General features: G+C 73.0%; 108 protein-coding genes (1 of these 108 running past the window's edge). 52 read left to right on the top strand and 56 right to left on the bottom strand.

Annotation, left to right across the window (positions count from 1 at the left end):
* Positions 1-2,721, bottom strand: the 5' portion of a protein-coding gene (gene hrpA, locus ACILQ5_RS13470) for an ATP-dependent RNA helicase HrpA (protein ID WP_395658522.1). The gene continues 1,092 nt to the left of window position 1, outside the view; the window shows 2,721 of its 3,813 coding nt (coding positions 1-2,721); it begins with the start codon at positions 2,719-2,721; its stop codon lies beyond the left edge, outside the window.
* 74 nt (positions 2,722-2,795) lie between these two features.
* On the opposite strand from hrpA, the gene ACILQ5_RS13465 reads away from it, so the two are divergent.
* The 4 genes from ACILQ5_RS13465 (at position 2,796) to ACILQ5_RS13450 (ending at position 7,903) form a co-directional block, all read left to right on the top strand.
* Positions 2,796-4,325 (top strand): FAD-dependent oxidoreductase, encoded by a 1,530-nt coding sequence (locus tag ACILQ5_RS13465; RefSeq protein WP_395658521.1) that lies wholly within the window; start codon positions 2,796-2,798, stop codon positions 4,323-4,325.
* Between the two features lie 69 nt (positions 4,326-4,394).
* Positions 4,395-5,636, top strand: a complete 1,242-nt coding sequence (locus ACILQ5_RS13460) for a hypothetical protein (protein WP_395658520.1) — start codon at positions 4,395-4,397, stop codon at positions 5,634-5,636.
* A 48-nt stretch (positions 5,637-5,684) separates the two neighbouring features.
* Entirely contained in the window at positions 5,685-6,401 is a 717-nt protein-coding gene (locus tag ACILQ5_RS13455; protein ID WP_395658546.1) for a response regulator transcription factor, read from the top strand.
* A gap of 2 nt (positions 6,402-6,403) precedes the next feature.
* Positions 6,404-7,903 (top strand): sensor histidine kinase, encoded by a 1,500-nt coding sequence (locus ACILQ5_RS13450; protein WP_395658519.1) that lies wholly within the window; start codon positions 6,404-6,406, stop codon positions 7,901-7,903.
* Here ACILQ5_RS13450 and ACILQ5_RS13445 read toward each other — a convergent pair.
* Positions 7,806-8,450 (bottom strand): TetR/AcrR family transcriptional regulator, encoded by a 645-nt coding sequence (locus ACILQ5_RS13445; RefSeq protein ID WP_395658518.1) that lies wholly within the window; start codon positions 8,448-8,450, stop codon positions 7,806-7,808. The two genes, ACILQ5_RS13450 and ACILQ5_RS13445, sit on opposite strands and share 98 nt — an antisense overlap.
* 50 nt (positions 8,451-8,500) lie before the next feature.
* On the opposite strand from ACILQ5_RS13445, the gene ACILQ5_RS13440 reads away from it, so the two are divergent.
* Positions 8,501-10,036, top strand: a complete 1,536-nt coding sequence (locus ACILQ5_RS13440; protein ID WP_395658517.1) for a flavin-containing monooxygenase — start codon at positions 8,501-8,503, stop codon at positions 10,034-10,036.
* The gene (locus tag ACILQ5_RS13435) at positions 10,033-10,875 is read left to right on the top strand and encodes an SDR family NAD(P)-dependent oxidoreductase (RefSeq protein ID WP_395658516.1); all 843 of its coding nucleotides are present in this window, start codon (positions 10,033-10,035) and stop codon (positions 10,873-10,875) included. Before ACILQ5_RS13440 ends, ACILQ5_RS13435 begins: the two co-directional genes overlap by 4 nt.
* Here ACILQ5_RS13435 and ACILQ5_RS13430 read toward each other — a convergent pair.
* Positions 10,838-12,181: a threonine/serine exporter ThrE family protein gene (locus ACILQ5_RS13430; RefSeq protein ID WP_395658515.1), complete on the bottom strand. Its 1,344-nt coding sequence runs from the start codon at positions 12,179-12,181 to the stop codon at positions 10,838-10,840. The genes ACILQ5_RS13435 and ACILQ5_RS13430 overlap by 38 nt on opposite strands.
* 37 nt (positions 12,182-12,218) lie before the next feature.
* Here ACILQ5_RS13430 and ACILQ5_RS13425 point away from each other — a divergent pair, with 37 nt between their 5' ends.
* The 3 genes from ACILQ5_RS13425 to ACILQ5_RS13415 all read left to right on the top strand — a co-directional run bounded on the left by ACILQ5_RS13425 (position 12,219) and on the right by ACILQ5_RS13415 (position 15,056).
* Positions 12,219-12,770, top strand: a complete 552-nt coding sequence (locus ACILQ5_RS13425; RefSeq protein ID WP_395658514.1) for a DUF402 domain-containing protein — start codon at positions 12,219-12,221, stop codon at positions 12,768-12,770.
* 37 nt (positions 12,771-12,807) lie between these two features.
* Positions 12,808-13,938 (top strand): glutamate--cysteine ligase, encoded by a 1,131-nt coding sequence (locus ACILQ5_RS13420; protein WP_395658513.1) that lies wholly within the window; start codon positions 12,808-12,810, stop codon positions 13,936-13,938.
* 125 nt (positions 13,939-14,063) lie between these two features.
* A complete protein-coding gene (locus ACILQ5_RS13415) occupies positions 14,064-15,056 on the top strand; it encodes an IS481 family transposase (protein WP_395657418.1) in 993 nt (330 codons plus the stop codon).
* On the opposite strand, the gene ACILQ5_RS13410 is transcribed toward ACILQ5_RS13415, so the two are convergent.
* Positions 15,053-15,556: a GNAT family N-acetyltransferase gene (locus ACILQ5_RS13410; protein WP_395658512.1), complete on the bottom strand. Its 504-nt coding sequence runs from the start codon at positions 15,554-15,556 to the stop codon at positions 15,053-15,055. The genes ACILQ5_RS13415 and ACILQ5_RS13410 overlap by 4 nt on opposite strands.
* A 137-nt stretch (positions 15,557-15,693) precedes the next feature.
* Between ACILQ5_RS13410 and ACILQ5_RS13405 the strand changes: the two genes are divergently transcribed.
* The 3 genes from ACILQ5_RS13405 to ACILQ5_RS13395 are packed head-to-tail and all read left to right on the top strand — an operon-like array spanning position 15,694 to position 16,912.
* A complete protein-coding gene (locus ACILQ5_RS13405) occupies positions 15,694-16,011 on the top strand; it encodes an ArsR/SmtB family transcription factor (RefSeq protein WP_395658511.1) in 318 nt (105 codons plus the stop codon).
* Complete coding sequence (locus ACILQ5_RS13400) at positions 16,008-16,532, top strand: SRPBCC family protein (RefSeq protein ID WP_395658510.1); 525 nt, start codon at positions 16,008-16,010, stop codon at positions 16,530-16,532. The genes ACILQ5_RS13405 and ACILQ5_RS13400 overlap by 4 nt, the downstream gene beginning before the upstream one ends.
* A complete protein-coding gene (locus ACILQ5_RS13395; protein ID WP_395658509.1) occupies positions 16,532-16,912 on the top strand; it encodes a VOC family protein in 381 nt (126 codons plus the stop codon). Before ACILQ5_RS13400 ends, ACILQ5_RS13395 begins: the two co-directional genes overlap by 1 nt.
* Positions 16,913-16,959: 47 nt before the next feature.
* Here ACILQ5_RS13395 and ACILQ5_RS13390 read toward each other — a convergent pair whose 3' ends face one another.
* The 3 genes from ACILQ5_RS13390 to ACILQ5_RS13380 are packed head-to-tail and all read right to left on the bottom strand — an operon-like array spanning position 16,960 to position 19,517.
* Positions 16,960-18,042, bottom strand: a complete 1,083-nt coding sequence (locus ACILQ5_RS13390) for a DNA polymerase IV (protein ID WP_395658508.1) — start codon at positions 18,040-18,042, stop codon at positions 16,960-16,962.
* Positions 18,043-18,049: 7 nt separating this feature from the next.
* Positions 18,050-19,147 (bottom strand): aromatic acid exporter family protein, encoded by a 1,098-nt coding sequence (locus ACILQ5_RS13385; protein WP_395658507.1) that lies wholly within the window; start codon positions 19,145-19,147, stop codon positions 18,050-18,052.
* Positions 19,148-19,205: 58 nt separating this feature from the next.
* Positions 19,206-19,517: a hypothetical protein gene (locus ACILQ5_RS13380; RefSeq protein WP_395658506.1), complete on the bottom strand. Its 312-nt coding sequence runs from the start codon at positions 19,515-19,517 to the stop codon at positions 19,206-19,208.
* A gap of 193 nt (positions 19,518-19,710) precedes the next feature.
* Between ACILQ5_RS13380 and ACILQ5_RS13375 the strand changes: the two genes are divergently transcribed.
* Positions 19,711-20,925: a serine/threonine-protein kinase gene (locus ACILQ5_RS13375; RefSeq protein WP_395658505.1), complete on the top strand. Its 1,215-nt coding sequence runs from the start codon at positions 19,711-19,713 to the stop codon at positions 20,923-20,925.
* Between the two features lie 88 nt (positions 20,926-21,013).
* Positions 21,014-22,426 (top strand): wax ester/triacylglycerol synthase family O-acyltransferase, encoded by a 1,413-nt coding sequence (locus tag ACILQ5_RS13370; RefSeq protein ID WP_395658504.1) that lies wholly within the window; start codon positions 21,014-21,016, stop codon positions 22,424-22,426.
* On the opposite strand, the gene ACILQ5_RS13365 is transcribed toward ACILQ5_RS13370, so the two are convergent.
* Positions 22,423-23,586, bottom strand: coding sequence for a site-specific DNA-methyltransferase (locus ACILQ5_RS13365; RefSeq protein WP_395658503.1), 1,164 nt, complete (start codon positions 23,584-23,586; stop codon positions 22,423-22,425). The two genes, ACILQ5_RS13370 and ACILQ5_RS13365, sit on opposite strands and share 4 nt — an antisense overlap.
* A gap of 72 nt (positions 23,587-23,658) precedes the next feature.
* Between ACILQ5_RS13365 and ACILQ5_RS13360 the strand changes: the two genes are divergently transcribed.
* Both ACILQ5_RS13360 and ACILQ5_RS13355 read left to right on the top strand, forming a co-directional pair.
* Entirely contained in the window at positions 23,659-25,218 is a 1,560-nt protein-coding gene (locus ACILQ5_RS13360) for an alpha/beta hydrolase family protein (RefSeq protein ID WP_395658502.1), read from the top strand.
* Positions 25,219-25,237: 19 nt separating this feature from the next.
* Positions 25,238-26,482, top strand: coding sequence for a phosphodiester glycosidase family protein (locus ACILQ5_RS13355; protein WP_395658501.1), 1,245 nt, complete (start codon positions 25,238-25,240; stop codon positions 26,480-26,482).
* Here the strand turns inward: ACILQ5_RS13355 and ACILQ5_RS13350 are convergent.
* A complete protein-coding gene (locus tag ACILQ5_RS13350; RefSeq protein WP_395658500.1) occupies positions 26,457-26,933 on the bottom strand; it encodes a hypothetical protein in 477 nt (158 codons plus the stop codon). The two genes, ACILQ5_RS13355 and ACILQ5_RS13350, sit on opposite strands and share 26 nt — an antisense overlap.
* 56 nt (positions 26,934-26,989) lie before the next feature.
* Here ACILQ5_RS13350 and ACILQ5_RS13345 point away from each other — a divergent pair, with 56 nt between their 5' ends.
* A complete protein-coding gene (locus ACILQ5_RS13345; protein ID WP_395658499.1) occupies positions 26,990-27,556 on the top strand; it encodes a mismatch-specific DNA-glycosylase in 567 nt (188 codons plus the stop codon).
* Here the strand turns inward: ACILQ5_RS13345 and ACILQ5_RS13340 are convergent.
* Positions 27,483-28,082 (bottom strand): hypothetical protein, encoded by a 600-nt coding sequence (locus ACILQ5_RS13340; protein ID WP_395658498.1) that lies wholly within the window; start codon positions 28,080-28,082, stop codon positions 27,483-27,485. The genes ACILQ5_RS13345 and ACILQ5_RS13340 overlap by 74 nt on opposite strands.
* A gap of 134 nt (positions 28,083-28,216) precedes the next feature.
* Positions 28,217-29,464, bottom strand: a complete 1,248-nt coding sequence (gene glgC / locus ACILQ5_RS13335) for a glucose-1-phosphate adenylyltransferase (RefSeq protein WP_395658497.1) — start codon at positions 29,462-29,464, stop codon at positions 28,217-28,219.
* 37 nt (positions 29,465-29,501) lie between these two features.
* Between glgC and glgA the strand changes: the two genes are divergently transcribed.
* A complete protein-coding gene (glgA, locus tag ACILQ5_RS13330) occupies positions 29,502-30,695 on the top strand; it encodes a glycogen synthase (protein WP_395658496.1) in 1,194 nt (397 codons plus the stop codon).
* Positions 30,692-31,363, top strand: coding sequence for a hypothetical protein (locus ACILQ5_RS13325; RefSeq protein WP_395658495.1), 672 nt, complete (start codon positions 30,692-30,694; stop codon positions 31,361-31,363). Before glgA ends, ACILQ5_RS13325 begins: the two co-directional genes overlap by 4 nt.
* Before the next feature lie 24 nt (positions 31,364-31,387).
* Here the strand turns inward: ACILQ5_RS13325 and ACILQ5_RS13320 are convergent, their stop codons facing one another.
* From ACILQ5_RS13320 to ACILQ5_RS13300, 5 genes are all read right to left on the bottom strand, one after another.
* Positions 31,388-32,314, bottom strand: coding sequence for a DUF1707 domain-containing protein (locus tag ACILQ5_RS13320; protein WP_395658494.1), 927 nt, complete (start codon positions 32,312-32,314; stop codon positions 31,388-31,390).
* A gap of 74 nt (positions 32,315-32,388) precedes the next feature.
* Entirely contained in the window at positions 32,389-32,901 is a 513-nt protein-coding gene (locus tag ACILQ5_RS13315; RefSeq protein WP_395658493.1) for a gluconokinase, read from the bottom strand.
* Positions 32,898-33,509, bottom strand: coding sequence for an alpha/beta hydrolase (locus tag ACILQ5_RS13310; RefSeq protein WP_395658492.1), 612 nt, complete (start codon positions 33,507-33,509; stop codon positions 32,898-32,900). The genes ACILQ5_RS13315 and ACILQ5_RS13310 overlap by 4 nt, the downstream gene beginning before the upstream one ends.
* Positions 33,510-33,519: 10 nt before the next feature.
* Positions 33,520-34,038: a hypothetical protein gene (locus ACILQ5_RS13305; protein WP_395658491.1), complete on the bottom strand. Its 519-nt coding sequence runs from the start codon at positions 34,036-34,038 to the stop codon at positions 33,520-33,522.
* Between the two features lie 29 nt (positions 34,039-34,067).
* On the bottom strand, positions 34,068-34,838 hold the full coding sequence (locus tag ACILQ5_RS13300; RefSeq protein ID WP_395658490.1) for a hypothetical protein: 771 nt from the start codon (positions 34,836-34,838) through the stop codon (positions 34,068-34,070).
* 77 nt (positions 34,839-34,915) lie between these two features.
* Here ACILQ5_RS13300 and ACILQ5_RS13295 point away from each other — a divergent pair, with 77 nt between their 5' ends.
* From ACILQ5_RS13295 to ACILQ5_RS13270, 6 genes are all read left to right on the top strand, one after another.
* The gene (locus ACILQ5_RS13295; RefSeq protein ID WP_395658489.1) at positions 34,916-36,070 is read left to right on the top strand and encodes an acyl-CoA dehydrogenase family protein; all 1,155 of its coding nucleotides are present in this window, start codon (positions 34,916-34,918) and stop codon (positions 36,068-36,070) included.
* Between the two features lie 10 nt (positions 36,071-36,080).
* Positions 36,081-37,220 (top strand): acyl-CoA dehydrogenase family protein, encoded by a 1,140-nt coding sequence (locus tag ACILQ5_RS13290; protein ID WP_395658488.1) that lies wholly within the window; start codon positions 36,081-36,083, stop codon positions 37,218-37,220.
* 75 nt (positions 37,221-37,295) lie between these two features.
* Positions 37,296-37,604: a WXG100 family type VII secretion target gene (locus ACILQ5_RS13285; protein ID WP_395658487.1), complete on the top strand. Its 309-nt coding sequence runs from the start codon at positions 37,296-37,298 to the stop codon at positions 37,602-37,604.
* Entirely contained in the window at positions 37,604-37,906 is a 303-nt protein-coding gene (locus tag ACILQ5_RS13280; RefSeq protein WP_395658486.1) for a WXG100 family type VII secretion target, read from the top strand. The genes ACILQ5_RS13285 and ACILQ5_RS13280 overlap by 1 nt, the downstream gene beginning before the upstream one ends.
* Positions 37,903-39,276 carry an RNase A-like domain-containing protein gene (locus ACILQ5_RS13275; RefSeq protein ID WP_395658485.1) on the top strand — a complete coding sequence of 458 codons (1,374 nt, stop codon included), beginning with the start codon at positions 37,903-37,905 and terminating at the stop codon, positions 39,274-39,276. The genes ACILQ5_RS13280 and ACILQ5_RS13275 overlap by 4 nt, the downstream gene beginning before the upstream one ends.
* A gap of 9 nt (positions 39,277-39,285) precedes the next feature.
* Positions 39,286-39,573, top strand: a complete 288-nt coding sequence (locus tag ACILQ5_RS13270) for a contact-dependent growth inhibition system immunity protein (RefSeq protein WP_395658484.1) — start codon at positions 39,286-39,288, stop codon at positions 39,571-39,573.
* Positions 39,574-39,910: 337 nt separating this feature from the next.
* On the opposite strand, the gene ACILQ5_RS13265 is transcribed toward ACILQ5_RS13270, so the two are convergent.
* Both ACILQ5_RS13265 and ACILQ5_RS13260 read right to left on the bottom strand, forming a co-directional pair.
* A complete protein-coding gene (locus ACILQ5_RS13265) occupies positions 39,911-40,051 on the bottom strand; it encodes a hypothetical protein (protein WP_395658483.1) in 141 nt (46 codons plus the stop codon).
* Positions 40,052-40,145: 94 nt separating this feature from the next.
* Complete coding sequence (locus ACILQ5_RS13260) at positions 40,146-40,295, bottom strand: hypothetical protein (RefSeq protein ID WP_395658482.1); 150 nt, start codon at positions 40,293-40,295, stop codon at positions 40,146-40,148.
* A gap of 20 nt (positions 40,296-40,315) precedes the next feature.
* Here ACILQ5_RS13260 and ACILQ5_RS13255 point away from each other — a divergent pair, with 20 nt between their 5' ends.
* The 5 genes from ACILQ5_RS13255 to ACILQ5_RS13235 all read left to right on the top strand — a co-directional run bounded on the left by ACILQ5_RS13255 (position 40,316) and on the right by ACILQ5_RS13235 (position 44,278).
* Positions 40,316-40,921 carry a hypothetical protein gene (locus ACILQ5_RS13255; protein ID WP_395658481.1) on the top strand — a complete coding sequence of 202 codons (606 nt, stop codon included), beginning with the start codon at positions 40,316-40,318 and terminating at the stop codon, positions 40,919-40,921.
* A gap of 133 nt (positions 40,922-41,054) precedes the next feature.
* Positions 41,055-41,573 (top strand): hypothetical protein, encoded by a 519-nt coding sequence (locus ACILQ5_RS13250; RefSeq protein ID WP_395658480.1) that lies wholly within the window; start codon positions 41,055-41,057, stop codon positions 41,571-41,573.
* Entirely contained in the window at positions 41,570-42,358 is a 789-nt protein-coding gene (locus ACILQ5_RS13245) for a CPBP family intramembrane glutamic endopeptidase (RefSeq protein ID WP_395658479.1), read from the top strand. Before ACILQ5_RS13250 ends, ACILQ5_RS13245 begins: the two co-directional genes overlap by 4 nt.
* A 10-nt stretch (positions 42,359-42,368) precedes the next feature.
* Positions 42,369-43,544 carry a sensor histidine kinase gene (locus tag ACILQ5_RS13240; RefSeq protein ID WP_395658478.1) on the top strand — a complete coding sequence of 392 codons (1,176 nt, stop codon included), beginning with the start codon at positions 42,369-42,371 and terminating at the stop codon, positions 43,542-43,544.
* The gene (locus tag ACILQ5_RS13235; RefSeq protein ID WP_395658477.1) at positions 43,541-44,278 is read left to right on the top strand and encodes a response regulator; all 738 of its coding nucleotides are present in this window, start codon (positions 43,541-43,543) and stop codon (positions 44,276-44,278) included. Before ACILQ5_RS13240 ends, ACILQ5_RS13235 begins: the two co-directional genes overlap by 4 nt.
* On the opposite strand, the gene ACILQ5_RS13230 is transcribed toward ACILQ5_RS13235, so the two are convergent.
* Both ACILQ5_RS13230 and ACILQ5_RS13225 read right to left on the bottom strand, forming a co-directional pair.
* On the bottom strand, positions 44,266-46,401 hold the full coding sequence (locus ACILQ5_RS13230; RefSeq protein WP_395658476.1) for a glycoside hydrolase family 15 protein: 2,136 nt from the start codon (positions 46,399-46,401) through the stop codon (positions 44,266-44,268). The genes ACILQ5_RS13235 and ACILQ5_RS13230 overlap by 13 nt on opposite strands.
* 54 nt (positions 46,402-46,455) lie before the next feature.
* Positions 46,456-46,983, bottom strand: a complete 528-nt coding sequence (locus ACILQ5_RS13225; RefSeq protein ID WP_395658475.1) for a DUF4234 domain-containing protein — start codon at positions 46,981-46,983, stop codon at positions 46,456-46,458.
* Positions 46,984-47,117: 134 nt separating this feature from the next.
* Here ACILQ5_RS13225 and ACILQ5_RS13220 point away from each other — a divergent pair, with 134 nt between their 5' ends.
* Positions 47,118-47,735, top strand: a complete 618-nt coding sequence (locus ACILQ5_RS13220) for a maleylpyruvate isomerase N-terminal domain-containing protein (RefSeq protein WP_395658474.1) — start codon at positions 47,118-47,120, stop codon at positions 47,733-47,735.
* A 13-nt stretch (positions 47,736-47,748) separates the two neighbouring features.
* Here the strand turns inward: ACILQ5_RS13220 and ACILQ5_RS13215 are convergent, their stop codons facing one another.
* Positions 47,749-48,183 (bottom strand): hypothetical protein, encoded by a 435-nt coding sequence (locus tag ACILQ5_RS13215; protein ID WP_395658473.1) that lies wholly within the window; start codon positions 48,181-48,183, stop codon positions 47,749-47,751.
* 100 nt (positions 48,184-48,283) lie between these two features.
* Between ACILQ5_RS13215 and ACILQ5_RS13210 the strand changes: the two genes are divergently transcribed.
* Entirely contained in the window at positions 48,284-48,439 is a 156-nt protein-coding gene (locus tag ACILQ5_RS13210) for a hypothetical protein (RefSeq protein ID WP_395658472.1), read from the top strand.
* Between the two features lie 4 nt (positions 48,440-48,443).
* Here the strand turns inward: ACILQ5_RS13210 and ACILQ5_RS13205 are convergent, their stop codons facing one another.
* Genes ACILQ5_RS13205 through ACILQ5_RS13195 form a run of 3 tightly spaced genes read right to left on the bottom strand, consistent with a single transcriptional unit; the run spans position 48,444 to position 50,887 of the window.
* Entirely contained in the window at positions 48,444-49,448 is a 1,005-nt protein-coding gene (locus ACILQ5_RS13205; protein WP_395658471.1) for an aldo/keto reductase, read from the bottom strand.
* Positions 49,449-49,494: 46 nt separating this feature from the next.
* Positions 49,495-50,025, bottom strand: coding sequence for a hypothetical protein (locus ACILQ5_RS13200; protein WP_395658470.1), 531 nt, complete (start codon positions 50,023-50,025; stop codon positions 49,495-49,497).
* Positions 50,026-50,041: 16 nt separating this feature from the next.
* On the bottom strand, positions 50,042-50,887 hold the full coding sequence (locus tag ACILQ5_RS13195) for a methyltransferase domain-containing protein (RefSeq protein WP_395658469.1): 846 nt from the start codon (positions 50,885-50,887) through the stop codon (positions 50,042-50,044).
* A gap of 25 nt (positions 50,888-50,912) precedes the next feature.
* On the opposite strand from ACILQ5_RS13195, the gene ACILQ5_RS13190 reads away from it, so the two are divergent.
* A complete protein-coding gene (locus ACILQ5_RS13190; RefSeq protein WP_395658468.1) occupies positions 50,913-51,245 on the top strand; it encodes a TfoX/Sxy family protein in 333 nt (110 codons plus the stop codon).
* Here the strand turns inward: ACILQ5_RS13190 and ACILQ5_RS13185 are convergent.
* Complete coding sequence (locus tag ACILQ5_RS13185) at positions 51,214-51,573, bottom strand: TraR/DksA family transcriptional regulator (protein WP_395658467.1); 360 nt, start codon at positions 51,571-51,573, stop codon at positions 51,214-51,216. The two genes, ACILQ5_RS13190 and ACILQ5_RS13185, sit on opposite strands and share 32 nt — an antisense overlap.
* A complete protein-coding gene (gene rlmC / locus ACILQ5_RS13180; protein ID WP_395658466.1) occupies positions 51,570-52,712 on the bottom strand; it encodes a 23S rRNA (uracil(747)-C(5))-methyltransferase RlmC in 1,143 nt (380 codons plus the stop codon). Before rlmC ends, ACILQ5_RS13185 begins: the two co-directional genes overlap by 4 nt.
* A gap of 174 nt (positions 52,713-52,886) precedes the next feature.
* Between rlmC and ACILQ5_RS13175 the strand changes: the two genes are divergently transcribed.
* Both ACILQ5_RS13175 and ACILQ5_RS13170 read left to right on the top strand, forming a co-directional pair.
* Positions 52,887-55,298 carry a hypothetical protein gene (locus ACILQ5_RS13175; protein ID WP_395658465.1) on the top strand — a complete coding sequence of 804 codons (2,412 nt, stop codon included), beginning with the start codon at positions 52,887-52,889 and terminating at the stop codon, positions 55,296-55,298.
* Positions 55,299-55,401: 103 nt separating this feature from the next.
* A complete protein-coding gene (locus tag ACILQ5_RS13170; RefSeq protein WP_395658464.1) occupies positions 55,402-56,868 on the top strand; it encodes an MFS transporter in 1,467 nt (488 codons plus the stop codon).
* Here ACILQ5_RS13170 and ACILQ5_RS13165 read toward each other — a convergent pair.
* Both ACILQ5_RS13165 and ACILQ5_RS13155 read right to left on the bottom strand, forming a co-directional pair.
* The gene (locus ACILQ5_RS13165) at positions 56,855-57,505 is read right to left on the bottom strand and encodes a hypothetical protein (protein ID WP_407077009.1); all 651 of its coding nucleotides are present in this window, start codon (positions 57,503-57,505) and stop codon (positions 56,855-56,857) included. The two genes, ACILQ5_RS13170 and ACILQ5_RS13165, sit on opposite strands and share 14 nt — an antisense overlap.
* Before the next feature lie 29 nt (positions 57,506-57,534).
* Positions 57,535-58,167 (bottom strand): RNA polymerase sigma factor, encoded by a 633-nt coding sequence (locus ACILQ5_RS13155; protein WP_395658461.1) that lies wholly within the window; start codon positions 58,165-58,167, stop codon positions 57,535-57,537.
* Between the two features lie 26 nt (positions 58,168-58,193).
* Here ACILQ5_RS13155 and ACILQ5_RS13150 point away from each other — a divergent pair, with 26 nt between their 5' ends.
* Positions 58,194-58,745 carry a hypothetical protein gene (locus ACILQ5_RS13150; RefSeq protein ID WP_395658460.1) on the top strand — a complete coding sequence of 184 codons (552 nt, stop codon included), beginning with the start codon at positions 58,194-58,196 and terminating at the stop codon, positions 58,743-58,745.
* 32 nt (positions 58,746-58,777) lie between these two features.
* Here the strand turns inward: ACILQ5_RS13150 and ACILQ5_RS13145 are convergent, their stop codons facing one another.
* Entirely contained in the window at positions 58,778-59,722 is a 945-nt protein-coding gene (locus ACILQ5_RS13145; protein WP_395658459.1) for a bile acid:sodium symporter family protein, read from the bottom strand.
* A 33-nt stretch (positions 59,723-59,755) separates the two neighbouring features.
* Positions 59,756-61,603: a fibronectin type III domain-containing protein gene (locus ACILQ5_RS13140; RefSeq protein ID WP_395658458.1), complete on the bottom strand. Its 1,848-nt coding sequence runs from the start codon at positions 61,601-61,603 to the stop codon at positions 59,756-59,758.
* Between the two features lie 84 nt (positions 61,604-61,687).
* Between ACILQ5_RS13140 and ACILQ5_RS13135 the strand changes: the two genes are divergently transcribed.
* Positions 61,688-62,773, top strand: a complete 1,086-nt coding sequence (locus ACILQ5_RS13135) for an acyltransferase family protein (RefSeq protein WP_395658457.1) — start codon at positions 61,688-61,690, stop codon at positions 62,771-62,773.
* Here ACILQ5_RS13135 and ACILQ5_RS13130 read toward each other — a convergent pair.
* Genes ACILQ5_RS13130 through ACILQ5_RS13105 form a run of 6 tightly spaced genes read right to left on the bottom strand, consistent with a single transcriptional unit; the run spans position 62,745 to position 69,854 of the window.
* The gene (locus tag ACILQ5_RS13130; RefSeq protein WP_395658456.1) at positions 62,745-63,911 is read right to left on the bottom strand and encodes a CDP-glycerol glycerophosphotransferase family protein; all 1,167 of its coding nucleotides are present in this window, start codon (positions 63,909-63,911) and stop codon (positions 62,745-62,747) included. The two genes, ACILQ5_RS13135 and ACILQ5_RS13130, sit on opposite strands and share 29 nt — an antisense overlap.
* On the bottom strand, positions 63,908-65,164 hold the full coding sequence (locus tag ACILQ5_RS13125; protein WP_395658455.1) for a lipopolysaccharide biosynthesis protein: 1,257 nt from the start codon (positions 65,162-65,164) through the stop codon (positions 63,908-63,910). The genes ACILQ5_RS13130 and ACILQ5_RS13125 overlap by 4 nt, the downstream gene beginning before the upstream one ends.
* Positions 65,161-67,467: a hypothetical protein gene (locus ACILQ5_RS13120; RefSeq protein ID WP_395658454.1), complete on the bottom strand. Its 2,307-nt coding sequence runs from the start codon at positions 67,465-67,467 to the stop codon at positions 65,161-65,163. The genes ACILQ5_RS13125 and ACILQ5_RS13120 overlap by 4 nt, the downstream gene beginning before the upstream one ends.
* Positions 67,460-68,305 carry a hypothetical protein gene (locus ACILQ5_RS13115; protein WP_395658453.1) on the bottom strand — a complete coding sequence of 282 codons (846 nt, stop codon included), beginning with the start codon at positions 68,303-68,305 and terminating at the stop codon, positions 67,460-67,462. Before ACILQ5_RS13115 ends, ACILQ5_RS13120 begins: the two co-directional genes overlap by 8 nt.
* Entirely contained in the window at positions 68,302-69,399 is a 1,098-nt protein-coding gene (locus ACILQ5_RS13110; RefSeq protein WP_395658452.1) for a glycosyltransferase family 4 protein, read from the bottom strand. Before ACILQ5_RS13110 ends, ACILQ5_RS13115 begins: the two co-directional genes overlap by 4 nt.
* On the bottom strand, positions 69,396-69,854 hold the full coding sequence (locus ACILQ5_RS13105; RefSeq protein ID WP_395658451.1) for a hypothetical protein: 459 nt from the start codon (positions 69,852-69,854) through the stop codon (positions 69,396-69,398). Before ACILQ5_RS13105 ends, ACILQ5_RS13110 begins: the two co-directional genes overlap by 4 nt.
* Before the next feature lie 53 nt (positions 69,855-69,907).
* Here ACILQ5_RS13105 and ACILQ5_RS13100 point away from each other — a divergent pair, with 53 nt between their 5' ends.
* Together ACILQ5_RS13100 and ACILQ5_RS13095 are read left to right on the top strand one after the other, a co-directional pair.
* Complete coding sequence (locus ACILQ5_RS13100) at positions 69,908-71,065, top strand: glycosyltransferase family 4 protein (RefSeq protein ID WP_395658450.1); 1,158 nt, start codon at positions 69,908-69,910, stop codon at positions 71,063-71,065.
* A gap of 50 nt (positions 71,066-71,115) precedes the next feature.
* Positions 71,116-72,117 carry a glycosyltransferase family 2 protein gene (locus tag ACILQ5_RS13095; RefSeq protein WP_395658449.1) on the top strand — a complete coding sequence of 334 codons (1,002 nt, stop codon included), beginning with the start codon at positions 71,116-71,118 and terminating at the stop codon, positions 72,115-72,117.
* 2 nt (positions 72,118-72,119) lie between these two features.
* Here the strand turns inward: ACILQ5_RS13095 and ACILQ5_RS13090 are convergent, their stop codons facing one another.
* Positions 72,120-72,551 carry an Hsp20/alpha crystallin family protein gene (locus ACILQ5_RS13090; RefSeq protein ID WP_395658448.1) on the bottom strand — a complete coding sequence of 144 codons (432 nt, stop codon included), beginning with the start codon at positions 72,549-72,551 and terminating at the stop codon, positions 72,120-72,122.
* Positions 72,552-72,653: 102 nt separating this feature from the next.
* On the opposite strand from ACILQ5_RS13090, the gene ACILQ5_RS13085 reads away from it, so the two are divergent.
* The gene (locus ACILQ5_RS13085) at positions 72,654-72,950 is read left to right on the top strand and encodes a MerR family transcriptional regulator (protein WP_395658447.1); all 297 of its coding nucleotides are present in this window, start codon (positions 72,654-72,656) and stop codon (positions 72,948-72,950) included.
* A gap of 19 nt (positions 72,951-72,969) precedes the next feature.
* Here the strand turns inward: ACILQ5_RS13085 and ACILQ5_RS13080 are convergent, their stop codons facing one another.
* Positions 72,970-74,412: an amino acid permease gene (locus ACILQ5_RS13080; RefSeq protein ID WP_395658446.1), complete on the bottom strand. Its 1,443-nt coding sequence runs from the start codon at positions 74,410-74,412 to the stop codon at positions 72,970-72,972.
* 73 nt (positions 74,413-74,485) lie between these two features.
* On the opposite strand from ACILQ5_RS13080, the gene ACILQ5_RS13075 reads away from it, so the two are divergent.
* Complete coding sequence (locus tag ACILQ5_RS13075) at positions 74,486-75,382, top strand: DUF1295 domain-containing protein (RefSeq protein ID WP_395658445.1); 897 nt, start codon at positions 74,486-74,488, stop codon at positions 75,380-75,382.
* A gap of 1 nt (position 75,383) precedes the next feature.
* On the opposite strand, the gene ACILQ5_RS13070 is transcribed toward ACILQ5_RS13075, so the two are convergent.
* On the bottom strand, positions 75,384-75,851 hold the full coding sequence (locus tag ACILQ5_RS13070; protein ID WP_395658444.1) for a TspO/MBR family protein: 468 nt from the start codon (positions 75,849-75,851) through the stop codon (positions 75,384-75,386).
* 50 nt (positions 75,852-75,901) lie between these two features.
* On the opposite strand from ACILQ5_RS13070, the gene ACILQ5_RS13065 reads away from it, so the two are divergent.
* Together ACILQ5_RS13065 and ACILQ5_RS13060 are read left to right on the top strand one after the other, a co-directional pair.
* On the top strand, positions 75,902-77,374 hold the full coding sequence (locus ACILQ5_RS13065; protein WP_395658443.1) for a gamma-glutamyltransferase: 1,473 nt from the start codon (positions 75,902-75,904) through the stop codon (positions 77,372-77,374).
* Between the two features lie 20 nt (positions 77,375-77,394).
* Positions 77,395-77,823 (top strand): hypothetical protein, encoded by a 429-nt coding sequence (locus ACILQ5_RS13060; RefSeq protein WP_395658442.1) that lies wholly within the window; start codon positions 77,395-77,397, stop codon positions 77,821-77,823.
* A gap of 17 nt (positions 77,824-77,840) precedes the next feature.
* Here ACILQ5_RS13060 and ACILQ5_RS13055 read toward each other — a convergent pair whose 3' ends face one another.
* Positions 77,841-79,238 (bottom strand): hypothetical protein, encoded by a 1,398-nt coding sequence (locus ACILQ5_RS13055; protein ID WP_395658441.1) that lies wholly within the window; start codon positions 79,236-79,238, stop codon positions 77,841-77,843.
* Positions 79,239-79,345: 107 nt separating this feature from the next.
* Positions 79,346-80,704, bottom strand: coding sequence for a DUF222 domain-containing protein (locus ACILQ5_RS13050; RefSeq protein ID WP_395658440.1), 1,359 nt, complete (start codon positions 80,702-80,704; stop codon positions 79,346-79,348).
* Positions 80,705-80,894: 190 nt separating this feature from the next.
* Between ACILQ5_RS13050 and ACILQ5_RS13045 the strand changes: the two genes are divergently transcribed.
* A complete protein-coding gene (locus tag ACILQ5_RS13045) occupies positions 80,895-82,373 on the top strand; it encodes a S8 family peptidase (RefSeq protein ID WP_395658439.1) in 1,479 nt (492 codons plus the stop codon).
* A 262-nt stretch (positions 82,374-82,635) separates the two neighbouring features.
* Here ACILQ5_RS13045 and ACILQ5_RS13040 read toward each other — a convergent pair whose 3' ends face one another.
* From ACILQ5_RS13040 to ACILQ5_RS13020, 5 genes are all read right to left on the bottom strand, one after another.
* Positions 82,636-84,165 carry a M1 family metallopeptidase gene (locus tag ACILQ5_RS13040; RefSeq protein ID WP_395658438.1) on the bottom strand — a complete coding sequence of 510 codons (1,530 nt, stop codon included), beginning with the start codon at positions 84,163-84,165 and terminating at the stop codon, positions 82,636-82,638.
* Positions 84,166-84,290: 125 nt separating this feature from the next.
* On the bottom strand, positions 84,291-85,550 hold the full coding sequence (locus ACILQ5_RS13035) for a lipase family protein (RefSeq protein WP_395658437.1): 1,260 nt from the start codon (positions 85,548-85,550) through the stop codon (positions 84,291-84,293).
* 73 nt (positions 85,551-85,623) lie between these two features.
* Positions 85,624-86,022, bottom strand: coding sequence for a PIN domain-containing protein (locus tag ACILQ5_RS13030; RefSeq protein WP_395658436.1), 399 nt, complete (start codon positions 86,020-86,022; stop codon positions 85,624-85,626).
* On the bottom strand, positions 86,019-86,279 hold the full coding sequence (locus tag ACILQ5_RS13025) for a type II toxin-antitoxin system Phd/YefM family antitoxin (protein WP_395658435.1): 261 nt from the start codon (positions 86,277-86,279) through the stop codon (positions 86,019-86,021). The genes ACILQ5_RS13030 and ACILQ5_RS13025 overlap by 4 nt, the downstream gene beginning before the upstream one ends.
* Positions 86,280-86,307: 28 nt before the next feature.
* Positions 86,308-86,940, bottom strand: a complete 633-nt coding sequence (locus tag ACILQ5_RS13020; protein WP_395658434.1) for a hypothetical protein — start codon at positions 86,938-86,940, stop codon at positions 86,308-86,310.
* A gap of 124 nt (positions 86,941-87,064) precedes the next feature.
* Here ACILQ5_RS13020 and ACILQ5_RS13015 point away from each other — a divergent pair, with 124 nt between their 5' ends.
* Positions 87,065-87,511, top strand: coding sequence for a hypothetical protein (locus ACILQ5_RS13015; protein WP_395658433.1), 447 nt, complete (start codon positions 87,065-87,067; stop codon positions 87,509-87,511).
* Positions 87,512-87,562: 51 nt separating this feature from the next.
* Here ACILQ5_RS13015 and ACILQ5_RS13010 read toward each other — a convergent pair whose 3' ends face one another.
* Positions 87,563-88,762: a cysteine desulfurase-like protein gene (locus ACILQ5_RS13010; RefSeq protein ID WP_395658432.1), complete on the bottom strand. Its 1,200-nt coding sequence runs from the start codon at positions 88,760-88,762 to the stop codon at positions 87,563-87,565.
* Between the two features lie 68 nt (positions 88,763-88,830).
* On the opposite strand from ACILQ5_RS13010, the gene ACILQ5_RS13005 reads away from it, so the two are divergent.
* Together ACILQ5_RS13005 and ACILQ5_RS13000 are read left to right on the top strand one after the other, a co-directional pair.
* Entirely contained in the window at positions 88,831-89,865 is a 1,035-nt protein-coding gene (locus ACILQ5_RS13005) for a hypothetical protein (protein WP_395658431.1), read from the top strand.
* 16 nt (positions 89,866-89,881) lie between these two features.
* Positions 89,882-90,685, top strand: coding sequence for a lipase family alpha/beta hydrolase (locus ACILQ5_RS13000; protein WP_395658430.1), 804 nt, complete (start codon positions 89,882-89,884; stop codon positions 90,683-90,685).
* On the opposite strand, the gene ACILQ5_RS12995 is transcribed toward ACILQ5_RS13000, so the two are convergent.
* The 5 genes from ACILQ5_RS12995 to ACILQ5_RS12975 all read right to left on the bottom strand — a co-directional run bounded on the left by ACILQ5_RS12995 (position 90,675) and on the right by ACILQ5_RS12975 (position 95,778).
* Entirely contained in the window at positions 90,675-91,487 is an 813-nt protein-coding gene (locus ACILQ5_RS12995; protein WP_395658429.1) for an ABC transporter permease, read from the bottom strand. The genes ACILQ5_RS13000 and ACILQ5_RS12995 overlap by 11 nt on opposite strands.
* Positions 91,484-92,392 (bottom strand): ABC transporter ATP-binding protein, encoded by a 909-nt coding sequence (locus ACILQ5_RS12990; RefSeq protein ID WP_395658428.1) that lies wholly within the window; start codon positions 92,390-92,392, stop codon positions 91,484-91,486. Before ACILQ5_RS12990 ends, ACILQ5_RS12995 begins: the two co-directional genes overlap by 4 nt.
* Positions 92,389-93,486: a hypothetical protein gene (locus tag ACILQ5_RS12985; protein WP_395658427.1), complete on the bottom strand. Its 1,098-nt coding sequence runs from the start codon at positions 93,484-93,486 to the stop codon at positions 92,389-92,391. Before ACILQ5_RS12985 ends, ACILQ5_RS12990 begins: the two co-directional genes overlap by 4 nt.
* An 88-nt stretch (positions 93,487-93,574) precedes the next feature.
* Positions 93,575-95,101, bottom strand: coding sequence for a M1 family metallopeptidase (locus ACILQ5_RS12980; protein WP_395658426.1), 1,527 nt, complete (start codon positions 95,099-95,101; stop codon positions 93,575-93,577).
* Between the two features lie 113 nt (positions 95,102-95,214).
* Positions 95,215-95,778, bottom strand: coding sequence for a DUF1269 domain-containing protein (locus ACILQ5_RS12975; protein WP_395658425.1), 564 nt, complete (start codon positions 95,776-95,778; stop codon positions 95,215-95,217).
* Positions 95,779-95,940: 162 nt separating this feature from the next.
* On the opposite strand from ACILQ5_RS12975, the gene ACILQ5_RS12970 reads away from it, so the two are divergent.
* Together ACILQ5_RS12970 and ACILQ5_RS12965 are read left to right on the top strand one after the other, a co-directional pair.
* The gene (locus tag ACILQ5_RS12970; RefSeq protein ID WP_395658424.1) at positions 95,941-99,009 is read left to right on the top strand and encodes a DUF3427 domain-containing protein; all 3,069 of its coding nucleotides are present in this window, start codon (positions 95,941-95,943) and stop codon (positions 99,007-99,009) included.
* 82 nt (positions 99,010-99,091) lie between these two features.
* Positions 99,092-100,465, top strand: coding sequence for a hypothetical protein (locus ACILQ5_RS12965; RefSeq protein ID WP_395658423.1), 1,374 nt, complete (start codon positions 99,092-99,094; stop codon positions 100,463-100,465).
* Positions 100,466-100,587: 122 nt separating this feature from the next.
* On the opposite strand, the gene ACILQ5_RS12960 is transcribed toward ACILQ5_RS12965, so the two are convergent.
* Genes ACILQ5_RS12960 through ACILQ5_RS12950 form a run of 3 tightly spaced genes read right to left on the bottom strand, consistent with a single transcriptional unit; the run spans position 100,588 to position 102,227 of the window.
* Complete coding sequence (locus ACILQ5_RS12960) at positions 100,588-101,322, bottom strand: DUF4386 family protein (protein ID WP_395658422.1); 735 nt, start codon at positions 101,320-101,322, stop codon at positions 100,588-100,590.
* 33 nt (positions 101,323-101,355) lie between these two features.
* Positions 101,356-101,898, bottom strand: coding sequence for a hypothetical protein (locus tag ACILQ5_RS12955; protein WP_395658421.1), 543 nt, complete (start codon positions 101,896-101,898; stop codon positions 101,356-101,358).
* Positions 101,898-102,227, bottom strand: coding sequence for a hypothetical protein (locus ACILQ5_RS12950; RefSeq protein ID WP_395658420.1), 330 nt, complete (start codon positions 102,225-102,227; stop codon positions 101,898-101,900). Before ACILQ5_RS12950 ends, ACILQ5_RS12955 begins: the two co-directional genes overlap by 1 nt.
* Before the next feature lie 76 nt (positions 102,228-102,303).
* Here ACILQ5_RS12950 and ACILQ5_RS12945 point away from each other — a divergent pair, with 76 nt between their 5' ends.
* The 3 genes from ACILQ5_RS12945 (at position 102,304) to ACILQ5_RS12935 (ending at position 109,790) form a co-directional block, all read left to right on the top strand.
* Positions 102,304-105,303 (top strand): BTAD domain-containing putative transcriptional regulator, encoded by a 3,000-nt coding sequence (locus tag ACILQ5_RS12945; protein WP_395658419.1) that lies wholly within the window; start codon positions 102,304-102,306, stop codon positions 105,301-105,303.
* Positions 105,304-105,409: 106 nt separating this feature from the next.
* On the top strand, positions 105,410-107,581 hold the full coding sequence (locus ACILQ5_RS12940) for an MMPL family transporter (RefSeq protein ID WP_395658418.1): 2,172 nt from the start codon (positions 105,410-105,412) through the stop codon (positions 107,579-107,581).
* Between the two features lie 763 nt (positions 107,582-108,344).
* Positions 108,345-109,790, top strand: coding sequence for a TIR domain-containing protein (locus ACILQ5_RS12935; RefSeq protein WP_395658417.1), 1,446 nt, complete (start codon positions 108,345-108,347; stop codon positions 109,788-109,790).
* 321 nt (positions 109,791-110,111) lie between these two features.
* On the opposite strand, the gene ACILQ5_RS12930 is transcribed toward ACILQ5_RS12935, so the two are convergent.
* A partial coding sequence (locus tag ACILQ5_RS12930; RefSeq protein WP_395658416.1) for a vitamin B12-dependent ribonucleotide reductase occupies positions 110,112-111,968 on the bottom strand: 1,857 nt, incomplete at its 5' end.

Here is a 111,968-nt window from a genome sequence, read left to right as displayed (position 1 = left end):
GGGCGGGGCGGCGGCCAGGAACTCCCGGGCCTTGTTCGGCGCCGGCACGAAGCTCACCCGCAGGGCCTTGGGCAGGCTGCGGATCAGGCTGGTGACCAGCTCCTCGCGCAGCCCGGGCACGTTCCACGAGAAGTCCTCGGCCTCGACCCGGTTCAGGGTCGCCACCGGCACGTCGATCGTCAGGCCGTCGTCGGCCGCACCGGGCTCGAAGTGGTAGCTGATCGGGAAGGTCAGCCCCTCCGCCTCCCACTGCTCCGGGTAGTCGGCCTCGCTGATCTCGTCCGCGGCGTCGCGGGTGAGCATCGCCGGGTCGAAGGTGAGCAGCCGGCCGTTGCGCTGCCGCTCGCGCTTCCACCAGCTGTCGAAGTGCGCACCGCTGACGACGTCGGCCGGCACCCGCTGGTCGTAGAAGTCGAAGAGGGTCTCCTCGTCGACGACGATCCCGCGGCGCCGGGCCCGGTGCTCGAGCTCCTCGGCCTGCTCGAGCAGCCGCCGGTTGGTGTCGAGGAACCGGTGCCGGCTGTTCCACTCGCCCTGCACGAGCGCGTGCCGGATGAACAGCTCGCGCGCCAGCGGCGGGTCGACCTTGCCGTAGGAGACGAGGCGGTCGGCGACCAGCGGGACGCCGTACAGGACGACCCGCTCGTGGGCCATGACGGCGGCGCGCTTCTTGCTCCAGTGCGGCTCGGACCAGGAGTGCTTGACCAGGTGCGCGCCGAGCCGTTCGGCCCACACCGGGTCGATCGCGGCGTTCTGCCGGGCCCACAGGCGGCTGGTCTCGACGAGCTCGCCGGCCATCACGAACGGCGGGTTCTTCCGGTGCAGGCCACTGCCGGGGAAGATCGCGAACCGGGTACCGCGGGCGCCGAGGTACTCGCGCGGTCCCCGGGACCTGGCCGCGTCCTTGCGGTCGCGCTCCTCGAGCATCCCGATGTGGGACAGCAGCCCCGAGAGCAGGGCCTGGTGGATCCCGTCCGCGTCGGGGCTGTCCGCGGGCCGGCCGACCTGGATGTCCATCTCCTTGCAGACCTGGCGCAGCTGGGACTCGAAGTCCTGCCACTCGCGCACCCGCAGGTAGTTGAGGTGCTCGCGCCGGCACATCCGGCGGAACGCCGAGGACGACAGCTCGCGCTGCTGCTCCTTGACGTAGCGCCAGAGGTTGAGCCAGGTCAGGAAGTCGCTGCCCTCGGCCTTGAACCGGGCGTGGAGCTGGTCGGCGTGCGCCCGCTCGGTCGGCCGGTCCGCGCCCGGGCGCTCGCGCGGGTCCTGGAGCGAGAGCGCCGCCGCGATGACGACGACCTCGCGCACGCAGCCGAGCCGCTCGGCCTCGAGGACCATCCGGCCCAGCCGCGGGTCGATCGGCAGCCGGGCCAGGCGTCGGCCGACCGGGGTGAGATGGGGACCACGGGGTTTCGAGGCTTGCTCCGCTCGCACCTCGACCGCCGTGGCCAGCGCACCGAGCTCCTCGAGCAGCTGGACGCCGGCGGTCACGTTGCGCCGGTCCGGCGGCTCGACGAACGGGAACCGGGCGATGTCGCCGAGCCCGAGGGAGGCCATCTGCAGGATGACGCTGGCCAGGTTGGTGCGCAGGATCTCGGGGTCGGTGAACTCCGGACGCCCGTCGAAGTCCTCCTCGGAGTAGAGCCGGACGGCGATGCCCGCCTCCACGCGGCCGCAGCGACCCGAGCGCTGGTTGGCCGACGCCTGGCTGATCGGCTCGACCGGCAGCCGCTGCACCTTGGTGCGCGCCGAGTAGCGGCTGATCCGGGCGACGCCGGTGTCGACGACGTACCGGATGCCCGGCACGGTCAGCGAGGTCTCGGCGACGTTGGTGGCGAGCACGATCCGGCGGCCGGTGTGCGCGGAGAACACCCGGTGCTGCTCGGCCGCGGAGAGCCGCGAGTAGAGCGGCACGACCTCCACCCCGCCGCCGCGCGTGGACGCCGTCAGCTCGGAGAGCGCGTCGGCGGTGTCGCGGATCTCCCGCTCCCCGGGGAGGAAGACCAGGACGTCGCCCGGCCCCTCGGCTGAGAGCTCCTTGACCGCGTCGACGATCGCCTCGGTCTGGTCGCGGACGACGACCTCGCCGTCCTCGTCCTCCTCGTCGAAGGCCATGAGCGGGCGGTAGCGGACCTCGACCGGGTAGGTGCGTCCGGACACCTCGACCACGGGCGCGTCGAAGTGCTGCGCGAACCGCTCCACGTCGATGGTCGCCGAGGTGATGATCAGCTTGAGGTCCGGCCGCTTCGGCAGCAGCCGCTTCAGGTAGCCGAGCAGGAAGTCGATGTTGAGGCTCCGCTCGTGGGCCTCGTCGATGATGATCGTGTCGTAGCGGCGCAGCTGACGGTCGCGCTGCAGCTCGGCGAGCAGGATGCCGTCGGTCATCAGCTTGACCCGGCTCTGCTTCGAGGTCCGGTCGGTGAAGCGGACCTGGTAGCCGACCAGGTCGCCGAGCTCGGTGCCCAGCTCGCTGGCGATCCGCTCCGCGACCGAGCGGGCCGCGATCCGGCGCGGCTGGGTGTGGCCGATCATCCCGCCGGTGCGGCCGGTCCGCCGGCCCCGACCGAGCTCGAGGCAGATCTTCGGCAGCTGGGTGGTCTTCCCCGAGCCGGTCTCGCCCGCGACGATGACGACCTGGTGGTCGCGGATGGCGGCCGCGATGTCCTCGCGGCGCTGGGTGACCGGCAGCTCCGGCGGGTAGGCGATCTGGAGCTCGGTCATGACCGGACCATTCTGCCAAGCGGCGCCAGCCCCGCGCCTCGACGGCGAATAGAACGTGTTCTAGATTGCCAGGCATGAGCGATGCGTACGACGTGGTCGTGGTCGGGTCCGGCGGGGGCGCCATGACCGGCGCGTTCCTCGCGCAGAAGGCGGGCCTGTCCACCGTCGTGGTCGAGAAGACCGCGCTGCTCGGCGGCACGTCGGCGTACTCGGGAGGCGCCTGCTGGCTGCCCGGCAGCCAGGTGCAGCAGCGGGCGGGCATCCCGGACTCGACGGAGTCGGCGCGCGAGTACCTCGCCGCCATCCTCGAGGGCGCCGACCAGGCGAAGGTCGAGGCCTTCCTCGAGCACGCACCCACGCTGGTCGCCGAGCTGGAGGCCGACGAGGCGATCGACTTCGAGTGGCTGCCGTTCCCCGAGTACTACGACGCGCCGGGCCGGGTCCCGTTCGGCCGGTCGGTCCAGCCGGCCAACGTCAGGCGCGGCGACCTGCCCGAGCAGGTCGGGGCGCTGGTCCGGCCCCCGGTCGAGCGCGACCGGGCCGGCGAGGGCGGGCGGAACACGCTCAGCGGCGGTCAGGCGCTCGTCGCCCGCCTGCTGGACGGGTTCCTGCGCGAGGGCGGCACGGTGCTGACCGAGCTGCCGGTCACCGGCTTCGTCGTCGGCGGCGCCGGCGCGGAGCTGCGGGTGGCCGGCGTCGCCGCCATGACCCCCGAGGGGCCGGTCGAGATCCACGCGCGGCGCGGCGTGCTCGTCGCCGCCGGTGGCTTCGAGGGCAACGCCCGGCTGCGCGCCGAGCACGGCGTGCCCGGGGACGTCGCCTGGACGATGGCGCCGGCGGGCACCAACACCGGCGAGCCGATCGAGGCGGCCGTGGCGCTCGGCGCCGCGACCGACTACTCCGCGGTCGGCTGGTTCTGCCCCGGTCTCGAGCAGCCGGACGGCGGCGGGTCCTTCACGCTCGGCTTCCGGTCCGGGCTGATGGTCGACCAGCACGGCCGGCGCTACGCGAACGAGTGCCTGCCCTACGACCGGTTCGGTCGCGAGATGGCGAAGACACCAGGCCGGATCCCGTCGTGGTTCGTCTTCGACTCCCGCGAGGGCGGCAGGCTGCCCGCCATCGCGATGCCCGAGGGCGACCCGGCCGCCCACCTCGCGGCCGGCACCTGGGTGACGGCAGACTCGCTGCCCGGGCTGGCCGACCTGATCGGCGTACCCGCCGAGGAGCTGGTCGCGACCGTCGAGCGCTTCAACGGCTTCTGCGCGAGCGGGGTCGACGAGGACTTCGGTCGCGGGGACGACGAGTACGACACCTTCTTCGCCGGCGGGGCGGGCCCGAACAAGGCGCTCACCCCGTGCACCGAGGCGCCGTTCTACGCGGCCCGCTTCGTGCTGTCCGACCTCGGGACGAAGGGCGGGCTGGTCACCGACGAGCGTGGCCGGGTGCTGCGCCCGGACGGCAGTCACATCGCAGGCTTGTACGCCTCCAGCAACTCCGCGGCGTCGGTCTTCGGCGCCGTGTACCCGGGCCCGGGCGCCCCGCTCGGCTCCGCGATGGTCTTCGCGTCGCTCGCGGTGCGCGACGTCGGGCGGACGAGCGCGTAGGGCCACCTGCCCGAAGGTCTTGCCCTTTCGTACAGGTCAGGACAGGTAGGGGCGACGTACGGTGGGAGCGTGCGCCGTGCAGCCCTCGCTCTCACGGCCCCGCTCGTCCTCGGGGCCGCGCTGCTCGCCGCCCCGGCGAGCGCCGGCGACGACCACTACATCACCGTCCGGGCGCTCGACGACCGGTTCGAGGTCGTCGGGCAGACCTGTGCGGGCGACCCCGGCGACCTGCCCGACGTGAGGATCGGCGCCTCCGACCTGACCTGGCGCGGCCGGGGCAGCGCCCGGGTGACCGCCGCACCCGAGACGACCGGCGGGCTGCTGGTGCGCGACCCGCGCCCCCTGCACGGGGCGCAGTACATCGTCCGGGCCACGACCGGCGACGCCCCCACGGCCCAGTGGCGGGTGGAGGTCGACGACGACGTGCTCCTGAGCGACCCGGTGCACCTCGAGCGCGACGCCTGGCTGCGGGTCTGGCTCGACGACGCCGTGCTGCACGGCCCCGACGGCTGGACCGGCTCGATCGACGACTACCTCGCCGAGTTCGGCAAGGGCGACCACTGGGCCGCCGGGCTGCTGACCGGCCCCTGCCTCGACAGCGACGAAGTGCGGCTGGACGGCATCGGTGCCCGCCACGACCTCTACGACTTCGAGCCGCGCACGTGGACGACCGTGCAGGCGCGCGAGGACGGCCCGCCGTACGACGGCCGGCTGGACGCCGGCGACCCGTTCGTCGTCCGCGGCGTCGCCCACCGCTGGGACGTCCGGAGCGACAGCGCGGTGCGCGTGCCGGGCGCCGACGTCGTCCTCCAGCGCCGCTGGAGCGGACCGACGACCGCATGGCGGACCGTCACCCACGCGGGCACCTGGCACGGGACGGCGGACCGGTCCGCGTCCTGGCGCGCGGTCTGGCACCAGCCGGGTGGTGACGTGCCGAGCACCGAGCAGCTCCAGACCTTCTGGGCCGACGCCTCCGAGCCCCTCGTCGACGGCCGGCGCTGCCGGCAGGACCCCGACGTCCTGCCGTTCCCGCCGACCTGCAAGACGGTCCGGGTCGGGGACACGACGACCTTCAGCGGTGCCGGGAGCCCGCCGGGTGCGGTCCGGGCCGAGGTGACGGTGCGGACCGGCGACTTCGACGGCCCCGTGGTCGAGCAGCACCGGACCACGGTGGGTCGCGGCGGTCACTGGCGGATCTCGGTCGACACCAGCGGCCACGACCGGCTCTACGCCGAGGTGACCACCTCACCGACCTCGTCGCGGCACGAGCTCGGCACCCACCGGGTGCGGTTCCCGCTCCAGGCACGCTGACAGGGGACGCACAGCGGGGTCACAGATAGCCTCGTCACGATGAGCGGCATGGAGCTGACCCGACCCGACGGATCTCCCCTGCGCGTGCTCGTCGTCGACGACGAGGTCAACATCGCCGAGCTCGTGTCGATGGCGCTGCGCTACGAGGGGTGGCAGGTCGAGGCGGCGTACACCGGCTCCAAGGCGGTGGCGACGGCGAAGGACTTCCGACCGGACGCCGTCGTGCTCGACGTCATGCTCCCCGACTTCGACGGTCTCGAGGTGCTGCGCCGGATGCGCACCTCCGACCCGGACCTCCCCGTCGTGTTCCTGACCGCCCGCGACGCCGTCGAGGACCGGATCGCGGGCCTGACCGCGGGCGGTGACGACTACGTCACCAAGCCGTTCTCGCTCGAGGAGCTGGTCGCCCGGCTGCGCGGGCTGATGCGGAGGGCCGGCGCCCAGCAGGCGCAGTCGTCCTCGGTCCTGGTCGTCGGCGACCTGGAGCTCGACGAGGACAGCCACGAGGTGTCGCGGGCCGGCGAGGAGATCTCCCTGACCGCGACCGAGTTCGAGCTGCTGCGCTTCCTGATGCGCAACCCGCGCCGGGTGCTGAGCAAGGCGCAGATCCTGGACCGGGTCTGGAACTACGACTTCGGCGGCCAGGCCAACGTCGTCGAGCTCTACATCTCCTACCTGCGCAAGAAGATCGACGCCGGCCGCGAGCCGATGATCCACACGATGCGCGGCGCCGGCTACGTCCTGAAGCCGGCCCCGGGAGCCTGAGGGTGAACGCCTTCCGCTCGCTCACCTCGCGGCTGGTGCTCACGACGGTCGTGCTGGTGCTCGTGGTCTCCGCGCTCCTCGGGGCAGCGACCGCGCTCGCGATGCGCAGCTACCTCAACGACCAGCTCGACCGGCAGGTGCAGGACAACCTCCACCGCACCGTCGAGGCCGTCGCGCGGAACCAGCCGGTCGGGCTCGGAGCACCCGTCGGGACCGTGATCGCCGGGATCCCGGACAGTGGTGACCCGACCGGCGTGATGATCGCGGCCGGTGACGACGACGGCGACGACCGGATCGGGAAGCAGCCGCTCGACGCCGCCACCCTCGACGCCCTGTCGCCCGCACCCACCGGCGACGACGCGTCCTCGGTGTCCATCCCCGGGCTGGGCTCCTACCGCGTCGCCGCCGCCCCGGTGCCCAGCGGCACCATCGTCGTGGGGATCCCCGAGCACCAGGTCACCGAGACGATCGCCAAGCTCGTCTGGTGGGAGGCGCTCTTCGCGCTGCTCGCGATCGTCGTGGCGGCCGTGGCCGCCCTGCTCGTCGTACGACGCCAGCTGCGACCGCTGCGCGAGGTGGCCGCGACCGCGCACACGGTGGCGGCGCTGCCCCTCTCGTCGGGCGACATCGACATCGAGGAGCGGGTGCCCGACCGGCTCACCGACGAGCGGACCGAGGTCGGCCGGGTGGGTTCGGCGCTCAACACGCTGCTCGCCCACGTCGAGAGCTCACTGTCGGCCCGGCACCGCAGCGAGCAGCAGGTCCGGCAGTTCGTCGCGGACGCCTCCCACGAGCTGCGCTCCCCGCTCGCGACCATCGCGGGCTACGCCGAGCTCGCCCGCCGCCGACCCGGCGACGCGGAGACGGTCGGGACCGCGCTGGACAAGGTCGAGGAGGAGTCGGGGCGGATGACCTCGCTCGTCGAGGACCTGCTGCTGCTCGCCCGCCTCGACTCCGGGCGGCCGCTGGAGCGCCACCCCGTCGACCTCACCCGGCTGCTGGTCGAGGCCGTGTCGGACGCGCAGGTCGTGGACCCGGCACACCGCTGGCAGGTCGAGGTGCCCGACGACGCCGTCGACACGCCGTACGAGGTCATTGGCGACTCCCTGCGGCTGCACCAGGTCGTCACCAACCTGCTCACCAACGCCCGCAAGTACACCCCGGCGGGCACCACCGTCACCGTGCGCCTGCGGCGCGACGGCTTCTCCGTCCACGACGACGGTCCTGGGTTCCCCCCGGAGCTCGTCGACCACGCCTTCGAGCGGTTCGTCCGTGGCGACGCCGCACGCACCCGGGGCGCCGAGGTCGGCGTGGGCCTGGGGCTCGCGCTCGTCCAGGCGATCGTGACCGCGCACGGCGGGACCGTCGCGCTGCGCTCGGTCCCCGGCGACACGACGGTCGACGTCAGGCTGACCCCGGCTCCTGCCGCGCCGCCGCCGGAACCACCTCGACCAGTGCCGGCAGCGACGCCGCCATCACCTCGAGGAGCTGCTCACGGGTGACCTCCCCCGGCTCGTCGATCCAGGAGAGCACCAGCTCCTCGACCATCGCCGACCACCCCCGCACGACGAGGCGGGTGGTCGGGGTGTCGGGGATGATCTGCCCGCCCTCGGCGCCGGGCTGGGCGTCCTCGCGGAAGATGCGTCCGTTGAGCGCCGAGCGCGAGTCCTCGTAGATCTCGCGCAGCGTCTCGTTGCCCCCCGCGGCGGCCTTCACCAGGGACAGGTAGCCCTCGTGGTTCTCGACGACGTAGTCGAGGTACGCCGCCAGCGAGATCAGCAGCCGCTCCACCGGTCCGCCCTCGACCGGCGGCGTGGTCTTCGCGATCAGGTCGTCCGCGGCCCGGCGTACGACGGCCTCGTGGAAGGCGTGCTTGTTGCCGAAGTAGTGGTAGAGCAGGCCGCGGGAGATGCCCGCCTCCTCGGCGAGCAGGTCGATCGAGAGCTCGTCGAGGGACCGGGTGGCGAGCAGCCGGACGCCGAGGTCGAGCAGCTGCTCCCGGCGCTCCTCCGGCGACAACCGGGTGCGTCCCGTCGTAGTTTGGCTCACACCCCGCACTCTATTGACACTTTTTCAATAACGCCAGTACGGTCGGCCGCATGTCTGCCCCGCTCCCCTCCACCGTGCGGCACCTGATCGTCGGTGCCGGCTTCGCCGGGCTGTGCGCGGCGATCAAGCTCCAGGAGGACGGCGAGACCGACTTCCTCGTCGTCGAGAAGGGCCTCGACGTCGGCGGCACCTGGCGCGACAACACCTACCCCGGTGCGACGTGCGACGTCCCGAGCCAGCTCTACTCCTACTCGTTCGCCTCGAACCCCGAGTGGTCCTCGTCCTACTCCCCCCAGCCGGAGATCCAGGCCTACATCCGCGACGTCGCCGAGCGGTCGGGCACCTTGGACAGGTTCCGGTTCGCGACCCGGTTCGAGGACGCCGCGTGGGACGACGCCGCCCAGGTGTGGCGCTCCCGCATCACCGGGCCGGACGGGGAGCGGACCGTGGAGTCCAGGACCCTCGTCGTCGGCGCCGGCAGCCTGTCGGAGCCGAGGTTGCCCGAGATCGCGGGCATCGAGACCTTCGGCGGTGACCTCTTCCACTCGGCCCGGTGGGACCACGACGTCGACCTGGCCGGCAAGCGGGTGGCGGTCATCGGCACCGGCGCCTCGGCGATCCAGATCGTCCCCGAGCTCCAGCAGCTGCTGGAGTCCACCGGCGGCCACCTCGACGTCTACCAGCGCACGGCGCCGTGGGTGATCCCCCGCAACGACCGGCGCTACGGCTCGCTGGAGCGGCGCGCGCTGCGCCGGCTCCCGCTGCTGCGCAAGGCCTACCGCACCGGCGTCTACTGGGCCCACGAGGGCTACGTGCCGGCGTTCACCGTCGAGCCGCGGCTCGCCGCACCGGCCAAGCAGGCCGCGCTGGCCAACATCCGCAAGGGGATCAAGGACCCGGCGCTGCGCGAGCGGGTGACGCCGTACTTCGAGATCGGCTGCAAGCGGATCCTCCGCTCGAACACCTGGTACCCCGCGCTCGCGGCCGACACCACCGAGCTGGTCACCGACCCGATCGCCGCGGTGACCCCGGGCGGGATCGTGACCGCGGACGGCACCGAGCGCCCGGTCGACGCCATCGTGGTCGCCACCGGCTTCCACACCACCGACCTGCCCTTCGCCGAGCACGTCACCGGCACCGCGGGCCGGACGCTCGCCGACGTCTGGCGGGAGAGCGGCATGGCGGCCTACAAGGGCTCGACCGTGCCGGGCTTCCCCAACCTGTTCGTCCTCGTCGGCCCCAACACCGGCCAGGGCCACACGAGCATGGTCTTCATCATCGAGGCGCAGGTCGCCTACCTGCGCGGCGCGCTGCGCGCGATGCGCGAGCACGGCTGGGGCGCGGTGGAGCCGCGCGTGCCGCCCTTCCGCCGCTGGAATTCGAACCTGCAGCGCCGGATGAGGCGCACGGTCTGGACGACCGGCGGCTGCGAGAGCTGGTACCTCGACGAGCACGGCCGCAACACGACCCTGTGGCCGAAGTCGACGGTCACCTTCCGTCGCCAGCTGGCGAGGTTCGACGCCGACGCCTACACGACCACGCCCGCCACCCCCATCCGCACCGACCGACAGGAGCAGCCGGCATGAAGAGCTTCGACGACAAGGTCGTCGTGATCACGGGCGCCGCCTCGGGGATCGGCCGCGCCCTGTCCCTGGACTTCGCGCGCCGCGGGGCGCGCCTCGCGATCTCGGACGTCGACGACGACGGGCTGGCCGAGACCGTCGACCTGGTCAAGGCCGCCGGGGTGCGCGAGGTGCGCTCGGACCACCTCGACGTCGCGGACCGGGCCGCGTTCGCCGCCTACGCGACCACCGTCGTGGAGCACTTCGGCGTCGTGAACGTCGTGGTCAACAACGCCGGCGTCGCGCTGGCCGGCAACCTCGAGGACCTCGAGTACACCGACATGGACTGGATCATCGGCATCAACTTCTGGGGCGTCGTCCACGGCACCAAGGAGTTCCTGCCGCACCTGATCGCCTCCGGCGACGGCCACCTCGTCAACCTCTCCTCGCTCTTCGGGCTGGTGTCGATGCCGGGGCAGAGCATGTACAACGCCGCCAAGTACGCCGTGCGCGGGATGTCCGAGGCGCTGCGCGAGGAGATGCTGGTCGCCGGTCACCCGGTCGGGGTCACCGTCGTGCACCCCGGCGGGATCAAGACCGCGATCGCACGCAACGCCCGGGTCTCCGACAAGGAGGACAAGCAGCGCACCGCCGAGCTCTTCGACGAGAAGCTCGCCAAGATGACGCCCGAGCGGGCCGCCGAGATCATCGTCAAGGGCGTGCAGAGCAACAAGGCCAGGGTGCTGGTCGGCCTGGACGCGCACGCGGTGCACCACCTCGCCAAGCTGACCGGGTCCCGCTACCAGGACATCGTCGCCCGCGCCGCTAGCCGCGTCCTGCCGGAGCGGACGACCGTCGTCTGACCCGGGTCACCCGGAGCGGGCCGACCAGGCGCGGGCCGGCGAGCCGGCTCTCGAGACGCCGGGCCTCGCGGCGCAGCGGCTGGGCGACGTACTCGCCAAGGATCACGCCGGACGCGAGCGCGAGCGCGATGGACACCGCGGTCACCATCGCCAGCAGCCCGGCCGAGGTCTCGGTGTCGCCCTCGGTGAGCAGGCTGAGCGCGCGGTAGATCGAGAGTCCCGGCAGCATCGGCACGACCGCGGGCACGATCACCACCAGCGGCGGCACCCGCAGCCGGGCGGCCACCCCGAAGCTCACCAGGCCGACGAAGAACGCCGCCAGGGCGGTCGACCACGTGCTGCCCACCCCGCCGAGGCCGACCGACTGGGAGATCACCATCGCAGCGGCGGCCACCAGCCCGACGGGGACCAGCGTGCGGCGCGGCGCGTAGGAGGCGAACGCGAACGCCGCGGCGCAGACCGCGGCACCCACCGCCATCACCGAGAGCTCCTTGAGGTCGGACGCGCCGGGCTCGATGCGGCCCACGTCGACGCCGACCAGGTCGGCGACGGTGAGGCCGCCGCTCACCCCGGCGATGATGCCGGCGGTCGCGAGCAGCGCCTCGGTCAGCCGGGCGCCGGCGGTCACGTAGAAGCCGGAGAGCGCGTCCTGGAGCGCGCCCATGAAGCCGATGCCGGCGAGCAGCATGACGATGTTCGCCGTGACGACCAGCGACGGGTCGACGTCGAGCCAGGTCGACGCCGCCAGGACCGCCATCAGCGTCGCCACCCCGCCTCCGGCGACCTGGCGGTAGAAGAACGGGATCCGGCGCCGCGCCATCGCGGTCTGGAGCAGGTCGATGGCCACGGCGGCGGCGAACGCGAGCACCACCACGGCCGGGCCACCGCCGAGCTGGAGGCCGACGCCCGCGGCCATCACGCCCCAGCCGACGGTCGCGGCCCAGCGCGGCAGCACGTGGCCGGAGGAGACGATGCGCGCCAACCGCGACCGGGCCTCGGTCACGTCCACGTCGCCGTGCAGCACGTCGCGCACCAGGTGGTCGACCAGGGTGAGGTCCTCGTAGTCGATGTCACGCTGCTTGACCTGCCGGATCAGCACGACCGGCGGCTCCTCGGGGTCCTCCTGGTGGCTCATCGACAGCGACGTGAACGTCACGTCCGTCTCGGGGTGCCGGACGCCGTACCGCCACGCGATCGCCTGCATGGTGGCGGTCACGTCGGCGGCGCCCGCACCGGAGGACAGCAGCAGCTCGCCGATGCGCAGGCAGAGGTCGAGGGTGAGGTTCAGCTCCCGAGTCGCCGGCATGGCGGCCATGGTGGCAGCCGGCTGGTAGACAGGAGAAATGACCCGGGAGGCCGGCGCGGAGGTCCGCGTGGTGATGACGAAGTGGGGTGATCGACCTCACTGGGAGTTCGACGCGACCTACCTCGGCAGCGACGTGCACGGCGACTGGCTGGGCATCGGACGGGGCACCGTGATGACCCGTCCCGGAGCGACCTACGTCGCCCCGACCTGCCAGGTCGGGCTGGTCCCGCCGGCCGGCCCGGACGCGGCCCGCGGGTGGCTGGCGACCTTCCACGACGTCGGCGGCCCGGTCCAGGTCTACGTCGACATCACCACCCCGCCGACCTGGGACGGCAGCACCCTGCGCGCGGTCGACCTCGACCTGGACGTGGTGCGCGGCACCACCGGCCGGGTCTGGGTCGACGACGAGGACGAGTTCGCCGAGCACCGGGTGCGTCTGGGCTACCCCCTCGAGGTGGTCCGCGCCGCGGCGTCGTCCTGCGACGCGGTGCACGCGGCGGTGGCGGCCGGCACCCCGCCGTACGACGGGCCGGACGACGGGACGGCGAGCGCCTGGCTGGCCCGGGTGCGCGATCTCACGACGGGCTGAGCCCGGCCCGCGCCCGCTGCTGTGGAACGCTGGCCGCGTGCGCATCGACTTCCACGCCTCCCCCGAGCCCACCTTGGGCGTGGAGTGGGAACTGGCCCTCGTCGACCGCCGCAGCCGCGACCTGCGCAACGACGCGACCCACCTCTTCGCCCGCGCGAAGCCACGTCTCGCGGACCCGAACAAGCTCCACAAGGAGCTGCTGCGCAACACCGTCGAGCTGGTGAGCGGCGTCTGCCACACCGTCGACGAGGCGATGACGGACCTGCGGCGCACCCTCGAGGTCGTCGTGCCGGCCGGCGACGACCTCGACATCGACCTGTACGGCGCGGGCACCCACCCCTTCGCGTCGTGGACCGTCCAGCAGCTCAGCGAGGGGCACCGCTACGAGGAGCTGATCAACCGCACCCAGTGGTGGGGCCGCCAGATGCTGATCTGGGGCGTGCACGTGCACGTCGGGATGCCCGAGCGGGAGCGGGTGATGCCGGTGCTCTCCGCGCTGCTGAACTACTACCCGCACCTGCAGGCGCTCTCGGCGTCCTCGCCGATCTGGGCCGGCATCGACACCGGCTACGCGTCGAACCGGGCCCTGATGTTCCAGCAGCTGCCGACCGCCGGGCTGCCATTCCAGTTCGAGCGCTGGTCGGAGTTCGAGTCCTTCGTGCACGACGAGGTGGTCACCGGGGTGATCGACGAGCTCACCGAGATCCGGTGGGACGTGCGGCCCGCGGTCGCGCACGGCACGCTGGAGAACCGGGTGTGCGACGGCGTCTCGAACTTCGCCGAGCTCTCCGCGCTCGTAGCGCTGATGCACTGCCTCGTGGTCGACCTCGACTCCCGCCTGGCCGCCGGCGAGACGCTGCCGACGATGCCGCCGTGGCACGTGCAGGAGAACAAGTGGCGCGCAGCCCGCTACGGCCTCGACGCGATCGTCATCACCGACGCCGCCTCGAACGAGCGGCTGGTCACCGACGACCTCGCCGACCTGCTCGTCCGGCTGGAGCCGGTCGCGGAGCGGCTCGGCTGCGCCGCCGAGCTCGCCGCCGTCGCCGACATCCCGCGCCGCGGCGCGTCCTACCAGCGGCAGCGGGCGGTCGCGGAAGCCACCGACGGTGACCTGGTCGCCGTCGTCGACTCGGTCGTCGGCGAGCTCCGCGCCGAGCTGGGCTAGCTGTACTGATCGGGCACGTTGGTCGAGATCGTGTGACGACACGATCTGAATGAGCTTGGAAGGCGAAGACCTCCGGGCGTGGAGTGGAGCTGTCTAAGAACCGGCTCCGCCACCTGGAGGTCTTCGTGTCCCACGCTAACGCTGCACTGACCCCTCGCGCTCGTCTGCGGCTGGCGCGTCTGATTGTCGAGAACGACTGGCCGATCGCACGGGCCGCCGAGCGCTACGACGTGTCCTGGCCGACCGCGAAGCGGTGGGCCGAGCGCTACCGCCTCCTCGGGCCGGACGCAATGAACGATGCGTCCTCGCGTCCCCACTACTCACCGAACCGGGTGCCGGCACCGGTGGTCCGCAAGATCGTGCACCTGCGCTGGAAGCAGCGACTCGGGCCGGTCCAGATCGCTGATCGAGTCGGGGTGGCGCCATCGACGGTGCACAAGGTGCTGGTGCGGTGCCGGATCAACCGGCTCACCCATGTCGACCGTGCGACCGGGGAGCCGATCCGTCGCTACGAGCACGACCACCCCGGCTCGCTGCTGCATCAGGACGTCAAGAAGCTCGGCAACATCCCCGACGGCGGCGGCTGGCGCTATGTCGGTCGCCAGCAGGGAGATCGGAACCGATCAGCCACACCGGGCAAGCCACGCAACGCACACCACAACCCAAAGATCGGTACCTGCTTCGTGCATACCGTCATCGACGATCACACCCGGCTGGCCTACGCCGAGTGCCACGACGACGAGACCGCCGCCACCGCGGCCGCCGTGTTGACCCGTGCGGTGGCCTGGTTCGCGGTCCGCGGCGTGGTCGTGGAACGGGTCCTGACCGACAACGGCAGCTGCTACCGGTCATTCCTGTGGCGCGACACCTGCGCCGAGCTCGCCATCGCCCACAAACGGACCCGCCCCTACCACCCGCAGACCAACGGCAAGATCGAACGCTTCCACCGCACCCTGGCCCAGGGCTGGGCCTTCAAGAAGCTCTACCGCTCCGAACACGCCCGCAGAGCAGCGCTGGCAGGATGGCTCCACGAGTACAACCACCACCGGCCCCACACCGCGATCGGCGGGTCAGCACCCATCACCAGGTTGACCAACCTCACCGATCAGTACAGCTAGCCGCGACCCATGATCACGGTCGCGTCGCCCGGTCCCGGACCGAGGACCTGCCATCCCTCGGACGCGTAGAGCCGCCGCGCCGGGTCCGACGGGTCCGACGACGTCATCAGGAGCAGGCGGTCGTGGGTCAGGCCGTCGACGAGGGCGCGCATCAGTCCCCGACCCACGCCGCCGCGCCGGGCGTCAGCGGCGACGCCGATGCTGACCAGCTCGAAGTGGCCGCCGAGCCAGGCCTCGGCGACCTCGGGCTCCAGCACCCGGCGCGCGTTGTCGGTCCACCACTGCCCGGGCTCGCCGGTGTAGCCGTACGCGAAGCCCAGCAGGCGCTCGCCGTCGTAGGCGCGGGCGAGGCGGAAGCCGCTGCGGACGCGGTGCACGTCCCAGACCGCCTTGCGCCAGGTCTCCTCGTCGGCGTGGTCACCGAAGACCGAGTCGTAGACCGGCCACAGCTCGGCACTCTCGTCCTCCGTGACCGAGTCGTCCACGCGGAGCCGCACCATGGTGGTGTCGTACCTGCGCGGCAACCGCGCCAAACCCGCTCGTCCGTCAGGTGGCGAGGATCCGTCGGCCCCGGCCGACGTCGACCCCGATCTTATGTAACCTTGCGGGTACGTACCAATCTGGTTACATTGAGGTCGTGGACGCCGTGTTGCACGCGCTGGCCGACGAGAGCCGGCGGACAGTTCTCGAGATCCTCCGGGACCACCCGGCGAGTGCCGGGGAGCTGGCCGAGGCCCTGCCGATCGCTCGACCGGGGGTGTCCCGGCACCTGCGGGTGCTGCGCGAGGCAGGGCTGGTCGACGTACGCCAGGACGCGCAGCGCCGGATCTACACCCTCCGCCCCGAGGCACTCGTCGAGGTCGACGAGTGGCTGGGTCGGTACCGCCGGCTCTGGGAGAGCCGGCTCGACGCCCTCCACACCGAGATCGCACGAGGAAAGAAGGCACGACGATGACCACGAGCGCGACCATGCGAGCCATCGACGGGACCCGCGGAGCGGTCCGGGTCGAGGATCTCTACGACACCGACATCGACGACCTCTGGCAGGCGTGCACGACCCCGGAGCGGCTGGCCCGCTGGATCGCCCGGGTCGACGGCGACCTGCAGGTCGGCGGCACGGTCCAGGTCGTGTTCACGAGCACCTGGACCGGCCCGGTGCGCGTCGAGGTGTGCGATGCACCCCACCACCTGCTGCTGACGACGGAGCCGGGGACGGACGACGAGGGGCAGATCGAGGCGTGGTTGACCGAGGAGGGCGCCCGGACCCGGCTGGTGGTCGAGGAGCGAGGTCTGCCGACGACGCACCTGCCGTTCCACGCGTCGGGTTGGCGGGTCCACCTCGAGGACCTCGGCCGGTCGCTGGAGGCCGACGGCCCGGTCCACCCGGAGGGCTGGGGCTCCGATGCCGGGGCGCCCGGCTGGAAGCGACGCTGGGAGGAGCTCACGCCCGAGTACCAGCAGATGGAGATCGGGTGATGTCGGACCTGATCAGGCTCAGCATGACGACGGTCAACGCGCCCGACGCCATCGCGCTCGCGCGGTTCTACGCCGAGATCACCGGTGGGGTCGCACGGGGCGACGAGCACTGGGCCCTGGTCGAGGGGCCGAACGGTGCCCTCGGGTTCCAGCAGGTCGACGACCACCGGCCACCCACCTGGCCGGGCGGCGAGGTGGGCATGCAGATGCACCTCGAGCTCGTCGTCGACGACCTGGAGGCCACCGGAGCGCGGGTGCTCGCGGCCGGCGCCACCCGGTTCGAGCACCAGCCCAACGCGGACCACTGTCTCGTGTACGCCGACCCGGCGGGGCATCCGTTCTGCCTGTCGACGTGGGAGCTCCCGAGGGTGGCCGACTGACACGACCCGGGCACGACACGTCCACTGACGACACCGTGCCGGAGCGGTCAGTAGCCCTCGGGGGGCGGCACCATCTCCAGGCGGACGCCGAGCAGCCGCACCGGCCGCTCCCGGTCGCGCGGCTCGAGCCGGTCGAGCAGCGAGACCGCGGCGGCCTCCAGCACGGCGGGGTCGTTCGTCGGCGCCGGCAGGGTGAGGCTGCGGCTGAGCGTGATGAACGGCCGCAGCCGGACCTTCAGGCCGACACGAGCCGCCGGCCTGCCCTCGGCGTCGATGTCCTCGAGGGCGCGCCGGGTCAGGGCGCGCACCGCCGCGGCGACCTCGTCGGGGTCCTCGAGGTCGGACTGGAAGGTCTCCTCCCGGCCGTGCGCCCGCGGCACCCACGGCGTGGCGTCCACCCGGCTGCTGTCGACGCCCCGGCCGAGGCGGAGGTACCAGGGCCCCATCGTCGGGCCCAGCTCGGCCGCCAGCACCCGGGCGTCCGACGCAGCGAGCTGGGCGACCGTGTCGATCCCGAGCGCGGCCAGCTTCTTCCCCGTCCGCGACCCGATGCCCCACAGCGCGGTGGTCGGGCGGTCGTCCATCACCTCGGACCAGTTCTCGGCCGTCAGCTGCCACACCCCACGAGGCTTGCCGAAGTCGGTGGCGATCTTGGCGCGCAGCTTGTTGTCGCCGATGCCGACCGAGCAGTGCAGGCCGGTCGCCGCCAGGACCGCGGCCCGCACCTCCTCCGCGAACGCGCGCGGGTCACCGAGCTCGCCGTGACCGGCCCCCGCCGCCAGGAAGGCCTCGTCCCAGCCGAGGACCTCCAGGACCACCGGGACGCCGCCCCACGCCAGGTCGCGCAGCGCCTCCATCACCTCGACCGACGCGGCGTCGTACGCCTCCCGGTCCACCGGCAGGAAGACCGCGTCCGGGCACCGACGGGCGGCGACCCGCAGCGGCATCCCGGAGCCGACCCCGAAGGCCCGCGCCTCGTAGGACGCCGTCGACACCACGCCCCGCTCGGTCGGGTCCCCGCGCCCGCCGACGACCACCGGCAGCCCCTCGAGCTCCGGGCGCCGGAGCACCTCGACCGCCGCGATGAACTGGTCGAGGTCGACGTGCAGCACCCACGGCTGGTCGGTCACCGGCGACTCACCGGGGCGGGGGCAGGGAGTCGGTGGACTCCAGCTGGTCCAGGCCCGACACCATGAGCAGGTCGACGACCACCGAGCGCAGCTGCGCGAGGATCGCCTCGGCGGCGAGCACCTCGGAACGCTCCACCCGCCCCGTCGCGTCGGCGACCGCGAGCAGCGCGGGGCGAGCCTCCGCCGCCAGCCGGTTGGCGGCGAGCTCCTCGGCCACCGCGTCGGTGGCGTCGGCGAGGTCGAAGGCGAGCAGCGCGTAGGACTTCGGCACCGGTCGTCGGTGGTAGGCGGCCACCGCGGTCTGCCGCACCAGCACCCGGGTGCTGCGCAGCGCCCGGTCGAGCGGTTCGACCAGGTCGGCCATCTTGCGCAGGTCGTCGCGGTGCCGGACCCGGAACGGCGAGGAGTCGACCACCGAGAGCCCCTCGTCCGCAGCGTCCTGGAGCTCGCGGATCAGGGAGTCGGTCCCGCGCGCGTCGGCCAGCAGGTCCAACGCCTGGTCCGACTCGCCCTCGGTCATCACCCCGCCGGCCGCGCGCAGCAGCGCGGCGATCTTGCGGGCGACCACCGCGGCCTGTTCGCGGGGGCGCCGCAACGGTGCCGCGGGCACGACCGTCGCCGCGACCAGGGCCACCAGCCCGCCCACGACCGCGTCCGTCCACCGGGTGAACGCCTGACCCGGGGCAGCCACCAGCCCGGCGATCACGATCGACTGCACGGCCGCCTGGGTCACGAACAGCTGACCGCCGTCGAGGAGGAAGGCCGCCGTCATCGAGAGCGCGACGATCAGCCCGATCTGCCACGCCCCCGAGCCCAGCCAGACGACCAGCAGGTCGGCCAGGAAGACGCCGACCGCCACGCCGATGGTGACCTCCGCGACCCGGCGCAGCCGCTGGCCGTAGGAGGTGCCCAGCGCGACCACGGCCGCCACCGGCGCGAAGAACGGGGTGGTGTGGCCGAGCAGGTCGGCAGCCACGAACCAGGCGACCCCGGCGGCGACCGCACACTGCCCGATCTGCCAGGACTTCGACTGCAACCGCCGGAGCCGGGCCCGGGCCGAGGTGCGACCGCGGTCCCACAGCCGTTCGAGCGGCACCGCCTCCATGGCCGCGATCCTCCCACGGGGCGCCAGCCCTCCGGACCGTCGCGGCCGCCGCTCCCGGTCACTGGGCGTGCGCCCAGTCCAGCGCCTGCTCCAGGTCGGCGAGGTCGCGGTACCAGGTCCGGACCTCCACCCGGCAGCGCACCCGGTCGAGGCGCCGGTCGTACTCCGAGCACTCGGCACGCGCCTCGGAGTCGGTGGGCGGGAACTGGCCGGTCCCGTCGTAGTGCCAGATCTCGAACCCGTTGGCCGCGTCCCCGGTCACGTCGACGATCGTGTCGCCCGGGGGCTCCCCGCCGGCGGCGAGCGCCACGCCCGCGGCACCTCCGACGCAGGTCGTGACGACGAGGGCGATGCAGATGATCCACTTCACGGCGACTCCCGAGGCTCCCGCGCCGGCGGGTCCGACGCACGGGCGACGCTAGGTCCGGGCACGGACCGTCCGCGGCCGTCGCCGAGTGGCCTGGGGACGAGGCGTCCGGACGACGCCCCTGTGGACGGCACCTGGCCCGGTCGGACGACCGGCAGACGTTGCGGGACCCCCGGTTCTGGGTACGACCCTCTCCGTGACCCCGGGCGACGACCTCCTCGACGGCCGCTACCGCATCGTCGGCCGGCTCGGTTCCGGCGGCATGGGCACGGTCTACGAGGCCCACGACGCCCGGCTCGACCGGCAGGTGGCGCTCAAGCTCCTGCGCAGCGACGGCGACCCCGTGCACCGGGCCAGGCTCCGCGCCGAGGCCCGGTTCGCCGGCGGGCTCCAGCACCCCGGCATCGTCCGCGTCTTCGACTACGGCGAGGCCGAGACAGCCGCCGGGACCACGCCGTACGTCGTCATGCAGCTCGTCCAGGGCACGGCGCTCTCCGACCGGCTCCGTGACGGTGGGCAGCTCGCGCCCGACACCGTCGCCCGGCTGCTCACCGACGTCGCGGACGCCCTCGCCGTGGCGCACGCCGCCGGCGTCGTGCACCGCGACCTCAAGCCCTCGAACATCCTGGTCACCCCGGACGGCTCTCCGGTGATCGTCGACTTCGGCGTGGCCCGCTCCGACGGCGCCGAGCCGCTCACGGAGACCGGGTTCGTCGTCGGGACCGCCGACTACCTCAGCCCGGAGCAGGCCGGCGGCTCGCGGGCCACCCCGGCGTCCGACGTCTACTCCCTCGGCGTGGTCGCGCACCAGTGCCTCACCGGCGTCTCCCCGTTCCGCCGCGAGACCCCGGTCGCCACCGCGCTCGCGCACCTGCGCGACGACCCGCCCGACCTCCCGGGTGGCCTGCCGACCGGGCTGCGCACGCTCGTCCGCGCGATGCTGGCGCGCGACCCCGGCGACCGGCCGTCCGCGGCCGAGGTCGCCGAGCGGGCGGCGGACGCGCCCACCACCCGCACGGTGGTCCTGCCGCCGATGGCCGCGGCCCCACCCGCGGCCCCGCAGGTCATCAGCCCGTGGACCCGGCGCCGGATCGGCATCGTCGTCGGGACCGCCGCGGTGCTGCTGGCCGTCTTCACGGTCGCCGCGCTCCAGGGCGGGGACGGCGCCGCGCCGACCGCGGCCGCCGCCGGCACCTCCGAGCGTCCGAAGTCGGACCGCTCCGCCACCCCCCGGGCGAGCAGCACCCCGACGCCCTCGGCCACCCCGGTCGCCGCGACCCGGACCCCCGCGCACCACGCGGCGCCGCCCGGGCACGGACCGAAGCCGCACCCCAAGCCCCACCACCCCAAGCCGCACCACGACAAGGCGCACCACGAGAAGGCGCCGAAGAAGCCGAAACCGCACCACTGACCGACCCGGAGGTTGTGGCGGCCGTCACGACCGGTCACACTCGGACGCCACACGGTCGCGTGGACCGTCGAGCAGCAGGGGGAACAGCGTGGTCTCACCGATCGACCCGACGTCGGCGGCGTTCCTCCTGGCGGAGAACCGCAGCATGCCGATGCACGTCGGGGGACTGCAGCTCTTCGAGAAGCCGGAGGGCGCCGGCCGGGACTACGCCCGGCAGATGTACGAGGCGATGCGGGACGTCGAGGAGATCGCGCCGCTGTTCATCAAGCGGCCCCACCGCTCGCTCTCGACGGCCGGCCAGCTGGTCTGGGTCGAGGACGAGCAGTTCGACATCGAGCACCACGTCCGCCATAGCGCGCTGCCGCAGCCGGGCCGGGTCCGCGAGCTCCTCGAGCTCGCCGGCCGCCTGCACAGCACCCGGCTCGCCTGGGAGCGCCCGCTGTGGGAGGCGCACGTCATCGAGGGGCTGCACGACGGGCGGGTGGCGCTCTACACGAAGACCCACCACGCGCTGGTCGACGGGATCTCGGCGATGCGGCTGCTCCAGGGCGTCCTCTCGACCGACCCGGACAGGCGCGACATGCCGGCCCCCTGGGACGCGCGCACCCGCCGGCCGAGGAGCGGCGACGCCGACAAGGGCAGCCGCTCCGGCGGCGGCCTGTCGGAGATCCCGACCGCCGCCTTCCGGTCCGCCCTCGGCATCGCGTCGGAGGCCGCCGGGATGCCGGGCGCCCTGGTGCGGACCCTCAACCGCGGCGTGCGCAACGAGACCTCGTCGATCTCGCTCTACGCGCCGCGCACCATCTTCAACCGCACCATCACCGGGTCCCGCCGGTTCGCCGCCCAGGACTGGCCGATCGAGCGGCTGCGCGCGATCGGCAAGGCCACCGGAACGACGATCAACGACGTCGTGCTCGCGATGTGCAGCGGCGCGGTCCGCACCTACCTCGAGGAGCTCGACGCGCTGCCCGACACCCCGCTGGTCGCCATGGTGCCCGTGGGGCTGCGGGCCAAGGAGTCCGGCACCGCGTCGACCGACGGCGGCAACGCGATCGGCGCCGTGATGTGCCAGCTCGGCACCCACCTCGCCGACCCGGCCGACCGCCTCGAGGGGATCCACCGCTCGATGAAGGAGGGCAAGGAGGCGCTCTCCAGCATGACGCCGACGCAGATCATGGCGATGAGCGCGCTCGGGCAGGCCCCGGCGATCGTGGCGCCGATCCTGCGGATGCAGGGCATCGTGCGGCCGCCGTACAACCTGATCATCAGCAACGTGCCCGGCCCGCGGACCACGCACTACTGGAACGGCGCGAAGATGGTCGGGACCTACCCGCTGTCGATCCCGATCAACGGGATGGCGCTCAACATCACCTGCACGTCGTACGACGGCAACATGGGCTTCGGGCTGATCGGCTGCCGACGCACCGTGCCGCGCCTGCAGCGGCTGCTCGTCCACCTCGACGACGAGGTCGCCGCGCTGGAGAAGGCGGCCGGCGTCTAGGTCGGCTCCTCGAGCCCGCCGCCCAGCGTCGCCGCGACCGCGCGGAGCCGGGCGCGGGTGATGTCGGCGACGGTGAGCAGGCCGGCGGCGTGCGCGTTGGAGCCGGGCCGGGTCGGCTCGGCGCAGTTGACGCTGACACAGCGCCGGGTGCCACCGTCGGCGGCGTTCTGGAGCGCGACCGCGTGCCCGGTGGTGCCGCTGCCGGCGAAGAAGTCGAGGACGACGGCGTCGTCGGGCATGGTGCCGAGGATCCGTCGCACCAGCCCCGTCGGCTTGGGCGACTCGAAGACGTGGCCGACGAGGTCTTTGAGTTCCTGGACGGCCGTGTCGGTCGAGCCGACCTCCTCGGCGAGCCAGATCGTGCGCAGCTTCTTGCGGCGACCGCCCGGGACGTCGCGGAGCAGCCAGTCGCGCTGGAACACGTCGACCCGCTCCCCCAGCCGCCCCTGGACCCGGCGGCAGACCAGGTCGTCGGGCCGCTGGTCGATCAGCGGCCGGCTCCAGCGCCACACCGCCGGGCGTCCGTCACCGAAGACCGGTCCGATCTCGACGGCGCCGTCGAACGGCGTCGTCGCGACCCGCCCGCTGTCGGGGTCACCCCACACGCTGAAGTGCAGGGTCGGCGCCGTGACCGGGTTGAACTTCTTGTTCGTGTTGCGCAGCGGCAGGTGCCGGAACCGCCGACCGTCCGGGGCGGTCAGCGGGAAGTCGGCGGCGTCCACGGCGTCCGGCGAGGTCGCGTCCAGCACGCAGCGGCGGGCGTCGCGGGCGTAGACGAGCAGGTACTCGTGGCTGGTCGCGAAGCCCCCGCCGAGCTGCCGGCCCTTGGGGTTGAGGTTGACCACGACCTGGGCGAGGAGGTTCTGCTCGCCGAACACCTCGTCCATGAGCAGCCGCAGGTGCGCGACCTCGTGGTCGTCGATGCTCACGAAGATCGCGCCGGTGTCGCGCAGCACCTCGCGCGCGGCCACCAGCCGCGGCCGCATCATCGCGACCCAGTGCGCGTGCCCGCGGAAGTCGTCCTGGTAGGCGAACTCGTTGCCGGTGTTGTACGGCGGGTCGATGTAGACCAGGTCGACGGGGCCGCCCACGAGGTCGGGGACGGTGGGCAGCACGTCGAGGTTGTCGCCCTCGACGAAGGTGTTCCACGGCCCCGCCACGCGCCCGAGGCTAGCCGTCTCGCCGGCGGACCTGAGTAACCCCGGGCTCGTGCCCGCCGTTGACCACCCGAGATGAAGACCCTTGTCGCCACCGCACTGCTCGCCGCCTCGCTGGTCGTCCCGACGACCGCCGCCGCCGCGACCCCGTCCGCCACCACGTCCGCCACCACGTCCGCCGCGGCGGTCACGACCACCGACGGCTGCCTCACCAGCGTCCCGGACCCGGGCACGACCGCGCCCGTCGAGATCTGCTACACCCTGTTCCGGCCCGCCGGCGCCACCGCACGCCACCGCGTGCCGATGGTGATGCACAGCCACGGCTGGGCCGGCCAGCGCGAGACCGACCCCGCGGCGTTCGAGAAGCTCCTCGCCCACGGGTACGCCGTCATCTCGTTCGACCAGCGCGGCTTCGGCGAGAGCGGCGGGCACGCCTACGTCGAGAACCCGCGCGTGGAGGGCCACGACGTCCGCCGGCTGGTCGCACTCGTCGCCCGGCTGCCGTGGGTGCAGCTCGACGGCCCCGGCGACCCCCGGATGGCGGCGATCGGCGGCAGCTACGGCGGCGGCTACCAGTTCCTCACCGCGTTCGAGGAGCTGCGGGCGAAGGGCACGCCGGTCCTCGACGCGCTCGCGCCCGAGATCACCTGGAACGACCTCAGCGACAGCATCGCCCCGGAGGGCGTCGTGCGCACCGAGTGGGCGCTGGCGCTCAGCGCCGGTGCGGTGCCCTCAGACGCGCTCCCGCCGAACGTCTACCAGGCGCTCGTCGAAGGAGCGGCGACCGGCACCTGGCCCGACGGGTCGATCCCGGGCACCGAGGACATGGCGAGCTTCTTCCGGCGGAACGGCCCGAAGTGGCAGCTCGCCCACGGCCCCCGCCTCGACATCCCGGTGCTGCTCGGCCAGGGCACCACCGACACCCTCTTCCCGCTCCAGCAGGGGCTCGCGAACTGGCACACGGCGATCACGGCCCGCGCTCGCCGGCACAGCATCTTCGTCGCCTACAACGGCGGCCACACGCTGCCCGCCGTGCTCCCGAGCGGCGTGACGGTCGACTCCGACCCCTGCAGCGAGCGGCTCGCCGGCGGCGACTTCACCGACCTCACGGTCCGGTTCCTCGACGAGCAGCTCCGCGGCCGCGACACCGGCCTGCGCGGCTACGGCCGCTACCACCTGGCCACGCCCGACAGCACCTGCACCACCGTGGGCTCGGTGCGGGCCGACACGACGTACGACGTCGGCACGGTCGCCACCCCCGAGACCGGCGGTGCGCCGCTGGCCTACGCGGTCGCGCAGGGTCCGGTCCGGGTCGCGGGCACGCCGTACCTCACCGGGACCCTGACCGCGCTCGGTGTCAACAACCGCGCGTTCTACGGCCTCGCCGTCGGCACCTCGCCCGCGGACGCGCACCTGGTGCAGAACAACGTGCTCCCGCTCAGCACCACCGCTCCGGTGGTCGGCGAGCGGCGCCGGGTGGACCTGCCGTCGGTCGCGGTCGACGTCCCGGCCGGGCAGACGCTCTACGTGCTCGCCTCCCCGGTCAGCGACACCTTCGTCGGCATGGGCAGCCGGACGCCGGGGGCCGTCGTCCTCGAGGACACGGCCGTCCACCTCCCCGTCGTGGGCCGGTGAGAGCCATAGCCTTGCAGAGGTGCGCACCCGCCTGACCCTCGCTGCCGGCCTGGTCGCGTGCGCCCTGGCTGCCGGAGCGCCCGCCCTCGCCGGGGACCCGTCGCACCCGTCGGGCGGCGCGGGCCGCACGCCCGACGTACCGCGGGCCCTGCACCCGCGGACCTCCTCGGGGGACGAGCCGGGGACGGTCGCCGCACCGCGCACCAGCGCCCACCCACGCACCACCACCGAGCACCGGGTCAGCTGGCGGGTGGCGCCGGGCGTGCGCTACACCCGCTGGACCCAGACCGACGCCCGGGGACCGATCGTCGCCCACCTGCTCACCGTCGACCCGAGCACGCCGGGCCTGCGCATCGACTACGCCAGCATCGGCGCCGTCCGCCGGGTGGCGCCGGTCCGCGACATCCTGGCCAGGGACCACGCGGTCGCCGGGGTCAACGGCGACTTCTACGACATCGGGCACACCGGCGCACCGCTCGGCCTCGGCAAGGACCGGCAGCGCGGGCTGCTGCACGCCCGCGAGGACGGCTGGAACAACGCGTTCTTCATCGACCGGCGCGGCCACGCCGACATCGGCGACCTGCCGATGACGGCGACCGTGCTGCACCACCCGCGACTGGCGGTCACGAACCTCAACTCGCCGTTCGTGACCCCGGGCGGGATCGGGATCTACACGCCGCGATGGGGCCGGACCGCGGGGTACGGCGTCACCCAGGGCCAGCACGAGCGGGTCCGGGAGGTCACCGTCGAGGGCGGTCGCGTGGTGAGCAACCGACCCCGGCTCTCCTCGGACCGCGCGATCGACGGCTTCCTGCTCATCGGTCGCGGCGACAGCGCCGACCTGCTCCGTCAGCAGCTGCCGACCGGGACCCGGGTGCGCGCGCAGTGGTCGCTGGCCGACCACCCGCAGATGGCGATCAGCGGCAACCACTTCCTCGTCCACGACGGCGTCATCCGAGCCGTGGACGACACGATCCTCGCGCCGCGCACGGCCGTCGGCGTCGACGCCGACACCGGCGAGGTCCTGCTGCTCGTCGTCGACGGGCGCACCGAGCGGAGCCGCGGCTACACGATGGTCGAGCTGGCCGACCTGATGGTGGACCTCGGGGCCGACGAGGCCGTCAACCTCGACGGGGGCGGCTCCTCGACGATGGTCGGCCGCAACCGGCGCGGCGCGACGGCGGTGCTCAACACCCCGTCGGACGGCTTCGAGCGCTGGGTGGCCAACGCCGTGTCGATCACCTACCACCGCCCTCGAGGCTGACCGGGACGGCCGCGAGGCCGACGCTGGTCACGGCCGCGACGCACTCCATGTGCGGGGTCGGGACCGGGGTCGGCACGATCGCCACGCCGTCCTCGAAGGTCCGCACGCTGGCGTCCACCGGCTTGTCGCACCCGATCGAGACGACCTGCGCGATCAGCACCTCGCCGTCGTCGACCTCGACGCCGTCGGCCGCCTCGGTCACGGCAGCCGCGAACCCGTCGTCGAACTGCTGGACGTACGACGCCAGCGCGCCGTCGCTGGCCAGGAACGTCGCCCGCGTGGCCGGGTCGCCGCGGCCCGAGGTGGCGGAGACGATCGTCACCGTCGTCCCCGCTGCGGTCGGGGCGTCGCTGGGGTCCTGGTCGTCGCCGGACCCGACGTCGGAGGCGGTGTCGCTCCCGCAGCCGGCGAGCACGAGCAGGAGGGCGAGGGTTCCGAGGAGGGGGCGCATGTGCATGGGACGGTAGCGGCGACCGGGCGGTTCCGTCTCCGTGGCAGGCTTCCCCGGTGCCCCGCTTCACCCGCGCCGAGCTCGAGTCCTACCGCGACCACGAGGTGCCCGACCTCCTCGGGCCGGACGTCCGGCTGCTCTTCGTCGGCATCAACCCCGGGCTGTGGACCGCGGCCACCCGGACGCACTTCGCCCATCCGGGCAACCGGTTCTACCCCGCGCTCCTCCTCGCGGGGATCATCACCGAGCCCGTCAGCCCGTCAGCCGGGATGACCGACGAGGACCGGGACCGGCTGAAGGGCCGCGGGATCGGCATCACCAACCTGGTCCGGCGCGCGACCGCCCGGGCCAGCGAGCTGACGGCCGAGGAGCTGCGCGCCGGCGGCCAGGAGCTGGTGGAGACCGTGCGACGGGTCCGGCCGCGCGTCGTCGCGGTGGCCGGCATCACGGCGTACCGGACCGCCTTCGGGCAGCCGAAGGCGGTGGCCGGGCGTCAGCCGGAGCCGCTCGAGGGAGCCGGGGTGTGGGTGGTGCCGAACCCGAGCGGGCTCAACGCCCACGAGACCACGGCGTCGCTGGCGGAGGCGTACGCCGCGGCTGCTCGGGCTGCCGGCGTGGTGTAGGTGCCGGGACGGCGGCGATACCGGCCTGGAGCAGGTCACGGAGCCGCGGGTCGGCCTCCGGGCCGCCGGAGGTGACCACGCCCTCGACGGTGCAGCGCACCATCGTGGGGGCGCAGCGCTCGGCGAAGGCCTTGCGGTTGATCCGGCCCCGGACGTCGAGCCGCTCCACCCAAGCGACCGCACCCGGCACCAGGTCCAGGGCCGCTCGCGCGCGGTCGCGGGTCCCGGCCAGGCTCGGGTCGTCGCCGCACACCTCGACGGCCCGCACCAGCCCGGCGGCCAGCACCCGCTGGGTCGCCTCCGGCTGGTCGAGCAGCTGGCGGGTGGCCACCGCGACCGCGAGGTGCAGCGAGGTGTCCTCGTCGCCCACCCGCCCGATGACCGACGGGACCAGGGGCGGCAGCTGCCGGCGCCCCTCGTCGGAGATCGCGTCGTTGACCTGGCGGGCCAGCTGCGCGAGCAGCGCGTGCGTGCACGGCGGATGGTCGCTCCACCGTTCACCGGCCAGGACCGAGGCGAGCTCCATGAAGCACGCCCCGCGTCTGGCGCTCCGGTGCCGTCCACGGGACAGGACCGGCATTCCGTCGGGAAGGGTGGAAGTTCTCATCGCGGGCCTCCTGCATCGAGGATGCGCCTCCACCTCCGCCGACGGCAACACCCTCAGGCAGGAAAGACCTGATCCTTGCCGAGCACGGTCAGGCCGTCCTCGACCACGAACCCGCGGGCCAGGTCGGCCGCGTGGTCGACCCCGAGCTCGGCCCCGGGCGGGACGACGACGTTCTTGTCGATGATCGCGTTGCGCACCACGGCGCCGGCCCCGACCCGGACCCCGTTCATCAGGACCGACCCGGTGACCTCGGCCCCGGCGTCGACCCGCACGGCGGGTGACAGCACCGAGCGGCGCACCTGGCCCCCGGTCACGACGACCCCCGGCGAGAGCACCGCCTCGTCGGCCCCGGGCATCTCCCCCGCCGCGCCCTGCACCAGCTTGACCGGCGGCTGCGGGCCGTAGGAGGTGAACAGCGGCCACTCGAAGTTGTAGAGGTTGAACACCGGGAGCGGTGAGACCACGTCCATGTGCGCGGCGTAGTAGGACCCCAGCGTCCCGACGTCGCGCCAGTAGTCGCGGTCGCGCTCGGTGGAGCCGGCGACGTCGTTGTCCTTGAAGTCGTAGACGCCGGCCTGCTGGCGGCGCACGAAGGACGGCACGATGTCACCACCCATGTCGTGCTTGGAGCCGATCTCGGTGGCGTCGCGGGTGACCGCGTCGATGAGGGCCTGGGCGTCGAAGACGTAGTTGCCCATCGACGCCAGCACCTCGCCGGGGCTGTCGGGCAGCCCGGTCGGGTCGGTGGGCTTCTCCAGGAACTCCCGGATCTTCGCGGGGTCGTCGGGGTGGACGTCGATCACGCCGAACTGGTCGGCGAGCTCGATCGGCTGCCGGATCGCGGCCACGGTGCACGCCGCGCCGCTGGCGATGTGCGACTTCACCATCTGCTTGAAGTCCATCCGGTACACGTGGTCGGCGCCGACGACCACCACGATGTCCGGCTGCTCGTCACGGAGCAGGTTGAGCGACTGGTAGATCGCGTCGGCGCTGCCGAGGTACCAGTGCTTGCCGAGCCGCTGCTGCGCCGGGACCGGCGTCACGTAGTTGCCGAGCATCGTCGACATCCGCCAGGTCTGGGTGACGTGCCGGTCGAGGCTGTGCGACTTGTACTGCGTCAGCACGACGACCTGGAGGTAGCCGGAGTTGACGACGTTCGACAGGGCGAAGTCGATCAGGCGGTAGATGCCGGCGAACGGGACCGCCGGCTTCGCGCGGTCCGCCGTCAACGGCATGAGGCGTTTGCCCTCCCCTCCCGCCAGGACGATCGCGAGGACCTTCTTCCGGGAGCTGAGCGCCATGTGTCCAACGTAGTGCCCGACGAGTAGGTTCGGCAGCGTGCGAGTCGACGTGCTGTCCCGTGAGTACCCCCCGGAGGTGTACGGCGGCGCCGGCGTGCACGTCGCCGAGCTGGTCCGGGCCCTGCGCGCCCGCGCCGACGTCGAGGCCCACGTGCACGCGTTCGGCGCGCCGCGCGACGAGGCGCTCACGTCGTCGTACCCCGACCTCGCCGAGCTGTCCGGCGCGAACGCGACGCTGCGCACGCTCGGCGTCGACCTGACGATCGCGGCAGGCTGCGCGGGCACCGAGCTGGTGCACTCCCACACCTGGTACGCCAACATGGCCGGCCACCTCGCGTCACTGCTGCACGACGTGCCGCACGTGGTGAGCGCGCACTCGCTCGAGCCGCTGCGGCCGTGGAAGGCCGAGCAGCTCGGGGGCGGCTACGCCCTGTCGTCGTGGATCGAGCAGACGGCGTACGAGGCGGCCGCCGCGGTGATCGCGGTGTCGTCCGCGATGCGGGACGACGTGCTGGCGTCGTACCCGGTGATCGACCCCGAGCGGGTGCACGTCGTGCACAACGGCATCGACACCGCCGACTGGTCCCCCCGCCACGACCCGGACCGGGTCCGGGAGCTCGGCGTCGACCCGGACCGGCCGTCGGTGGTGTTCGTCGGCCGGATCACCCGGCAGAAGGGGCTGCCGCTGTTCCTGCGGTCCTGCGCCTCGCTGCCCGAGGACGTCCAGATCGTGCTCTGCGCGGGCGCGCCGGACACCCCCGAGATCATGGCCGAGGTCGAGGCGCTCACCGACGGGCTGCGGGCCACCAGGTCCGGCGTCGTGTGGATCCCCGAGATGCTGCCGCGGCCCGACGTGGTCGCGCTGCTGACCGGCGCGACGGCGTTCGCCTGCCCGTCGATCTACGAGCCGCTCGGCATCGTGAACCTCGAGGCGATGGCCTGCGAGACGGCGGTCGTCGCGACCGCCACCGGCGGCATCCCCGAGGTCGTCGTCGACGGCGAGACCGGCGCCCTGGTGCCGATCGACCAGGCCACCGACGGCACCGGCACCCCGCTCGACCCGGAGCAGTACGTCGCCGACTTCGCCGCTGCGCTCACCGCGGTCGTGTCCGACCCGGACCGCGCCGCGATGATGGGGCGGGCGGGCCGGGAGCGCGCGATCGAGGCGTTCTCCTGGGACGCGATCGCGGAGCGGACGGTCGAGGTCTACCGCTCGGTGCTCCCCTCGTGACCAAGCACGTCTTCCTGCTCCGCGGGCTGACCGGCTCGCTCCACGAGCCCGACCTGCACGCCGCACTGCGGGCCGCCGGCGTCGACCGCCTCCAGGTCAACGTCGACGACGAGCCGGTCGCGGCGGCGATGCGGATCCCCGAGCTCGACCCGCCGGTCGCGGCGGTGGTCAGCACCTGGGGCGCCGACCCGGCGGCGGTGGCCGAGACGCTGCAGCGGGTGGCCGCCCTGGTGCACGGGTACGCCGTCGACGAGCGGCGCCGGCTCGACCCGCCGGAGGCGTGGGACGGCACCCGCGCCGACGCGCTCGCCAACGTCGCGGTGCTCCGGCGCCCGGGGGACCTCTCCCAGGAGGAGTGGCTGCGCCGCTGGATGGTCGAGCACACGCCGATCGCGATCCGCACCCAGGCCACGTTCGGCTACGTGCAGAACATCGTCACCGAGGCCGTCACCCCGGACGCCCCGCGCGTCGACGCCGTCGTCGAGGAGCTGTTCTCCAGCGCCGGGATCACCGACGTGCACGCCTTCTACGGCAGCGGCGGCGACGACGCCGAGCTCGGGCGCCGGATCACCGACCTGATGGCCAGCGTCGCCCGGATCGGTGCCGACCACGACCTCGACCTGGTGCCGACCAGCCGCTACCTCTACGCCCTCCAGCCGACCTCGTAGGCCTCCGGCTCCAGGTGCGCCGGGTCAGTGCTTGGTGGAGTCGTAGGTGATCGTCCCGTCGGCCTTCGCGCCCAGGTAGACCGAGTCGCCGTACTCGTTCGAGGCGTAGACCCACACCGCAGCACCGCTCTCGTCGGGGGCGCGGACGATCGCGTACCAGGTCGACTCGTCGCTCATCTTGCGGCGCACCTTCTGGACCAGGTCGACGACGACCTGGCCGTCGACCGTCGAGAGGTCGGTGCGCTCGTAGGACGAGCTGCTCTTCACGTCCTCCGACGAGAGGTCGTGGCCGTCCCAGTACCAGTAGTCCTCGTGCTGGGTGGTCTTGTCGACGGGCAGCTCGACGACCGCGTAGGTCGGGTAGAGCACCGCCGAGAAGGCCTCGGTCGACCCGGTCTCGTCGCGGACCGCGGCGAGCAGGTCGTCGTACCCCTCCACGCTGAGGACGTCGACGGGCTCCCCGCCGAAGACGCTGCCGCCGTTGGAGACGTTGTCGCTGATGGCGTGCACGATCGCGACGATGCCGGCGACGATGCCGAACCCGACGACCGCTACCACGACGAGCGGGACCAGGAAGACCCCCTTGGAGACCTTCTTGGTCGAGCCGGAGCCCGGGTGGGACTTCGGGTGCGGTGCCGGCGGCCCGTAGTCGACGGCCGGGTACGGCGACGCGGCCGGCGTCGGCGCGGCCGGCACCGGGGCCGGTGGCGACGCCGGCTCCTCGGGCAGCAGCACCGGAGCGGGGATCGGCGCCGAGTAGGGCGTCGGCGCCGGCGGCTGCAGGTCGTGGACGAGCATCTGGATCTCGCCCAGCGTCTGGGCGTGGCCGATCTCCGCGACCCGCTTGTCGCGGTCGGCCTCGACGATCTGGCCGTCGGCCCAGGCCGCCTCGACGGTCTTGATCGCGGCGTCCCGATCCTTGTCGCGTGCGCGCTGGTCCGGCGTGCTCACGAGTGCACCGTAGTGCCAGACGACCACTCCGAGGGCCAGAACCACGACCCCCGTGCGCACGGGTCTCCTCCGGGTCAGAGTCCGGCGGCGTCCACGTACTCCCGCACGACCTGGTCGACGCCCTGGCCGACGTCGATGACGATCCCGTCCTCGTCCGGCTGCAGGGGCTCGAGCGTGGCGAGCTGCGAGCGCAGCAGCGAGGCCGGCATGAAGTGCCCGGGCCGGTCCGCCTGGCGTCGGGCGATCACCTCCTCCGGCCCGTCCAGCAGCAGGAACCGCACCCGCGGCGCGTGGTGGCGCAGCTGGTCGCGGTAGCGGCGCCTGAGGGCCGAGCAGCTCATCACCCCGCCGTCGGGGTGGGCGGCCAGCCAGGCGCCCACCGACTCCAGCCAGGGGTGGCGGTCGTCGTCGTCCAGCGGGTGACCGGCCGACATCTTGGCGACGTTCTCCGGCGGGTGCAGGTCGTCGGCGTCCGCGAACGGCACGCCCAGCCGCTGCGCGAGCGCCACCCCGACCGTCGACTTGCCCGAGCCCGAGACGCCCATGACGACCACGAGGGTCCCCGGAGCCACCCCGGACGCGGTCACGGGAGCACCGTCTCCACCACGAACCGGGCGGCCGCGTCCTCGAACACCCGGCCGTGCCGGAGCATCGCGTGCTTGCCACCCGGCACCTCACGGAGCTCCACGTCGGTACGGCGGCGCAGGGTGCGCACCACCGAGCGGGCCCGCTCCAGGGAGGCGACGCGGTCCTCGGTGCCGTGCACGACCAGTACCCGCCGCCCGGTCAGGTCGGCGTCGTCGTCGGGGTAGACCCACGGGTTGAGCGCGACCACGCTGCGGACGCCGGAGGCGCCCCCGGCGAGCAGCGCCGCCCGGCCGCCGAGCGAGTGGCCGACGAGCGCGACCGGCAGGTCGCCGTACCGCTCGCGGACGCGGTCGAGCGCCCAGCGCACGTCGTCGACCGGGGTGTGCGCGGTGTCCCACCCGCGGGCGGAGTTCAGCAGCCGGTGCACCGCGAGCCGGCCCCGGCCGGCGCGGGCCAGGCGACGGGCGACCGGCACCATCCGCAGCACCGAGAGCTGGGCCGGGCTGACGTCCGGGCTCCCGGGTCGGCTGGCGCCGCCGTGCAGCACCAGGGCCGCGGCCTCCGGGACGCGGGGCACGCGGGTGTCGAGCAGACGCGCCTCGGCCACCGCGGGCCGGTCAGGGGACGAGCAGCGTGAACGCCACCGTGTCGGCGGGCCGGAACGGCTTGCCCGCCCGGAACGAGAACGTCCGGACGCCGAGGTCGGTGCCCTCGGGGCAGCCGAACGCGGACTTCGAGAGGTACGCCGCGAGGTTGGTGCCCGAGGAGTTGTCCCAGTCGACCGAGATCACCGGCGCGGTGGTGGAGGCGTCGAGCTTGGGGTCGGTCAGGGTCAGGCAGTAGACCCCGACGTCGGGGTGGGTGAGCGTCGAGAACCCCTTGGTGCGGGTCGTGTCGATCTCGAAGCTCGGGCTGACCACCACGCTGGTGTAGGCGCGCACCTGCATCGTCCGGGCCACCGCGGGACCGAGGTCGGCCGGCTGCAGGGTGCCGTCCTTGACCTTGGCGCTGGTGACCGCCGAGTCGACGAGGTCGCGCGTGCCGATCTTGCCGGCGGCGTAGCCGGCCCCGCTCGCCGCGAGGACGAGGGCCAGGGTCGCCACCACGAGGGCTGGGGAAGGGATGAGGCGTCGCACCCCAGCACTGTACGGAGCGCGACGCGCGCTCAGGGGGAGGCGCTCCCGGCGGGCCGCTCCGTTCCCGCAGGGGACGCGCTGGGGGTGTCGGACGGCGTCGTCGTCGCCGAGGGCGACTCGGTCGGCGACTCCGTCGGCGTCGGGGTCGGGGTGGGCGACGGGCTCTCCTCGGTCCCCTCGCTCGGGCTGGCCGAGTCGCTCGGCTCGGGCGTCTCGCTCGGCTGCGGGTCCTTCTTCCCCCCGGAGCCGTCCCGGACATGACCGATCGTGGTGCCGGTGTTGTCGGACCCGCCGGTGATCGAGGAGACGGTCCGGCCGGAGACGACCTCGAAGGCGGTGATGGCGACCAGCGCGGCGACGAACAGCCCGGCGCTGACCCACGCGATGTGCTTCCACGGCAGCGCCGCGAGCCGCTCGCGCCAGCCGGGGCCCTCGACGGTGCCCTGCGCGGCGACCAGGGCGGCCTCGTCGAGCTCGCGGTTCGCCGCCGCCAGGCGCTCCTCGGCGTGCTCGAGGTGGCTCTCGCGCGTGAGGGTGTCCTCGGCCCGGCCGGCGCGGAGCACCTCCGCCTCCGCGATGCCGACGTCCTGCGCGGCCTTGGCCTGCGCCTTCGTGAGCGTCTCCCGGGTGGTCGTCAGCCCCTGGCTGAACAGGGAGCTGCCGATCGTCACGACCAGGCTGCCGATGGCGGCGCCGAGGATGGTGCCGGCGGCACCGAGGGTCGACAGCAGCACCGCGGACGCGACGGCAGCGAGCGCCCCCGCGACCGCCTTCACCCAGTCGATCTCCACGCGTCGCATCGCCCTCAGTATGACCGGCCGACCCACGTCGTCGTACTTGCCAGTAACGTGGGCTGCACCACGACAGGAGGACCACGATGCAGCTGGCGTTGTCGGCGGAGGACGCCGAGTTCCGCGACGAGATGCGGGAGTTCTTCACCACGAAGATCCCGCAGGAGATCCGGGACGCGGTGCGCGACCGACGAGAGCTCACCAAGGAGCAGATCGTCGAGAGCATGCAGATCATGAACGCGGCCGGCATCGCGGTGCCGAACTGGCCGACCGAGTGGGGCGGCCAGGACTGGTCGCCGCTGCGGCGCCACATCTGGCACGAGGAGATGCAGCGGGCCTACGTCCCGGTGCCGCTCGCCTTCAACGCCTCGATGATCGGCCCGGTGATCGCGCAGTTCGGCTCGCAGGAGATGAAGGAGAAGTTCCTGCCGCCGACCGCGAACCTCGACATCTGGTGGTCGCAGGGGTTCTCCGAGCCGGACGCCGGCTCCGACCTCGCGTCGCTGAAGTGCCGGGCCGTGCGCGACGGCGACGAGTACGTCGTCAACGGGCAGAAGACCTGGACCACCCTCGGCCAGTACGGCGACTGGATCTTCAACCTGGTGCGCACCGACCCCGAGGCCAAGAAGCAGGCCGGCATCTCGATGCTGCTCATCGACATGACCTCCCCCGGCGTCGAGGTGCGGCCGATCGAGCTGATCGACGGCGGCCACGAGGTCAACGAGGTCTGGTTCACCGACGTCCGGGTGCCGGTCGAGAACCTGGTCGGCGAGGAGAACCGCGCCTGGGACTACGCGAAGTTCCTGCTCGGCAACGAGCGCGTCGGTGTCGCCCCGGTCGGTGCCACCAAGCGGGTGCTGGCGCAGGCCAAGGAGTGGGCCGGCCCGATGCTGGAGGACCCGCTGGTCGCGTCCCGGTTCGTCGAGCTCGAGAACGAGCTGCTCGCGCTCGAGCTCACCGCGCTGCGCGTCGTCGCGCACTCCGCCGACGGCAAGCCGCACCCCGCCTCCTCGGTGCTCAAGCTCAAGGGCACCGAGCTCCAGCAGGCGGTGACCGAGCTGGTCGTCGACCTGGCCGGCCCGGCGTCGCTGGCCAGCGGCGCCGCCGACGGTGCGACCGACCTGCCGTGGTGGACCCGGCGCTCGACGCCGGTCTACCTCAACTTCCGCAAGGCCTCGATCTACGGCGGCTCCAACGAGGTGCAGCGCCAGATCATCGCCCGCACGATCCTGGGACTCTGAGGGGACGACGATGGACTTCACCTACGACGAGGAGCAGCAGGCGCTGCGGGAGGCCGTCCGCGGCCTGGTCGGCAAGGCCTACTCCGACTTCGAGAACCGGCGCCGCACGGCCGCCGAGGACCCCGGCTTCAGCGAGAAGGTCTGGACCCAGCTCGCCGAGATGGGCGTGCTCGGACTGCCCTTCGACGAGCAGTACGGCGGCGTGGGAGCCGGCGCGATCGAGGTCGGGATCGTCGCGCAGGAGCTGGGCCGGGTCGTCGCACCCGAGCCGTTCCTGACGTCGGTCGTGCTCGCCGGTGGCCTGGTCGCCGCGGCCGGCAGCGAGGAGCAGAAGACCGAGCTCCTGGGGGCGCTGTCCTCCGGGGAGTCGCTGCTGGCGTTCGCGCACGCCGAGCCCGGGTCGCGCTGGCAGCCGACCGCGGCCTCGGTGCGCGCCTCGGAGTCCGGCGGCTCGTGGACGCTCGACGGCGTCAAGGAGCCGGTGGTCCAGGGTGCCCGCGCGGACGTGCTGGTCGTGAGCGCGGTGCTGCCGGACGGCGGCACCGGGCTGTTCGTGGTCGACGACCTGTCCGGGGTCGCCCGCGAGGGGTACGCCACCCACGAGGGCGGCCGGGCCGCCCGGGTCACCTTCGACGGGACCGCGGCCACGCCGCTGGGCGCGGGCGGTGACGCCGCCGGCATCATCGGGCGGGTCCTCGACATCGCCCGGATCACCGCGTGCAACGAGGCGATCGGGCTGATGGAGGTCGCGCTCGAGCAGACGTCGGCGTACCTCAAGAGCCGCAAGCAGTTCGGCGTCACGCTCAACACCTTCCAGGCGCTCAACTTCCGGGCGGCCGACATGTACGTGTCTCTGGAGCTGGCGCGCAGCCTCGCCGTCTGGGCGACGATGGTGCTCGACGCGGAGTCGGGTGAGGAGGCGGCGCTGGCCGCCAGCCGGGCCTCGCTGGCCGTGAGCCGCGCCGGCCGTCACATCGGCCAGGAGGCGATCCAGCTGCACGGCGGCATCGGCATGACGGCCGAGTACAGCATCGGCACCTACACCAGCCGGCTCACCGCCCTCGACCACCTGCTCGGCGACGGCGACCACCACCTCCGCCTGCTGGCGGCCGGGGTCGGCGGGTACGACGAGGTCGACCCGCTGCCCTGACCCCCGCTGTGGGGGTTGTCCACAGATCGCGACTGCCCGGTGTCGGCCACGGCCGGCACCGGGCATCGTCGCGTCATGGACCAGATCACCGCTGACCACGCCGCGTTCCGCGCGACGGTGACCGACCTGGAACGGGCCGCGACGCGTCTCCACGCCGAGCGCGACCGCGCGGCCCGGTCGGTCGAGGAGCTGCTCGGCACCTGGTCGGGCACGGTCGCGACGGCGTACGCCCAGGGCTGGGACGCATGGCGGGCCGGCTCCGACCAGGTGCTCGCGGCGCTCGAGGCGATGGCGCGGCTGCTCGCGGCGGCCGACGCCGACCTCGGGGCGACCGACCAGGCCGCCGGGTCCGCGCTCGACCGTCTCGCCGGGCGGCTGGGCTGATGTCGGGCCCCATCTACGCGGTGGACCTCGAGGAGCTGCTCGCGACGGTCGACGCGCTCGCGCGCTGCAGCGCCGAGCTCGACGCGCTGCTCGCCGACGTCGCGGCCCGAGTCGCCGGGCTGCACGGCTCGTGGGCGGGGCGGGCCGCGGCCGCCCAGCTGGTCGCGCAGGCCGCGTGGGAGGCCGGGTTCGACGAGATACGGGCCGGGCTGGCGCGGATGCGGTCCGCGGCCGACACGGCGCACGGTCGCTACGACTCGGCCGCGACCACGAACCTGCGGATGTGGGAGCAGGTCTCGTGAGACTGGCCGTCGAGGGCACCGGCTACCAGGGCGCGGTCGAGGCCTACGTGACCGGCAACCACCTCGCCGCCGACGCGTGCATCGCCCTCGCCGACGACCTGGTCGGCTGCGCCGGCATGGCGGGCGACGACACCACGGCGACCGAGTTCGCGGCGTCGTACGACGAGGCGGCGGCCGCCTCCCTGGAGGCGCTCGGCGAGCTGACGTTCGGGCTCGCCTCGCTCGGGCACCTGGCCGCCGCGTCGCTCCACAACCACGCGTGGGCCGAGACCGTGGCCGGGCCGACGACGCTCGCCGACCGGGCCGTCGGCGTACGGCCGGCGGCACCGCCGAGCGCCCTCGGGGCCGACTCCTCCTCGCTCCCCGGCTGGGCCGACGTCGTCCTCGACCTGCTCCAGGGCGTCTTCTGGCCGACCGCCGACACCGACCGGCTGCGCGCGGCGGCGGCCTCCTGGAGCGCAGCCGGGACCGCGGTCGGCCTGCTGGGCGCGCACTGCACCACGGCGCTCGCCGCCCTCGAGGACGAGGTCTCGCCGGAGATCCCGCTGGCGGTCGCCACCACCGAGGACCTCCGAGCCTGCACCGCGTCGCTCGCCGACCAGCTGGTCGCGCTCGGCACCGCCTGCGCGTCGTACGCCGACCAGGTGGACGCCAAGCGCGCCGAGCTGCTCGACCTCCTCGAGGAGCTGGCCTGGGAGCTCGGCGCCGGCGCGCTCCTCTCGGGGGCGCTGACGTTCTTCACCGGCGGTGCCGCCGCGCCCGCCGCCGGCACCGCCGGCGCCGCCCGGGTCGCCGCCGCCTCCGCGAAGGTGCGCGGCATCCTCGACTCGCTCGCGGTCCTCTCCCGGGGCACCGCCACCACCCTCCGCCCGGTCGCCGCCACCCTCCGCGACTCCCGCGCCTACCTGGCGCGGCTCGCCGCCGCCCGGCGGATGGAGATGACCGAGCGCGGGAGTGTGAACCTAGGGGCCTTCTTCGATCGCAACCCGTTCCGCAAGGGATTCCTCGATGCACACGAGCAAGCTGGCGGCCACACGTTGCTCAAGCACGTCGGCAAGTCGGACGAGGACCTTGCGCAACGATTCATCACCGAACCCGACCTTCGAACCTCGTCCACGTTCACCAGCAAGTCGGCCGCCGAGCATGCGATCGAGCGCGTCTTCCGTGCAAACGAATCGTCCATCCAGTCCTGGCTTGCCACCGGGAAGGGCAAGGAGGGATTCAGCGCCGATCTCGGACATATGGTCGGCAGAGTCCTGGTCCGCGGGGCGGTCGAAGCGACAAGCGCCAATCGCGCCAGGATCGTCCTCGTCAGGGACGACTCTCTGGCGCTGGGCTGGCGGTTGCTCACCAGTTACCCGACCCTGTAGGGAGTGAGCGTGCACAGCAAGTCGCCTCTTGCCACCCTCGTGGAGGCATACCTCAACGAGGATGTGTTCGACTTCTACTCGAACGTGATGGCAGGCGTCGACGACTACGTTGCCTCCGACCGCGAAGGTGCTCGAGAACTACCGAGCGAGATCGACCGGATTCTCGAGTCCCACTCAGATAGTGAGATCGAGCAATTGCTCGTCACCCACGGCATCGGGTTCGTCGGTGGTGAACGTGGCTATCGCGCCTGGTTGCAGCAGATCGCCGACCGCGTCCGCGCCGCCACCACCGGTTGACCCGCGAGACGTCATACGAACTGGCTCCCCGAGCCACCACCTCGCATGACGCCCCACCGCAACCCCCGCAACGTCATACGAACCGGCTCCCCGAGCCACCACCTCGTATGACGCCCCACCGCAACCCCCGCAACGTCATACGGACCGGCTCCCCGAGCCACCACCTCGGATGACGTCCCACCGCAACCCCGGCAACGTCAGACGGACCGGCTGCACGGGCGACCGTGCCGACCGTGCCGACCACGAGGGCGAGCAGGACACCGAGGAGGAAGCGCGCCAGAAATGTCGCGTCCCCTCCACGGTGTCCTGAGCGCCCGTCGAGGTGCACACGCGCAGGTCATCGAACGGCCTGCAACCGCAGCATCTCGAACTCCACCTGCCTCTGGTGCCGGCTGCGCATCGACTCGAGGCGCTGCTGCTTGTCCTGGCGGGAGAGCTCGCGCCAGGCGTTGCGACGCTGGATCAGCTTCGTGGACATGTCGGTTCCCTTCGGTTCAGCCCGCCTCCCTGGCGGGCACGCCCATCGTGCGCGCGCCCGCTTGGAGGGGACTGGGAGCCGACTTGGAGCGGGGTCAGCCCGACTCGTCGAGCCGTTCGCGGAGCCGGTCGCGCACCTGCTCCGGCGTCAGCTGCGCCCGTTGGCGCTGGTCACGCGCGATGATGGCGCCCGTGGCGGCCACTCCGGCCAGCCCGGCGAGCCCGACCCACTTCCACAGCTTCACGACGACCTCCCAGGAACCCGATGACCCAGCTCACCCTCGACGCCGCGGTCGACCTGACCCGCACCGGCGACCTGTGGCTCTTCCGCGGCCACTCGGCCGCGGACCACGCTATCCGGGTCCTGACCAACGCGCCGGTCAACCACGTCGGCATGGCCGTCGTGCTCGACGACCTGCCGCCCCTGATGTGGCACGCCGAGCTCGGCAAGGGCCTCGTCGACGTGTGGACGGGGAGCAACCACCGCGGCGTGCAGCTGCACGACCTGCGCGCCGCCGTCGAGCAGTGGACCGGTCGCTACGAGCAGCAGGCGTGGCTGCGCCAGCTCGACCTCACGGTCACCCGCGAGATGGAGGACGCCGTGCTGCGCACCATCGCCCGGCTCGACGGCACGCCGTTCCCGGCCACCGCCAAGCTGATCGGGCGTTGGGCGCGCGGCCGGGTTCGGCAGCCGGCGTCCGCGGAGCTGACCTACTGCGCCGAGGTCGTCGCCGCCACCTACACCGCGATGGGCCTGCTCGACGGGGAACGGCCGACGAACTACTACGACCCCGGCAAGTTCTGGTCCGGCGACGACCTCGAGCTGCTGCAGGGGGCGCGGCTCGGCGAGGAGATCAGGGTCCTCACCTGAGGGCCGCGCGAGCGTCTCCACCCTGGGGTGGAGATCGCGGGATCCACCCGCACGCCGACGCGGCACACCCGCCCGGATTCCTACCTTCTTCCTCGTCAGCAGCGGCCGCCGGTGGCCGCGCGGAGAGGAAGAAATGTCTGCCGCCCAGTACGCCCTCAACCTGGGGCTGCTCGCCTACATCCTGATCTCGAACGTCGGCACCCACGAGGTCACCCGGCGTCGCCTGCTGCTCCCGGTCGTGCTGGTCGCGGTCGCGGGTGCGGTGTTCCTGAACGCCCCGCCGACGGCCGGCAACGACGTGCACGTCGAGCTCGTCGGCGTCGCCGCCGGGGTCGGGCTCGGTCTCGTGGCCGGCCTCCTGGTCCGGGTCCGGCTGGTGGCCGGCCGGGTGCTGATGACCGCCGGCGCGGCGTACGCCGCCCTCTGGGTCGCGGTGATCGGCGGTCGGATGCTGTTCGCCTACGGCGCCGACCACTGGTTCACCCAGCGCATCGGGCTCTTCTCCTACGAGCACCGGATCACCGGCGCCGACGCCTGGACCGCGGCCTTCGTGGCGATGGCCCTCGCGATGGTCCTGACCCGGGTGCTCGTGACCTGGGCGGCGACCCTGGTCGTCACCCGGGGCACCGACGTCGCGGCGGTGGCGGCGTGAGCGCTCCGCACGACACCCGGCGCAGCGCCTCGACGCGGGCCCTGGCCCGGGGGCTCTGCCTCTGGCTCGCGGTCATGGTCGTCACGGCGGGCGGCGGGCTGCTCACCCGCACCTACCTGCCCGGTGTCGACGGCACCGTCCGCGCCCTGCTGGTCGTCGAGGTGCTCTTCGCCCTGGCGCTGCTGGCGGCCCCGTTCGTCGGCAGCTGGCGCGAGCTCGGCGTCAACCGCCGTGCGGAGTGGCGGCACACCGGCCTGCTGGTCGTGCCGCTCGTCGTCGCCGTCAGCCCGCTCGTGCTCGGGTTCCGCTCGGTCGGGACCGACCTCCTGCTCGTGCTGGTGGTCGGGTACGTCCTCACCGGCGTCACCGAGGAGCTCGTCTGGCGCGGGTTCGCGCTCCGGCTGCTCGCCCCGCTGGGTACGACGCGTGCGGTCGTGGTCGGGGCGGCGCTCTTCGGGACGGCCCACCTGGCCAACGTGTTCTTCCGGGACAGCACCGGCCTGGTGCTGGCCCAGGCGTGGGGCGCGTTCTGCTTCGGCCTCGCCTACGGAGCCCTCCGCGTCCGCACCGACACGATCGTGCCGCTGATGGCGCTGCACGCCCTCACCGACCTCGCCGCCGCCGTCGGCAACGTCCCCAAGATCCCGGTGCTCGTCGCCGAGGACGTCGTCCTCCTCGCGTACGGCGTCGCCCTGCTCACCCTGCGTCCCCGGAAGGACACCCCCATGACTGACAACCTCCTGCTCGACCAGGAACTCTCCCCGGTACCGACGGGGGCGCACTAGGTTGACGCCGATGTCGATCGAGGACCTGGCGGCGGCGCCACTGCCCGACGAGGAGCGGTGGCGCCGCGGCGTGCGCGTCCTCGGCCTGGTCTCCGCCGTCGTCGTGGTCGCCGGGACGGTGACCGACCTCCACGGCCCGGTCCCGACGGCGTTCTTCTTCGCCGGGCTCGCGCTCTGGCTGGTCGAGCTCCTGGCGACGCCCCGGCGCCCGGCGGCCGAGGTGACGGTGCTGACCCTGACCGGCTGCTGCGGCGGGGTTCTCAACGGCCTGGCCCCCACCTCCGCCGGCTTCCTGCTCGCCTACTTCGCCGCGGCCGGCCTCGGGCTGCGCTTCGCGGCGCGGTACGCCGCCCCCGCGATGACCGTGGTGCTGGCGGTCCTGGCCGCGGGCATCCTGCTCGGCGACCGCGACGAGGTCGCAACCTCCCTGACGACCAGCCTGCTCGGGGTCGCCTTCGCGTTCGCCGTCGCGTCGGCCACCCGCAGCGCCCGGGTCGCGCACGCCCGGTCGGTCGCGCTGGTCGCCGAGCTCGAGGCGACCCGGGCGGCACAGGCGGAGGCCTCGGTGCTGGCCGAGCGGACCAGGCTGGCCCGGGAGCTCCACGACATCCTCGCCCACGCCCTCTCCGGCCAGGTGATGTCGCTGGAGGCGGCCGGGATGCTCGCCGAGCGGACCGGTGCCGACCCGCGCGTGGTCGCCGAGATCGAGCGCGCCCACCGGCTCGCGCGCAGCGGCCTCACCGAGGCGCGGGGCGCGATCGGTGCGCTCCGCGGTGACGCGCTCCCCGGTCCGGACCGGCTGCCGGACCTGGTCGAGGACGCGGCGCGCGCCCACGGGGTCCAGGCCACGCTGCGGGTCGAGGGCACCCCCCGTCCGCTGTCCGCCGAGGCGGGCCTGGCGGTCTACCGGACCGCCCAGGAGGCGCTCACCAACACCGCGAAGCACGCCGGCCGCGGAGCGAGCAGCGCGCTCGTCGTGACCTGGGGCGAGCGCGACGTCACGCTCACCGCCACCGACGTTCGTGGCGCCGGGGTCCAAGCCGACGTCCCCAGCAGCGGCTACGGCATCACCGGTCTCCGGGAGCGGGCCGAGCTGGCGCACGGCACGCTCGACGCGGGCCCGACCCCGGACGGGTACGCCGTCCGCCTGTCCCTCCCCTACGAGCCCGAGGCGAGCCGACGATGAGCCCCGAGACCAGCCCCGAGACCAGCCCCGAGACCAGCCGAGAGACGGTCCCGTCCCCCGTCCGGGTCCTGGTCGTCGACGACCTCCGGGTCGTCCGCGAAGGCCTGCTGATGCTGCTCGGCCTGCTCGACACCGTCGAGGTCGTCGGCGCGGCCGCCGACGGCGAGGAGGCGATCGAGAAGGTCACCGCCGATCCGCCGGACGTGGTGCTGATGGACCTCAACATGCCGCGCCTCGACGGCATCGAGGCGACCCGCCGGCTCGCCGAGTCGCACCCGCAGGTGCCGGTGGTCGTCCTCACGACGCTCTCCGACGACCGGCAGGTGTTCGCGGCGCTCCAGGCCGGCGCCCGGGGCTACCTCACCAAGGACGCCGGGGCGGCCGAGATCGAGAACGCGATCCTCACCGCGGCCCGCGGCCAGGCCTCGCTCGACCCCGACGTGCAGCGGCGGCTGCTCGACGCGCTGCGCGCCGGCTCGGCCTTCGGGGTGCCGGGCCCGGCGCCGCTGCCCGGTGAGCTCCCCGACGGGCTGACCGCCCGCGAGGCCGAGGTCGTCCAGCTGATCGCGGCCGGCAGGTCCAACTCCGAGATCGCGGCGCAGCTGTTCGTCTCGACGGCGACGGTGAAGACGCACGTCAACCACATCTTCGCCAAGACCGGTCTGCGCGACCGGGCGCAGGTCGTGTCCTACGCCTACCGCACCGGCCTCGCCGAGCCCCCTCAGCGCAGGTAACGGTCCGCGACCACCGGCTGCTGGTCGACGGGCCGGCCGCGCTGGATCGTCCAGGCCAGCCGCACCAGCTGGGCGTGCGACCAGACCAGCGGCGTCGCCGACCGGGTGCCCTCGCCGGCGGGGCAGCACGCGTCGCCGGTGGGTGGCCGGCCGTCCCAGACCTGCTCGGCGAGCATGCCGGCCTCGCCCGTGGCGGCCGCCATCGTCGCGAGGTACGACGCTGCGTCGGCACCGGCCGTGACGGCGTACTCGCCCCGCTCGCCGGTGAGGATCGGCCAGCCCCGCCCGAAGGTGGTGTGCGTCCCGGGGTCGGTGATCGTCCACTCGCCACCGTCGGCGGTCTCGCCGTACCCGTCGTGGCTGAAGCGGTGCCAGGACGGTCCGTTCGGGGTGTCGACCCGGAGCCTCCGGTCGACCACGTCGAGGGTGTTCACGACGGCCGGGTCGTCCGCGGGCAGCAGCCCGAGCCGCACCAGGTCGAGGAAGCTGGGGTCGACGACCTTGCGCTGGTCGATCGAGCGCGGGCCGCCGTCGCCCATCTCGTAGGGGCTCGCAGTGTCCGGCCTGCCGTTCTTGGTCAGCCGCAGGAAGTACGGCGCGTCGTCGAGCGGGCCGTTCGTCGTGACCGTCCAGTCCTCGACGTGCCGCTGCCAGCGGTCGGCGACCCGCAGCCAGTGCCGGGCCAGCGCCGGCCGGCCGTGGTGCTTCGCGAGGTCGGCGGCGCACACCAGCCCGGCGACCTCCGCGGCGATCGTCGCGGGCGAGTAGCCCGACTGGTTCTCCCAGCGCTCCTGGGGCGAGTACGGCGACCGCCGGCCGGTCTCCTCGTCGCGGAACGACACGAGGAAGCGCGCGGCCTTGCGCACGCCGTGCCAGGTCGCGGCGTCCCGCTTGCCGACCAGGTGGGCGAGCACGATCGGGAACGCGACCTCGTCGAGCTGGAGCGAGCCCCAGACCGGCGTGCCGGACACGTCGGAGTTCTGCGGGAACGACCCGTCGGCCAGCTGCTGGGTGCCGAACAGCCAGCGCACGATCCGGCGGGCCGCGGCCCGGTCGCCCATCGCCCACAGCGCCGTCCCGAACTGGTAGGCGTCCCGGGACCACACCAGGTGGTAGGCGCCCGAGGGCGAGGAGAGGTCCTTCACCTCGTCGCCCCACACCCACGGCGCCGAGGGCGACGCGACGAACGCACCGGGGTGCTGCTTGTCCTCGGCGGCGGCGAGCACCAGCGCGGAGGCGAGGTACTCGGGCTGCACCGACGCGGCACTGGCCGGCACGTCCTTCAGGCTGTCGACGTACCCGTGCCACCCGCGGTCGTACGCCGACGAGGTGGCCGCGAACCCGCGACCCAGCGAGCCACGGGCCTGCTGCACGGCCCGGCCGACCGAGCCGCCGAACCCGAGCGCCAGCGTGGTGTCGTCGGCGAGCCGGGCCGCCTGGACGACGTTGCCCGGGCCGGCGTGGCGGTGCCGGTGCCCGAGGTCGGGCCACGGGTCGGTCGGGGTGCCGACGAGCCCGCTGGTCGTCGAGCGCAGCGCCGGCCGCGCGACCAGGGCGGAGGAGACGGTGCGGTCCGTCGAGACCAGCGCGTGCGGGCGGCTGGTCGCGCGGTCGTCCATGCCGTGGTTGGTGAGCGCGGGGTCGTAGAGCGCCCAGAGCCGGTAGTGGCCGCCGTCGAGCGGCACCAGCCGGGCCCGGACGACGAGGGTGTCGTGCCGCGGGTCGGTGACGACGTGCTCGACGACCCGGTACCGACCGTCCTCGTCCTCGCTGACCTGGGTGTAGCGCAGGCTGCGGTCGTCGGGGCGCTGCACCCGGGTCCGCATGTCGGTGCTGCTGCGGTCGGCGAAGTCGTCACCGGTGACGGCCAGCTCGAGGCTGCGCACGCTCGGCGTGGACAGGTCGGGGTAGAACACCTCGCTGACCCGCCCCTGCTGGAGCGTGAACCAGACGTTGCTGGCGCGGGTGCGGGCGGTGCCGAAGCCGTCCTTGTCGGCCTCGGTCCAGGTGGACCTCGCTCCCCGTGGTCCGGGGGCGACCTCGCCCGAGCTCGGGACGGACACCAGGGCACCGGTCGCGGCGACGGCCAGCGCCGCCACCCCGGTCACGAGACGCAGGAGCATGCCTGCGCCGTACCCCGTGACCGGGGTCACAAACGGTCATCGACGACCGCGGCGTCAGCCCTCGGTCTGGCCCAGCGAGCGCCAGTACTCGTTCAGCGCGCCGTTGGTCTTGACGAACCAGACGAGGCAGCCGACGAGGAAGAACCAGCCGAGCAGGATGAACCAGAGTCCGGTCATCGCGGTGACCGGAGCCTGCTGGCCGCGGCGCTGGTAGAGCTTGCCGACCTCGTTGGAGGACACGAACGGCATCACGAAGCCGACGAAGATCGCGAGGACCAGCGCGATCCCGCCGCCGACCCCCTCCCCGGAGTGCTCCTTCATCTCCTCGGAGGTCTTGAAGTACCAGTACCAGGTGTAGAAGCCGAGCGTGACGATCGTCAGCAGGACGCAGGCGCCGGTGCCGCGGATCTTGCCCAGCGCGGCCGGGTTGCCGGCGGCGTACGCCGTGGCGGCCGGTGCCGCGGGAGCGGGCGCCACCTCGGGCGTCGCGTCCGCGGCGGGCGCCTGGAACGGCGGCGGGGCGGCGTCGGTGCTGTCCGTGGGGGTGGGTTCGGTGGGCGTGGGTTCGTTGGTCTCGGTCATGATCGATCCCTCCTGGGGAGCCGATGCGGTCGATCGAGACTAGGTTCGCCGCGGCGGCGCCCGCGGGACACTCGCCGTGACCGATCGCGGTGGTCTGGACCGCACCGGGCGGCGCGCCTTGGGAGGATCGGGACATGCACACCCGCGCCACCTTCGACGCCGCCGCCACCGCGTTCCTTGCCCTCGTCGAGCAGCTGCCGCTGCCGGCGTACGACGGGCCGGGGCTCGGCGACTGGGACCTCCGCGCTCTCGTCGGGCACACCGGGCGCTCGCTGGTCACGGTCGCGACCTACCTCGGCACCCGGGCCGGCGCGGAGGAGGTCGCGAGCCCGGCTGCCTACTTCGGGGCCGTGAGCCGGATCGCCGGCGTCGACGCGGACGGCGCAATCGCGCGGCGCGGCGTCGAGGCCGGGCAGGCGCTCGGCGCGGACCCGCTGACGGCGCTGCGGACGTCGTACGCCGAGGCGACCGCGGCGCTGGACGCGCTCGCGGGCTCGGACCCGGTGGTGACGACGATCGCGGGCGGGATGCGGGTCAGCGCCTATCTGCCGACGCGCACCTTCGAGCTCACCGTGCACTGCCTCGACATCGCGCGCGCCACGGGTGTCGGGTTCACCCCGCCGACGGAGGCGCTCGCCGAGGCGCTGAGCGTCGCGGCCGCGAGTGCGGTCGAGCTCGGCCTCGGTCCGGACGTGCTGCTCGCCCTGACCGGCCGGCGGCCGCTGCCGCCCGGCTGCTCGGTCGTGCCGTGAGGGCGAGGAGGCGTCAGGCCAGGGACCAGACGCCCGGCTTGCCCTTGGTCATCTCGCCGTCGGCGATCAGCGCCTGACGGGCGCGGCGGGCGGCGTACCGCCACCGCAGCTCGCCCTCCGGGGTCGTCTGGTGGTCGGCCTCGGTCAGCCGCTCGGCCATCTGCTCCTCGAGCCGGCGGTAGACCTCGTCCTGCTCGAGCTCTCCCCCGCCGTCGGTGAGCACGGCGAGGATCACCGGGCGGAAGGCGTCCGGCGGCGTCCACTTGCGTGGCACCGACCGGGTCGGCACGGCCGGGCGGGACGCGGCGGACGTCGAGCGGGGCGCCCGCGGGGCGCGTGGCGTGGTGGTGCGTGCGGTGGCGCGGGGCGGCGGCGGGGCCGGCGGGTTCCCGTGGATGCAGGTGGACTTCGGCAGGTCACACAGGTCGCAGTAGTCCTCGTCGCTCATCGCAGCCCACCCTAGTCGCCACCTGAGGTAGGCGGGAGGGGTGGGATCTAGGGAGGTCGTCCGATGTGCGCCCCCACCTCAGGGGCGCACCGTCGGGGACATGATCGCTTCCATGAACGTCGACCCCACCACTGCTCTCATGCTCGCCCACCTCGAGGTGGACGACCTCGGCCAGGTCCGCGTCCGCGGCTCCCGGCTCCGCCGGCGCCAGCGCCGGTTCCAGGCCTCCGCACGCATCCGCCGGCTGCTCGCCTGAGCCGCTACCAGCGGCCGTGCACGGCCTCCCGGAAGTGCCGGTCGTAGAGGTCGCGGACCCCGTCCAGGAACGCCGGCGGGAGCGGGTCCGCGTCCCCGGCGGCCGCGTTGGCCCGGGCCTGCTGGGCGTTGCGGGCGCCCGGGATGACCGTCGTGACGCCCGGCTGCTGCCAGACCCACGCGAGGGCGACCTCGGCCGGGCTGAGGCCGGTCGGCCCGACCGCGTCGACCAGGCCGGCGAACTCCCGCGCCGCCTGCACGCCGGTGGCGAAGTCCACCCCCGAGAACGTCTCCCCCACGTCGAAGGCGCTGCCGTCGCGGTTGTAGGTGCGGTGGTCGTCGGCCGCGAACGTCGTCGACTCGTCGTACTTCCCCGACAGCAGGCCCGAGGCCAGCGGGACCCGCGCGATGATCCCGACCCCGGCCGCCCGGGCCGCGGGCAGGACCGCGTCGAGCGGCTTGAGCCGGAACGCGTTGAGGATGATCTGGATCGTCGCGACGTGCGGCCGCGCGATCGCCGCGAGCGCCTGGTCGCAGGTCTCGACGCTCAGCCCGTACGCCGCGACGGCACCCTCCGCCACGAGGGTGTCGAGGTCGTCGTAGACCCGGTCGGACTCGACCACCTCGGTCGGCGGGCAGTGCAGCTGCACCAGGTCCAGGGTGTCCACGCCGAGGTTGCGGCGCGAGCGGTCGGTCCACGCGCGGAAGCTCTCCAGCGTGTAGTGCTCCGGCCGCTGCTCCACCCGGCGGCCCATCTTGGTCGCGACGGTCACGCCCGGGTGCTCGGCCGCGAACCGGCCGACGATCTGCTCACTGCGACCGTCGCCGTACACGTCGGCGGTGTCGAGGAACGTCACGCCCGCGTCCACCGAGGCCGTCAGCACGGCGCGTGCGTCGTCCTCCGAGACGTCGCCCCAGTCGGCTCCGAGCTGCCAGGTGCCGAGCCCGACCACCGAGACCTCGCGCGTGGTGGTGCCCCGGTCGTCGCTGATGAGGGTTCGCTGCTCCATGCCGCCAGTCTGGCGGACCACTGGTCGGCGCGCCGCCGGGCCGGGCTCAGCTCGCGTAGGAGAGGACCTTCCGCGTCAACCGCTCCGGGCGCGGGACGTAGTCGTCGGCTCGCGCCGGGCGGTGGAGGACGTAGGACCGCACCGAGACCGAGAACCGCTCCGACGAACCGAGACAGCTCGGGTCGAACCGGATGACGGTCTTCCGGCCGCGCATCGCCATGGAGGCGCAGCCGCGGTCGGTGATGTCCTGGTGGTGGCGGTCCCAGCCGCGGGCGCGGTAGACGGCGTACTCGCTGAACGAGACGCCGGTGACGAACAGGTCGGGGACCCGGTCGTCGTCGGTGTCCACCCAGAGGTCGACGGCGTCGCTGACCTGGACCCGGCGGCCGTGCACCACCGTCACCTGGGCCTTGCGGCCGGCGGCGGGCGCGGCCTGGAGGGTGACCGAGACGATGTCGTAGGCCCTCCGGCCCTCGGTCGGGTCCGTGATGGTCAGCTCGACCGGCGGCGTCGCCAGCGCCGGAGCGGCGAGGGCGAGGACCACGAGTGCCACCGGGAGTCCGAGGAGTCGGCGCATGCTCCCAGCATCCTCCTCAGCGGTCCTTGCGGCAGACGAACCCGAAGACGGTGACGGCGGCGAACGCCCAGCCCTCGCGGGCGGCCTCGTCCATCGCGGCCATCGCCTCGTCGGCCTGCTCGCGGGTCACGAGCCCGTCGACGACCGCCTGCTCGGCAGCCATGGTGAACAGGTCCGAGCCGGCCAGCTGCTCCGGCCCGAAGACGAGGGCCGAGGACCCGATGTCGGGGTCGACGGCGAGGCCGGCGGTGATCGCCTGGCGCAGCAGGTGGCGCGCCGCCATCGGGTTGGCCACCTGGCCCATGAACGCCCGGGTGATGGCCCGGGCGACGTCGGGGTCGACGTCGGACTGCACCCGGGTGTCGTGGTCGGAGTCGAGCAGCAGCGCCCGGCCGCCCGGGCGGAGCACCCGGGCGATCTCGTCGACGGCCGCCTGCGGCTCGGGCACGTGCTGGAGCACCCGCTCGCACCAGAGGACGTCGACACTGCCGTCCTCGAACGGCAGCTCGGTCGCGAGGCCCGGCCGGAACTCCGCGGACGAGCCGGCCCCCTCGGCGCGCCCCTCGGCGACCTGGCGCAGTCCCGGGTTGGGCTCGACCCCGATCGCCCGGCCGTCCGGCCCGGTGAGCGAGGCGAGCCGCCGGGTCATCGTCCCGGTGCCGCTCCCCAGGTCCACACACACCTCTCCCCGACGTACGTCGCCGGCGGCGAGCATCCACGCTCGGAGCCGCTCGATCGCCGGCGCCGCGTCCTGGGCGTCGAGGACCGTCACCATCCGCGCCACGGCCTCGTCGGCGACGGTGTCCGGTCGGAACGCGCTCCCGAGGGTGAACGACGCGCCGCGCTCGTCTCCCGTGTCCATGTGACGAGGGTCGCACAATCGACCCATGGCGTACGACGAGCAGCTGGCCGTCCGGATCCGGGACCTCCTCGACGGCGAGCCGGGGGTGGTCGAGAAGAAGATGTTCGGCGGCCTCGCCTTCCTGGTGGACGGCAACATGGCCGTCGCCGCCAGCAGCGAGGGAGGCCTGCTGCTCCGCGCCGACCCGGCCGAGGCCGAGCAGCACCTGGCCCACCCGCACACCGACCGGTTCGTGATGCGCGGCCGCGAGATGAACGGGTGGATGCGGGTGGTGCCCGAGGGACTCGGCACCGACATCGAGCTGGAGCGCTGGGTCCGCGTCGGTGTCACCTATGCGCGGAGCCTGCCGCCGAAGTAGCGCAGCCGACGCAGGTCGTCGCGGTCGGCCGCACCTCCAGGCGCGCAGCGGGGATCGGGCGGCCGCACACCGCGCAGGTGCCGTACGTCCCCGCGTCCAGGCGGCCGAGCGCGGCCGCGATCGCATCGAGGTGCTGCTCGGCCTGCCGCACCAGCGCGCCGACCTGGGACCGCTCGAACGCGATCGTCGCGCCCTCCGGGTCGTGCTCGTCGTCGGCGTTGGAGTCCTTCGAGGCCTCGACGAAGCCGCGGTAGTCGCCGCGCAGCGCCGCCAGGTGCTGCTCGGTGCGGCGCCGCTCGTCCTCCAGCCGGGACCGGGCGCCGGTCACGACCGCTCCAGCAGCGTGAGCACCTCGTAGTGCGCGGTGTTGGGGAACATGTCGAGCAGCCGGGCCCGCACGACGCGCAGCGACGGCATCGCGGCCAGGTCGCGGGCCAGGGTCTGGGCGTTGCAGCTGGAGTAGAGCACCCGGTCGACGCCCGAGGACTCCAGCCAGCCCGCCAGCTCCGGGCCGATGCCGCGCCGCGGCGGGTTCACCACCACCAGGTCGGGCGGCGACGCGGCGGCCACGGCGTACGCCGTCGCGTCGCCGGTCTCGAACCGGACCCCCGTCATCCCGGCCTCGGTGGCGGAGAGGGTCGCCGAGGCGACGGCCTCCGGGCTGATCTCGACGCCGGTGACCTCCGGGGCGTCGGCGCCGGTCCCGGCGACCGCCAGGGCGAACCCGCCGACGCCGCAGTAGAGGTCCCACACCGTCCGCGGCGCGGACTCGGCGACCCAGGCGCGGCCGAGCCGGTAGAGCTCGGCCGCCATCGCGGTGTTGGTCTGGAAGAAGCTCTGCGGGCGCAGGTGCAGGCGCAGCCCGGCGACCCGCATCGTCAGCGTCTCCTGCTCGGTCAGCACGATCTCCCGGTCACCCTCGAGCACCGCCTTGTGCTCGGGCAGCAGGTTCACCGACGCCACCACCAGCGCGGGCACCCGCTCGCGCAGCGCCGGCAGGTGCTTGCGGATCCGCGCCACCGGCTCCTGGGATCGCAGCACGAACCGCACCATCAGCTCACCGTCCGGCGACTCGGTGACCAGCAGGTGCTTGAGCTCGCCGCGGCGGGCGGCCACGTCGTACGGCGCGAGCGCGGCGCTGGTGACGAAGCCGGCCAGCACCGGCAGCGCGGCCCGGATGCCGGCGGTGTGCAGCGGGCAGTCGCGGAGGTCCACCCCCGACCCGGTCGGTCCGAGGATGCCGAGCGTCGGCTCCTCGGCGCTGCCGTGCACCACCATCTTGGCCTTGTTGCGGAACCCCATCGCCGCGCTGGCAACCGGCGGCGACCACCCCTCGCGCGGCACCCCGACCAGCCCCTCGACCAGCTGCTGCTTGGCGACCAGCTGGGCGTCGTACGGGGTGCCGAGCCAGGCGCAGGAGCGGCACCGGCCGGCGTCGAAGTGGTGGCAGAGCACATCAGCGGGCATGACCGCCCCAGGCTACGGGCACCGCCGTCGCGCCCCGGTCTGGTCCGCAGCCCCCGGCTTCGTCCGATATCGAGACAGGAGCGCACGGGGCGCTACCGTGGTGGGAGAGCCCGGACTGGGGGGTCCGCGCACCGGGGGGCGGTGCGCACGGTCCGCGGCAAGGGGGGATCGGCCGTGTCCAGGCCTGCCATCGCCACGCTCGACCGTGGCGCACTCAAGCTCGTCCAGAACGCCGTCCTCGTGATGGTGCTCGCCTTCGCACTCGTCACGCTGGTGCCACTGGCCGGTCCGGCCCACGCCGCCGGCGGCAACCCACCGGGCAACAACGGCACGGTCAAGGTCGCCGAGCTCGGCGACATGGACGCGCCGCCCGACAACGACCCGCACGTCGGCTGCACCTTCACCGTCGAGTGGTACGGCTTCGACCAGGGCGCCGACATCATCTCCCACGTCACGTTCGAGCCGCAGGCGCCGACCGCCGACGTGGTGCTGGACGTCACCGGCCCGTCCGACGTGTTCGTCGGCGGCGACCCCGCCAGCGGCGCCGGCACGGCGACCGGGCTGGACGGCCGCGAGGTCTACACGCTCAGCTTCCACGGCGACCCGCACCCGGTGCAGGGCTACCACGTGAAGCTCACCGTGAACACGCCCGGCTCCCAGGGCGCGGACAAGAAGAGCAAGGTCTTCTGGGTGAAGGGCTGCCAGGCGCCGCCCCCGGCCGCGCCGGCGATCCACCTGGAGAAGACCGTCACCGACTCCGCCGACCCCGACGCCGTCGGGTCCCTGGGCGAGGTGCTCACCTACGGCATGACCGTCACCAACACCGGCAACACGGTGCTCACCAACGTGACGATCACCGACCCGATGCTGGGTCTCTCCGGCGCGCCGTGCGTCGCGACGCTCGCGGTCGGCGCCTCGACGACCTGTCCGCTGCTCCCGCCGCTCACCCACGTGGTCACCAGCGCCGACGTCGCCGCCGGCTCCGTCTCGAACGTGGCCGTCGCGACCGGCACCCCGCCGTCCGGCCCGCCCGTCTCGGACGCCGACGACGCGACCATCCCCACCGTCTCCGGTGCGCCGCAGCCGGCGGACCTCTCCCTGGTGAAGACCGCCGACAAGACGATCGTGGCGCCCGGCGACCAGGTCACCTACACGCTGCGCGCACTGAACGCCGGTCCCGGCGTCGCCCGTGACGTCGTCGTCACCGACGTGCTGCCGGCCGGCACGAGCTTCGTCTCCGCGAGCTCCGGGTGCAGCAACAGCGGCGGGACCGTGACCTGCCACCTCGGCGACATCGCCGGGGGCGACGACGCGGTGGCGACCATCACCGTGCGCATCGACGCACTCCCGAGCTCGATCACCGGGCACGACCACCAGCTCGACGTGACCAAGATCGAGAGTCACGTCTCGGTCGCCGGTGGCGCCACGGGTTCGGCGACCACCGCCTGCCCCGCGGGCTACCTCGCCACCGACGGCAGCGTCCGGCTCGACCACGTCGACCAGGGCACGGGAACCTTCGCCGACGCCATGGTGCTCCGCTCGGAGGCCACCGCGAACGGGCTCGGCTGGACCGGCACGGTCCGCAACGACACCACCGGCCAGCTCCAGGCCAAGGTCAACGTGGTGTGCATGAGCGACCACACCGTGTCCGGCGAGGACCACTCGCACCCGGTCGTCATCTCCGACTCTCTGACGACGACGCGGGCCTTCGCCACCGGTGAGCACGAGCTCGACCTGGCGTGCGGACCGGGCACCATCGCGATCACGCCCGGCTTCTCGTTCCTCTCCGGGGACGGCGTGGTCACCAGCCAGCCGATCGCCACCGGGCGGCACTTCAAGGTCCGGATGCTCCACGACGGCCAGGTCACGCTGACCACCCGGTGCCTGCGCACCGACCTCGGCACGGTCCGCGACCACACGCACCAGCTCGAGGTCACCCAGCTCTCCGGCCACGTCGTGGTCGGACCGCACGGGATCGAGGAGCGCAGCCTGACCTGCCGGGACGGTGCCAAGGGCATCGTCGCGTGGGTCGACTTCGACGGCCAGCCCCTGGGGAACGACCCGCAGCCGATCACCCGGGTGTTCCGGTTCTACAACCCGACCGACGCGCCGATGACCGCCGACTACGGGCTCACGTGCATCGACGTGCGCACCTCCGGCGGCAACCAGGGCAGCCGGGACATCGAGAACACCGCGCACGTGACGACCACCAGCCAGGACGCCGCGGCGTACGACGACGTGTCGACCGCCACCATCTCGGTGACACCGACCGGGGTCAGCGCCAGCGGCTCGGGCGTCGTGCAGGGTGGCGCGAGCCCGGCCGTGCTCGTGCGGGTCTCCGCCGACCAGCGGCACACCGTGCGGCTCTCGCTGGTCTCGACGCACCGCGTCGCGGGCACCGGGGTGCGCCCCGGCACCGTCCTCGCCGGCGGGGTCGCGCACGTGCGCGGCACCGGGCAGACGGTGCGCCTGGCCGCGACCGACGCCGCACGCGCGGCGCTGCGGTCCGGCAAGGTCCACACGGCACGGCTGGTCCTCCGCAGTCCCGACGGGGCCCGGGACACCGTGACGGTGCGGCTGCACTGAGGCTCCTGTCAGGCGCGCTCCGCCGGCGGGTCGTGTGAGGCACACGACCCGTCGGCGGCTGCGTCCCTCGGAATGGAAACCACCGGGGCGGGGTTGCCGCCACGTGACCGCCCCCCTCGAACGCCGCACCGACTACCGCGTGACGTTCGCCGTCCTCTGCGTCGGCGTCGGGTCGTTCTCCCTGCTCCAGTCGATGGTCAACCCGGTGCTGCCCACCATCGAGGCCGCGCTCGACACCGACCAGGCGACGGTGACCTGGGTGCTGACCGCCTACCTGCTCTCCGCGTCGGTGTTCACGCCGATCGTCGGTCGGGTCGGTGACAAGGTCGGCAAGGAGCGGATGCTCGTCGTGGCGCTCGCCGCGCTGACCGTCGGCTCCCTGATGGCGGCCGTGGCGACCAGCATCGGCGTCCTGATCGCGGCCCGCGTCGTCCAGGGCGTCGGCGGCGGCGTGCTGCCGCTGACCTTCGGCATCATCCGCGACGAGTTCCCGCGCGAACGGGTCGCCGGCGCCATCGGCACGGCGGCCGCGCTGCTGGCCGTCGGCGGCGGCGTCGGCCTCGTCATCGCCGGACCGGTGGTCAACGCCCTCAGCTACCACTGGCTGTTCTGGATCCCGATGGCGATGACGGCCGTCGCGGCGCTGGCCGCGGCGTTCTGGGTGCCCGAGTCGCCGGAGCGCACCCCGGGCCGGATCAACGTCGGCTCGGCGCTGCTGCTCTCGGCCTGGCTGGTCGCGCTGCTCCTCGCCGTCAGCCAGGGGCACTCCTGGGGCTGGTCGTCGGCCCGGGTGGTCGGCCTGTTCGTCGCGGCCGCCGTGCTGCTGCCCACCTGGGTGATCGCCGAGTCGCGCAGCGACGAGCCGCTGGTCGACATGAGGATGATGCGGATCCCGACGGTCTGGACGGCGAACCTGACCGCGCTGCTGTTCGGCGCCGGCATGTACGCGATGTTCGCGTTCCTCCCCCAGTTCCTCCAGACCCCGGAGTCCTCCGGCTACGGCTTCGGGGTCTCGGTCACCGAGTCCGGCCTGCTGCTGCTCCCCCAGACCGTCGCGTCGTTCGTCGCCGGCGTCCTCGCCGGCCGGCTCGCGCACCGCTTCGGCTCGAAGCGGATGCTGGTCCTCGGTGCCGCACTGACCGCCCTCGGCACCCTCTCGCTGACCGTCGCGCACGACGAGATCTGGCAGGTGGTCGCCGCCAGCACCGTGCTCGGCCTGGCCTTCGGGCTCGCGTTCGCGGCGATGTCCAACCTCGTCGTCGACGCGGTCCCGCAGACCCAGACCGGTGTCGCGAGCGGCATGAACACCAACATCCGCACGGTGGGCGGGGCGATCGGGTCGGCGGTGCTGGCCAGCGTCATCACCGCGCAGCTGGAGCCGACCGGCGTCCCCGTCGAGTCCGGCTACACCCACGGCTTCGCCGTGCTCACCGGCTTCGCGGCCGCGGCGGCCGTGGTCGCCGCCTTCATCCCGGTCGTCCGGGCCACGACGCACCTCGTCGCCGGCCCCCAGACGGAGGCGGAGACCGGCGACGAGGCAGAGGTGGCGTCCGGGGTCAGCCGAGCCTGAGGTTCCCCAGGATCTGGTTGAGCAGGTCCACCAGGCGGCCGAGCGCACCGCCCAGGCCCCCGTCGAGCAGCCCGGTCACCGCGCAGAGCAGGTTGCCGAGCAGGTTGCCGGCCCCCGTCGCCGCGACGATGTCGAGCACCACCCGGTCCAGGTGCACCTTGAGCCCGAGCAGGTTCAGGTCCAGCGGGGCGAGCACCAGGTGCAGGATGTCGCAGGTCGCGGCGGCCGTGCGGGCGTGTGCCGGGGTCCCGTCGATCGACTTCACGCGCACCGTGCGCAGCTGGGCGAACGTCGTCCGCTTGCCGTCGGCCTGGTGCACCACTCCCTGCACCAGCCCGCGCACGAAGACCTTGCCGTCGCGCTTGGTGAAGCTCAGCGGGACGAAGGAGCCCGTGACGTCGCGGCCACCGGCGGTGGACCCCACGATCCGCGAGCTGAGGGTCCCGGCCTTGGTGTGCGCGACCGGGCGCTGTGCCGACTGCTGGGCCGACTGCTGGGCCGACTGCTGGGCCGACTGCTGGGCCGACTGCTGAGCCGCGGGTGCGGCATCGGCCGCGTGCGCGGCCATCAGGCACATCGCGAGCACGACGACCAGGGCCGCCACGGCCCGTAACGGGTTCGAGCTGATCCGATTCATATTTCCCTCCCGAGAATTGCTGTCACCCCCTACATGCCGAGTGCGGTCTCGGGCGTTACACCGGCGAGCATCGTGCGCAGCCGGCGGAGGCCGCGGTGGTGGGCGACGCGCACGGCGACGGGGCTGATGTCGAGCGCCCGGCTCGTCGTGGCGACGTCCAGCCCGACCACGTCGAGACAGGCCACCACCTGGGCCTCGCGCTCGGGCAGCAGGGCCACCAGCCGCCGGGCCAGGTCGGCGCCGGCGACGGACGGGCCGGGGTCGCCCCCGGAGCCTCCGGACCGCTCGACGTGGTCCGGGCCGAGCGGGGTCGTGGCCCGGGCCCGCGCGACCCGGCCGCGGCTGCGGGCCACGTTCCTCGCGATCCCGAACAGCCAGCCGGCGAAGGCGTCCCGGTCACCGCGGAACTCACCCATCCGCCGGGCGGCGGTCAGCCAGGCCTCGGCCGCGATGTCCTCGGCGTCGGTCGCGGCGTCGGGAGGGGCGAGGTGGCGCAGCCAGACCACCAGCCGCTCGGCGACGTCGGCGTACAGCTCGTCCCAGGCCGCCTGGTCGCCGCGCTGGGCGCGCAGGACGAGCTCGTCTGCCTCCCCGCGCACCATGAAGCTCCCTCCCGAGTGGACGCTCCCTCCGATCCTGCGGCCGTACCCACTCCACGTCATGGCGGCACCCGTGGCAAGGTCTGACCATGGCTCGGGACCGTTCTCGGCGGCGTCTCCGCGAGGAGCTGCGTGCCGACACGTCACGGCGCCGGACCGACCCCGAGCTCACCCGGCGGCTGGCCGCGGAGGCCGCCGCCGGCCAGCCGACCGGCCAGCCGACCGGCCAGCCGACCGGTCGGGGCCGGCTCGTCGTCGCCGCCGTGGTGGCCGCCGTCGCGGTCGTGGGCCTGACGCTGGGGATCGCGTCGGCGGCCGGGGTCTCCTGGGCGCCGTGGTCGCCGGACGACCCGGCCCCGACCGCTCCGGCGTCCAGCCCGGGAGCTCCGTCCCCGGGCGGCCCCTCCGAGCGGTCCTCCGGGGGCTCGTCCGACGGCCCGACGAGCAGCCCGAGCGCCCCGGCGGACAGCCCGGCGGACAGCCCGGCGGTCAGCCCGTCCCAGGCACCGTCACCGAGCGGATCGACCGCACCCTCGGGCTCCCCGGCCGGCCCGACGAGGACCCCCCAGCCGTCGCCGTCCGGGCCGCACGTGTCGGTGTCCGCCTCGGCCTCCGCGTCGGTCTCCGCGTCGGTGCCGTAGCCGTCCTGGTCGGGTCGGCCGGCTCGCCGGCGTCAGCCGACCGGCTCGACCTCGGGCGCCGGGACCGGGCGGCGCCGCCACCAGGTGGAGAGCACCAGGCCGGTGGCGGAGTCCCAGAGCCCCCACAGCGCGGCGACCACCACGACCCCACCGAGGTCGCGGAAGAAGCCGAGCGCGAGCACGACCGACAGACCGGTGTTGCGGACGCCGAGCTCGAAGGTCATCGCGCGGACGCTGGGCACCGGCAGCCGCAGCCCTCGGCCGGTGCCGTAGCCGACGAGCAGCGAGATCGCGTTCTGCAGGATGATCGCGACCGCGACGACGCCCGCGTAGTCCTTGAAGGTCTGCAGCTGGCCGGCGAGCGCGCCGACGACGATCAGCAGGAGCAGCACGAGCGCGCCCGGCTCGACGTAGATCCGGGCCCGCTCGGCGAAGCCCGGGAAGCGCCAGGCGACGAGGAGGCCGGCCGTGAACGGCAGCCCGATCAGCAGCGCGATCTCCAGCACCATCTGCCACGGGTCGATCGACACGTCGCGCATCAGCTGGTCGGCCGAGCCGTTGAGCCCGGTCCAGAAGGCGACGGCGATCGGGGTGATCACCAGGGCCACCACGTTCGAGGCCGTCGTCAGCGAGATCGAGAGCGCGACGTCGCCGCGGGCGCGGTAGGTGAAGATGTTCGACAGGTTCCCCGCCGGGCAGCAGACCACCAGGATCATGCCGATCGCGACCGACCCGCGCACGTCGAGCGCCAGGGTGAGCAGCACCGTCAGCGCCGGCATCACGAGGAACTGGGCGACCAGGCCGACGCCGATCGCCCACGGCCGACGGAGCACGTAGGCCAGGTCGTCGAACCGGACGTCGAGCGCGATGCCGAAGAGGAAGAGCGCGATGACGATCTTCATCGCCAGCTGGAAGCCACCGCTGATCTCGATGTGCAGCTGGTCGATGTCGCTCGCCCACGCCATGATCCCCACCACGCGGACAGCATGGGGGACGCGGAGGTGCCGTGACTACGGAATGCGGACCCAGCCGGTCCGCGCGGGGCGCCCCCACCCGAGCGTGTTGCGCGCCTGCACGGTCGCCCGCACCCGCAGACCGGCGGGGAGCCCGGCCACGGTGGCCCGCCGGGCGTCGGCAGCGACGGTGACCACGCGGCCGTGCACCCGGAGGCGGTACGCCGTCACCGGCCGCCCGCGCCCGTCGGCCGGGGCCCAGCGGACCGTCAGCTCCCCCGGGCCGGCGACGACCGACGGTCGCCCGGGCGGGGCCGGCGCGGCGCCGGGGACGACCGACACCGCCACCGGGTCCGAGGACCCGTTCGGTCCGACGGCCCGGACGGTCCAGCCGTAGCTGCGGCCGTTCTCGAGCCCGCCGGCGCGGAACCTCCGGGCGTCGGCGGGCAGCGTCCACCGTTCCCCGGTGTCGGTCCGGGCCACCTCGAACCCGGACACCGTCGCCGAGGTGGTCGGGAGCCGCCACGACAGCACGACGGCGCCGTCGCGCGGCCGGGCCGTCGGGGCGGTCGGCGCCGGCGGCAGCGGGGGGTCGATCGTGATCGCGGTGACCTGGCCGTCGAGACGGAGCGGCAGCGAGGTGCCGACCGTCTCCGCCACCGGGGCGGCCCCGTCGGTCGGCCGGTAGACGGTGAGGTCCTGCCGCGTGTCCAGCCGGAGCGTGACGTCCGCGGGCGTGACCGGGAGCGGCGTCTGCTCCCGCGGGTCGTAGAGCCGCACGTCGCGCCACAGCAGCAGCACGAACCGGCCGTCGCGGCGCTGGGTCAGCAGGTAGCGGGCGTCGGCGGGCAGGCCGTCGGCGGCCACGTCGAGGCTGCCGGGCACGAACGCCGGGCCGGGGTCGGCCAGGAGCGCGAGCAGGTCCTTCATCGCGGTGTAGGCCGGCTTGGGCGAGAGGTCGTGGCGGAGCAGCCCGAAGTGGGCCTCGACGTCGGTGTCGGTGGGGTCCTCGAAGGAGTCGATCAGCTCGTAGGTGTAGACCCGTCGCTCGCCCCGGACCAGGTGCTCGAGCAGGAGCCGCGGCAGGTACGCCGCCGCCACGTCCTCGGGGACGGGGAGGTGCCCGTTGCTGGTGTTGACCGCGTTGTTGTAGCCGGCCTCGGTCGTCACGAGCGGCGGTCCGGGCAGCACCGCGCGGACCGCCTGCGTGATCCGGTCGATCTCGTTCGACGGCTCGTAGCCACCGGGGTACATGTGCGCGTTGGCGACGTCCGCCCACGGCGAGAGGTCACCCACGTCGGCGTAGTTCCAGCGGAAGGCGAGGGCCGGCGAGAGGACCGGCAGGTGCGCCGTGGCCGGGTCCGACTTCGCGGCGTCGTACAGGTCGCGCTGCCAGCCGCGCAGCTCGCGGACCCAGCCGCTCCCGCCGAACAGGTCCCACTCGTTGACGCCCTCCAGGCCCTCGACGGCACCGGCCGGGAGCCGGTCGGCGACGGTGTCGACGTAGTCCTCCGGCGTCGCGCCGGTGCCCGGGCGGCCCATGATCAGGTCGAACCCGATGCCGCGCCGCGCGACGGTCCGGATCGCCCGGTACTGCCGCGGCGCGTCGAGGTAGAGGTCGTCGCGGACGTGCCGCACGCCGAGGTCGACGAGGGCGTCGGCGACCGCGCCCGCGTCGCGGTAGGGCGTGTCCAGGAAGTTGAGGTGGATGCCGACGCCGTACGCGTCGACGACCGAGTCGGCACTGACGGCCGGCAGCGGGGCGATGTCCCGGTGGGCACGGGCGGGCGGGCCGGCGGGCGGATCTGCGGGCGGGTCCGCGGCCTGGGCCGCGGCCGGGGTCAGCAGCGCCAGTCCCACCACCGCGGGCAGGACCAGCCGGTGCACCTGTCGTCGTCCGGGCACAGCACTCCCTCCAGACCAGCGAGCTGGTCCGTACCTCCCCGTCACCGCCATAACGGACGGTGGCCGTTCTTCGTTACGCCGCTCGTGGGAGAGACGGGCCGGTTCGCCTATCTTGACGGCATCCGCGCCGTCGCGATCGGCGCGGTCCTGGCCCTGCACTGGGTGAGCTGGTACGTCCCGCTGTTCCACGGCGGCTCGATCGGCGTCGACGTCTTCTTCGTGCTGAGCGGCTTCATCATCACGACGCTGCTGTGGCGCTCGACCCCCGCCTGGGGCGGGTTCGTCCGCCGCCGGGTGCTGCGTCTCTACCCGGCCCTGGTCGGGCTGGTCGCCGGCTCGGTCGTGCTCTACGCCGCCGTCCCGTGGGCGCCGGACGGCCCGGTCGAGGTCGCCCGCCGCGGGGTCGTCGTGCTGACCCAGACCTCGTCGCTGTGGGCCGCGGACCAGTCGGGAAGCCTGTGGCTGCCGGGGCTCCAGCCGTTCGGCCAGACCTGGTCGCTCGCGGTCGAGTGGTACTTCTACCTGCTCTGGCCGGTCCTCCTGCTCGCCGCACGGCGGCGCGGCTGGAGCCCGGCCCGGCTGGCCCGCGTCTCGCTCGCCGCGGCGCTCGCGCTCTACGCCGCGTCCCTGCCGCTGCCGACCTTCCCCTTCTACTTCGGCCCGACCGCCCGCTCCGGCGAGCTGCTGGCCGGCGCCGCACTGGCGCTGGCCCACCAGGCCGGCGGGGGCCCACGGCTCCCGGCGCGACGCAGCAACGCGGCCGCCGTGCTGGCGCTGGCCGCCATCGCGGCGTACGCCCTGCTCGGCCCCGACGGCCACAGCCCGCTCTACCGGTACGTCGGGGTGCCGGTCGCCGTGGTCGGCGCGCTCGTCCTGATCCAGACCGGGTACGGCGGCACCGCCGGCCCGGTGCAGCGGCTGCTCGCGCACCCGTGGCCGGCGGCGGTCGGCCGGGTCAGCTACAGCCTCTACCTGTGGCACGTGGTGCCGTTCCTGCTGCTCGAGGACGCCCCCGCACCGAAGCTGCTGCTCGGGCCGGTGGCGGTCGCGGCCGCGCTCGCCCTGACCTGGCTGTCCTACCGCTACCTCGAGCGGCCGTTCCTGCGCGGCCGCAGCGACGTGCTGCGCCCCGGGCGGGCGGTCACGCCGACGCCAGCACCCCGGCCTTGACCAGCGCGGTCACCAGGTCGTCGGCCGCGGTGGCGGTCGGGGTCAGCCCGATCCGGCCGGCGACCTCCCACCGGCGGGCGGCGCCGAGGTCACCGGCGGCGTCGACGTCGGCGAGGAACTCCTCGAACGGCCGCCGGTCGAGGTCGACGACCTCGCCGGGCACCCAGTCGAGCACGTCGGGCGGGTTCAGGGCGCGGTCGTAGCGGTCGCGGTCCGGGACGAGGAACGCCAGCGGCCGGTCCAGCAGCAGGTAGTCGACCCAGACGCTGGAGTAGTCGGTGACCAGCCCGACCGACGCGCCGAGCAGGCCGTAGAGCGGGACCCCGGCCGCGACCAGGTCGGCCTCCTCCACGGTGACCGCCCCGGGCCAGCGCCGCCGGTCGGCGTCCATCGGGTGCGGCTTGACCACCAGCTGGAGGCCGCGGGCACGGAGCCCGGCCAGGAGCTCGGGCAGGCCGTCGCGCTCCTCCGCCACCGGGCCGTGGCCGTGCACGCGCACGGCCCCGACCGCACGGGGCCGCCGGAAGGTCGGCATCCACACCACGAAGTCGCCGGTGATGCCGAGCCGGGCCAGCCGCTCTGCGTCCGGCGGGTCCCACAGCCGGTCGGTGCGCGGGTTGCCGGTGAGCAGCACCCGCTCCGGCGGCACGCCGAACACCGCGGCCTGCGAGCGGGAGAACAGCGGCGTGCTGCCGACCAGCCAGGTGCTGGCGATCAGCGCGCCGACGCCGGGTCCGGGGGTGATGTCCTTGGGGCCGTCGCCGTGCCAGACGTTGACGACCGGCTTGCGGGCGACCGGGCGCGGGCTGCCGTAGAGCCCGTGGGTGAACAGCACCGCCTCGGCGCGGAGGTAGGCCCACAGCCCGCGCAGGCTCGCCTTCGGGACGAGCACCAGGCCCTGCGCGGCCAGCTCGGCCACCTCGGGCGGGACCGGGCCGCGGTCGCGCAGCCACACCACGCGGCCGGCGTACCGGCGCACCAGGGCGCGGGCCGTCTCGACGCCGTTGCCCTCGGTCTCGGGGCTGGCGGTGACGACGACCGAGCGGGTCTGCGGGACCACCCGGGACAGCGTCCGCAGGGTCACCCGCAAGGTGGCGAGCACCAGGTCGAGGCCGGCGTTGCGGAGGCTCGACCTCATGCGGGCTCGAGCTCCTCGGTCCGCACCGGCGCCGCATCGGCGAACGGCACGACCGTGGTGGTCAGCAGCCAGCCGATCAGGCCGCCGACGGCGTGGCCGACGCCCCACGCGGCGGCGACCCACACCGTGCCGCGGTCCACCAGCGCCACGGCGAGCACCAGCATCACGACCGTGCTCACCGCCTGCGAGCCGATCATCGCGGCGAGGTTGCCGGTCAGCCGGAGCCGGAGCATCCCCCAGTAGTTGAACGCCGCTCCGACGCAGGCGAGGGACAGCACCCGCAGCGTGGTCGTGCCGCTGTCGACGTAGTGGTCCCCGAAGATCGCGAGGAAGTACGGCGCCAGCACCACCATCGCCACGCAGCCGACCGCCGAGCCGCCGACGATGAGCAGCCCGCTGCGGCGTACGACGGCGTGCCGGCCGGTCCGCGCCCGCTCGGCCTCGGCGTAGGAGAGGTTGGCGACGGCGAGCACGACCGCGTTCAGCAGGGTCGCCACCTGGAAGCTGATGAAGTAGCTGCCGGCGCGGGCCGAGCCGAGGGCGTTGACCACGAGCACCGGGAAGACCAGCAACGGCAGCACGGTGAGCACGTAGGTGACGTAGCCGGCCGCCGCGAAGCCCCGGTTGGCGAGCAGCTCCGGTGAGGGCGCGGGTCGCCGCGGGCCGGGCAGGAAGTGCAGGATCGACCACACGCTGCCGGCGGCGCAGGCCGCGACCGCGAGACCGACCGAGCAGTAGAGGCCGAAGGCGCCGACGCCCGCGAGGGCGAGCGGCAGCCCGACCTTGAGGACGCCCATGAGCACACCGTTGAGCCGGAGGTAGGACCAGATGCGGTCGAGCGCGAGGAAGACGCTGTCGGTGAGGATGTTGAGGGCGGTCATCGCCACCAGGACGGCGAAGAGCGCGATCGTCAGCGGCGAGGACAGCACCTCGGCCAGGCGCGGTGAGGTCACCGGGAGCAGCAGCGCGTAGCCCAGCGCGAGCACCCCGCCCGCCGACACGACGACGAGCGCCGCGGTCACCACGTCGGCCGCGCGCCGGCTGCTGGTCGCCAGCGCCCGCACGATCGCGATGTTGAGCCCGAGCTGCGCGAACATGGCGAGCGAGTCGCCGGCCGCGACCAGCGAGCCGGCCAGGCCGACGTCCTCGGCCGTGGCGAGCCGCGCGGCGACCACCCAGAAGACCGCGCCGGCCGCCGCCATCAGGACCGTGGTCCCGACGACGAGCACCGAGCTGCTCAGCAGCCGGCTCATCGGTACACCCGCGCCTGGGGCGCGTCGTAGAGCAGGTCGAGCCGCTCGTCCACGCGGTGCAGCGGGTAGCGGTAGGTCAGCAGGTCGCCGGTGTAGAACACCGTCGACTCACCGCGGTCGAGGATCTGCCCGTCGACGAAGACGTAGGCGTCGCGTGAGAGCAGGGTCGGGTAGAGCCGGTCCGCGATCGGCGCCCGGTTGTCGCTGAGCGCGAGCATCCGCACGTCGAGGTTGCGGTTGGCGATCAGCCGCTCGTTGGTGCGGTCGGCGTGGTCGACCGCGCCGAGCCAGCCCAGGCCCTCGCCCTCGGAGTCGGTGACGTAGAAGCGGTCGTAGTAGCTGCCGGCGTTCGCCAGGGCCATCCGCTGCTGCGTGCCGGCCAGCACGACCAGCAGCGCGACCGGCACGACCGCGGCGAGCACCCATCGGCGGACCACCATCCACATCCCGGCCGCCATCACCGGCGCCACGACGAGCAGCGTCTGCTGGAAGGCGCGCAGCACGCCGTAGTCGACCGAGAGGTTCGGCACCAGCACGATCAGCCCGAGCGCGGCCATCGAGCCCCAGACCAGCAGGGTCACCTCGCGAGGCGGCGGGTCGCTGTCGTCGGTGAGCCGGCGCCGGCGCAGCAGGCGGAGCAGGCCGAGCAGCAGGAAGCCCTCCATGAGGACGGCGCACGCCACCTTCACCGGCGTCGACGGCTGGGTGCGCACCTCGGGCGACAGCTCGGCCGGCCCCGGGTCCGGGATCACGCGCAGCCGCGGAGGGATCCGCTCGTCGCGGTAGTCCAAGGTGGCCTGCACGAACATGTCCATCCGCTCCTGCGGCGAGGTGTCGTCGCCGAAGAGGAAGTACGAGGTGTCCGAGGAGCCCGGCTCGTCCGACCCGTGGCCGGTGATCGCGCGGACCGTGTCGCCGAGGACCTCGCGCGCGTGGCCGCCGGTGTGGGTGATCGGCCCCGCCCACGCGAGCGTGGCGGCGACGAGCGCCGCGACGACGGCCGGGTGCAGCAGCACCAGCGGCTCGTGCGCGGCGCCGTCGGGGCCCGGCCCGTCACCCCGCCGGCGCCGGACCAGCGCGAGGACGCCGCTGCCGGCCAGGGCGGCCACCATCGCCATCAGGAGCACGTACGTCGTGGAGTAGTGCGAGAGCACCACCCCGACCGACAGCGTGAGCACCAGGGCCCGGGCGGTGCGGGCGGGCAGGCCCCCGGTGGCCGCCCGCTCCGTCACGGCCAGGAGCACCAGCGCCAGGAAGAAGAACGCGACCTCCTGGCGCACCAGGTAGGGCATGTCGGTGAAGAAGGTCGGGAACGCGACCGTGAGCACCGCCGCGGCGATCGCGAGCGGCCGCGGGACGAACCGGCGGGCGAAGAGGTAGGTGAGGACCGGGACGGTCGCGAACAGCAGCTGCAGCAGCCACTTGAAGACGACGAGGCCGGACAGGCCGGTCGTCTGGCTGAGCACGGTGGGCAGGATCGTCACCGAGAGGCAGGCGTTGTAGGCGCTCGGCAGCGCGCTCATCTGCCAGTCCTGCGCGTGGTTCGTCAGCTGGAAGGCGAGGTACTCCGCCTGCACGTCGTGGCCGGTGATCCCCCAGCCGCGCAGCGAGGTGGCGAGCAGCAGGCCGGCCGCGACCAGCCCGATCACCCAGGCGTCGCGGCCGGTCGAGCGGGCGGGCCCGAGCGCCAGCGCCAGCAGGGCGGCGCCGGAGACCACCACCGCAGTGACGGCGACGGCACCCGAGGCGCCGTTGTCGAGGCGGATCGCCCCCGCGACCGACAGCACCAGCGCAGCCACGGCCAGGGTGGGGGCGAGCTCGAACCGGGCGTCGAGCAGTCGCCGGCCGGCCCGTCGCACGCCGCGCCGGGTGAGCAGCGGGACCTCCCGCCGCCACGCCAGCAGGGCGGCGTCCGCCACCAGCCAGGCGACCGCCAGCGGAGCGGGGGCGAGCGGCCGGTCGACGCCGACCCACGGCAGCACGGTGTCGAGCGCGAGGCCGCCCACGACCAGGGCGAGCACGGACAGGCCGAACGCGTAGGGCAGCGCGAGCGCGCGGCTCCGACCCCGCCGGTGCAGCACCAGGGTCGGCAGCGCGACGAACGTGACCAGCGCGAGCGCCGGTCGCAGCAGCGGCAGGTCGAGGTCGAGCGCGACCACCGCCTGCGCGAGCGCCAGCAGCACCAGCGGCACGAGCAGCGGGCCGCGGTGCCGTCGCGGCTGCGGGGTGATGTCGAGGTGCGCGCCGGGCGGCGGGTCCAGGACCGAGGTCGTCCCGGGGTCGCGCTCGAGGGCGTCAAGCACGGCTCACCTCCGAGTCCTCGACGGCGCCCCAGCGCGACAGCGGCAGGTCGGTGGCCTCGGGCCAGCGCAGCAGCACGTCCTCGTGGAGGGCGAGCATCCGCTGGAGCAGCTCCTGCGGGGACCCGACGACCACCGGGTCGAGCGGCTCGTGCAGGCGGATGACCGGGCCGTCGGCGTCCTCCTCCGACGTCAGCACGACGACCGACGCGCCCGTGTCCGCGGCCAGCCGGGCGGCACCGAAGGACCCGAGCACGTCGCGGCCGGCGAACCGCAGCGGCGTACGACCGGGGACGTCGGAGGCGATCGCGACGATCTCGCCGCGGCCGAGCAGGTCGGCGAGCCCCTCGCTGCCGACGGCCGAGCTCACCGCGGTGCCGCCGTTGGCGGTCCCGATCCGGACGTGCTGGCGCAGCCACAGCGGCGCGTCCGGCTCGAGCATGTAGGGGTGGACGACCATGTGTGCCCGCCCGCCCAGCCGGGCGACCGAGGGGAACGCGCCGTCGTAGTAGCCGTGGTGGACGAAGTTCAGGACGACGCCGCGACCGCGGGCCCGGGCGTCGAGCAGGTGGTCGATGCCATCCACCCGCAGGCTGGTGAGCAGCTCCGGGTGCCAGCGCAGCTCCCCGCGGCGCGCCTGGTAGCGGACGTAGGCGCGGGCGACCGCGTCCAGGTCGGCGTCGGGGCGGGTGTGCTCGAGCAGGAACCGCATCTGGGCGCGGGCGTCCTCGCGGACCGCCGGGCGGCGCCAGGCCAGCCGGGTGCGCAGCGACACGAGGGCCGGCAGCAGCGGGGTCGGCACGGCCGCCCGCACTCGCGCGGCCCGCTCCTCGACGTTCATGCGGCCTCCCCCTCGTTCTCCCCGGACCTCGACCCCTCGAGCACCGCCAGGGTCGGCGCGACCCGGCTCTGCCAGTCCCAGCGGGACGGCTCGACCACGGGTGGGTCCAGCAGCACCTCGGCCAGCGCGTCGGCGAGCGCGTCCGGGTCACCGGGCGGCACCAGCCGCCCGTCGACCCCGTCGCGGACCACGAACGGGATGCCGCCGACGTCCGACCCCACGACCGGGCAGCCACAGGCCAGGGCCTCGGCCAGGGCCATCCCGAACGACTCCGACTCGGTGAGCGAGGGCAGCACGGTGACCCCCGCGCGGCGGTAGTGGTCCGGCAGCGCGTCGTGCGGGACCGGGCCGTGCCAGGTCACCAGGTCGGCGACCCCGAGGTCGGCAGCCCGCTTCTGCAGGGCCTCGACGTCGTCACCCCCGCCGACGACCTCGAGGCACGCCTCGGGGACCAGGGCGCGCAGCCGCGGCAGCGCGTCGACCAGCACCTGCAGGCCCTTCCAGCGCGAGGTGCGCTCGACCCGGCCCACGAAGAGCACGCGGCGTCCACGCGGCTCGTCGGTCGGCGCGAACCGCTGTCCGTCGACCCCGGGCGGGATCAGCACCGCGCGACCGGTGCGGTGCGCGAGCGAGACCGGCGAGACCGCGACCAGGGCGGCGCACCGGCGGAAGACCCGCGGCAGCAGGTGCCGCTCGTAGGCGCGCAGCAGCGGATCGACGGCGCTGCCCTTGGCGAGCGAGCCGGAGTGGTAGGTGAGCACGACCGGAGCAGGCGACGTGTACGCCGCGAGGTCGGCCAGCCCCGGCACCGGGGCGTGCGCGTCGACCACCTCGGTGCCGAGCCGCCGCAGCAGGCGCGGCAGCTGCCAGGCCCACAGCGGGTTGACCGGGGTGTTGGAGAGCGTGAACCAGGTGCCGAGGCGCACGACCGGCACCCCGTCGTACGACGTGTGCTCGGTGCGCCGCGCGCGGCCGGTCGTCACGACGGTGACCTCGTGGCCGGCGTCGCGGAGCGTGCGGGCGACCCAGGCGGCGTACTGCTCGACCCCGCCGGGCTCGGGCGGGAACCGCGGGGTGACGACCGCGACCCTCACGACCGGCTCCGTGGCGCCGGGCCCGAGCAGCGGGCGTGGATGCGCCGGTCGACGTCGGGCAGGTCGACGGCGACCTCGAAGCCGCGGGTGCCGGGCCGGGGCAGCACGCGGGTGGTCCGGGTCGCCTCGCCGGGGTCGGTGGTGACGGTGCCGGTGTGCCGCTGCGCGCCGACGGTGAGGACGTAGCGCAGGTCGCGGGCGCGGTCGAGGTGGCTGTCGACGTCGAAGGAGACCCGGACGGCGTCGCGGTGCCGGCCCGGCACGGAGGCGCAGGTGACGACGGTGCCGTCGGCGGCGCGGGCGAACGCGAGCGCGACGTACTCCTGCGGCCGGTGGGTGGCCGAGAGCGCGAGCTGGGCCCGCACGCCGGGGACGAGCAGGGTGAGCACGGCGAGCACCCCGACCGCCAGCGCGGTGACGGGGACGACGCGTCGGAACCTTCCCTCCCGTGGCACGACCGGTCAACGCGAGGGGTGCCGCGACGGTTACGCGAGGTCATACTCACCGCGTGACGCTGTCTGAACCAGTGCGGACCGAGCGGTCGCGGGCCAGGGCCCCGCGGGTGCTGCATGTCGCCCACCAGGTGCTCCCCCACGTCGGCGGCCTGGAGACCGTGGTCGGCGCCGAGACCCGCGAGCTGGTGGCGCGCGGCTGGCGGGTCACGGTCGTGAGCGGTGCCGGCACCGTCGGGCCCGGCACCCGCGACGAGGACGGCGTGCGCGCGGTCCGGGTGCGGGCGTGGAACGGCCTCGAGGAGCGGTTCGGCGTGCCGTTCCCGTTCTTCTCGCCGTGGCTGGTGCCGGTGGTCGGCCGCCAGGTCCGCCGGGCCGACGTCGTCCACGTGCACGACGTGCTCTACCTCAGCAGCTGGGTGGCCGCGGTGTGGTGCGTGCTGCTGCGGACGCCGTACGTCGTGCACCGGCACGTCGGCTTCGTGCACCACTCCTCGGCGCTGGTGCGCCTGGTGCAGCGGGTCGTGCTCGGCACGCTGGGCCGCTTCGTGCTCGCGCGGGCCGCCGCCGTGCTCGCGATCGACGAGCACGTGGCGACCGGGCTCCCGCGGGCGGAGGTGGTCGGCAACGGCGTCGACACCGACCGGTTCCGGCCGTCGCCGCGGGCGGTCGGCGAGCAGCCGGTCGTGCTGTTCGTCGGCAGGTTCGTCCCGAAGAAGGGCTTCGACGTCGTCGCCGCGGCCGCCGCCGACGACTACGTGATCGCGTTCGCCGGCGGCGAGCGGCCGCCCGGCGTCGACGACCCGCGGCTGCGCTTCCTCGGCGCGGTCCCGGCCGAGCGGATGCCCGCCGTCTACGCGGACGCGGACGTCATGGTGGTCGCCTCGGTCGGCGAGTGCCCGCTGACGGTCCTCGAGGCGATGGCCTCGGGGCTGCCGGTGCTGCTGCGCGAGGACCCCGCGCTGCACTCCTCGTGGACCGAGGGGCCGTGGACCGAGGGTCCGTGGCCGGGCACCCCCGGCGTCCGGTTCGTCGACCTGGCCGCCGGTGACCTCCCCGCCGCGCTGCACGACCTGGTCGCCGACCCGGACGAGGCGCGGCGGATGGGAGCCGCGGGCCGGGCCCGCGTCGAGACGGCGTTCTCGTGGGACGCCCACGTCGACCGTCTGGTCGAGGTCTACCGCCGCGTAACCCGAGGTTCACTGCGGCGTTAGCGAGGTCAATATGGCGATCTCGGGACCATCGACCATGTCAGGGGTCTCGTATGTCCTGGGCTGAGCGCTACCGCATCGCCGCCATCGTGCCGTGCCACAACGAGGAGGCGTCGGTGGCCACCGTCGTGGCCGACCTGCACGCGGCGGTGCCCGGGATGACGGTCTACGTCTACGACAACGCCAGCACGGACCGGACCATCGAGCGGGCCCTCGAGGCCGGTGCGACCGTCTGCTCCGAGCCGCTCAAGGGCAAGGGCAACGTCGTGCGCCGCGCGTTCGCCGACATCGACGCCGACATCTACCTGCTGATCGACGGGGACGACACCTACGACGCCGGGGCCGCCCCGGAGATGATCGAGCGGCTGGTCACCGAGAACCTCGACCAGGTGGTCGGCGTGCGCCAGGGCTCGGCGTACCGCACCGGCCACCTGCTCGGCAACCAGGTCCTCAACCGCATCGTCTGCGGGATCTTCGGCGACACGATGGGCGACATGCTCTCGGGGTACCGCGTGTTCTCCCGCCGCTTCGTGAAGAGCTTCCCGGCCGTCTCGCGGGAGTTCGAGATCGAGACCGAGCTGACCGTGCACTCGCTGGCGCTGCGGATCCCGTCGGCCACCGTCGACGTCGACTTCACCGACCGCCCCGAGGGCTCGGAGTCCAAGCTGCGCACCTACCGCGACGGCTGGAAGATCCTCAACGTCATCCTCACCCTGACCCGGCACGAGCGACCGATCCAGTTCTTCGGGATGGTCGCAGCGCTGCTCACGGTGGTCGCGGTGGGGCTGGCCGTCCCGGTGCTCCAGACCTACCTGGCCATCGGCATGGTGCCGCGGCTGCCGACGCTGTTCGTCGCGTCGTTCCTGGTGCTGACCGCCTGCGTGCTGTTCGTCGCCGGCCTGGTCATCGACGGGACCCGCAAGGCCCGCCACGAGGCGAGCCGGCTGGCCTACATGCGGCACCCCGCCGTTCGCGGCACCTACGTCCGCGAGCCGTTCCGCACCGACGAGCTCGCGGCGCCGGTGACCGTCGTCCCGACGCCGCGAGCCGGCTGACCTCAGGCCTCGATCGCGGTGCGGCTCTCGTCACTCGCGCCGGTGCTGACCTGGATCTTGCGGGGCTTGGCCTTCTCGGCGACCGGGACGACCAGGCGCAGCACGCCGTCGGCGTACGCCGCCTCGATCCGGTCGAGGTCGAGGTTGTCGCCCAGCACCAGCTGACGGCTGAAGACGCCGCGTGGCCGCTCGGAGGCCAGCGCCTCCCAGTCGCCGTTGCGGGCCACCCGCTCGGCGCGGACGGTCAGCACGTTGCGCTCGACGTCGAGGTCGATGCTCTCCTTGGCGACACCGGGCAGGTCGAACTCGATGACGAACCGGTCGCCCTCGCGCCACGCGTCCATCGGCATGACCGCGGGACGGTTGGTGGTGCCGAAGATCTGCTGGGTGAGCCGGTCGAAGTCACGGAACGGATCGGTGGTGCGCAGCAACATCAGATGTCCTCCTGGTTCTCTGCCGGGGACCCGGGACCGGGTCCACACCTGAATTGGCGGATACATATTTGTTGTACCGCGAAGATGAGGCAAGATCAAGTCATGAGCACCAGATCCGCGACCAGGAGCTCGCAGGGCGTGTTCGCGATCTCGGTGGCGGCCGACATGGTCTCCATGGAGATCCAGAACCTGCGCGTCTACGAGCGCCGCGGGCTGCTCGCGCCGGACCGCACCGAGGGCGGCACCCGTCTCTACAGCCCCGACGACATCGAGCGCCTGCACCGGATCCGCGAGCTGCTCGCCGAGGGGCTCAACCTCGCCGGCATCGCCCACGTGCTCTCCCTCGAGGACCGGGTGCAGGTCCTCGAGGCCCAGGTCGCCCGGCTGCGCCGCCGCTGACCTGCGCCTCCCGCGCGGCTCAGGTGTCCTTGGTCTGCACGGCGACGCCGTGGCCGAGCTTGCTGTGGCGGTAGCCGTACGCCGCGTAGATGACCACCCCGATGAGGAACCACACCGCGAACCGCAGCCAGGTCTCCGGCTGGAGCTTGGTGATCAACCACAGCGAGAAGGCGATGCCGAGCAGCGGGGTGAACGGCATCAACGGCGTCCGGAAGGTGCGCGGCAGCTCCGGCGAGCGGTAGCGCAGCACGATGACCGAGGCGGAGACGACGACGAACGCGAGCAGGATCCCGATGTTGGTGAGCTCGGCGGCGTCGCCGATCGAGACGAAGCCGGCGATGCCTGCGGCCACGACACCGACGATCCACACCGGACGGCTCGGCGAGTGGCGGTCGTTGGTCTTCGCGAACCAGCCGGGCAGCAGGCCGTCGCGGCTGATGGCGTACCAGACCCGGGACGCACCGAGGGTGAACGAGAACAGCACGGTGATGATGCCGACGATCGCGCCGACCGCCACCACCTTCGAGAACCCGCTCAGGCCGACGGACTCGAAGGCGGCGCTGAACGCAGCGCTGTCGGCCAGGTCGCGGTAGTCGACCATCCCGGTCAGCACGGTCGCCGCGAGCAGGTAGAGGACCATCGCGATCGCCAGCGACAGGATGATCGCCTTGGGCATGTTGCGCTGGGCGTCCTTGGACTCCTCCGCCGCGGTGCTCATCGCGTCGTAGCCGAAGACCGCGAAGAAGACGGTCGCCGCACCCGTCGCCGCGCCGCCGATCCCGTGCGGGAAGTACGGCGTCAGGTTGTCGGTGTCGATGTAGAACGCCCCGACCGCGATGACCGCCAGCACGATGAGGAGCTTCACGCCGACCAACCAGGTCTCGATGCGGGCGCTGGTCTTGATGCCGCGGTTGAGCAGCCACGCGACCCCGAGGCACAGGAGCACCGCGAAGAGGTCGATCCGGTGCCCCTCGCCCGTCCCCGGGGCACCGAGCATCCAGGCCGGCAGGTCGAGCCCGACCGCGTCGGCGAGGAACCCGATGTACTGGGAGACCCCGATCGCGACGACCGCCACGATCGCGGTGTACTCGAGCAGCAGGTCCCACCCGATGAACCACCCGACCGACTCGCCGAGCACGGCGTACCCGTAGGTGTAGGCCGATCCGGCGGCCGGGATCATCCCGCCGAACTCGGCGTACGACAGCGCGGCGCACGCGCTGGCGACGCCGGCGATGAGGAACGAGATCGTGACCGCGGGCCCGGCGTCCTCCTTGGCGACCGGGCCGGCGAGGGCGAAGATGCCGGCGCCGATGATCGCGCCGAGGCCGATCGCGGTCAGCTGCCAGAGGCCGATCGAGCGTTCGAGCCCGCTCTCCCCGTCGTCGGGCTGGACCGGCTTGCGCCGGAAGATGCCGTGCTGCGCAGGGACCCGCCGGGCTGCTTCTGACTCGTGGACGGCCATGGGCGTCTGTACCCCGCGCCGACCCCGGTCATTCGGGTCCACCGACGTCCGGAACCCGCTACGTTCAGGCCCCGTGAGCACCCACGCCGCAGCCCGGGGCCGAGCCGCCTCGCTCGCGCACGTCGTCCTCGCGTACGTCGTCGCGTTCGGTCTCGCCGCCGCCTGGCTGGCCTGGGGGCCGAGCACGGGCCGGCTGTGGCTCGACGGGCTGGTGGCCGACGTGATCGCGACGCTGGTCGTCTTCGCCTTCAGCCAGCTCTACCGCAACTCGAGCTTCTACGACCCCTACTGGAGCGTGCTGCCCCCGCTGCTCGCCCTCTACTGGTGGAGCCAGGCGACGCCGGACGTGAACCAGGTGCGCTCCTGGCTGGTGATCGGCGTCATCACGGTCTGGGCGGTGCGGCTGACCGGGAACTGGGTCTACACCTGGTCCGGGCTGCACCACGAGGACTGGCGCTACGGGATGCTGCGCGAGAACCGCAGCAAGCCGCAGGCGTTCCTCGTCGACCTCTTCGGGATCCACCTGGTCCCGACCTTCTCGGTGTTCCTCGGCATGGTGCCGGTCTACATCGCCGTCACCCGCCCCGGCCGCCCCGTCGGCTGGCTGGACGTGGTGGCGGTGGTCGTCGGGCTCGGCGCGGTCGGTCTGGAGCTCGCGGCCGACATCCAGATGCACCGCTTCGCCCGCACGCGGGTGCCCGGCCAGGTCCTCGACACCGGGCTGTGGGGCTGGTCGCGCCACCCCAACTACTTCGGCGAGATCACCTTCTGGTTCGCACTCGCGATCTTCGGGCTCGCCACCTCGCCGTCGGACTGGTGGTGGATCTTCGGCGGCGCGGTCGCGATGCTCGTCCTGTTCCTGGCCGCGAGCATCCCGATGATGGAGAAGCGCAGCCTGGAGCGCCGGCCGACCTACCAGGACGTGATCGACCGGGTCCCGATGCTGGTCCCGCGACCGCCGCGTCGCTGAGCTACCGGTTGCGCCACCACACCGAGGCGTTCAGCGCCGTCGCGAACCCGGTCCACGCGACGTAGGGCGCCAGGGCCGCCGCGGCCGTCCGGTCGTGCCGGGCGGCCTCGCGCAGGAGGGCGACGTTGAGCGCGTCGAGGCCGAGGATCACCGCGAGCCCGGCGGCCGGCGACTGCCGGGCGAAGAACACCCAGCACCAGCCGGCGTTCGTGGCGAGGTCGGCCGTGGTGAGGGCGAGCACCCGCCGTCCGTCGGCCGCGGAGGTCTCCTGCGCCGCGGCGAGCGCGCGGCCGGTCCCCCACCCGATCAGCCCGTAGAGCGGGGTCCACACGAGCGGGAAGGCGGCCCCCGGCGGCTGCCAGGCCGGCTTGTCGAGCGACTCGTACCAGTCGCTCTCGGGACGGGTGCCGAGGCTGCCGGCCACGGCGGCAGCTGCGGTGAGGGCGGCGGTCAGGAGTCGGGGTCGCATGACCCCAGCCTGCCCCCGGGGTGGGCGGGCCGGGTGGATACGGTGAAAGCGTGCCCGAGGTCGCGATCGCCACTCCCAACGAGGCCGCCGCCGACGCCGGCGAGGCGGTCGCGCGGGCGGGCGGCAACGCCGTGGACGCCGCGCTGGCCGCGGCCCTGGTCACGATGGTCAACGAGGTCGGCCTGGTCTCGCTCAGCTCGGGCGGGTTCGTCACCGTCCAGCCGCCCGACGGCGCGACGCCGTACACCGTCGACGGCTGGATGGACATGCCCGGCCGCGGCCGCACCCTCGGCGGCGGCACGTGGGACGTCCACACCGAGTACGGCGGCGGGGTCGACGTCACGATCGGACCCGGCTCGGTCGCGGCGCACGGGTCGGTGGCCGCGCTCGAGGAGGCGCACCGGCGCGACGGCCGGCTGCCGTGGCGGGAGGTGGTCGCCCCGGCGATCGACGTCGCGCGCGGGGGCTTCCGGCTGACCGCAGCGTCGCGCTACTACCTGGAGTACGTGCACGACTCGATCTTCGGCTGGGACGAGGTCAGCCGTGCCACCGTCCACGACGACCGGGGTGAGCTGATCACCGAGCCGATCGTCGTTCCCGACCTGGCCCGCTCCCTGGAGCTGATCGCCGCGGAGGGCGCGGCGACGCTGCACACCGGCGAGCTCGCCGCGCTGATCAGCAGCGACGTCCTCGAGCGCGGCGGCATCCTCGGCCCCGAGGACCTGGCCGCGTACGCGCCGGCGGTCCACGAGTCGCTCTCCACCCAGGTCGGCGGCTGGACCCTCTCGACCACCCCGCCCCCCTCGGTGGGCGGGGTCTGCGTCGCCGCGATGCTGCGCCTGCTCGACGGCCGCCCGCACGACGGCTGGTCCGAGGAGGACGTCGAGCTCATGGTGCGCGTGCAGCGGGCCGTGCTCGGCCACCGGCACGCCGTCCTGGACGTCTCGCCGGAGCTGGCGGCCGAGGCGGCGGCGTACCTCGACCTGGTGGACCGCTCCTCGCTGACGATGCTGGAGTCCGGCTCGACCGCGCACTGCTCGGCGACCGACTCGGCGGGCGGCGCGTGCGCGGTCACGGTGTCGTCGGGCTACTTCTCCGGGATGATCGCGAAGGGCACCGGGATCTGGCTCAACAACACCCTCGGCGAGCAGGAGCTCAACGGCCGCGGCCTGCACGGCCTGCCGCCCGGCTCGCGGCTGATGTCGAACATGGCGCCCACCGTCGGCAGCCACACCGACGGCTCGGTCCTCGCCATCGGCTCCCCCGGCGCCGGCCGGATCGCCACCGCGGTCGCCCAGGTGCTGGCCGGCTTCGCCGGCGGGATGGACCTGCGGGAGGCGGTGCACCACCCGCGGGTGCACGTGCACGACGCCGGCCGCCCCACCGAGGTCGTCAAGCGCGAGAGCGAGGAGGGGCTGACCATGTACTACGGCGGCGTCGCCGCCACGCTCCGCCGGCCCGACGGCCGGATGGTCGCCGCCGCCGACCCGCGCCGCGAGGGCGCGGTGCGGGTCGTGCGCTGAGCCCCCCTAGGCTCGAACGCATGACCCTCCTCGACGCTCCGCCCACCTCTGCTCCGCGGACCGTCGCCCGGGTGGTCCTCGGCGCCGCCCTCGTGTTCGCCGGCGTCAGCCACCTGACCTTCGCGCGGGAGGACTTCAGCGCGCAGGTCCCGGACTGGTTCCCGGTCGCCGACGACCCGGTGGTCGTCGTCTCGGGCGTCGTCGAGATCGGCCTCGGCGCCGCCCTCATCGCCTTCGGCCGCGGCCGGATCGGCGTCGGCCTGCTGGTCGCCGCCTTCTTCGTCGCGGTCTTCCCCGGCAACATCGCGCAGTACGTCGACCACGCCGACGCGTTCGGGCTCGACACCGACCGCGCCCGGTTCGTCCGACTGTTCTTCCAGCCGGTGCTCATCGTCTGGGCGCTCTGGTCGACCGCCGCCTGGCGAGACCGGCCCTGGAAGTCCAGCTGACGGCTCGCGCCGCGACGTCAGGCCGCCTCGGGAGGAAGCGGGGTGTTCACGAGCTCCTTCAGCCCCGGCACTGCACGACCGGCCCGCAGGAACTCATCGACGACCGACTGGTCGATCGACACTCGCTCCGCGAGGACGGTCGCCAGCGACGTCAACCACACCTGAAGCGTCCCCAGGCCGAGGCCGCGGGCTCGGAGCAGGTCGGATGCGGCGTCGCACCGATCGGCATCGAGGACGACGAAGATCGGACGGCTGCACCCGGCGCTCGTCCAGGTCAGGATGGCGAAGCCCGCACCTCCCTCCCGCCAGTAGATCTCGTCCCATGCGGCGGCGGCCTCGACCAGAGCACTCACCCGCGTGTCTGCGACGAGCTCACTGACCGCGCGGTCGACCACCGGACCGCACTGCCAACGTGTGTCCGGCGCGAGCCCGGCCGGCGTGAGGGCAGCGAGCACCACGCCTTGGCCCAAGCGGACGACACGGTCGGGCAGGAGGTCCGCCGCGGCTTCGACCACGAGGAAGGTGGCAAGGGCGTCCTTCACCTCCGTCGAGACCTCGGACCAGGCATGCCCGGCCTCGGCCTCCTCGAGGCCGTGGCAGTACTGGTCACGCAGCGAGCCCCAGATCTCGCTACCGGACTCGCGCGAGAACTCATCAACGGCGGCCCCCACCTCCAGGATCAGGCGCTCCAGAGCGGTCACCCGGCCCACTTCGCGCGCAGCAGAGAGGGCTACGGCACGGGCGTAGCTGATCGGGAGCCGCTGGTTGGCAGCGGTCACGACGTAGTCGACGACGTCGCGCCACTGGACCGGGGTTGCGATCCAGAGGCGCGCCGCCTTCCCGAGCACTGACGGAGTCCGCGGACCGAACCGCTCATCGCAATCCCACCTCGGCTTCCGAGGGAGCTCCCACCCGGGTGGCACCGGCCGGGGCTCGCTTCCGACCATGAGTACGTCTTGGGCGTAGGTCGATTCGGCTGCCGCACGTGCCGCCGGGTCCATCGATCTCGGCGGTCCCACAGGCGGGCGACGCAGTGACCACGAGATCGGTAGCACCGGGGCGTCGCCCGCGCCGAACGCGTCGACCGACGCGGCGTCGACCGGCGCACCGATCGAGAAGTGCGCAGTGACGAAGCCTTCGTCGTACTCCTCGGTCCACGAGTCGCCTACCGACAGACGCCCGTCGAGCAGCCGCCACGCCAGCTGGTTGAGGATCAGGCAGCAGTCACGCGGACTCAACTTCCAGTCAAGGCCCGGGTCGTCACCACGCGTCGGTCGCGCCCACAGATGCAGCTCCGGCTCGCCGACCGCCGCGAGGCCCTCGGTGTAGGCGAAGTCGCTGCCCGTGCCGTCTGGGTCGAACACCGACGTGACCAGCCACCAGGGCTCCCGATCGTCGTCCACCTCAGGTCCCATCTGTCCTCCTGTGCGCGAGGTCGCCAGCGTCCCCTCCACCGGGCCTTTGCGGAAGACGCTGCTGCCGGCCTGTGGATGAGGTCCGTGCGACTCCGCTGGTGTCGCGGTCAGGCCGCTCGGTAGGGCGGGGTGAGGTGCCAGGTGATGCGGCCGTCGCCGGTGCGGGGTGGTGGGTGCCAGGCCGGTCTTCGGGTGACGGGGTCGATGGTGAGCGTCCAGGCGGTCTGGTGGGCCACGGTGTGGTGGTGGCGGCAGAGCAACGCCAGGTTGTCGAGGCTGGTGGGTCCGCCGTCGGCCCAGTGGATGACGTGGTGGGCGTCGCAGGCGCTGGGGAGGCAGTGGCAGCCGGGGAAGGTGCAGTGCCGGTCGCGGGCGATCAGGGCGAGCCAGATCGCGGTGGTGACCAGGCGTCGGGTGCGGCCGACGTCGAGGACCTGGCTGTGGGTGCCGAGGACGAGGGGGATCAGGTCGGCGTCGCAGGCGAGCCGGCGGACCGCCGCTGCGGAGAGTGACTGGTCGCCGGGCAGTCGACCGGTGGCGTGGAGCCGTCCACGGAGGTCGTCGAGGGCGATGGTGACGGTGAGCCGGGGCCGGACCCCGTGGGTGGTGGGGACGAGGTCGGCGCCCTGGAGGCGGCGACAGGTCTCGACCAGGGCGTCCCACAGGCGGGCGCCGGGTTCGCGGGGGTCGCGGCCGTCGTGGGTGCAGCCGGGGTCGGGGCAGGTGGTGCCGCGACGGCCGGCGGGCAGGTCGGGGGCGATGCCGCCGCAGGCGCCGGGGTCGGTGGGCACCGGGACGGCCAGGGGCAGCAGCGCGGCCTTGACCTCCTCGACGCTCTCGGCGTCGGCGTAGCCGCTGATCCGGACCCCGCCGAGCTCGTCGGGGCTGAACCCGAGGAACCGGGCGTGGTGGGCGGCGCGCTCGGCGCGGGGCAGGTCGAGCTCGCGACCCAGGAGGCGGCCGTCGGGATCGATCTCGGCGATCACGTCGGGCCAGGCGCGGTCCAGGTCGGTGGCGTCGAGGTCGCGGGCCTTGTCCAGCAGCACCCGGGCGGCCGCGGCGCGGACCGCCTCGACCCGGGGCAGCTGGCCCACCCGGCGGGCGATCACCCGGGCCTTGGGCTCCGAGAGCCAACCGTCCGCCAGGCCGTCGCGGACGTCGGGGAGGTCGCGCAGCGCGGCCGCGACCCGCAGCAGCCCGCCACCGGCGCCCTTGCGGCCACCCGACACCGTGGTCAGGAAGTCCTTCGTCGAGGCCCACCCCAGCCCGACGGTGGCACCGGAGGTCTCGAGCCGGTCCGCGACCTCCAGTCGGGCCGCGTCCAACCGGGCCCGGACCCGCTCCAGCTCCACCATCACCCCCGGCAGCTCGCCCGCCGGCACCTCGTCCCAGTCGACCCCGACCAGCGCCGCCACGGCCGCGCCGACGCCCTCGACCGCGGTGGTGATCGCGAGCTCCCGAGACATGTCGCGAGTCTACTCGAACACCTGTTCGATTACAAGCCCATCGTCGACGCCGCCCTGCTCCTGCAGGAACCTGCAACCGGACGGACGCGTGCCGACCCTTCTCAGGCGGCCTCCGGCCCTGTTGGATGGTGCATCCGTGCCCGACCGGGCGCGGGTGCACCACTCTCGGGAAGGATCCACCATGGTCCGCATGTCCATCCGGCGACCCGCCACGGTCGCCACCGCGACCGCCGGCGTCCTCGCCGCCGTGCTCGTCTCGGTCACGAGCCCCGGCGCCACTGCGAAGCCGGCCCACCCCCACCAGCCGGCCTCGACGCCGGTGCCGATCGCCACCCCGGACGGCGTCGTCTCCAGCTACCTGCTCAACGCGCGCGCCACCAACGCCAACCAGGTCCGCCGCGTCCAGCAGGCGGTCACCGAGGCCGGCGGCGTGGTCGTCCAGAGCTGGCCGCAGATCGGCGTGGTGGTCGCGCACGCCACCACCTCGTCGTTCCGCACCGACGTGGCGCGCTACGCCCGCGGCTCGCTGTACTCCGTCGGCGCGACCCGCACCGTGCCGGTCACGGAGGGCACGCCTGCCGTGAGCGCCAAGAAGGCTCGCAGCGGCCGCTCCGAGGCCACGACCGCCGTCACGCCCGACCCGCGCGAGGGCGAGCAGTGGGACATGCGGATGATCAAGGCCGACCAGGCCCACGAGGTCACCGACGGCAGCCGCAGCGTCCTGGTCGGCGTGCTCGACAGCGGCATCGACCCCGACCACCCCGACCTCGTCGCGAACATCGACACCGCGGACTCGGTCAACTGCAGCGACGCCGGCAAGCCGGACACGTCGCCGACCGGGTGGTACCCGACGACCAGCGACCACGGCACCCACGTCGCTGGCACCATCGCGGCGGCCCGCAACGGCGTCGGCATCGTCGGCGTCGCGCCCAACGTGCGGATGGCGTCGGTCAAGGTCGTCAACGACGACGGGTTCATCTACCCGGAGTACGCCGTCTGCGGGTTCATGTGGGCCGCGCTGCACGGCATGGACGTGACGAACAACAGCTACTACGTCGACCCCTTCATGTTCTACTGCTCCGACCAGCCCGACCAGGCCGCCGCCAAGGAGGCCGTCGACCGTGCCGTGCAGTGGTCGATCGACAAGGGCGTCGTCTCCGCGGCCGCGGCCGGCAACGCGGCGTACGACCTGGCGAACAAGACGACCGACTCCACCAGCCCCGACGACGGCACCCCGGTGGACCGGACGATCAACAACAAGTGCCAGGACATCCCGACCGAGCTCGACGGGGTCGTGACGGTCTCGTCGCTGGAGCAGTTCGCGGCCGGCTCGACCGAGAGCCGCCTGTCCGGCTTCTCGAACCGCGGTCTCGGCGTCATCGACGTCGCCGCCCCCGGCTCGCGGATCCTGTCGACGATCGTCAACAACAACGGCTACGGCCTCAAGAGCGGCACCTCGATGGCGTCCCCGCACGTCGCTGGCGTGCTGGCCCTGATGAAGTCCGCGCACCCGTCGTGGTCGCCGGCCACGATGCTCGCGAAGCTGCGCGCCGAGGCCGACGACAAGGCCTGCAGCGCGGCGACCGCCGGTGCCCCGTGCGTCGGCCCGGTCACGGACAACAGCTACTTCGGTGAAGGCGTCGTCGACGCCCTCGACGCCGTCCGCTGAGGTCCTCGCCACCCAGACCAACGGCCCGCAGCTCCCACTCGACCGGGGGCTGCGGGCCGTTGACTTTGTGGCCGGCGTGCGAAACGACGCTTGATCGCGCGTTGCAGGATGGACGGATGACGAACCTCAACGCTCTTCTCGGGGTGGTCGCATGACCGCCGCAGCGTGGACGATCGCCATCATCGCGATCCTCATCGTGGCCGCCATCGCCGTGCGCACGTTCGGCTCCCGCGAGTAGCGACCGACACCGCTCGACCGGCCGTCACCGGGCCTCGAGACCCGCCAGCGCGCGGTGGGTCCGGCTGATCTGCGCCCAGGACGCGGGCGCCGGACGAGCCGGTCGTGCGTCGAAGCCCCGCGGGAACCCGTTCGCCTCGGTCGTCGCGGGGCGCTGCCGCGCGTAGATCCAGGCGTCGAAGAAGGACCCGAGGTCCTCCCCCGACTCCTCCTCCGCGAGCGCGACGAAGTCGGCGGTGGAGGCGGCGTCGTGGCGGTGCTGCGTCGCCCACGCGCGCAGGACCGAGAAGAAGGCCGGCCCGCCGATGCGGGTGCGTAGCGCCTGAAGGGTCATCGCGCCGCGGTCCAGGACCGCGACGTCGGACTCATGGTGAGGACCCGGGTCGCCGACCGCGGTCCGCCAGAACGCGCGGTCCGCGGCGTGGTCGTCCCAGGCCGCCTCGAACAGCTGTCGGCCGGTCCCCTCCCCGTGCCGCTCCGACCACCGCCACTCGAGGTAGGACGCGAACCCCTCGCTGAGCCAGACGTCGCGCCAGGTGTCCAGTGACACCGAGGCACCGAACCACTGGTGCGCGATCGCGTGGACGACGGGGTAGACGCTCGGGCCGCCCCGCCAGAGCCCGCGAGCGTAGACCGGCCGGGTCTGGCTCTCGACCGCGAACCGGGAGCCCACGGCAGGGGCGACACCGCCCATCGAGCCGAACGGATAGCGGCCGAGCTCGCGGGACCCGAACGCGACGACCTCCGGCGTGCGGGCGATCGCCGCGGCGGCGTACCTCCCCTCCCGGCGGCCGCCGGGGGCGACGGCGGTGACGACCGGGACGCCGTCGACCCGGGTGCGCGTAATGTCGAGCTGGCCGACCACGAAGAACGCCAGGTACGGCGCCATCGGGTCAGACTCGCGCCAGTGCCACGTGCGGTGCCCGCGCCGTGCCCGGTGCGACACCAGGATGCCATTGCCGACCGCCTCCAGGCGCTTGGCGACGGTGACGCGGACGTCGTAGGTCGCCTTGTCGCGCGGGTGGTCGTTCGAGGGGTACCACCACGCGGCGATCTCCGGCTTGCCGGCGGCCACAGCGCCGTCGGCGGTGCGGATCCACGGGGACGCGCCCTCGGACCGGACCTTCGACGGCACCCCGCTGTAGGTCACGCGCACCGTCATCGCCTGGCCCTCGCGCAGCGGCCGCGAGGGCGTCACGACCAGCTCGTGCTCGCCCTGCCGGAACGTCGCCGGCTGGTCGTTGACGTGCACGCTTCTGACCGGAAGGACGAAGTCCAGGTCGAAGCGCGAGAGCGCCTGCGTCGTCCGGGCGCGGATCCAGGTGGTGCCGCGGAGCCGGTCGGTGCGCGGCACGTAGGAGTCCTGGATGTTGTAGTGCTCGACGTCGTAGCCGCCGTTGCCGTAGTCGGCGTAGTAGGGATCGCCGATCCCCCGCGATCCCGGCGATCCCTCGACCGATCCGGCCGTGGTTGCGGCACCGGCGGCTCCGGCCGGCAGCAGGAGCGCCAGCCCGACCGAGGCGGCGACGAGACGTGCGCGTGCGTGTGAAGGCATGTGTCTTCCTCCCGAGAACGGGCCACCCCGTGTGACCCGGGCGGAAGAAAAGCACGACTCGCGGACCGTCCGCTCGCGCTCTCCACAGGCCTCGGTGGCGAGGCCTCAGAGAAGGCGGGAAGACGTCAGCTCGCGCAGGTGCTCGGCGCCGGCGCCCCCGCGAACCGCGAGGCCAGCCACGGCATCGCGCTGGTCAGGAACGCGAGACCGGTGTTGCTGTGGTCGAGCCCCTGCATCTCCTGGTACTGCACGGGCACGCCCTGGCGGCAGTACTCCGCGGCGAGCGCCGCCTGGTCGGCCGCGATCATCACGCCGTCGCCGGTGCCGTCGGAGTTCCCGGCCATCATGTACATCGGCGCGCTGGGGTGGCCCGGCACCGTGCCCATGACCAGTCGGTCGAGGAGACGCCGGAAGACCGGGACGTGCAGCAGGTCGGCGTACCGCGGCTTCATCAGGCGCTTGATCGTCAGGTTCGGGAACTCACCGGAGAACTCGCCGATGCACTGGTGCGACTCCGTCCGCACGACCTTGCGCCCCCACGTCGACAGGTAGGGCCGCAGGTCGATGCCGTTGGCGCGGCTGATGCCGATCATCGCGGCGGGGATGACGTCGGACCACTCGGGCGTGCCGTCGATGTAGGGCAGGTTGTGCTTCATGTTCACCGGCAAACCGCCCATCGCGGTGCCGACCAGGTTCATCGACGGCGCGTGCCGCGGCTGCAGCTCGCTCGCCCAGTCGGCGGCGATCGAGCCGCCGGAGTAGCCCAGCATGCCGACCGGCGTCGCGCGGTCGAGGTGGAGCGCCTTGATCGTCGCGGTGATCCCGTCGAGCGCGCTGGTCCCCGACTCGGGACCGGCGACGTAGTCGAGCCGCTGGTTCTCGAAGTCCGGCACCGTGACGATGTAGCCCTCGGCCCGCAGCGCCGCGACCGAGCCCTGCTCGAGGTCGGTCAGCTTCTGGTTGGGCTGGCCGGGGTTCCCGCCGCGCAGCGTGTACGACGGGTTGCACTTGGTCGACAGCGCGTCGTAGAAGCTCAGGTACGCCGCCAGCCGCGGCGCCGCGGTCCCGGTCACGGGCTGGATCACCGTGGTCACCGTCGCGACGGCCCGGCCGCGCATGTCGCTGGTGCGGTAGAGGATCTGCAGCGCCGGCAGCGGGGTCTCGTTGGTGTCGAGGCCGACCGTGACCTCCCGCGTCCTCAGCGGCGCGCCCGGCGCGTACTTCCGGAGCGGCTTGGCGCCGTCGTACTTGTAGAACGGGTCCTTGTTCGGCCGCACGAGCGTGCTGGCGGTGTCGGCTCCCTCGGCGGGCGCGACAGCCGGCGCGAGCGTGGCGGTCGACGCGAGCACGGTCGCGAGTCCAGCGATGACGATCCTCAGACGCACGATGCATCCCTCCATGTCGTGGTGCCAGGACCAACGACGCGGAGGGCGCATCGTTACCGGGCAGCCCTGGCGCTCACACCCGGACGACCTCGAGCAACCCCAGCTCGGCGAGCACATCGAAGTCGTCGTCCTGGGTGACGACGGGGAGGTTGCGCGAGACCGCCACGCTCGCGATCCAGAGGTCGTTGACGCCGATCCGGCGACCCGCTTCGTGCAGCACGACGCGCAGGCGCGCCCAGGCCGCGGCGGCCGGCGCGTCGATCGGCAACGGGACGATGGATGCGGCTCGTTGAGCGGTCCGGAGGCGTCGCGCCCGGATCTCCGTCGTCGTCGCAGACAGCACGCCCGCCTCCAGCTCCGCGAGCGTGACGACGCAGATGAGGCTTTCGTCCGGCAGCTGGTCGAAAGCCAGGTCGCGGCCACTCTCGGAGGCGATGAAGACGCTGGTGTCCAGCAGCCCCGAGGCCGTCACTGGAGCGAGTCGAGGTCGTCGGTCGTCTCGCCGGCGAGCGCCCCGAGCTCGGTCCGCAGCCCGGCGTCCGCTTGTTCCGCTGCCAGCCAGGAGGACAGGTCCGCCCGCCGCCAGGAACGGGGCCGCGCGTCAAGGGGTGGGTGCAGCTCGGCCACCACCTCGCCGCGCACCGTCACGGCGACGACGCCACCCTGACCGACACGGCGCAAGACGTCGGCGGTGTGGTTGCGCAGGTCGCGACTGGCCACGGCGTCCATGTGGCAGAACATAGCATTTTCTGCACACTCACGAGCGCCGTCGGCCGAGATCGACCACCGTGCCCGCGCCGCGAGCGCGAGCGCGGGCGGCGGGCGAGTCCCGTCGGCGACGAACCAGTGCGTCGCGGTCACGGTCGATCGCCTCCTGGTACGCCAGTGGCGGCTCGTCCCAGGCGTCACCGGCCCGCAGCACCTCGGTGGCGACGACGTTGTCCGTCACCGTGATCGCGAAGAGCTCACGCGTGTCCCGCCGGCAGCCGACGATCATGCCGTTGAGCCGGTGGTCGAAAGTGAACTCCGCCAGCTGGTGGTGGCGCTCCTTCTCGGCCAGCGCGCCGGGCGCGAGCAGGTGGTCGATCAGGTACCGCAACCAGGCCACGGGTTGGTAGAACTTCTCGTTGCCGTCGTAGGCGAGGCAGCAGCCGCTGCCACAGATCGCCCACTGGCAGTAGAGCTGCGGCTTCCCGGGCGCCAGCGCGTTGTACCGCTCGTTGGGCACGCCCTCGTGGTCGGGAGCGAGCGGGTTGCCCGGCACGTCGTACGCCGAACCGCCCCGGTCGAAGTGCCGGGCGTGACGGAACGCCTCCAGGTAGGCGATCTCGCCGGCGTTGAGGTGCGGCTCGATGTCGACGTGTCCGATGAAGTCGGTGGTGTAGCCCATGGTTCTCCCCGAGTCGTGGTGGTCGAGGACCAGCCTGCTGTCGTACGCCGCTGCGCGCGAGGGCCGTCCCCGGGCCTGTGGACAACCGACGCGGCCCACCCCGTGAGAGGGGCACAGTCGCACCATGGAGATCGAGCCCACCGACGTGCGCAGTCCCGCCGAGCTGATCGAGGAGGTGGCCGACCGGGTGCCCTTGGTGGGAGGTGCGGCGTACGCGGTCCTCGTCCACGATCCCTCCGGACGTCAGCGCGTGCGAGCGATCGAGGAGCTGCGCTGCGGCTCCGTGATCGACGACTACGAAGGAGCCCGCGACGTCATCGAGGCGGTCTGCACGAAGTGGGACGACGGTCGCTGGCACTCGCCGAGCGAGCTGAAGGTGGTCACGGTGGTCGTGCGGGAGGGCCTCTGCGTGTGGACACCCGTGGAGTGGGCGTGGTCGAACGCCTGGCGGTACGCCGCCACCGGCTTCTCTGGCGGTGACCTGATCACCGTGACCGAGCACGGCTGGTACGACTTCATGACCAAGCATGCCGACCACCAGCCGGCCCGGGTCGAGACCCGCGTGTCATGATCCCGGAGGCGCACGGCATGGAGGGTGTGACGGGGAGGGTGTGAGAGCGCGTCAGCCGGCGACCTCCGCGATGCCGGCGAGCAGCCGGTCGACGTCGTCGTCGTTCGTGTACGGCGCCAGGCCCGCGCGCACCGCGCCGCTGTCGCCGAGGCCGATCCAGCGGGACGCCTCGATCGCGTAGAAGTTGCTCGCCGGGGCGTTGACGCCCGCGGCCGCGAGGTGCTCGTAGACCTCCCGACCCTCGTGGCCGTCGACGGAGAAGAAGACGGTCGGCGTGCGACACGTCGGCGCGCCGTGCAGGCAGACGCCGTCGGTGCCGCGCAGCCCCTCGAGCAGCCGCGCGAAGAGCTGCTCCTCGTGCTCCTCGACGGCCCGCATCGACTCCCGCACCCGGGTCCGGCGGTCGTCGGCGGACGAGGCGAGACCCGCGATGTAGTCGACCGCGGCGGTCGTGCCGGCGAGCACCTCGTAGGGCAGCGTGCCCAGCTCGAACCGCTCGGGGACCTGGCTCGACGACGGCAGCAGCTTGTCGGGGTGGATCCGTTCCAGCAACTCGGGCGAGGCGACGACGACACCGTGGTGCGGACCGAAGAACTTGTACGGCGAGCACGCGAAGAAGTCGGCGCCCATCGCCGCGACGTCGACCGGGGCGTGCGGGGTCAGGTGCACGCCGTCGACGTACAGCAGCGCACCCGCCTCGTGGACCGCCTCGGCGATCGCCGGGATGTCGGGCCGGGTGCCGAGGACGTTCGAGGCGCCGGTGACGGCGACCAGCCGGGTCCGGCCCGACAGCTGCTCGCGGACGTCGTCGACGGTGAGCTCGGCGGTCTCCCGGTCGAACCCGACCCAGCGGAGCCCCGCCCCCGCGGCCTCGGCCGCCTGCACCCACGGCCGGACGTTGCCGTCGTGGTCGAGGCGGGTGACCACGACCTCGTCGCCCGCACCCCACTCCTTCGCGAGCGCCCGCGCGACGTCGTACGTCGCCTGCGTCATCGACCGCCCGAACACCACTCCCCCGGGGTCGCAGCCCAGCAGGTCGGCCACCGCGGCCCGCGCGGCGACGACGACCTCCTCGGCCCGCTGCTCGGCGGCAGTGACGGTGCCGCGGTTGGAGATCCCCGACGTCATCGTCGTCGCCATCGCCTCGGCGACCTGGCGTGGCACCTGGGTCCCCCCGGGGCCGTCGAAGAAGGCGACGCCGGCGTCGAGTGCCGGGAAGTCGCCGCGGATCCGGGCCACGTCGAGGGTCATGGGCCCATCATGTCCGGTCCAGCCGGCGCCCCGTCGTGGCCCACTCCTGGAACGGGTACGAGGAGGACATGAGCACCACCATCGCCGTACGCCGGGTGCGCTCGACCGCCCGCGCGCACCCCAGCCTGTTCCTTGCCGTGAAGGCCGCGCTCGCCGCGATGCTGGCGTGGCTGGTCGTGCAGCCGATCGGCGACTTCGCGTCGGGGTACGCCTACTACGCCCCGCTCGGGGCGCTCACCGTGGTCTCGACGTCGGTGGCCGCGTCGGTGCGCGACTCGTTCCAGGTCGTCGTCGCGATCCTGCTCGGCGCTGTGCTGGCCCTGGTCGCCCTGGTGCTCCCGGTCCCCGCACCGCTCCCCCTCGGCGTGGCCGTCGTCGCGGGGAGCCTGCTCGGCGCCTCGGGCATCGCGGGCGTGATGGGCGCCTGGATCCCGCTCGCCGCGATGTTCGTGCTGGTCGCCGGCAAGGGCGACCCGATCGGCTACACCGCGGCGTACGGCGGGCTCACCGCTCTCGGCGCGCTCGTCGGCGTCGGGGTCAACCTCGTGCTGCCGCAGATGCCGCTCACCCCCGCCTCCCGGGCCCAGGACCGCCTCCAGGCGCAGCTCGCCGACCAGCTCGACGAGCTCGCGACCGCGCTCGAGGAGGAGATCGTCGGCGAGACGGACTGGAAGGCGCTGCGCAGCTCGCTGGCACGCACGGCCCGCCAGTCCGAGGACCTCAGCGCCCGAGCCCGCGAGGCCCGGCGCGCCAACTGGAAGGCCGCCCGGTGGGCCGACAGCGCGGACCGGCACGACTCCCGCGCGCAGGCGCTCCAGCGGCTCACCGGCTGCGTCGACGAGGTGATCGAGCTCGTCGCCGACCAGCGCAACGAGATCCGGCGCGACGACCCGACCTCCGCCGCCCTCCGCGCCTCGACGGCCGTCGCCCTGCGCCGGGTGGCCGCGCTGCTCCGCGACCCCGACGAGCTGGACGGTGCCCGCGACGCGGTCGCCGACCTGCACGCACGGGTCGCGGGCCTCCAGGGCACCACCGGCGACCACCACTTCGCGGCCGCCGCGATCAGCCTCAACCTCGAGCACGCCGTCGACGCGTGGACCTGAGGGGCAGGATGGAGAGGTGCTCGACGGTCTCTCGCCCGCGCGGCGCCGCTTCGTCGGCGCGATCGTCGTCCTCGCGCTCGTGCTCGCGGTGGTCGGCGCCGCGGCCTACCTGCTGTCCCGCCCGGACCCGGTGCAGCCGGTGGCCCAGGACGCGGCCGGGCCGGTGCTGCTCGTGCCGGGGTACGGCGGCTCGACGACCGGCCTCGACGTGCTGGCCGCCGGGCTGCGCGACGACGGGCGGGACGTCACGGTCGTCCAGCTGGCTGGCGACGGCACCGGCGACCTGCGCACGCAGGCGAAGGTCCTCGACGAGGCGGCCCACCAGGCCCTGGAACGCACCGGGGCGGAGTCGGTCGACGTGGTCGGCTACTCCGCCGGCGGCATCGTGGCGCGGGTCTGGGTGGCCGACCTCGGTGGCGCCTCGATCGCCCGTCGGGTGGTGACGCTGTCCTCGCCCAACCACGGGACCCAGCTCGCCACGCTCGCGTCGGGACTCGGCTCGACCACCTGCCCCGCCGCCTGCCAGCAGCTGGCCACCGGCAGCGACCTGCTCCGCGCGCTGAACGACGGGGACGAGACGCCCGCCGGCCCGCGGTGGGTCGCGATGTGGACCGCGGACGACGCGACCGTCGTGCCGCCCGAGTCCGGCGTCCTGGACGGCGCGACCAGCTTCTCGGTGCAGTCGGTCTGCCCGGGCCTGGAGGTCGGCCACACCGACGTCCCGCAGGACCCCACCGTGCTCGCGATGGTCGCCGACCAGCTCGACCGGGAGACCCCGGGGGCACCGGACGGCTCGGTGTGCGCGGCCGTCAGTCCGTGATGTCCTTGGTGGCGAAGTTCGCCCACGCGGCACCGAGGAACACCACGACGTACACGCCCTGCAGCAGCACCCCGCGGGTGACGTCGCGCCAGAGGATCGGGTCGCGGAAGAGGTCGACGAAGGCCAGCCAGTAGCGGGTCGGCAGGTAGGGCTGCAGCGCGTGCGCGGCGTCGATCGTGAGCAGCAGCGTCGAGGCGACCAGGACGGCCATCGTGCCGAGCGCCGCCCCGAGCGGCGATCGCAGCGCGGTGGACAGGAACAGCGCGATCGCGGCGACGCCGAGCATGCAGAGCATCGCGTAGGCCAGCGCCAGCAGCGTCCGCTCGACGAGCTCGGGCGTCGTCAGCGTGCTGCCGGAGACGCTCGCCACGCCCGCGGTCGTGTCGTTGCCGAGGAGCAGCGTGCCGACGACGTACGCCGTGGCGGCGACGACCAGCACGGTCAGGACGACGAACGCCATCACGCTGACCAGCTTTGCGACGAGCAGCCGGGTCCGGCCGACGGGGCGCACCAGCAGGTAGCGCAGCGTCCCCTGTTGTGACTCACCCGCGATCGCGTCGCCGGCGGTGACCGCGACCGCGATCGGCAGGAAGAGCGGCAACACGATCGCCAGCGCCGCGAGCGGGAACAGCGCGCCGTCGGTGAGGACCGCGGAGAGGAACGCCGGGCCGTCGCCGGGCCGCGGCCCGAGGTCGGTCACGGCTAGCAGCACGCCGACCAGCGTCGGCAGCGCGTCGATGAGCAGGATCGTGGTCCAGGTGCGGCGGCTGCGCACTATCTTCTGGAGCTCGACGCCGATCATCGGGTCACCGCCCGGTCGCCGCTGCCGGCGGTCGCGCGCAGCACGACCTCCTCCAGCGTGTGCCGCTCGGCCGCGAGCTCGACGACGGGGACGCCGGCCGCGGTGAGCTGGGCGTTGAGCTCGGCGGCGTCGGCGGCGCGCACCCACAGGCGGTCGCCGTCCTGGCGCTCGACCACGCCGTCGAGGACCGCCCGCGCCGCGGCGACGCTCGAGGTGCGGACGACGACCCGGCCGGTCGGCTGCTGGAGGTGCACGAGCTCCTCCTGCAGGACCAGGCGGCCGCGGTCCAGGACGCCGACGCGGGTGCAGGTCTGCTCGATCTCGGCGAGCAGGTGGCTGGAGACGAAGACGGTCGTCCCGCCGGCGTTGAGCTCGAGCAGCAGCTCGCGGATCTCGCGGATCCCGTGCGGGTCAAGACCGTTGGTGGGCTCGTCGAGGACGAGCAGCCGCGGGTGGCGCAGCAGCGCGGTGGCGATGCCCAACCGCTGTCGCATGCCGAGGGAGTACGCGCGCACCGGGCGCTTGTCGATGCCGTCCAGCCCGACGCGGGTGAGGGCGTCGTCGATGCGCCCGGCCCGGGTGGCCCGCGTGCCGCCAGGGCCGCCGGCGTCGGAGAGCGCGAGGTTGGCGCGACCCGAGAGCTGGGGGTACGCCGCCGGGCCCTCGACCAGCGCGCCGACCTGTGGCAGCACCTGGCGCCAGCCGCGCGGCATCGGCTCGCCGAGCACCTCGATCTCGCCGGACGTGGCAAGGACGAGCCCGAGCAGCATTCGCACCGTCGTGGTCTTGCCGGAGCCGTTGGCGCCGAGGAACCCGTAGACGTCGCCCTCGCGGACGTCGAGGTCGACGTCCTCGACGGCGGTGATCGGGCCGAACCGCTTGGTCAGGCCGTGGGTGCGGATCACTCGTCGTCCTCGTAGTACGTCGTGTGGGCGACCAGGTCGCGCGCGGCGGCCCGGAGCGTGGCGGCCGTGACGGTCCCGGTGACCAGCCAACCGCCGTCGCCGTCCTGGCCGGTGACGAGCACGCCGAGGGGTCCGGCGGCGACGAGGACCCCCTCGTCGACCTGCGCGGCGTCGGGGCTGTTCCCGAGCTGCTCGCGCAGCGGGTCGGCCTCCTGGTGGCGCAGCGGGATCGCGATCAGCTGGGCCAGTCCCGCGCCGTAGACCCCGACGGCGCCCTGGGACGCCGAGGCCATCGCCAGCCCGCCGACCCGGTCGGGCGGTCGGAGGGGTGCGTACTGGTTCGCCGCGTCGGCGATGTCCAGCACGTCGTCGTACGAGACGTGGGTGCCGACGGGTGGCTCGAAGGCGGTGCGGGACGCCGCCGGGGTGGCGGCGGAGAAGTCCCGCATCTCGGTGGTGAACGCGGCCGCGCCCGAGCCGGCGCCGTACACCTCGACGCGCAGGGCGACGCCGCTGTCGGGGTCCGCCCACAGGTCGACGTGGTCGATGCTGGACTGCGGCTGCGCGGGCCGGACCCGCAGGCCGGGTGCGGCGACCCCGGCCACCCGCTGCGCCGGCAGCCGGCTCACGTCGCGGGCGTCGACGTCGTCCAGGACGCGCGCGGCCAGCACCGGTGGCAGCAGGTCGGCGGTCCGGGGCAGCCGGATGTCGGGGTCGCGGCTGACCCGGGCGCGCTCGGCCTCGTAGCTCCACTCGGTCGTGTACGGGTCCTGGTGGACCAGGTCGGACTCCCCCGCGGTCTCGAGCTGGTCGACCCGCCAGTCGTCGGCCGAGCGCCACCAGACGCGCAGCCGGGTGTGCCCGGAGAGGAGGGCGCCGACGTCGGCGAAGTCGTCCTGCACGGGGAGCTGCAGACTGCCCTGGGTCTCGACGTACCCGGACCACGGGTGGTCCTCGGCCGCGGTGACCTCGGCGAGCAGCTCGGCGGCGCTCACGTCGGAGTCCGGGGTCGGCCAGGCGGCGACGGCGACGGGCGTGCCGACGACCAGCAGCACACCGAGCGCGACGACGCTCCACCGGCCGAGAGGGGTCATACGTGTGGACGGTACGTCGCGTCCATGAGAAGTCCTCGTCGAGCGGTGCGGTGCCCGGGTCGACCTGAGGCCGACCCGGGCACCGTGGTCACTTCCGCTCGAGCCGGTTCAGCACGGCGTGGGTGTGCTGGATCGTCGCCCACGAGGCCGGGACGGCGACGCGCGCGGACGAGCGCGGGTCGAAGCCCGGCGGGAAACCGTTCTCCTCGGTGACCGCAGGGCGGTGCGCGGTGTAGAGCCAGGCGTCGAAGAACGACGCGAGGTCCTCGCCGGACACGGTCTCGGCGAGCTCGATGAATTCGGGGACCGAGCCGTTGCCGTACTTGCGGTCGGCGGCCCAGTCGCGCAGGACGGTCATGAAGTCGTCGTCGCCGATCCGGGTGCGCAGCGCCTGCAGCGTCATCGCGCCGCGGTCGTAGACCGCGCCGTTGAACTCGTTGTGCGCCCCCGGGTCACCGATCTTGACCTTCCAGAAGTCGTCGGCACCGCTGTAGTAGTTCCAGTACTGGCGGAACAGCTGCTTCGCGGTCCCGTCGCCGTGCTTCTCCGACCAGAGCCACTCCGCGAAGCTCGCGAAGCCCTCGTTGAGCCAGATGTCGCGCCAGTTCTCGACCGACACCGAGTCGCCGTACCACTGGTGGGCGAGCTCGTGGACGACGACGTAGATGTTCGGACCCTGGCTCCAGAACCCGCGGGTGTAGACCGGGCGGGTCTGGTTCTCGAGGGCGAACCCGAAGTCGGCCGCGGGGGCGACGCCACCCATCGAGTAGAACGGGTAGGCGCCGAACTGCCGGGACTCGAAGCGGATCACCTTCGGTGTGCGGGCCAGGTCGCGCGCGGCGTACCTGCCCTCGCTGCCACCGTTCGCCGCGACGGCGGTGATCACCGGGAGCCCGTCGGACTTCGACCTGGTGATGTCGAACTGGCCGACGACGAAGAAGGCGAGGTACGGCGCCATCGGGCTGAGCTCGCGCCAGTGCCAGCTGCGCTTGCCGTGCCGGACCTTGTCCGAGACCAGGCGGCCGTTGCCGAGGACCTCGAGGCTCTTGGCGACGGTGACGTGCACGTCGTAGGTCGCCTTGTCGCGGGGGTGGTCGTTGGAGGGGTACCACCAGGCCGCGATCTCCGGCTCGCCCACGGCGGCGACGCCGTCCAGCGTGCGGATCCACGGCTTGATGCCCTCGGAGCGGATCTTGCCGGGCACGCCGGCGTACTTCACCTCGACGATCATCACCTTGTCGGCCGGCAGCGCCGTCTTCGGCGTCACCACCAGCTCGTGCTTGCCCTGGGTGAAGGTGGCCTTCCGGTGGTTGACCTCGACGCTCTTCACCGGCAGCACGAAGTCGAGGTTGAAGCGCGACAGCTCCTGCGTCGTGTGCGCCCGTATCTTGGTCCGGCCGGCGAGCCGGTCGGTCTTCGGCACGTAGGACACGTGGATGCCGTAGTGGTCGACGTCGTAGCCGCCGTTGCCGTAGTTCGGGTAGTAGGGGTCGCCGATCCCGCGCGCCCCCTCCGTCCCGCCGCCGGCGGGCACCGCCTGCGCGACGCCGACGGGCAGCAGCAGCGCCAGCCCGACGGCGACCGCGGTACGCCGTGCGCGTGTGTGTGAAGCCATGTCTCATCCTCCCGAGAAAGTCCGGTCACCTTCGGTGATGTGACCCACTCGGCTAGACAATCACAAGGCCCTGACAGCCGGCGACGGGGATCCCGCCGCCGGCCGGCGCACGCTCAGGCCTCGGCCTCCTGGGCCTCCTTGGCGGCCGCCTTGATGTCGTCCGCCTCGACCTTGTCGATGGCGGACGACACGATCGCGTCGGCGCGCTCCAGCGCCTTGCGGATCTTGACGGCGCCGGGGTCCGAGACCAGGGCGAGCAGGCCGGAGTGGCCCGGCGGGATGGCGTTCTCGAGCTGCTGCTCGAGCTCCTTGTGGTGGTGGCGCTGGCGCAGCTTGCCGGTGAGGGCGCCGGCGCCGCCGACGACTGCGGCGCTGCCGAGGATCGAGGGCGGGAAGATCACGCCCAGAGCGATACCGCCGACGATGCCCCACTTGAGCCCGGACTTCGTGCTGTGGTCGGTCGCCTTCTGGACCTCGAGCTTGCCCTCGGCCGAGCGGCTCACCACGATGACGCCCTCGATCTCGACCGTGCGCCCGTCCTCGACCGACTTGAGGGCCTCGTAGGCCTCCCAGGCGAGGCTGGTGTCGCTGAAGTCCGCGACGAGCAGCGTGTAGGCACCGTCGGTGACGGCGGCCGCGCTCATCTCGAGGTCGGGGGTGTTGCTCTCGTCGGTCATGTGCAGAACTCCTTGATTCGTGGTGGAGTCCTCACTCTGGAACGGCCGGTGCCGCCAGGGATCACCCGGTACGGGTGGACCCGCGGTTGCGTCCACGACGACACTGACCTCCCCAGCTGCTACCTACCGCCGCGGCTCCGGTCGGCCTGACAAGCTGCACCGATGGATGAGGGTCTCTACGAGTCACTGCTGACGGCGGACCTTCGAACCCGCCTCGAACTCGTGAGCAACTTGACCGCTGCGGAGCTGGCCGTCGACGCGGCCGACGAGCCCCACGTGGTTGCCCGGCACGTGGCCGAGGTCGTTCGCCGGCACCTCGAGGGCACACGAGACCGTGAGCAGCGAGTTGCCATCGTCAACGCGCTTCTCGAGGCACTGGACTCAGGCGAAGTAGTGGATCCACCTGTCCGCCAGCTCGCGTCGCTCACGCCGCCGAGCGCCGTCCGCTATCAGAGCAGGCCCAAGACACCACTCTCTGAAGCCGCACTGCTCACGAACGCTCCGGACGAGCCGAGCCTGGCAGCCGAGCTGCGAGCAGAGATGACGTCAGCCGACTCCGTCGACCTCCTGTGTGCCTTCGTCCGCTGGCACGGCGTCCGACTTCTCGAGCAGGACCTCCGTGGTCTACGCGACGCGGGCGTCCCGTTTCGCGTCGTCACGACGACCTACCTCGGATCAACCGAGCGGCGGGCGTTGGACCGGCTGGTCCGCGAGTTCGGCGCCGAGGTGCGGGTGCAGTACGACGCCCAGCGGACGCGACTCCACGCGAAGGCCTGGCTGTTTCGGCGCAACACCGGCTACGACACGGCGTACGTCGGGTCGTCGAACCTGTCCCGCGCCGCGCTGCTCGACGGCGTCGAGTGGAACGTTCGACTCTCCAGCGTCGCGACCCCGAGCCTGCTGCACAAGTTCGAGGCGACGTTCGACTCCTACTGGAACGACGGCAGCTTCGAGCGCTACGACCCCGACCGGGATCGCGACCGGCTGGATGACGCCTTGCTGGAAGCACGTGGCGGGGGCAGCAACGATCGCGTCACCATCACGCTCTCCGGCCTCGAGGTCCGCCCCTACGTCTACCAACAGGCCATGCTCGACGAGATCGACGTCGAGCGAACCGTCCACGGTCGACACCGCAACCTGGTCGTGGCCGCGACGGGCACCGGCAAGACAGTGTTGGCCGCGCTCGACTACCAGCGGCTCGCCCGGCCCGACGCCGGTGGCCCACCGAGCCTCCTCTTCGTCGCTCACCGCAGGGAGATCCTGGAGCAGTCGCTACGCACGTACCGCGAGGTCATGACCGACGCGAACTTCGGAGAGCTATGGGTTGGCGGAACGCGCCCGGAGCGCGGCCGCCACGTCTTCGCCAGCGTGCAGTCGCTCAACTCGCACGGAATCCAGAACCTCCCGCCGGACGCCTTCGAGATCGTCGTCATCGACGAGTTTCACCACGCTGAGGCGCCGACGTACCGGCGGATCCTCGACCACCTCACGCCGAGAGAACTGCTGGGCTTGACCGCGACACCCGAGCGCGCCGACGGCATGGACGTCCGCGACTTCTTCGACGGCCGCATCGCCTCGGAGCTGCGGCTGTGGGACGCGCTCGAGTCGGATCTGCTCTGCCCGTTCCACTACTTCGCTGTCGCTGACAACACCGACCTCTCGAGCATCAGCTGGAGGCGCGGACGCTACGACGAGGGCGAGCTCGACAGGGTCTACACCGGCAATGACGCGCGAGCAGCCGTCGTCCTCCGGGAGCTCGAGGACAAGGTCTCCGATCTCGGCGCGATGCGCGCCCTCGGATTCTGCGTCAGCGTTGCGCACGCCCACTACATGGCACGGGTCTTCACGGAGGCAGGCATCACGGCAGCCGCCGTCAGCGGCGACACATCGCAGGCGGATCGGCAGCGGGCGCTTGCCGATCTGCGAGCCCGCAGGATCAACATCCTCTTCGCGGTCGACCTGTTCAACGAGGGCCTCGACATCCCCGAGGTCGACACCGTGCTCTTCCTGCGCCCGACCGAGAGTGCGACCGTCTTCCTCCAGCAGTTCGGCCGCGGTCTGCGGCGTACCCGCGACAAGGCAGTCCTGACCGCGCTCGACTTCGTCGGTCACCAGCGGGGCGAGTTTCGCTGGGACGCGAAGCTTCGGGCCCTGACCGGTCGCGCTCGCGGCGAGCTTGTGAAGGACATCCAGGAGAGCTTCCCGTTCCTCCCATCGGGAAGCCAGATCGTGCTGGACCGGGTGTCCCAGGCCCTGATCCTCGAGAACGTGAAGTCGCAGGTCTCCCGTCGCTGGCCGCAGGTCGTCCAGGACCTGCGCCACATCGGCGACACGGGTCTTCCCGACTTCCTCACCCGCTCCGGCCTGACCCTCCCCGACGTTCTACGAGGTGGTCAGAAGTCCTGGACGCAGTTGCGGGTCGACGCCGGCCTTCCCGTTCGAGTCCGCGGCGAGGGCGCGGTCAAGCTCGCGAAGCGAGGACGCGCGCTTGCCCACGTCGACGACCCCGACCGGGCTCGCGCCTACCTGCGGCTCCTTCGCGACGACTCCCCGACGTACCGCTACCTACCCGAAGCGGATCGGCGCTACGCGCGCATGCTGTTCTTCTCGCTCTGGCCCGACGGCGGTGGGTTCAGCTCGTACGACGACGGTCTGGAATCCCTTCGCGCTGAGCAGGCCGTCCGCGACGAACTGGCCGCGATCATCGCGATGGGCCTCGATCGGGCCGGCCACGTGACGACGGCCGTCGGCGGACCGCTCACGGCGTACCCCCTCCGCACACATGCCCGCTATCAGCGTGAGGAGATCCTCGCCGCAGTGGACTACGCCTCGTTGGAGAGGAAGCCGACGAGCCTCATGCAGGGCGTGGCCTACGCCGCGGAGGCGAACGCCGACCTCCTGATGGCGACGCTCAAGAAGTCCGAGGCCGACTACTCGCCCACCACGATGTACCGCGACTACCCGATCAGTCCGACCCTCTTCCATTGGGAATCACAGAACGTCACGACCGTCGCCTCCCCGACGGGGCAGCGCTATCTCGACGGCTCCAGCAACGTGCTGATGTTCGTGCGCGAGTCCCAACAGGACGAGTTCGGGACGGCGCCGTACCTCTTCCTCGGTCCGGTGCACTACGTCAGCCACCAGGGCGAACGTCCCATCGCCATCACCTGGAGACTTGCGCACGCCATGCCGAGCGACTTCTTCCAGGCGGCGACCGTGGCCGTCTCCTGAGCCCACGGGCGTACGTCAGTCTTCGCGCGACGACATCAGCCAGGTGATTGTATTCGAACAGTTGTTCGTGTATCGTCAGGTCATGTCCTCCGTCGACGATCTGGACCCGGCTGCGACGCTCGCAGCCGCCGAGTCGGCGCTGCGGACCCGGCGTGCCGCCGAGGTCGAGGACCTGCTGCTGGTCTGCCGGTGGGCCGACCTGCACGCTGCTGACCCGCGCCGGGGCGAGGGGCGGTGGCGGGGTGAGGACCGGCTGGTCGAGATCGGCGGGGACGGCACGCCGCTGGTCCAGGAGCTCAGCCTGCCCGAGCTAGCCATCGCCCGACAGGTCCACACCCTGGCCGTCCGCGCGACGATGGCCGACGCCCTCGACCTGCGCCACCGGCTGCCCCGGACCTGGGCCGTCGTCACGGCCGGCGGGTGCGAGCCCTGGCTGGCCCGCCGCGCCGCCTCCTTGTCCCGACGCCTGGACCGGTTCCAGGTCGGGTTGGTCGACGCGGCGCTTGCCGACGCCATCGCCGGGGAGTCACCCGCCCGCGTGCTGGAGTTGGTCCAGGCCAAGGTGATCGAGGCCGATCCCGGCGGCTACGCCGAGCGCCTCGAGGCCGAGCTCCGCAAGCGCTACGTCGGCCGCTCCCGCGTCGACGAGCAGGGACTGTGCCACGTCATCGCCCGGATCGAAGCCGGCCCGGCCCAGTTCATCGAGGACACCGTCAACCAGGTTGCCGAGCGCCTCGACCGCCGCCGCGACCTGGTCCCCCACCTGCCCACCGACGCCAGCCGCGACGAGCTGCGCGCCGAGGCCTTCGGTTGGCTCGCGCACCCCGAGAAGGTCGCCGACCTCCTCGCCCCCTCCGACCCTGACACGCCTGCACCGCGGCGGCGCGTCCGCCGGCGCTCCCGCACGGTCCTGCACATCCACCTCCACGAAGCCGCCCTGCATCGCTGGGGCGTGGCCCGGGTCGAGGAGATCGGCCCGCTGCTGCTCGACCAGGTCCGTCGACTCCTCGGCCACAGCCACGTCGAGCTCAAGCCCGTCATCGACCTCGCCGAGGTCGTCCGGGTCACCGCCTACGAGCACCCCGAAGCCGTCAAGGAACGCGCCCACCTCCGCACCATCGGCGAGACCTTCCCCCACGCCAGCCGCGTCAGCCGCCGCCTCGACATCGACCACCCGATCGAATACGACCCCACCGGACCCGACGGACAGACTGGCGACCACAACGCCGCCCCGCTCGGACGCACCCACCACCGGGCCAAGACCCACCTGCCCTACCTGCTCCGACAACTCGGGCCGGACGACTACGTCTGGCGCACCCCCCACGGGCTCTACCGACAGGTCGACGCCACCGGCACCCACTCCCTCGATCCGGACACCGCCGAGACACTCATCAACGGCGCCGACCTCCAACGCGCCCTCGACAACATCGAACGACATCTCGGCGTGTCCGCCTGACCAGGTTCTCGCCGACTTGTGCGTGCTGTCGTTCCCACGATGGAGGACACTTGCGGAAAGACGCACCGACCCGTCACTGAGTTGAAGAAGTGGTGGTGGGGACATCCACGCGGTCGGCGCTCTCACGCGTCGCTCGCTCCGTTGGTCGTGCGCGGCTGCCGCGTGGCGCGAACGAGGACTGCTGCGAAGGCGAGGAGCCAGGCGCACCAGAGGACGTAGCCGGCGAAGTTGGTGAGGCTGGCCGGCTCCACGAGCGGGATGATGACGCCGGTCGCGATCAGGCCGGCGGAGACATAGCCGGTCACGGCGAGCCAGGTCGGCAGGACGGTGCGGCGCAGGGCGATGACGACGAGCACCGTGAAGGCGGCGGTGAAGGCGTAGCCGAGGGTCTCGCCGATGGCCTGGCCGAGCACGGTGTGGAAGAGCTCGAATCGGTCCTCGGCGTCGGCGCGCTGGGCAGGGTCGAGGGCGTCGTCGGCGATGCCGGGGACGAGCGTGACCCAGCGCTGGAGGCCGACGACCTGGACGACGGCGGCTGCGATGCCGAGGCCGGCGATCCAACGGCCCAGGGTGCCGCCCGCGATGCGGCCGAGCCAGATGCCGGCGGGTGCCATCAGGGCGGAGCCGATGGCGAGGATCGCGAACCAGGTGGTGACGGTCGCCTGGTGCTCGCGGAAGAGCGCGAGGACGTCGGCGGTCGGCTCGTCGAGGATCTGGGGGTACTCGAAGACCGAGCCCAGCACGGTGAAGCCGGCGATCGCCAGCAGGGAAGCACCGCCGAGGGCGATGGCGGCGCGGCGGGCGTCGCGGCGTGACTCGGGGCTGAGGGTCGGGGTGGTGGTGGCGGTGGTGGTCATGGTGAGTTCCTTCCGGGTGGGTGTGGTGGTGGTTCAGCTCGCGTCGCGGCGGACGAGGAGCGTGGGGAGGACGGTGGTGAGCGCGGCGACGGTGACGGCGCCCGCGGAGCCGAAGACGGTGAACTGCTCGTCGACCTCGACGCCGATGGCGGTGGTGATGGTCCAGCCGAGCGCCCAGGCGCCGGCGAGGTACGCCGGCCACGCGATCGCGAGCCGCCCGAGGCGTCGGTGCAGCAGGCCGGCCTGAGCGGCGCCGACGAAGGCGCCGGAGACGATCCCCTGGACGGCCAGGGCAGCCATCGTGGTGTCGAAGCCGACCAGGCTGCTGCCGAGGGCAAGCCCGACGGCGAGGCCGAGAGCGGTCGTGGCGGACCAGGCCGCCGCAGTACGCCGGTCTGCCCGCATCGCCCATCCCTGCACTGTGCCGAGCACCGCGCCGGTGACGAGCCCACCGGCCGCGGCGGTTGCGACGCTGTCGACGGGACCGACGAGGACCATCGCGGCGAGCCCGCCGAGCGGGAAGCCGGTGAACGAGGCGAGCCAGCGCAGGGCGGTGCGGGTAGGGGTCGAGCTCATCAGGTGCTCCTCGGGGTGCGGGCGGCGATCCAGGCCGCCAGGAGGTGGTCGGGGTAGGTCGAGAGGTGGTCGCGGACCAGGGCATCGAAGACCTCGGTCCGGCCGTCCAGGTGGGCGGCGGCCAGCGCGACCAACTGGCGGTCGCGCGACGCGCTGGCGAGGTCGCCGGCGCGGTCGAGCGGGGTGCGGGTGCCGGTGATGACGGCGCCGGCGACGAGCAGGTCGATCGAGGTGCTGGTGGGTAGTGCGTCGACGACCTCCTGCCGGGCGGCGGGATCGCCACCGACCAGGCGGAGGACGAGAGGTGACTCGGTGGGGCCGTGGTTCATGGCACGACAGTGGCGAGCGGCGCTGACGGCACGCTGACGGCTGCCTGATGCGACTCGCGCCCCCTACAGTTCCTCCATGCTCGCCATCGCCCTCCTGGGCCCTGTCGAGGCAACCCGGGACGGGTCACCGGTGGGGCTCCCGGCTGGAAAGACGACGGAGCTGCTGGCGCGCCTGGCGATCGACCCCGGTGTCCCGGTCCGCGTCGATGTGCTGGTCGAGGACCTGTGGTCCGAGCCCACGGCGCGCAACACTCTGCAGTCCAAGGTCTCCCAGCTCCGCCGCGCGCTCGCTGACAAGGACGTCGTCCGCGGCACCGGCGACGCCTACGTCCTCGACGTGCCGCGCGACGCGGTCGACGCGGTCCGGGCGGTCGAGCTCGCCGCGACCGCCGACGAGGCCCGCGAGGCCGGCGACCACGCGGCGACCGTCGCGCACGCCCGCGCCGGGCTCGACCTGTACGCCGGCGAGGTGCTCGCCCTGGCCGGCCCCTGGGCCGCACCCCACCGCACCCGCCTCGAGGAGACCCGCTGGCGGCTGGTCGAGACGCTGATGGCGGCCCGCGTCGACCTGGGCTCCGGCGGCGAGCTGGTCGCCGAGCTCGAGCGGCTGGTCGAGGAGCAGCCGCTGCGCGAGCGGCTCTGGGTCGCGCTCGTCACGGCGCTCTACCGGGCCGGGCGGCAGGCGGACGCGCTCGCGGCGTACGGGCGGGTACGGCGTCACCTGGTCACCGAGCTCGGCATCGACCCGGGCCCCGAGCTGCGCGCAGTCGAGCGGCAGGTGCTCGAGCAGAGCGCCGACCTGGATGGTGGCCGACGCGCCGCGACCCTGGTGCGGCCGGGCAACGTCGGGTCGTTGACCACCCCGCTGGTCGGCCGGGCCGAGGATCTGGTGGCGCTCACCGACGCCGTGACGTCCCAGCGCCTCGTGACCCTGGTCGGGCCCGCCGGCGTCGGCAAGACCCGCCTTGCCAGCGAGGTGGCCGCCCACGCCGTCGCTCCCGGTGGAGCGTGGCTGGTCCGCTTCGACACGGTCGACGCGACCGCCGACCTGACCCTAGTCGTGGCCGAGACGCTGCACGTCTCCGGCGGGGCAGCCGCCCTGCGCGAACGGCTCTCGGGGGCCGAGACTCTGCTGCTCCTCGACAACTGCGAGCACGTGATCGACGCTGTCGCCGACCTCGTGCGCAGCCTGCTCGACGACGTCCCCGTCCTGCGTGTGCTCGCCACCAGCCAGACGCCCCTGGGCCTCGAGGACGAGGACGTGCACCCGCTCGCCCCGCTCTCGCAGCAGGACTCGGTCGAGCTCTTCTCCCAGCGTGCCCGCCGGATGCGCAAGGGGTTCATCGTCGACGACGACAACGAGGCCGTCGTCGAGGAGGTGTGCCAGGCGCTCGACGGCCTGCCGCTGGCGATCGAGCTCGCCGCTGCGCGGGTCCGGTCGCTCCCGGTCGAGGAGATCGCCCGGCGCCTCGACGACCGCTTCGCCCTCCTGCGCGACCCGGGCAGTCGGGTTCCCGAGCGCCGGCGCGCGCTCCAGGCCGCCCTCGACTGGAGCTACGAGCTGCTGTTCCCCGACGACCAGCGTGGACTCTGGGCGCTCTCCTGCTTCGCCGGCGGTGCCACGATCGACGCGCTCGAACGGGTCCTCACCGCGCTGTCGGTGCCGGCCGGCTCGGTGCTCGACGTCGTGACCCGCCTCGTCGACCGGTCGCTGGTCACCCTCGACACCGACGCCGAACCCGAGAGCCGCTATCGCCTCCTCGACAGTGTCAAGGCGCTCGCCGCTGCCAAGCTCGATGAGGCCGGGCTGGCTCCGGCCGCGGCCGCCGCCCACGCCGAGTGGTATGCCGACCGAGCCGACTGGTGCGAGGCGCACGTGCGCACCGCGGACCAGTCCGCCTGCCTTGCATTCGCGCGCGCCGAGCGCGCCGACGTCGACGCCGCCCTGGCCTGGACCCGCGAGCAAGCCCCCGAGCTCGGCCGGCGGATCGCGCTCGGCCTCGCCTGGGTCTGGGTGGTGCTCGGCGACGGTACCGCCGGCGCGACCCGCGTCCGGGGTGCCGTCGGACCGGACGCACCGGTGACCGACCGGATCCGCGCCGGGCTCATGGCCGGCTGGCTCGAGACCTCCACCGGCGACCTGGTGCTCGCGGACGCCGACCTCCACACCGCCGCGGACCTCGCCCTCCAGACCGGGGACCGGGCGATGCGGGCCGACGTCCACAACCACCGGGCCTTCCTCGCCATCCAGCAGGGCCGACCCGACCAGGTCCGCGCCTCCGCCGCCGACGCGCTGGCCCTGCTCCGCGAGACCCCGCCGCTCGGCTGGTCCGCATCGACCGCGCTCTTGCTGTCGGCGTACGGCGCCCTGATGATGGGCGACGCCCCGGCCGCCCGGGCCGCGGCGACCGAGGCCGTCGACCTGCTCGGCCCGAGTGGCGATGCGTGGGCGCAGGTCCACGCGCAAGGGATCCTCGGCGGGCTCGCCCAGGCCGAGGGACGGTACGCCGACGCCGCGGTCGGCTTCGAGGGCGCGGCCGACGCTGCCGTACGACTCGGCTTCCAGGGGCAGGCCGCGCTGCACCGCGTCTCACTGGCCCGGGTGCTGGCCCGCACCGGCGACCCGCGTGCCCGCGCCACCTTCGAGCAGGCCGCGACCGAGGCGGCCGCGGTCGCGGACGGTCGGCTCGGCGCCTCGGTCCGCTTCCACCGCGCCCAGCTGCTGCGCCTCGAGGGATCCGTCGACGACGCCCGCGTGCTCCTCGAGGAGAACGTCGGCTGGTACGCCGACTCCGGCGGTGGCGACCATGAGCGGGCCAGCCGGATCGAGCTGGCCTCCGTCGTCGGCGACGCCGACGCCCTCGCGGCCGAGCTGGCCGAGGCCCGGGAGTCCGGCGACACCGAGTCCGTGATCGCCGCACTCGACGGGCTCGCCCGGGTGGCTGCCGAGGCCGGTGACCGGACGACCGCCGGCGAGCGGCTGGCCGCTGCGGACGACGAGATGGCGCAGGCGGCGTACCTCATCGACCACACCGAGCGCTACGACGCCGTCGCAGCGCGGGCGCTGCTCGGCTGAGACCGCCCCGGCGTCAGCCTGCCGTCAGCACCGCGTCAGCGCCGCTGTCGATGCTCCTCCCACCGGGGAGCGAGGGAGCCTCCCCCTCCGAAAGTAGGCAGTCATGATGGAACGCGTCTCTCTGGCCCGGGTCACGGCCTGGTCCACCCGGCACCGAGCGGTCGTCGTGATCGCCTGGGTCGTCGGGCTCGTCGCCCTGACCGCGCTCGCGATGGGTCGCGGCGGCGAGTACAAGCAGGAGTTCCTCTCTCCGGGCACCGACTCGAAGGCCGCGGTCGACCTGCTCCAGGAGCGGTTCCCCACCCAGGCCGGCGACACCATCACCGTCGTCGTCCAGTCCGAGGATGGCGCCACCTCGGCCGAGGTCCGGCGCGTCGTCGCGCCCCTGATCGCGACCTACGCCGGTCTCCCGCACGTCGTCTCCGTCGCGTCACCCTGGGACGGCAGCGCTCCACTCCAGGTCTCCTCGGACGGAACCATCGGCTACGCGACGCTCCAGCTCGACGTCACCGGCGCCCGCTTCCCGGGCGAGGAGGGCGCGCGGATGATCGAGCTCGCCGAGCAGGCCCGCGACGCCGGCGTGACCGTCGAACTCGCCGGTCGCGGGATCGAGAACGCCGAGTCCGCCAGCTTCGGCGCCGAGGGACCCGGCCTGCTCGTCGCGGCGATCATCCTGTTCCTGGTCTTCGGTTCGCTGGTCGCCGCAGGACTGCCGCTGGCGACCGCGATCTTCGGCGTGGGTGTCGGCCTGACCGGCTCGATGCTGCTGGCCAACCTCGTCGACGTCCCCGAGTGGGCGACCTCGGTCGCCGCGATGATCGGCCTCGGGGTCGGCATCGACTACGCCCTGCTCATCGTCACCCGCTACCGCAGCGAGCTCGCAGACGGCGCCGACGTGCCGACCGCGATCCGCACCGCGATGACCACCGCCGGCCGCTCCGTGATGTTCGCCGGCGTCACGGTCGTGGTGTCGCTGGTCGGCATGTTGACCATGGCGCAGCCCTACATCCCCGGCGTCGTCGGCGCCTCGGTGCTGACCGTGCTCGCCGTGCTGCTCGCCGCGGTCACCCTGCTGCCGGCCCTGCTGAGCTTCACCGGCACCCGGATCGACCGGCTCGGGCTGCCCCGCCGCCGTACCGCGAGGCGCATCGACGGCCCTGGCTTCTGGTACCGCTGGAGCCGCACGGTGCAGCGCCACCCCGTCGCGGCGCTGGTCGCCGGCCTGCTGATGATCGGTGTCTTGATCCTGCCGGTGGCCGGGCTTCGCCTGGGCTACCCCGACTCGAGCAACGACCCGACCAGCCTCACCACCCGCCGCGCCTTCGACCTGATGAGCGAGGGCTTCGGGAAGGGCTTCAACGGGACGTTCGTGCTCGTCGCCGACGAGGGTGACGAGGAGGCCTTGGGTGAGCTGACCGGGCTGCAGAGGTCGCTCGCGGCCACTCCGGGCGTGGCCGCCGTGTCGTCGCCGCTGCCCAGCCCCGAGGGAGACGCGGCCGTGATCGCGCTGACGCCGTCGACCAGCCCCCAGGACGAGGCGACCGGCGACCTGCTGACCCGAATCCGTGAGCAGGTCGTGCCGCAGGCACTCGACGGGTCGTCGGTCCAGGTCGTGGTCGGTGGCATCACCGCCGCCAACGCCGACCAGACCCGGAGCATCGCCGACCGGTTGCCGCACTTCCTGCTGGCCGTGATCGCCCTGGCGTTCCTCTTCCTGCTCGCGGTCTTCCGCTCGCTGCCGATCGCGATCAAGGCCGCGGTGCTCAACCTGGTCTCGATCGTGGCGGCGTACGGCGTGGCTGCCTACGCCGCGCAGGGCGGCTGGTTCGGGCAGCTCTTCGGGATTACCACGCCGACGCCGATCCCGGCGTTCATCCCGATGATGATGTTCGCGATCCTCTTCGGTCTCTCGATGGACTACGAGGTCTTCCTGCTCTCGCGGATCCGGGAGATCTACCTGCGGACCAGGGACAGCAGCGGGGCCGTCGCCGACGGCCTCGCGAGCACCGCGAAGGTCATCAGCGCCGCCGCACTCATCATGACCGCCGTCTTCGGGGCGTTCATCTTCGACGACCAGTTCTTCTTGAAGATCATCGGCATCGGGATGGCGGCGGCCGTGATCATCGACGCCACCATCGTCCGGCTGCTGCTCGTCCCAGCCACCATGGAACTCCTGGGTGACCGCGCCTGGTGGATGCCGGCCTGGCTCGACCGGGCGGTGCCGCGGCTCGACGTCGAGGGCCGGACCCCTGAGGAGGACGAACTCATGAAGGTCTGATCGATTCGACCACATGATGGGCCAGGCCTGGTGGCCTGGCCCATTAACGCGCCCAGAGCGTGCTCCCGCCGTCCCGGGCCATCACAGCGGCGTGCGACAGGCGGCGGTATGGCGCGGGTTGGTGGTCAACCCATGAAGCAGGGTGGGGCAAAGAGCCGTTCACGTTGGCTCCGTGCTCCAGCCGAGGAGGCTGCGGCATCCCCATCACTTTCAGTGCGAGCGAAGCCATACTGGTCTCGTGAACGAAATGAAGCTGGCGACGTGGCGGTTTCCAATGGCGGTGTGGCTTCCCCCCGCAGCTGGGGCGGCCACCATGCTGGACGTCGATATGGCTAGTCACCCTGATCTCGTAGGGCACCTAGCCGATTGGCATCCGGTAAGTCACACGATCACAACGACCGACGATGGGCACGTCGTGATGACGGTCCTGCTCACCCGTGCCGTAACCGCGCCCGACAGCCCTTCTGGCTTGAGCTAGCAAGCGGCGGAAAGACTCTCAAGACTGGGTGCGGGTCAGTTTGAGCGGACGGTTGACCACTTCGGCGCGTGCGGGGCAGGTGCGTCGGTGCGCGTTGGTGGCCCCTAGTGGCAGACGACCATCGAGACGGGTCCGTTGGCCAAAGAGCGCCCCCGGAATGGCGGCGGTTCGATGGTCTGAAGAGGAACGTATAGGAGGAGCACGCTGGGCCGAGTTCGGCTGGAAGCGAACCGACGTAGGGCACGACGCCGTATCGTGCCGGCCGTGGCACTAGAGGTTCAAGATGTGTTCAAGGTGTCGGGCGTGCCCACGCACACGTTTGTACGACCGTCGGCCTTCAACCGGTTGAAGGTCGCGCTGAAGACCCCGGGACGCGGTGTGATCGTGGAGGGCCCGTCAGGGATCGGCAAGTCGACGGCCGTGACGAAGGTGCTGGAGGACCTCGGCCTCGACGACAAGATCACGATGCTGAGCGCACGGGACGTGGGCGACGTGGAGTACATCGCTCACCTGCCCGAGATGGGCGGCACTGGAACGGTAGTCATCGACGACTTTCACCGTCTGGAGGACAGCGTCAAGAGCGCGGTCGCCGATCTGCTCAAAGTCACGGCCGACCGTGAGGACCCGACCCGGAAGTTCGTGATCGTCGGCATTAACGAGGCCGGCCGCGCTCTCATCGAATCCTCGCCGGACGTTGCCAACCGCATCGAGGTCGTCCGGCTCGAGACCGAGCCGCCGGGCCAGATCGAAGCGCTTGTGAGGGCCGGCGAGGACGCGCTGAACATCGAGATCGAGGCGCGTCAGCACATCATTGAGAACGCTAGGGGCAGCTTCTACATCGCTCAGTTGCTGTGCTGGGACGCCTGCCTGGAGGCCGGCATCATCGAGCGGCCCGATGAGAAGACGCCGATACCAACGCCGTATGCCTCAATCCAACGACGGGTCGTGGGACGACAGAAGGAGCGCTTCGGTGATGCGGTGAAGGCCTTTGCCCGGGGGACGAAGTTCCGTCCGAGCGGCCGGGCTCCCTACCTGCACATCCTTCGTTGGCTCGCGGAGTCAGCCTCCTGGAGCATCCACATACCCGACGAGATGCGCATGCATCCGACGGAGAAGGCGAGTGTGGGGGTGGTTCGCGACCGTGGCTACCTCGCGAGTCTGTGCGACCAGCCTGACATCGCGAAGCTCCTCCACTTCGACCCCGATACCGACATCCTCTCGGTCGAGGACCCGATGCTCGTGTACTACCTGCGGTCCATCTCGTGGCCGGACTTCGTCCGCGAGGTCGGCTTCACCAAGGTCGACTACGACGAGCGGTACGACGTGGCACTGACCTTCGCCCGTGAGGATCGTGTATACGCCGAGCACCTGCGTGATGCATTGGAGGACCTGGGCCATGCGGTCTTCTACGACATGGCGGAGCAGCACCTGATCCTTGGACAGGACGTGGAGGGGTACCTCGGTCCCATCTACGCGTCGGGCTCACGCTATGTCGTCGCTGTGCTCGGACACATGTACGGCCTGAAACGATGGACGCTGTTCGAGGCCGATCAGTACAAGGACCGCCTCGACCGCGGAGAGGTACTCCCAATCTGGGCGAAGGGGATGGCCCCTGCCCCGTTCGACAAGATGCGTGCGCTCGGCGGCCTGGAGTTCGACACGGCAGGTGATCTCCTTGCGCAGGCGAAGGAGCACGCAGAGGTGATCTCTCGCAAGCTGGCGGAGCGGTAGGGCTCGAATTCGTCCATCCGCCGTCGGCTCAGCACCTGGAGCGGGCCTGGGGGCGCCCATTCTGGGCGGGGTGCCGTAGGCGATGCACAACGCAGAGAGCGCACCTGAGCTCCGCTCCGGGGCCGACCCAATCCATGGGGCGTGCGGTCCGCGCGCCAGACCGACGGCCATCCCGGGACACCACCACCGCACGAGCCCGGCCCCCACGAGTTGAGGGCCGGGCTCGGCGTGTGATTGTCCGTTGACCGATTCCTGGACATTCCTGACCGAGGTCAGGACATCGTTGGCACTTTCAGCGATGCCATTCCATGTCTGACGACATCAGCTGCAGCCGCTGGTGCTGCCGCAGCCCTCGCAGACGTAGCAGGAGCCGGCGGGGCGCATCTTGGTGCCGCAGGTGAAGCAGAGCGGGCTGTCGACCGCGTGGCCGGTGATCTGCTCGAGGAGCTCGGCACTGGTGTGGGCGGTCTTGGCGGGCTCGGCGGGGACCTCGCGCTGGTCGGAGCCGTGCGTGTCGTGGGTGACCACGGGCTCGGCGTGGGCGTCCTCGACGATCTCGACCACCGGGGCGTCGATCAGCTCGGCCGGGGAGCCGGTCTCCTCGACCGGCTCGTAGGAGCCGGTCTCGAGGTAGCGCTGGCGCTCCTCGGCGGAGTAGATGCCCAGGGCGGCGCGCTTCTCGTAGGACAGGTAGTCCAGCGCCAGGCGGCGGAAGATGTAGTCCATGATCGACTGCGACATCCGCACGTCGGGGTCGTCGGTGAGGCCGGCCGGCTCGAAGCGCAGGTTGGTGAACTTCGAGACGTAGGTCTCCAGCGGGACGCCGTACTGCAGGCCGATCGACACCGCGATCGAGAATGCGTCCATCACGCCGGCCAGGGTCGAGCCCTGCTTGCCGAGCTTGAGGAAGATCTCGCCCAGCTCGCCGTCGTCGTGGGCACCCGAGGTCATGTAGCCCTCGGCGCCACCGACGGTGAACGAGGTGGTCCGCGAGGTGCGCGACTTCGGCAGCCGCTTCCGGGTCGGGGCGTAGACGATCTTCTCGACGACCTTGGTGGCCTCCTCCGCCGCAGCGGTCAGTGCGTCGGCGGCGTCCGCCGCGTCCTTCTTCGCCTTGCCGCCGCCGTCGGCCAGCGGCTGGCCGACCTTGCAGTTGTCGCGGTAGATCGCGGTGGCCTTGAGGCCGAGCTTCCACGACTGGAGGTAGACCTCCTCGATCTCCTCGACGGTCGCCGTCTCCGGCAGGTTGACCGTCTTCGAGATCGCGCCGGAGAGGAACGGCTGGGCCGCCGCCATCATCCGGACGTGGCCCATCGGCTTGAGCGAGCGGGCGCCCATCGCGGTGTCGAAGATCTCGTAGTGCTCCGACTTCAGGCCGGGGGCGTCGACCACGTGGCCGTGCTCGGCGATGTAGGCGACGATCGCCTCGACCTGCTCGGGCTGGTAGCCCAGCTTGCGCAGCGCCCGCGGGATCGTCTGGTTGACGATCTGCATCGAGCCCCCGCCGACCAGCTTCTTGAACTTGACCAGCGAGAAGTCCGGCTCGATGCCGGTCGTGTCGCAGTCCATCATGAAGCCGATGGTGCCGGTCGGGGCGAGCACCGAGGCCTGCGCGTTGCGGAAGCCGTTGCTGGCGCCGAGCTCGATCACGTCGGCCCACGCCTGGGTGGCCAGCTGGTGCACCTGGCGGTCGGTGACGTGCAGGGTGCGGACCGTGTCGTTGGCGGCCTGGTGCTTGCGCATCACCCGCTGGTGGGCGGCGGCGTTGCGGGCGTAGCCGGCGTACGGGCCGACGACCGCGGCGAGCTCGGCCGAGCGCTTGTACGACGTGCCGGTCATCAGCGAGGTGATGGTGGCCGCCATCGACCGACCGCCGTCGGAGTCGTAGCCGAGCCCCATCGCCATCAGCAGCGCGCCGAGGTTGGCGTAGCCGATGCCGAGCTGGCGGTAGTCGACGGTGGTCTTGCCGATCGCCTCGGTCGGGAAGTCGGCGAAGCAGATCGAGATGTCCATCGCGGTGATGATCAGCTCGACGGCCTTCGCGAACAGCGGCCCGTCGAAGGTGTCGTCGTCCTTGAGGAACTTCAGCAGGTTCAGCGACGCCAGGTTGCACGAGGAGTTGTCGAGCGACATGTACTCCGAGCACGGGTTGGACGCGGTGATCCGGCCGGTCTCGGG

Source organism: Nocardioides sp. (assembly GCF_044226305.1).
GTDB lineage: Bacteria > Actinomycetota > Actinomycetes > Propionibacteriales > Nocardioidaceae > Nocardioides.
This window is presented reverse-complemented; position numbering and strand designations above follow the sequence as displayed.

Coding starts and splice junctions, on each gene's coding strand:
- ACILQ5_RS13465 (WP_395658521.1), top strand. CDS start 2,796: ATGAGCGATGCGTACGACGTGGTCGTGGTCGGGTCCGGCGGGGGCGCC.
- ACILQ5_RS13455 (WP_395658546.1), top strand. CDS start 5,685: ATGGAGCTGACCCGACCCGACGGATCTCCCCTGCGCGTGCTCGTCGTC.
- ACILQ5_RS13440 (WP_395658517.1), top strand. CDS start 8,501: ATGTCTGCCCCGCTCCCCTCCACCGTGCGGCACCTGATCGTCGGTGCC.
- ACILQ5_RS13435 (WP_395658516.1), top strand. CDS start 10,033: ATGAAGAGCTTCGACGACAAGGTCGTCGTGATCACGGGCGCCGCCTCG.
- ACILQ5_RS13430 (WP_395658515.1), bottom strand. CDS start 12,181: ATGCCGGCGACTCGGGAGCTGAACCTCACCCTCGACCTCTGCCTGCGC.
- ACILQ5_RS13425 (WP_395658514.1), top strand. CDS start 12,219: ATGACCCGGGAGGCCGGCGCGGAGGTCCGCGTGGTGATGACGAAGTGG.
- ACILQ5_RS13410 (WP_395658512.1), bottom strand. CDS start 15,556: ATGGTGCGGCTCCGCGTGGACGACTCGGTCACGGAGGACGAGAGTGCC.
- ACILQ5_RS13400 (WP_395658510.1), top strand. CDS start 16,008: ATGACCACGAGCGCGACCATGCGAGCCATCGACGGGACCCGCGGAGCG.
- ACILQ5_RS13395 (WP_395658509.1), top strand. CDS start 16,532: ATGTCGGACCTGATCAGGCTCAGCATGACGACGGTCAACGCGCCCGAC.
- ACILQ5_RS13385 (WP_395658507.1), bottom strand. CDS start 19,147: ATGGAGGCGGTGCCGCTCGAACGGCTGTGGGACCGCGGTCGCACCTCG.
- ACILQ5_RS13360 (WP_395658502.1), top strand. CDS start 23,659: ATGAAGACCCTTGTCGCCACCGCACTGCTCGCCGCCTCGCTGGTCGTC.
- ACILQ5_RS13350 (WP_395658500.1), bottom strand. CDS start 26,933: ATGCGCCCCCTCCTCGGAACCCTCGCCCTCCTGCTCGTGCTCGCCGGC.
- ACILQ5_RS13340 (WP_395658498.1), bottom strand. CDS start 28,082: ATGGAGCTCGCCTCGGTCCTGGCCGGTGAACGGTGGAGCGACCATCCG.
- glgC (WP_395658497.1), bottom strand. CDS start 29,464: ATGGCGCTCAGCTCCCGGAAGAAGGTCCTCGCGATCGTCCTGGCGGGA.
- ACILQ5_RS13300 (WP_395658490.1), bottom strand. CDS start 34,838: ATGCGACGCGTGGAGATCGACTGGGTGAAGGCGGTCGCGGGGGCGCTC.
- ACILQ5_RS13295 (WP_395658489.1), top strand. CDS start 34,916: ATGCAGCTGGCGTTGTCGGCGGAGGACGCCGAGTTCCGCGACGAGATG.
- ACILQ5_RS13290 (WP_395658488.1), top strand. CDS start 36,081: ATGGACTTCACCTACGACGAGGAGCAGCAGGCGCTGCGGGAGGCCGTC.
- ACILQ5_RS13285 (WP_395658487.1), top strand. CDS start 37,296: ATGGACCAGATCACCGCTGACCACGCCGCGTTCCGCGCGACGGTGACC.
- ACILQ5_RS13280 (WP_395658486.1), top strand. CDS start 37,604: ATGTCGGGCCCCATCTACGCGGTGGACCTCGAGGAGCTGCTCGCGACG.
- ACILQ5_RS13265 (WP_395658483.1), bottom strand. CDS start 40,051: ATGTCCACGAAGCTGATCCAGCGTCGCAACGCCTGGCGCGAGCTCTCC.
- ACILQ5_RS13255 (WP_395658481.1), top strand. CDS start 40,316: ATGACCCAGCTCACCCTCGACGCCGCGGTCGACCTGACCCGCACCGGC.
- ACILQ5_RS13250 (WP_395658480.1), top strand. CDS start 41,055: ATGTCTGCCGCCCAGTACGCCCTCAACCTGGGGCTGCTCGCCTACATC.
- ACILQ5_RS13240 (WP_395658478.1), top strand. CDS start 42,369: ATGTCGATCGAGGACCTGGCGGCGGCGCCACTGCCCGACGAGGAGCGG.
- ACILQ5_RS13235 (WP_395658477.1), top strand. CDS start 43,541: ATGAGCCCCGAGACCAGCCCCGAGACCAGCCCCGAGACCAGCCGAGAG.
- ACILQ5_RS13230 (WP_395658476.1), bottom strand. CDS start 46,401: ATGCTCCTGCGTCTCGTGACCGGGGTGGCGGCGCTGGCCGTCGCCGCG.
- ACILQ5_RS13225 (WP_395658475.1), bottom strand. CDS start 46,983: ATGACCGAGACCAACGAACCCACGCCCACCGAACCCACCCCCACGGAC.
- ACILQ5_RS13220 (WP_395658474.1), top strand. CDS start 47,118: ATGCACACCCGCGCCACCTTCGACGCCGCCGCCACCGCGTTCCTTGCC.
- ACILQ5_RS13215 (WP_395658473.1), bottom strand. CDS start 48,183: ATGAGCGACGAGGACTACTGCGACCTGTGTGACCTGCCGAAGTCCACC.
- ACILQ5_RS13210 (WP_395658472.1), top strand. CDS start 48,284: ATGATCGCTTCCATGAACGTCGACCCCACCACTGCTCTCATGCTCGCC.
- ACILQ5_RS13205 (WP_395658471.1), bottom strand. CDS start 49,448: ATGGAGCAGCGAACCCTCATCAGCGACGACCGGGGCACCACCACGCGC.
- ACILQ5_RS13200 (WP_395658470.1), bottom strand. CDS start 50,025: ATGCGCCGACTCCTCGGACTCCCGGTGGCACTCGTGGTCCTCGCCCTC.
- ACILQ5_RS13195 (WP_395658469.1), bottom strand. CDS start 50,887: ATGGACACGGGAGACGAGCGCGGCGCGTCGTTCACCCTCGGGAGCGCG.
- ACILQ5_RS13190 (WP_395658468.1), top strand. CDS start 50,913: ATGGCGTACGACGAGCAGCTGGCCGTCCGGATCCGGGACCTCCTCGAC.
- rlmC (WP_395658466.1), bottom strand. CDS start 52,712: ATGCCCGCTGATGTGCTCTGCCACCACTTCGACGCCGGCCGGTGCCGC.
- ACILQ5_RS13165 (WP_407077009.1), bottom strand. CDS start 57,505: ATGAATCGGATCAGCTCGAACCCGTTACGGGCCGTGGCGGCCCTGGTC.
- ACILQ5_RS13155 (WP_395658461.1), bottom strand. CDS start 58,167: ATGACGTGGAGTGGGTACGGCCGCAGGATCGGAGGGAGCGTCCACTCG.
- ACILQ5_RS13150 (WP_395658460.1), top strand. CDS start 58,194: ATGGCTCGGGACCGTTCTCGGCGGCGTCTCCGCGAGGAGCTGCGTGCC.
- ACILQ5_RS13130 (WP_395658456.1), bottom strand. CDS start 63,911: ATGAGGTCGAGCCTCCGCAACGCCGGCCTCGACCTGGTGCTCGCCACC.
- ACILQ5_RS13125 (WP_395658455.1), bottom strand. CDS start 65,164: ATGAGCCGGCTGCTGAGCAGCTCGGTGCTCGTCGTCGGGACCACGGTC.
- ACILQ5_RS13115 (WP_395658453.1), bottom strand. CDS start 68,305: ATGAACGTCGAGGAGCGGGCCGCGCGAGTGCGGGCGGCCGTGCCGACC.
- ACILQ5_RS13095 (WP_395658449.1), top strand. CDS start 71,116: ATGTCCTGGGCTGAGCGCTACCGCATCGCCGCCATCGTGCCGTGCCAC.
- ACILQ5_RS13090 (WP_395658448.1), bottom strand. CDS start 72,551: ATGTTGCTGCGCACCACCGATCCGTTCCGTGACTTCGACCGGCTCACC.
- ACILQ5_RS13085 (WP_395658447.1), top strand. CDS start 72,654: ATGAGCACCAGATCCGCGACCAGGAGCTCGCAGGGCGTGTTCGCGATC.
- ACILQ5_RS13080 (WP_395658446.1), bottom strand. CDS start 74,412: ATGGCCGTCCACGAGTCAGAAGCAGCCCGGCGGGTCCCTGCGCAGCAC.
- ACILQ5_RS13070 (WP_395658444.1), bottom strand. CDS start 75,851: ATGCGACCCCGACTCCTGACCGCCGCCCTCACCGCAGCTGCCGCCGTG.
- ACILQ5_RS13060 (WP_395658442.1), top strand. CDS start 77,395: ATGACCCTCCTCGACGCTCCGCCCACCTCTGCTCCGCGGACCGTCGCC.
- ACILQ5_RS13055 (WP_395658441.1), bottom strand. CDS start 79,238: ATGGGACCTGAGGTGGACGACGATCGGGAGCCCTGGTGGCTGGTCACG.
- ACILQ5_RS13050 (WP_395658440.1), bottom strand. CDS start 80,704: ATGTCTCGGGAGCTCGCGATCACCACCGCGGTCGAGGGCGTCGGCGCG.
- ACILQ5_RS13045 (WP_395658439.1), top strand. CDS start 80,895: ATGTCCATCCGGCGACCCGCCACGGTCGCCACCGCGACCGCCGGCGTC.
- ACILQ5_RS13040 (WP_395658438.1), bottom strand. CDS start 84,165: ATGCCTTCACACGCACGCGCACGTCTCGTCGCCGCCTCGGTCGGGCTG.
- ACILQ5_RS13025 (WP_395658435.1), bottom strand. CDS start 86,279: ATGGACGCCGTGGCCAGTCGCGACCTGCGCAACCACACCGCCGACGTC.
- ACILQ5_RS13020 (WP_395658434.1), bottom strand. CDS start 86,940: ATGGGCTACACCACCGACTTCATCGGACACGTCGACATCGAGCCGCAC.
- ACILQ5_RS13015 (WP_395658433.1), top strand. CDS start 87,065: ATGGAGATCGAGCCCACCGACGTGCGCAGTCCCGCCGAGCTGATCGAG.
- ACILQ5_RS13010 (WP_395658432.1), bottom strand. CDS start 88,762: ATGACCCTCGACGTGGCCCGGATCCGCGGCGACTTCCCGGCACTCGAC.
- ACILQ5_RS13005 (WP_395658431.1), top strand. CDS start 88,831: ATGAGCACCACCATCGCCGTACGCCGGGTGCGCTCGACCGCCCGCGCG.
- ACILQ5_RS12995 (WP_395658429.1), bottom strand. CDS start 91,487: ATGATCGGCGTCGAGCTCCAGAAGATAGTGCGCAGCCGCCGCACCTGG.
- ACILQ5_RS12985 (WP_395658427.1), bottom strand. CDS start 93,486: ATGACCCCTCTCGGCCGGTGGAGCGTCGTCGCGCTCGGTGTGCTGCTG.
- ACILQ5_RS12980 (WP_395658426.1), bottom strand. CDS start 95,101: ATGGCTTCACACACACGCGCACGGCGTACCGCGGTCGCCGTCGGGCTG.
- ACILQ5_RS12975 (WP_395658425.1), bottom strand. CDS start 95,778: ATGACCGACGAGAGCAACACCCCCGACCTCGAGATGAGCGCGGCCGCC.
- ACILQ5_RS12970 (WP_395658424.1), top strand. CDS start 95,941: ATGGATGAGGGTCTCTACGAGTCACTGCTGACGGCGGACCTTCGAACC.
- ACILQ5_RS12965 (WP_395658423.1), top strand. CDS start 99,092: ATGTCCTCCGTCGACGATCTGGACCCGGCTGCGACGCTCGCAGCCGCC.
- ACILQ5_RS12960 (WP_395658422.1), bottom strand. CDS start 101,322: ATGACCACCACCGCCACCACCACCCCGACCCTCAGCCCCGAGTCACGC.
- ACILQ5_RS12955 (WP_395658421.1), bottom strand. CDS start 101,898: ATGAGCTCGACCCCTACCCGCACCGCCCTGCGCTGGCTCGCCTCGTTC.
- ACILQ5_RS12950 (WP_395658420.1), bottom strand. CDS start 102,227: ATGAACCACGGCCCCACCGAGTCACCTCTCGTCCTCCGCCTGGTCGGT.
- ACILQ5_RS12945 (WP_395658419.1), top strand. CDS start 102,304: ATGCTCGCCATCGCCCTCCTGGGCCCTGTCGAGGCAACCCGGGACGGG.
- ACILQ5_RS12940 (WP_395658418.1), top strand. CDS start 105,410: ATGGAACGCGTCTCTCTGGCCCGGGTCACGGCCTGGTCCACCCGGCAC.